This window comes from Methylobacterium sp. R2-1 (assembly GCF_014191355.1).
Classification (GTDB): domain Bacteria; phylum Pseudomonadota; class Alphaproteobacteria; order Rhizobiales; family Beijerinckiaceae; genus Methylobacterium.
Genome location: NZ_JACHWM010000001.1, coordinates 221872 through 329758 on the forward strand (window position 1 = coordinate 221872; position 107887 = coordinate 329758).

General features: G+C 68.2%; 130 protein-coding genes, 1 other RNA gene, 2 pseudogenes and 1 riboswitch (2 of these 134 running past the window's edge). Of the genes and pseudogenes, 80 read left to right on the top strand and 53 right to left on the bottom strand.

Annotated elements, in window-relative coordinates; genetic code table 11:
* The 15 genes from FHU13_RS01115 to FHU13_RS01185 all read right to left on the bottom strand — a co-directional run.
* Positions 1-183, bottom strand: partial view of an LPD29 domain-containing protein gene (locus FHU13_RS01115; protein WP_183434016.1) — the 5' end (the start) only. Its footprint begins 399 nt before the window's first position; only the first 183 of its 582 coding nucleotides appear in the window; the start codon lies at positions 181-183; the stop codon falls past the left edge of the window.
* Positions 184-287: 104 nt separating this feature from the next.
* Positions 288-1142: a hypothetical protein gene (locus tag FHU13_RS01120; RefSeq protein ID WP_183434017.1), complete on the bottom strand. Its 855-nt coding sequence runs from the start codon at positions 1140-1142 to the stop codon at positions 288-290.
* A gap of 460 nt (positions 1143-1602) precedes the next feature.
* Positions 1603-1788 (bottom strand): hypothetical protein, encoded by a 186-nt coding sequence (locus tag FHU13_RS01125; protein ID WP_183434018.1) that lies wholly within the window; start codon positions 1786-1788, stop codon positions 1603-1605.
* A gap of 281 nt (positions 1789-2069) precedes the next feature.
* Positions 2070-2492: a hypothetical protein gene (locus FHU13_RS01130; protein WP_183434019.1), complete on the bottom strand. Its 423-nt coding sequence runs from the start codon at positions 2490-2492 to the stop codon at positions 2070-2072.
* Complete coding sequence (locus tag FHU13_RS01135) at positions 2489-2695, bottom strand: hypothetical protein (protein ID WP_183434020.1); 207 nt, start codon at positions 2693-2695, stop codon at positions 2489-2491. The genes FHU13_RS01130 and FHU13_RS01135 overlap by 4 nt, the downstream gene beginning before the upstream one ends.
* Complete coding sequence (locus FHU13_RS01140) at positions 2695-3444, bottom strand: hypothetical protein (RefSeq protein ID WP_183434021.1); 750 nt, start codon at positions 3442-3444, stop codon at positions 2695-2697. Before FHU13_RS01140 ends, FHU13_RS01135 begins: the two co-directional genes overlap by 1 nt.
* A gap of 692 nt (positions 3445-4136) precedes the next feature.
* Entirely contained in the window at positions 4137-4754 is a 618-nt protein-coding gene (locus FHU13_RS01145; protein ID WP_183434022.1) for a class I SAM-dependent methyltransferase, read from the bottom strand.
* Positions 4751-5218 carry a RusA family crossover junction endodeoxyribonuclease gene (locus FHU13_RS01150; RefSeq protein ID WP_183434023.1) on the bottom strand — a complete coding sequence of 156 codons (468 nt, stop codon included), beginning with the start codon at positions 5216-5218 and terminating at the stop codon, positions 4751-4753. The genes FHU13_RS01145 and FHU13_RS01150 overlap by 4 nt, the downstream gene beginning before the upstream one ends.
* 3 nt (positions 5219-5221) lie before the next feature.
* Entirely contained in the window at positions 5222-6169 is a 948-nt protein-coding gene (locus FHU13_RS01155; RefSeq protein WP_183434024.1) for an ATP-binding protein, read from the bottom strand.
* Complete coding sequence (locus tag FHU13_RS01160; protein WP_183434025.1) at positions 6166-6816, bottom strand: GapR family DNA-binding domain-containing protein; 651 nt, start codon at positions 6814-6816, stop codon at positions 6166-6168. Before FHU13_RS01160 ends, FHU13_RS01155 begins: the two co-directional genes overlap by 4 nt.
* Positions 6817-6884: 68 nt before the next feature.
* On the bottom strand, positions 6885-7205 hold the full coding sequence (locus FHU13_RS01165) for a hypothetical protein (RefSeq protein WP_183434026.1): 321 nt from the start codon (positions 7203-7205) through the stop codon (positions 6885-6887).
* Positions 7206-7207: 2 nt separating this feature from the next.
* A complete protein-coding gene (locus FHU13_RS01170; RefSeq protein WP_210287385.1) occupies positions 7208-7852 on the bottom strand; it encodes a DUF2829 domain-containing protein in 645 nt (214 codons plus the stop codon).
* Positions 7853-7906: 54 nt separating this feature from the next.
* Positions 7907-8230, bottom strand: a complete 324-nt coding sequence (locus FHU13_RS01175) for a hypothetical protein (protein ID WP_183434027.1) — start codon at positions 8228-8230, stop codon at positions 7907-7909.
* Positions 8231-8253: 23 nt separating this feature from the next.
* Positions 8254-8745, bottom strand: a complete 492-nt coding sequence (locus FHU13_RS01180; RefSeq protein ID WP_183434028.1) for a hypothetical protein — start codon at positions 8743-8745, stop codon at positions 8254-8256.
* Positions 8746-9142: 397 nt separating this feature from the next.
* A complete protein-coding gene (locus tag FHU13_RS01185) occupies positions 9143-9313 on the bottom strand; it encodes a hypothetical protein (protein ID WP_183434029.1) in 171 nt (56 codons plus the stop codon).
* 113 nt (positions 9314-9426) lie between these two features.
* Between FHU13_RS01185 and FHU13_RS01190 the strand changes: the two genes are divergently transcribed.
* Positions 9427-9711, top strand: coding sequence for a hypothetical protein (locus FHU13_RS01190; RefSeq protein ID WP_183434030.1), 285 nt, complete (start codon positions 9427-9429; stop codon positions 9709-9711).
* Here FHU13_RS01190 and FHU13_RS01195 read toward each other — a convergent pair.
* Positions 9708-9950, bottom strand: a complete 243-nt coding sequence (locus FHU13_RS01195) for a hypothetical protein (RefSeq protein ID WP_183434031.1) — start codon at positions 9948-9950, stop codon at positions 9708-9710. The genes FHU13_RS01190 and FHU13_RS01195 overlap by 4 nt on opposite strands.
* On the bottom strand, positions 9950-10189 hold the full coding sequence (locus FHU13_RS01200; RefSeq protein WP_183434032.1) for a helix-turn-helix transcriptional regulator: 240 nt from the start codon (positions 10187-10189) through the stop codon (positions 9950-9952). The genes FHU13_RS01195 and FHU13_RS01200 overlap by 1 nt, the downstream gene beginning before the upstream one ends.
* 82 nt (positions 10190-10271) lie before the next feature.
* Here FHU13_RS01200 and FHU13_RS01205 point away from each other — a divergent pair, with 82 nt between their 5' ends.
* Genes FHU13_RS01205 through FHU13_RS01215 form a run of 3 tightly spaced genes read left to right on the top strand, consistent with a single transcriptional unit; the run spans position 10272 to position 11525 of the window.
* Entirely contained in the window at positions 10272-10964 is a 693-nt protein-coding gene (locus FHU13_RS01205; RefSeq protein WP_183434033.1) for an XRE family transcriptional regulator, read from the top strand.
* Between the two features lie 6 nt (positions 10965-10970).
* Complete coding sequence (locus tag FHU13_RS01210; RefSeq protein ID WP_183434034.1) at positions 10971-11282, top strand: hypothetical protein; 312 nt, start codon at positions 10971-10973, stop codon at positions 11280-11282.
* On the top strand, positions 11283-11525 hold the full coding sequence (locus tag FHU13_RS01215) for a hypothetical protein (RefSeq protein ID WP_183434035.1): 243 nt from the start codon (positions 11283-11285) through the stop codon (positions 11523-11525). It abuts the gene before it with no gap.
* Here FHU13_RS01215 and FHU13_RS01220 read toward each other — a convergent pair.
* Positions 11522-11764 carry a hypothetical protein gene (locus FHU13_RS01220; RefSeq protein WP_183434036.1) on the bottom strand — a complete coding sequence of 81 codons (243 nt, stop codon included), beginning with the start codon at positions 11762-11764 and terminating at the stop codon, positions 11522-11524. The genes FHU13_RS01215 and FHU13_RS01220 overlap by 4 nt on opposite strands.
* A 182-nt stretch (positions 11765-11946) precedes the next feature.
* Between FHU13_RS01220 and FHU13_RS01225 the strand changes: the two genes are divergently transcribed.
* Genes FHU13_RS01225 through FHU13_RS01290 form a run of 14 tightly spaced genes read left to right on the top strand, consistent with a single transcriptional unit; the run spans position 11947 to position 16960 of the window.
* Positions 11947-12366, top strand: coding sequence for a helix-turn-helix domain-containing protein (locus tag FHU13_RS01225; protein ID WP_183434037.1), 420 nt, complete (start codon positions 11947-11949; stop codon positions 12364-12366).
* Position 12367: 1 nt separating this feature from the next.
* On the top strand, positions 12368-12571 hold the full coding sequence (locus tag FHU13_RS01230) for a hypothetical protein (protein ID WP_183434038.1): 204 nt from the start codon (positions 12368-12370) through the stop codon (positions 12569-12571).
* A gap of 1 nt (position 12572) precedes the next feature.
* The gene (locus FHU13_RS01235; RefSeq protein WP_183434039.1) at positions 12573-12716 is read left to right on the top strand and encodes a hypothetical protein; all 144 of its coding nucleotides are present in this window, start codon (positions 12573-12575) and stop codon (positions 12714-12716) included.
* Positions 12716-12988, top strand: coding sequence for a hypothetical protein (locus tag FHU13_RS01240; protein ID WP_183434040.1), 273 nt, complete (start codon positions 12716-12718; stop codon positions 12986-12988). Before FHU13_RS01235 ends, FHU13_RS01240 begins: the two co-directional genes overlap by 1 nt.
* Before the next feature lie 43 nt (positions 12989-13031).
* Positions 13032-13421: a hypothetical protein gene (locus tag FHU13_RS01245; RefSeq protein ID WP_183434041.1), complete on the top strand. Its 390-nt coding sequence runs from the start codon at positions 13032-13034 to the stop codon at positions 13419-13421.
* A 59-nt stretch (positions 13422-13480) separates the two neighbouring features.
* A complete protein-coding gene (locus FHU13_RS01250) occupies positions 13481-13798 on the top strand; it encodes a phosphopantetheine-binding protein (protein WP_183434042.1) in 318 nt (105 codons plus the stop codon).
* Positions 13795-13938, top strand: a complete 144-nt coding sequence (locus FHU13_RS01255; protein ID WP_183434043.1) for a hypothetical protein — start codon at positions 13795-13797, stop codon at positions 13936-13938. The genes FHU13_RS01250 and FHU13_RS01255 overlap by 4 nt, the downstream gene beginning before the upstream one ends.
* Positions 13931-14131 (top strand): hypothetical protein, encoded by a 201-nt coding sequence (locus tag FHU13_RS01260; protein ID WP_183434044.1) that lies wholly within the window; start codon positions 13931-13933, stop codon positions 14129-14131. The genes FHU13_RS01255 and FHU13_RS01260 overlap by 8 nt, the downstream gene beginning before the upstream one ends.
* On the top strand, positions 14124-14348 hold the full coding sequence (locus FHU13_RS01265; RefSeq protein WP_183434045.1) for a hypothetical protein: 225 nt from the start codon (positions 14124-14126) through the stop codon (positions 14346-14348). The genes FHU13_RS01260 and FHU13_RS01265 overlap by 8 nt, the downstream gene beginning before the upstream one ends.
* Entirely contained in the window at positions 14341-14700 is a 360-nt protein-coding gene (locus FHU13_RS01270) for a hypothetical protein (RefSeq protein ID WP_183434046.1), read from the top strand. The genes FHU13_RS01265 and FHU13_RS01270 overlap by 8 nt, the downstream gene beginning before the upstream one ends.
* Positions 14701-14705: 5 nt before the next feature.
* Positions 14706-15425 carry a YqaJ viral recombinase family protein gene (locus FHU13_RS01275; protein ID WP_183434047.1) on the top strand — a complete coding sequence of 240 codons (720 nt, stop codon included), beginning with the start codon at positions 14706-14708 and terminating at the stop codon, positions 15423-15425.
* Positions 15422-16069 (top strand): hypothetical protein, encoded by a 648-nt coding sequence (locus tag FHU13_RS01280; protein WP_183434048.1) that lies wholly within the window; start codon positions 15422-15424, stop codon positions 16067-16069. Before FHU13_RS01275 ends, FHU13_RS01280 begins: the two co-directional genes overlap by 4 nt.
* Before the next feature lies 1 nt (position 16070).
* Positions 16071-16511 (top strand): LuxR C-terminal-related transcriptional regulator, encoded by a 441-nt coding sequence (locus FHU13_RS01285; RefSeq protein ID WP_183434049.1) that lies wholly within the window; start codon positions 16071-16073, stop codon positions 16509-16511.
* On the top strand, positions 16508-16960 hold the full coding sequence (locus FHU13_RS01290; RefSeq protein WP_183434050.1) for a hypothetical protein: 453 nt from the start codon (positions 16508-16510) through the stop codon (positions 16958-16960). Before FHU13_RS01285 ends, FHU13_RS01290 begins: the two co-directional genes overlap by 4 nt.
* A 74-nt stretch (positions 16961-17034) precedes the next feature.
* On the opposite strand, the gene FHU13_RS01295 is transcribed toward FHU13_RS01290, so the two are convergent.
* A complete protein-coding gene (locus FHU13_RS01295; RefSeq protein WP_183434051.1) occupies positions 17035-17229 on the bottom strand; it encodes a hypothetical protein in 195 nt (64 codons plus the stop codon).
* Between the two features lie 98 nt (positions 17230-17327).
* Between FHU13_RS01295 and FHU13_RS01300 the strand changes: the two genes are divergently transcribed.
* The 11 genes and pseudogenes from FHU13_RS01300 to FHU13_RS28495 form a co-directional block, all read left to right on the top strand.
* Positions 17328-17792 carry a hypothetical protein gene (locus FHU13_RS01300; RefSeq protein ID WP_183434052.1) on the top strand — a complete coding sequence of 155 codons (465 nt, stop codon included), beginning with the start codon at positions 17328-17330 and terminating at the stop codon, positions 17790-17792.
* Positions 17792-18703 (top strand): hypothetical protein, encoded by a 912-nt coding sequence (locus FHU13_RS01305; protein WP_183434053.1) that lies wholly within the window; start codon positions 17792-17794, stop codon positions 18701-18703. The genes FHU13_RS01300 and FHU13_RS01305 overlap by 1 nt, the downstream gene beginning before the upstream one ends.
* A 5-nt stretch (positions 18704-18708) precedes the next feature.
* Positions 18709-19608 carry a hypothetical protein gene (locus FHU13_RS01310; RefSeq protein WP_183434308.1) on the top strand — a complete coding sequence of 300 codons (900 nt, stop codon included), beginning with the start codon at positions 18709-18711 and terminating at the stop codon, positions 19606-19608.
* 5 nt (positions 19609-19613) lie between these two features.
* The gene (locus FHU13_RS01315) at positions 19614-20111 is read left to right on the top strand and encodes a hypothetical protein (RefSeq protein ID WP_183434054.1); all 498 of its coding nucleotides are present in this window, start codon (positions 19614-19616) and stop codon (positions 20109-20111) included.
* Positions 20104-20490, top strand: a complete 387-nt coding sequence (locus tag FHU13_RS27455; protein ID WP_246714434.1) for a hypothetical protein — start codon at positions 20104-20106, stop codon at positions 20488-20490. The genes FHU13_RS01315 and FHU13_RS27455 overlap by 8 nt, the downstream gene beginning before the upstream one ends.
* A complete protein-coding gene (locus FHU13_RS01325) occupies positions 20487-20714 on the top strand; it encodes a hypothetical protein (protein ID WP_246714435.1) in 228 nt (75 codons plus the stop codon). Before FHU13_RS27455 ends, FHU13_RS01325 begins: the two co-directional genes overlap by 4 nt.
* Position 20715: 1 nt before the next feature.
* The gene (locus tag FHU13_RS01330) at positions 20716-21477 is read left to right on the top strand and encodes a hypothetical protein (RefSeq protein WP_183434055.1); all 762 of its coding nucleotides are present in this window, start codon (positions 20716-20718) and stop codon (positions 21475-21477) included.
* A complete protein-coding gene (locus tag FHU13_RS01335) occupies positions 21474-21749 on the top strand; it encodes a hypothetical protein (RefSeq protein ID WP_183434056.1) in 276 nt (91 codons plus the stop codon). Before FHU13_RS01330 ends, FHU13_RS01335 begins: the two co-directional genes overlap by 4 nt.
* A complete protein-coding gene (locus FHU13_RS01340) occupies positions 21746-22369 on the top strand; it encodes a J domain-containing protein (protein ID WP_183434057.1) in 624 nt (207 codons plus the stop codon). The genes FHU13_RS01335 and FHU13_RS01340 overlap by 4 nt, the downstream gene beginning before the upstream one ends.
* Positions 22362-22871, top strand: coding sequence for a phosphohydrolase (locus tag FHU13_RS01345; protein ID WP_183434058.1), 510 nt, complete (start codon positions 22362-22364; stop codon positions 22869-22871). Before FHU13_RS01340 ends, FHU13_RS01345 begins: the two co-directional genes overlap by 8 nt.
* Positions 22872-22926: 55 nt before the next feature.
* A pseudogene (locus FHU13_RS28495) lies at positions 22927-23049 on the top strand (hypothetical protein); the annotation flags it as partial.
* Here the strand turns inward: FHU13_RS28495 and FHU13_RS01350 are convergent.
* The 3 genes from FHU13_RS01350 to FHU13_RS01360 all read right to left on the bottom strand — a co-directional run bounded on the left by FHU13_RS01350 (position 22990) and on the right by FHU13_RS01360 (position 27654).
* Positions 22990-24249, bottom strand: a complete 1260-nt coding sequence (locus tag FHU13_RS01350; RefSeq protein WP_183434059.1) for a site-specific integrase — start codon at positions 24247-24249, stop codon at positions 22990-22992. The pseudogene FHU13_RS28495 and the gene FHU13_RS01350 sit on opposite strands and share 60 nt — an antisense overlap.
* A gap of 704 nt (positions 24250-24953) precedes the next feature.
* Positions 24954-25241 (bottom strand): hypothetical protein, encoded by a 288-nt coding sequence (locus FHU13_RS01355; protein ID WP_183434060.1) that lies wholly within the window; start codon positions 25239-25241, stop codon positions 24954-24956.
* A 169-nt stretch (positions 25242-25410) separates the two neighbouring features.
* Positions 25411-27654 (bottom strand): TonB-dependent siderophore receptor, encoded by a 2244-nt coding sequence (locus tag FHU13_RS01360; protein ID WP_183434061.1) that lies wholly within the window; start codon positions 27652-27654, stop codon positions 25411-25413.
* 119 nt (positions 27655-27773) lie between these two features.
* Positions 27774-27976: riboswitch (cobalamin riboswitch) on the bottom strand.
* Positions 27977-28328: 352 nt separating this feature from the next.
* On the opposite strand from FHU13_RS01360, the gene FHU13_RS28170 reads away from it, so the two are divergent.
* From FHU13_RS28170 to FHU13_RS01370, 3 genes are all read left to right on the top strand, one after another.
* Positions 28329-28460: a hypothetical protein gene (locus FHU13_RS28170; protein WP_281411582.1), complete on the top strand. Its 132-nt coding sequence runs from the start codon at positions 28329-28331 to the stop codon at positions 28458-28460.
* Between the two features lie 105 nt (positions 28461-28565).
* A complete protein-coding gene (locus tag FHU13_RS01365; RefSeq protein ID WP_183434062.1) occupies positions 28566-28985 on the top strand; it encodes a hypothetical protein in 420 nt (139 codons plus the stop codon).
* Between the two features lie 121 nt (positions 28986-29106).
* On the top strand, positions 29107-29370 hold the full coding sequence (locus FHU13_RS01370; RefSeq protein WP_183434063.1) for a hypothetical protein: 264 nt from the start codon (positions 29107-29109) through the stop codon (positions 29368-29370).
* A 57-nt stretch (positions 29371-29427) separates the two neighbouring features.
* Here the strand turns inward: FHU13_RS01370 and ccmB are convergent, their stop codons facing one another.
* The gene (gene ccmB / locus FHU13_RS01375) at positions 29428-30096 is read right to left on the bottom strand and encodes a heme exporter protein CcmB (RefSeq protein WP_183434064.1); all 669 of its coding nucleotides are present in this window, start codon (positions 30094-30096) and stop codon (positions 29428-29430) included.
* Positions 30093-30740, bottom strand: a complete 648-nt coding sequence (ccmA, locus tag FHU13_RS01380; RefSeq protein WP_183434065.1) for a heme ABC exporter ATP-binding protein CcmA — start codon at positions 30738-30740, stop codon at positions 30093-30095. Before ccmA ends, ccmB begins: the two co-directional genes overlap by 4 nt.
* Before the next feature lie 726 nt (positions 30741-31466).
* Here ccmA and acnA point away from each other — a divergent pair.
* The 7 genes from acnA to FHU13_RS01415 all read left to right on the top strand — a co-directional run bounded on the left by acnA (position 31467) and on the right by FHU13_RS01415 (position 38060).
* Positions 31467-34166, top strand: a complete 2700-nt coding sequence (acnA, locus tag FHU13_RS01385) for an aconitate hydratase AcnA (protein ID WP_183434066.1) — start codon at positions 31467-31469, stop codon at positions 34164-34166.
* Positions 34167-34251: 85 nt separating this feature from the next.
* Positions 34252-34653: a hypothetical protein gene (locus FHU13_RS01390; protein ID WP_183434067.1), complete on the top strand. Its 402-nt coding sequence runs from the start codon at positions 34252-34254 to the stop codon at positions 34651-34653.
* Positions 34654-34864: 211 nt separating this feature from the next.
* The gene (locus FHU13_RS01395) at positions 34865-35164 is read left to right on the top strand and encodes an antibiotic biosynthesis monooxygenase family protein (RefSeq protein ID WP_183434068.1); all 300 of its coding nucleotides are present in this window, start codon (positions 34865-34867) and stop codon (positions 35162-35164) included.
* A gap of 40 nt (positions 35165-35204) precedes the next feature.
* The gene (gene maiA, locus FHU13_RS01400; protein ID WP_183434069.1) at positions 35205-35852 is read left to right on the top strand and encodes a maleylacetoacetate isomerase; all 648 of its coding nucleotides are present in this window, start codon (positions 35205-35207) and stop codon (positions 35850-35852) included.
* A 156-nt stretch (positions 35853-36008) separates the two neighbouring features.
* Positions 36009-37340: an NAD(P)/FAD-dependent oxidoreductase gene (locus tag FHU13_RS01405; RefSeq protein WP_183434070.1), complete on the top strand. Its 1332-nt coding sequence runs from the start codon at positions 36009-36011 to the stop codon at positions 37338-37340.
* Between the two features lie 85 nt (positions 37341-37425).
* Positions 37426-37752: an EthD family reductase gene (locus tag FHU13_RS01410; RefSeq protein ID WP_183434071.1), complete on the top strand. Its 327-nt coding sequence runs from the start codon at positions 37426-37428 to the stop codon at positions 37750-37752.
* Positions 37752-38060: a hypothetical protein gene (locus tag FHU13_RS01415; protein WP_183434072.1), complete on the top strand. Its 309-nt coding sequence runs from the start codon at positions 37752-37754 to the stop codon at positions 38058-38060. The genes FHU13_RS01410 and FHU13_RS01415 overlap by 1 nt, the downstream gene beginning before the upstream one ends.
* An 87-nt stretch (positions 38061-38147) precedes the next feature.
* On the opposite strand, the gene FHU13_RS01420 is transcribed toward FHU13_RS01415, so the two are convergent.
* Positions 38148-39521 (bottom strand): methyl-accepting chemotaxis protein, encoded by a 1374-nt coding sequence (locus tag FHU13_RS01420; protein WP_183434073.1) that lies wholly within the window; start codon positions 39519-39521, stop codon positions 38148-38150.
* Between the two features lie 411 nt (positions 39522-39932).
* Between FHU13_RS01420 and nadA the strand changes: the two genes are divergently transcribed.
* Genes nadA through nadC form a run of 3 tightly spaced genes read left to right on the top strand, consistent with a single transcriptional unit; the run spans position 39933 to position 43349 of the window.
* On the top strand, positions 39933-40976 hold the full coding sequence (gene nadA, locus FHU13_RS01425) for a quinolinate synthase NadA (RefSeq protein WP_183434074.1): 1044 nt from the start codon (positions 39933-39935) through the stop codon (positions 40974-40976).
* Positions 40976-42496: an L-aspartate oxidase gene (locus tag FHU13_RS01430; RefSeq protein ID WP_183434075.1), complete on the top strand. Its 1521-nt coding sequence runs from the start codon at positions 40976-40978 to the stop codon at positions 42494-42496. Before nadA ends, FHU13_RS01430 begins: the two co-directional genes overlap by 1 nt.
* A complete protein-coding gene (gene nadC / locus FHU13_RS01435) occupies positions 42489-43349 on the top strand; it encodes a carboxylating nicotinate-nucleotide diphosphorylase (RefSeq protein ID WP_183434076.1) in 861 nt (286 codons plus the stop codon). The genes FHU13_RS01430 and nadC overlap by 8 nt, the downstream gene beginning before the upstream one ends.
* Before the next feature lie 12 nt (positions 43350-43361).
* Here nadC and FHU13_RS01440 read toward each other — a convergent pair whose 3' ends face one another.
* Positions 43362-43859, bottom strand: coding sequence for a GNAT family N-acetyltransferase (locus tag FHU13_RS01440; RefSeq protein WP_183434077.1), 498 nt, complete (start codon positions 43857-43859; stop codon positions 43362-43364).
* A 198-nt stretch (positions 43860-44057) separates the two neighbouring features.
* Between FHU13_RS01440 and FHU13_RS01445 the strand changes: the two genes are divergently transcribed.
* Positions 44058-44717 (top strand): L,D-transpeptidase, encoded by a 660-nt coding sequence (locus FHU13_RS01445; RefSeq protein ID WP_183434078.1) that lies wholly within the window; start codon positions 44058-44060, stop codon positions 44715-44717.
* Between the two features lie 81 nt (positions 44718-44798).
* Here FHU13_RS01445 and FHU13_RS01450 read toward each other — a convergent pair whose 3' ends face one another.
* Positions 44799-45059 carry a hypothetical protein gene (locus FHU13_RS01450; protein ID WP_183434309.1) on the bottom strand — a complete coding sequence of 87 codons (261 nt, stop codon included), beginning with the start codon at positions 45057-45059 and terminating at the stop codon, positions 44799-44801.
* 40 nt (positions 45060-45099) lie between these two features.
* Here FHU13_RS01450 and FHU13_RS01455 point away from each other — a divergent pair, with 40 nt between their 5' ends.
* Together FHU13_RS01455 and FHU13_RS01460 are read left to right on the top strand one after the other, a co-directional pair.
* A complete protein-coding gene (locus FHU13_RS01455; RefSeq protein ID WP_183434079.1) occupies positions 45100-45342 on the top strand; it encodes a DUF2171 domain-containing protein in 243 nt (80 codons plus the stop codon).
* A gap of 119 nt (positions 45343-45461) precedes the next feature.
* Complete coding sequence (locus FHU13_RS01460) at positions 45462-45620, top strand: hypothetical protein (protein WP_183434080.1); 159 nt, start codon at positions 45462-45464, stop codon at positions 45618-45620.
* Between the two features lie 48 nt (positions 45621-45668).
* On the opposite strand, the gene FHU13_RS01465 is transcribed toward FHU13_RS01460, so the two are convergent.
* Positions 45669-46091 (bottom strand): gamma-butyrobetaine hydroxylase-like domain-containing protein, encoded by a 423-nt coding sequence (locus FHU13_RS01465; RefSeq protein WP_183434293.1) that lies wholly within the window; start codon positions 46089-46091, stop codon positions 45669-45671.
* A gap of 143 nt (positions 46092-46234) precedes the next feature.
* On the opposite strand from FHU13_RS01465, the gene moaA reads away from it, so the two are divergent.
* On the top strand, positions 46235-47269 hold the full coding sequence (gene moaA, locus FHU13_RS01470; protein ID WP_183434081.1) for a GTP 3',8-cyclase MoaA: 1035 nt from the start codon (positions 46235-46237) through the stop codon (positions 47267-47269).
* Between the two features lie 6 nt (positions 47270-47275).
* Here moaA and FHU13_RS28500 read toward each other — a convergent pair.
* Both FHU13_RS28500 and FHU13_RS01480 read right to left on the bottom strand, forming a co-directional pair.
* Positions 47276-48194 (bottom strand): annotated as a pseudogene (locus FHU13_RS28500) (WcbI family polysaccharide biosynthesis putative acetyltransferase).
* Positions 48095-49291 carry a GSCFA domain-containing protein gene (locus tag FHU13_RS01480; protein ID WP_183434082.1) on the bottom strand — a complete coding sequence of 399 codons (1197 nt, stop codon included), beginning with the start codon at positions 49289-49291 and terminating at the stop codon, positions 48095-48097. The pseudogene FHU13_RS28500 and the gene FHU13_RS01480 overlap by 100 nt, the downstream one beginning before the upstream one ends.
* 137 nt (positions 49292-49428) lie before the next feature.
* Between FHU13_RS01480 and FHU13_RS01485 the strand changes: the two genes are divergently transcribed.
* Positions 49429-50295 (top strand): NAD(P)-dependent oxidoreductase, encoded by an 867-nt coding sequence (locus tag FHU13_RS01485; RefSeq protein WP_183434083.1) that lies wholly within the window; start codon positions 49429-49431, stop codon positions 50293-50295.
* Here FHU13_RS01485 and miaA read toward each other — a convergent pair.
* Positions 50273-51226, bottom strand: a complete 954-nt coding sequence (gene miaA, locus FHU13_RS01490) for a tRNA (adenosine(37)-N6)-dimethylallyltransferase MiaA (protein ID WP_183434084.1) — start codon at positions 51224-51226, stop codon at positions 50273-50275. The genes FHU13_RS01485 and miaA overlap by 23 nt on opposite strands.
* A gap of 11 nt (positions 51227-51237) precedes the next feature.
* On the opposite strand from miaA, the gene serB reads away from it, so the two are divergent.
* Positions 51238-52134, top strand: coding sequence for a phosphoserine phosphatase SerB (serB, locus tag FHU13_RS01495; RefSeq protein WP_183434085.1), 897 nt, complete (start codon positions 51238-51240; stop codon positions 52132-52134).
* A 118-nt stretch (positions 52135-52252) separates the two neighbouring features.
* Here the strand turns inward: serB and FHU13_RS01500 are convergent, their stop codons facing one another.
* The 6 genes from FHU13_RS01500 to FHU13_RS01525 all read right to left on the bottom strand — a co-directional run bounded on the left by FHU13_RS01500 (position 52253) and on the right by FHU13_RS01525 (position 58504).
* Complete coding sequence (locus tag FHU13_RS01500; RefSeq protein ID WP_183434086.1) at positions 52253-53788, bottom strand: DegQ family serine endoprotease; 1536 nt, start codon at positions 53786-53788, stop codon at positions 52253-52255.
* 111 nt (positions 53789-53899) lie between these two features.
* Entirely contained in the window at positions 53900-54874 is a 975-nt protein-coding gene (hflC, locus tag FHU13_RS01505) for a protease modulator HflC (RefSeq protein WP_183434087.1), read from the bottom strand.
* Complete coding sequence (gene hflK / locus FHU13_RS01510; protein WP_183434088.1) at positions 54871-56013, bottom strand: FtsH protease activity modulator HflK; 1143 nt, start codon at positions 56011-56013, stop codon at positions 54871-54873. The genes hflC and hflK overlap by 4 nt, the downstream gene beginning before the upstream one ends.
* Before the next feature lie 276 nt (positions 56014-56289).
* The gene (locus FHU13_RS01515; RefSeq protein WP_183434089.1) at positions 56290-56790 is read right to left on the bottom strand and encodes a dihydrofolate reductase; all 501 of its coding nucleotides are present in this window, start codon (positions 56788-56790) and stop codon (positions 56290-56292) included.
* Positions 56790-57584 carry a thymidylate synthase gene (locus FHU13_RS01520; protein WP_183434090.1) on the bottom strand — a complete coding sequence of 265 codons (795 nt, stop codon included), beginning with the start codon at positions 57582-57584 and terminating at the stop codon, positions 56790-56792. The genes FHU13_RS01515 and FHU13_RS01520 overlap by 1 nt, the downstream gene beginning before the upstream one ends.
* Positions 57585-57676: 92 nt before the next feature.
* Complete coding sequence (locus FHU13_RS01525) at positions 57677-58504, bottom strand: CPBP family intramembrane glutamic endopeptidase (protein WP_183434091.1); 828 nt, start codon at positions 58502-58504, stop codon at positions 57677-57679.
* A 42-nt stretch (positions 58505-58546) separates the two neighbouring features.
* On the opposite strand from FHU13_RS01525, the gene ssrA reads away from it, so the two are divergent.
* Both ssrA and FHU13_RS01535 read left to right on the top strand, forming a co-directional pair.
* Positions 58547-58924, top strand: a transfer-messenger RNA (tmRNA) gene (gene ssrA, locus FHU13_RS01530).
* 57 nt (positions 58925-58981) lie between these two features.
* Complete coding sequence (locus tag FHU13_RS01535; RefSeq protein WP_183434092.1) at positions 58982-59635, top strand: SspB family protein; 654 nt, start codon at positions 58982-58984, stop codon at positions 59633-59635.
* A gap of 49 nt (positions 59636-59684) precedes the next feature.
* On the opposite strand, the gene FHU13_RS01540 is transcribed toward FHU13_RS01535, so the two are convergent.
* A complete protein-coding gene (locus tag FHU13_RS01540; protein WP_183434093.1) occupies positions 59685-61088 on the bottom strand; it encodes a cytochrome P450 in 1404 nt (467 codons plus the stop codon).
* A gap of 124 nt (positions 61089-61212) precedes the next feature.
* Between FHU13_RS01540 and fumC the strand changes: the two genes are divergently transcribed.
* Genes fumC through FHU13_RS01555 form a run of 3 tightly spaced genes read left to right on the top strand, consistent with a single transcriptional unit; the run spans position 61213 to position 63188 of the window.
* On the top strand, positions 61213-62631 hold the full coding sequence (gene fumC, locus FHU13_RS01545) for a class II fumarate hydratase (protein WP_183434094.1): 1419 nt from the start codon (positions 61213-61215) through the stop codon (positions 62629-62631).
* Between the two features lie 60 nt (positions 62632-62691).
* A complete protein-coding gene (locus FHU13_RS01550) occupies positions 62692-62880 on the top strand; it encodes a DUF4169 family protein (RefSeq protein WP_183434095.1) in 189 nt (62 codons plus the stop codon).
* A gap of 38 nt (positions 62881-62918) precedes the next feature.
* Positions 62919-63188, top strand: a complete 270-nt coding sequence (locus tag FHU13_RS01555) for a ribbon-helix-helix domain-containing protein (protein WP_312889540.1) — start codon at positions 62919-62921, stop codon at positions 63186-63188.
* On the opposite strand, the gene FHU13_RS01560 is transcribed toward FHU13_RS01555, so the two are convergent.
* From FHU13_RS01560 to FHU13_RS01570, 3 genes are all read right to left on the bottom strand, one after another.
* Positions 63111-63596: an MmcB family DNA repair protein gene (locus tag FHU13_RS01560; protein WP_183434097.1), complete on the bottom strand. Its 486-nt coding sequence runs from the start codon at positions 63594-63596 to the stop codon at positions 63111-63113. The genes FHU13_RS01555 and FHU13_RS01560 overlap by 78 nt on opposite strands.
* A gap of 84 nt (positions 63597-63680) precedes the next feature.
* A complete protein-coding gene (locus FHU13_RS01565; RefSeq protein WP_183434098.1) occupies positions 63681-64460 on the bottom strand; it encodes a cobalamin-binding protein in 780 nt (259 codons plus the stop codon).
* A gap of 6 nt (positions 64461-64466) precedes the next feature.
* Positions 64467-64988, bottom strand: a complete 522-nt coding sequence (locus FHU13_RS01570) for a DedA family protein (protein ID WP_183434099.1) — start codon at positions 64986-64988, stop codon at positions 64467-64469.
* A gap of 115 nt (positions 64989-65103) precedes the next feature.
* Here FHU13_RS01570 and pdxY point away from each other — a divergent pair, with 115 nt between their 5' ends.
* From pdxY to FHU13_RS01585, 3 genes are read left to right on the top strand one after another with little or no spacing between them, the layout of a single operon-like run.
* Entirely contained in the window at positions 65104-65955 is an 852-nt protein-coding gene (gene pdxY / locus FHU13_RS01575) for a pyridoxal kinase PdxY (protein ID WP_183434100.1), read from the top strand.
* A gap of 19 nt (positions 65956-65974) precedes the next feature.
* A complete protein-coding gene (locus FHU13_RS01580; protein WP_183434101.1) occupies positions 65975-66904 on the top strand; it encodes a PhzF family phenazine biosynthesis protein in 930 nt (309 codons plus the stop codon).
* Entirely contained in the window at positions 66894-67625 is a 732-nt protein-coding gene (locus FHU13_RS01585) for an NUDIX hydrolase (RefSeq protein ID WP_183434102.1), read from the top strand. Before FHU13_RS01580 ends, FHU13_RS01585 begins: the two co-directional genes overlap by 11 nt.
* Positions 67626-67643: 18 nt before the next feature.
* On the opposite strand, the gene FHU13_RS01590 is transcribed toward FHU13_RS01585, so the two are convergent.
* Complete coding sequence (locus FHU13_RS01590; protein WP_183434103.1) at positions 67644-67970, bottom strand: hypothetical protein; 327 nt, start codon at positions 67968-67970, stop codon at positions 67644-67646.
* A 432-nt stretch (positions 67971-68402) separates the two neighbouring features.
* Here FHU13_RS01590 and FHU13_RS01595 point away from each other — a divergent pair, with 432 nt between their 5' ends.
* From FHU13_RS01595 to dgcA, 4 genes are all read left to right on the top strand, one after another.
* Positions 68403-69965: a 2-isopropylmalate synthase gene (locus FHU13_RS01595; protein WP_183434104.1), complete on the top strand. Its 1563-nt coding sequence runs from the start codon at positions 68403-68405 to the stop codon at positions 69963-69965.
* Positions 69966-70121: 156 nt separating this feature from the next.
* A complete protein-coding gene (ilvD, locus tag FHU13_RS01600; RefSeq protein WP_183434105.1) occupies positions 70122-71957 on the top strand; it encodes a dihydroxy-acid dehydratase in 1836 nt (611 codons plus the stop codon).
* A 183-nt stretch (positions 71958-72140) separates the two neighbouring features.
* Positions 72141-73151, top strand: coding sequence for an N-acetyltransferase DgcN (gene dgcN / locus FHU13_RS01605; RefSeq protein WP_183434106.1), 1011 nt, complete (start codon positions 72141-72143; stop codon positions 73149-73151).
* Between the two features lie 13 nt (positions 73152-73164).
* On the top strand, positions 73165-74145 hold the full coding sequence (gene dgcA / locus FHU13_RS01610; protein WP_183434107.1) for an N-acetyl-D-Glu racemase DgcA: 981 nt from the start codon (positions 73165-73167) through the stop codon (positions 74143-74145).
* Between the two features lie 63 nt (positions 74146-74208).
* Here dgcA and FHU13_RS01615 read toward each other — a convergent pair whose 3' ends face one another.
* Positions 74209-75327 carry a transglycosylase SLT domain-containing protein gene (locus FHU13_RS01615; RefSeq protein WP_183434108.1) on the bottom strand — a complete coding sequence of 373 codons (1119 nt, stop codon included), beginning with the start codon at positions 75325-75327 and terminating at the stop codon, positions 74209-74211.
* 316 nt (positions 75328-75643) lie between these two features.
* On the opposite strand from FHU13_RS01615, the gene FHU13_RS01620 reads away from it, so the two are divergent.
* From FHU13_RS01620 to FHU13_RS01685, 14 genes are all read left to right on the top strand, one after another.
* Positions 75644-76837, top strand: a complete 1194-nt coding sequence (locus FHU13_RS01620) for an inositol-3-phosphate synthase (RefSeq protein WP_183434109.1) — start codon at positions 75644-75646, stop codon at positions 76835-76837.
* A gap of 54 nt (positions 76838-76891) precedes the next feature.
* Entirely contained in the window at positions 76892-77770 is an 879-nt protein-coding gene (locus FHU13_RS01625) for a hypothetical protein (RefSeq protein WP_183434294.1), read from the top strand.
* Positions 77771-77801: 31 nt separating this feature from the next.
* Complete coding sequence (locus tag FHU13_RS01630) at positions 77802-78983, top strand: bifunctional 2-polyprenyl-6-hydroxyphenol methylase/3-demethylubiquinol 3-O-methyltransferase UbiG (protein ID WP_183434110.1); 1182 nt, start codon at positions 77802-77804, stop codon at positions 78981-78983.
* Complete coding sequence (locus FHU13_RS01635) at positions 78983-80011, top strand: Gfo/Idh/MocA family protein (RefSeq protein WP_183434111.1); 1029 nt, start codon at positions 78983-78985, stop codon at positions 80009-80011. Before FHU13_RS01630 ends, FHU13_RS01635 begins: the two co-directional genes overlap by 1 nt.
* Before the next feature lie 59 nt (positions 80012-80070).
* On the top strand, positions 80071-81690 hold the full coding sequence (locus FHU13_RS01640) for a YcaO-like family protein (protein ID WP_183434112.1): 1620 nt from the start codon (positions 80071-80073) through the stop codon (positions 81688-81690).
* Entirely contained in the window at positions 81687-82580 is an 894-nt protein-coding gene (locus FHU13_RS01645; protein ID WP_183434113.1) for a sugar phosphate isomerase/epimerase, read from the top strand. Before FHU13_RS01640 ends, FHU13_RS01645 begins: the two co-directional genes overlap by 4 nt.
* Positions 82577-83815 (top strand): glycosyltransferase family 4 protein, encoded by a 1239-nt coding sequence (locus FHU13_RS01650; protein ID WP_183434114.1) that lies wholly within the window; start codon positions 82577-82579, stop codon positions 83813-83815. Before FHU13_RS01645 ends, FHU13_RS01650 begins: the two co-directional genes overlap by 4 nt.
* The gene (locus FHU13_RS01655) at positions 83812-84573 is read left to right on the top strand and encodes a PIG-L deacetylase family protein (RefSeq protein ID WP_183434115.1); all 762 of its coding nucleotides are present in this window, start codon (positions 83812-83814) and stop codon (positions 84571-84573) included. The genes FHU13_RS01650 and FHU13_RS01655 overlap by 4 nt, the downstream gene beginning before the upstream one ends.
* On the top strand, positions 84557-85183 hold the full coding sequence (locus FHU13_RS01660) for a uracil-DNA glycosylase (RefSeq protein WP_183434116.1): 627 nt from the start codon (positions 84557-84559) through the stop codon (positions 85181-85183). The genes FHU13_RS01655 and FHU13_RS01660 overlap by 17 nt, the downstream gene beginning before the upstream one ends.
* A gap of 186 nt (positions 85184-85369) precedes the next feature.
* Positions 85370-86425, top strand: coding sequence for a lysylphosphatidylglycerol synthase domain-containing protein (locus tag FHU13_RS01665; RefSeq protein WP_183434117.1), 1056 nt, complete (start codon positions 85370-85372; stop codon positions 86423-86425).
* Between the two features lie 23 nt (positions 86426-86448).
* Positions 86449-87741, top strand: coding sequence for an ATP-binding protein (locus FHU13_RS01670; RefSeq protein WP_183434118.1), 1293 nt, complete (start codon positions 86449-86451; stop codon positions 87739-87741).
* A 231-nt stretch (positions 87742-87972) separates the two neighbouring features.
* Positions 87973-90471, top strand: coding sequence for a heavy metal translocating P-type ATPase (locus FHU13_RS01675; RefSeq protein WP_183434119.1), 2499 nt, complete (start codon positions 87973-87975; stop codon positions 90469-90471).
* Positions 90468-90884, top strand: a complete 417-nt coding sequence (cueR, locus tag FHU13_RS01680; protein WP_183434120.1) for a Cu(I)-responsive transcriptional regulator — start codon at positions 90468-90470, stop codon at positions 90882-90884. Before FHU13_RS01675 ends, cueR begins: the two co-directional genes overlap by 4 nt.
* A 198-nt stretch (positions 90885-91082) precedes the next feature.
* Positions 91083-92255, top strand: a complete 1173-nt coding sequence (locus FHU13_RS01685; protein ID WP_183434121.1) for a M20 aminoacylase family protein — start codon at positions 91083-91085, stop codon at positions 92253-92255.
* Between the two features lie 130 nt (positions 92256-92385).
* Here FHU13_RS01685 and truB read toward each other — a convergent pair whose 3' ends face one another.
* From truB to rimP, 6 genes are all read right to left on the bottom strand, one after another.
* Positions 92386-93411: a tRNA pseudouridine(55) synthase TruB gene (truB, locus tag FHU13_RS01690; protein ID WP_183434122.1), complete on the bottom strand. Its 1026-nt coding sequence runs from the start codon at positions 93409-93411 to the stop codon at positions 92386-92388.
* A gap of 104 nt (positions 93412-93515) precedes the next feature.
* Positions 93516-93953, bottom strand: coding sequence for a 30S ribosome-binding factor RbfA (gene rbfA / locus FHU13_RS01695; RefSeq protein WP_183434123.1), 438 nt, complete (start codon positions 93951-93953; stop codon positions 93516-93518).
* Positions 93954-94057: 104 nt separating this feature from the next.
* On the bottom strand, positions 94058-97003 hold the full coding sequence (gene infB, locus FHU13_RS01700) for a translation initiation factor IF-2 (RefSeq protein WP_183434124.1): 2946 nt from the start codon (positions 97001-97003) through the stop codon (positions 94058-94060).
* Positions 97004-97067: 64 nt separating this feature from the next.
* Complete coding sequence (locus tag FHU13_RS01705; protein ID WP_183434295.1) at positions 97068-97799, bottom strand: RNA-binding protein; 732 nt, start codon at positions 97797-97799, stop codon at positions 97068-97070.
* Positions 97800-97827: 28 nt separating this feature from the next.
* Positions 97828-99480 carry a transcription termination factor NusA gene (gene nusA, locus FHU13_RS01710; RefSeq protein WP_183434125.1) on the bottom strand — a complete coding sequence of 551 codons (1653 nt, stop codon included), beginning with the start codon at positions 99478-99480 and terminating at the stop codon, positions 97828-97830.
* A 112-nt stretch (positions 99481-99592) separates the two neighbouring features.
* Positions 99593-100348 (bottom strand): ribosome maturation factor RimP, encoded by a 756-nt coding sequence (rimP, locus tag FHU13_RS01715; protein ID WP_183434126.1) that lies wholly within the window; start codon positions 100346-100348, stop codon positions 99593-99595.
* Positions 100349-100724: 376 nt separating this feature from the next.
* Here rimP and FHU13_RS27470 point away from each other — a divergent pair, with 376 nt between their 5' ends.
* Positions 100725-100865, top strand: a complete 141-nt coding sequence (locus tag FHU13_RS27470) for a hypothetical protein (RefSeq protein ID WP_246714438.1) — start codon at positions 100725-100727, stop codon at positions 100863-100865.
* Positions 100866-100990: 125 nt separating this feature from the next.
* Here FHU13_RS27470 and FHU13_RS01725 read toward each other — a convergent pair whose 3' ends face one another.
* A complete protein-coding gene (locus tag FHU13_RS01725; RefSeq protein WP_183434127.1) occupies positions 100991-102025 on the bottom strand; it encodes an aspartate-semialdehyde dehydrogenase in 1035 nt (344 codons plus the stop codon).
* A 368-nt stretch (positions 102026-102393) separates the two neighbouring features.
* Between FHU13_RS01725 and FHU13_RS01730 the strand changes: the two genes are divergently transcribed.
* The gene (locus FHU13_RS01730) at positions 102394-103239 is read left to right on the top strand and encodes a hypothetical protein (protein ID WP_183434128.1); all 846 of its coding nucleotides are present in this window, start codon (positions 102394-102396) and stop codon (positions 103237-103239) included.
* A gap of 113 nt (positions 103240-103352) precedes the next feature.
* Complete coding sequence (locus FHU13_RS01735; protein ID WP_183434129.1) at positions 103353-103766, top strand: hypothetical protein; 414 nt, start codon at positions 103353-103355, stop codon at positions 103764-103766.
* Between the two features lie 67 nt (positions 103767-103833).
* Here FHU13_RS01735 and speG read toward each other — a convergent pair whose 3' ends face one another.
* The 3 genes from speG to zigA form a co-directional block, all read right to left on the bottom strand.
* Entirely contained in the window at positions 103834-104382 is a 549-nt protein-coding gene (gene speG / locus FHU13_RS01740) for a spermidine N1-acetyltransferase (RefSeq protein ID WP_003598947.1), read from the bottom strand.
* Positions 104383-104465: 83 nt separating this feature from the next.
* Positions 104466-104759, bottom strand: a complete 294-nt coding sequence (locus tag FHU13_RS01745) for a hypothetical protein (protein WP_183434130.1) — start codon at positions 104757-104759, stop codon at positions 104466-104468.
* Between the two features lie 5 nt (positions 104760-104764).
* Positions 104765-105985: a zinc metallochaperone GTPase ZigA gene (gene zigA, locus FHU13_RS01750; protein WP_183434131.1), complete on the bottom strand. Its 1221-nt coding sequence runs from the start codon at positions 105983-105985 to the stop codon at positions 104765-104767.
* Positions 105986-106202: 217 nt separating this feature from the next.
* Between zigA and FHU13_RS01755 the strand changes: the two genes are divergently transcribed.
* The 3 genes from FHU13_RS01755 to treZ form a co-directional block, all read left to right on the top strand.
* Positions 106203-106829 carry a TetR/AcrR family transcriptional regulator gene (locus FHU13_RS01755; RefSeq protein ID WP_183434132.1) on the top strand — a complete coding sequence of 209 codons (627 nt, stop codon included), beginning with the start codon at positions 106203-106205 and terminating at the stop codon, positions 106827-106829.
* 75 nt (positions 106830-106904) lie between these two features.
* The gene (locus tag FHU13_RS01760) at positions 106905-107384 is read left to right on the top strand and encodes a DUF2852 domain-containing protein (RefSeq protein WP_183434133.1); all 480 of its coding nucleotides are present in this window, start codon (positions 106905-106907) and stop codon (positions 107382-107384) included.
* Between the two features lie 255 nt (positions 107385-107639).
* Positions 107640-107887, top strand: the 5' end (the start) of a protein-coding gene (gene treZ / locus FHU13_RS01765) for a malto-oligosyltrehalose trehalohydrolase (protein WP_183434134.1). 1558 nt of this gene lie beyond the right edge of the window; the window shows 248 of its 1806 coding nt (coding positions 1-248); the start codon lies at positions 107640-107642; its stop codon lies beyond the right edge, outside the window.

A 107887-nucleotide genomic window follows, 5' to 3' on the forward strand; every position in this document is an offset into this window, starting at 1 on the left:
GGTCCAGGCGATGTCGGTGGAGGAGCCGCCGGAGTAGCTCGAACCGCGAACGGTGAACTTCGTGCCGGGGAAGGCGCGCTTCAGGTGCGCGCGGAGGATCTTGTTCGTCTCGGCGAGGCCGATGTAGCGGGTCGGCTCGGACTTGGGGGCGACCGGCTTAACGGGGAAGGCAACGAGGGTCATTGGGGAAGCTCCATCACCGGGCAACATCGCCCTTGCGATGGGTTTGTTATAGGGCCAATGGCCCTAAGACGTCAACCCTTAAAAGGGCCATTGGCCCTCTTTTTCTAGCTTTCGTCCGCCGTCAGCCGGTGCCGCGCGTTGACCCGATCCCGCACCCGAGCGTCCCGTCCAGCCAGGCTCAACGCATGCTCGTTCATGTGCGGCGCGTAGCGGCTCTCTTCGCCTCCCCAGGCATGCCCGTGCCCGGCCGGCACCACCCGCCCGCGCTCGTCGGTCTCCTCGCCGGTGCTCTCTGTGCGAAAGAAGCGATCAACGACGGTGGCGACGCCCTCGGCGGCAAAGTCAGCGTCGAGGTATTCAAGCAGGATGCGGAAATGCTCCGCGACGCAGGCGGTGCCGCGGTCGCCCGCCTTGCCGCGGGCTTCGGCGAATTGGCCGAAGGTCTGCCGGCCCGTCAGAACCTCGCCGACGAATCGGGCGCCCGGCACTCCGACAGCGCGAATGATCTTGCCCTTGAGCTTGGCGACGAGGCGGGCGTCCTCGATGGCGTAGATGACGGACAGTTCGTGGGCGACGACCTGGTCGCGTGAGCCGGAGGCGTTCCACATGCCGCCGCCAGAGCGGGCGCCGGAAGCACGTTCGAGGATTGCCTGCACTTGGCGCCCGACCTCGTACTGCGAGACCGTGATGCGCCCGTGGCCGCGCTCCATTTCCAGTACGTCCACCCGACGGTTGATGGTGGCCTGCAGGCGCTTGCCCGGCTCCAACGGATCATCGACGGCGCCGACCGTGGTGTCAGCGGATTGACGCCGAGCCGGACGGCCGAGACCGGCGCCATGCTGATAGGCGCCCACTCGATTGTAGCGGTCGCCGCGCGGGTCGCGCTCGCGCGCCGAACCGGCATAGCGCGTGCGCTGGGCGGAGATCGCAGGAAGAGAAGACGAAGCGGCGACAGACACGAGCCTGACCTCGGGTAGAGCGCAACCGTGATGGGCGCTCGGCAACTCTTGGCTCGGATGCGGTTGGTTTCAGTGTCAACGATTATTTTGCATGCGATGAGCGTCATTTAGGCTTTCGACGATGTGGTCGGTCGCCCACGAGACCCAGCGCAGCACAGTATTTCGCTTCCAGCCTCGCTCCCGGCAGAACTCTCGGAAGGAGCGCCCTTCAGCCTCAAGCATCACGGACGTGAGCAGGTACGTTCGAGCTCGGTCCGTCATTGGGTGTCCAGGCGGCAAGAACATGGAGGCCCAATCCAGAGCGCTGCGCGCGCTCGAGGTATGCCCCATGAAGGCAGGACGCCGCCCCTCGCGCCACCCACCGACCATGGACAGCCGAACGCGCTTGGCTGTCCAGACCGGGCGGGCCGGCGGATCAGGTCCTTCCGGGGGCGCGAGCATCAGGCTACGGGGGCGTCACTTACTGGGGCGCCCGCGTCACGCAGACCCACAGCAGGACCCGACCGGCGCGGCGCTGTTGCTCCGCGCGGCCGGCCGCCTCGCACACCTGCATCGTCGCGAACGACTCGGCCGCGACGGAGTGGTCGGCGGCGGGCGTGGCGCCGCTGAGGAACAGGATCAGGACGACGGACACGGGCGGGCTCAAGCCGAGGCTGGGGCGGAGTCCGTCCGCGCGCCAAGTTCGTCGGCCATGCGTCTGATTTCGATGCGAGAAAGGCCGGAAGCCGTCGCCACCTGGCCCTCCGAAAGCACCCCCTCTCGGTGAAGCTGGATCACGAGGGGCAGCAGGCCGGCGCAGCACGGGCAGGGCGCCGCCGGGCGAGTGTAGGCACCCGCGTGGCCCCTATCGCCGTACCGTTGGCGGCGGGTCTCCCACGACTTCCTACGCACCTCGGACAGGTTTGCTTGTGCGGTCACGGTCGCTCCTCACTTCCCAAACAGCCAGATCGGCACGCAATCCGGCGAGATGACCGCGGGCCGGCGATCAACGACGACCGACCCGCCGATGCGGTCGAGGTGGATCTCGCGCTCGCACAGGGCGATGCAGCGGCGCGGATAGACGGTGACCATCGTGCCGGTGCAGTCGGCGCGGGAGGCGCCGGCGGTCCGGTGGACACCGAACAGCGCTTCCGTGCTCCACCCGAAGTCGGCAGCGGCCTCGCCCCAATCGTCGAGGAAGGCGAGCATCGCCCGGCGCACCGAGCGCCAGACTCCGGAGCGTCCGGCCGGTCCTGGCTCAATCCAGATCATGCCGGGGCAGGGGATTCGATCATCCGGCAGGCTCAGCACGCCGGCCCGCCAGGAGGCGACGAGGGAGGCGGAATCGGTGAGGGCGAGGGCGGCGCTCATGGGGCGGTCCGCGGCCGGATGCGGACGACGTAGAGCGCCCGCGCCTCGCCGAAGCGGGCCCGCCCATCGCGACCCATCTCGGCGCCGCGTCCGTCAGCGTGCCAGATGCCGTCGGTAAGTGGCGCACGCTGCCGGCTCGGGTAGACGTTCACCCACCAGACGCGGATGCCGGCGACGATCGCGGCCATGGACGAGGAGGCCATCAGGCAACCCGCTCCTTCTGCGCCGACGCCTTGGCATCGAGCCGCGCGGCGAGCTGCGCGAGGGACCCGCCGGAAGCGACCTCGCGGAACTTGGCGCCGGCCTCGTGCAGCACGTCCTCACGAGCGGCGGCGACCGCCTCAGGCGACGGGCGAGGGCGCCCAGGCTCGGCCTCGCCTCCCCGGTTCAGCCAGGACGCCGCGATCTCGGCGACCTTCGCCCGGTCCTCGTCGGTCGGCGGCTCGTAGACCTCCGCCTCGAGGATTTGCCGGATGTGGACGAGCTTCGCCCGCAGCGGGATCAGCCCCTCGCGAACCTCGGCAGCGAACTCGGCCGGCGACGGCCGCCAGCGGCGCGACCAGGGCAAAAGGGTCATGCCGTTCCGGAAGCGCTCGGACGCCCTCTGGATACCGGCGAGCGGGAGATCCTTCAGCGCCGAGATGTATTCCGAGACGAGCACTTCCTCCTCGTCGGCACCGCGCCCGCGCCCTTGCTCGAATCCGAGCAGAACCCGGCTCACCAAGGCGTCCACGAGTTCGCGCCGCTGGCTGGGCGCGAGTTCAGCCTTCAGCCGCTCGGCGACGTCGGAGAGCGCGCGACGCTCCGCTGTCGTGGCCGCCAAAGCCCGCGGCACGCAGAAGCGGGTCGGCTGGCCGTCCACCGGAGCCAGCTTGCCATGCAAGGCCGAGATCTTCGCCTCGACCTGGTTCAGCGTCGGGAGAGTTCGCGTCGACGGCAGGCGGTTCGACATCGTAGGGCCCTTGCAGGGATTGCGAGTAGAGGCGGACCACGCGGCCAGCGAAGCCGGTGGGAGCGGGGGCGAAACCGCCGCCGCGTGGCCCGCTTGGTGGCAGGCGGTCGAGATCGGCCCGCCGCCGCCGAAGGCGGGATTCGACCCAGGTCGAGAAGTCGGCGAGTTCCCGCCCGTCGGCGTCCTCGATCACCTCGAGCACGACGGCAGCCTCGTCCCGAGCGATGCCGAGCCAGTGACCGATCAGGGCGCGAGCCGAGCGACGGGACCGGCCGGTGTTGGCGCTGATCAGGTCCACGCCGATCGTCAGCAGGGCTTGGCGGTTCGACCGAGCCAGTTCCGCGGCCTCGCCGCCCGCCTGCCCGGCATCGCCGGCCGAGCCGTCAGGCTCGGAACCGGGGTTGGCGGGGGGGTTAAGGGGGGGTGGAGGGGGTGCAGGGGGAGGCGGGGGGCCATCCGGGGGGGAGGCAGGGGGTAATGCGTTACCGCCGTTACCAGCGTTACTTGCGTTACGGTGCGTTTCACGGTGGCGCCGGACCCGCGCCGCAGTCTGCGCCCGGCGCTTCTCTGTCTTGGCGTCGACCTCATCGGCCTCGGCCTTCTCTTCCGCGGCGACGGCTGCCACCAGCATCTCGGCAGTGGCGCCGGCCGCGAGCATGGCTCTGAGAACTTCGGATCGAATGGCCATGGCTCTACTCCGCTGCCATCGGCAGGGATTGGGGTTCGGGCTCGACGTCGACGAAGTCCTCCCAGGAGAGGCGCCCCAGCGTGGTCGGCCCCCGGTGGGAGCGGTCCCAGACGAACCAAGCGAAGGCGGTCATGCTGGTGGCCTTGGGGCCCTCCCAGCCGTCGCGGTGCATCATCGGCAGCCGCTTCCGGAAGACGTGGACGCGGGCCAGCGTGCCGGTGTCGAGCAGAGAGCCGCGCGTGATCCCCTCGTAGAAGGCGAGCCGCAGCAGCATCATCACGCGCGGACAAAGCTCGACGGCTTTCTCGGCGAAGGCGCGGGCGTGCTTGTAGGGGGGATTCGTGACGATGCAGTCGACCCCGAACGGAGCGCCGTGCAGCTTCAGGAAGTCCATCTCCGCGACCTGCCCGGGGCAGCCGTAGGAGACGAGATCGGTCGGCACCACTTCGTGGCCGGCCGCGCACAGCTCACGCACGATGGCGCCGGGCCCGCAGGCCGGTTCCCAGATCCGCTGCGGCAGCCACTCGGTTGCAAGCAGTGCCCGCACCGCGACGCCGGGCGTCTCGTACAGGTCGTTTCCGCGCTCAGCGTGCGGGTGAGCCTTGTTCTCGCGGTAGCTCATGCCGCCTCCAGCGCGCCCGGGCGCGGCCAGATCGGAGAGATGGATTCGAGGATGACGCCCGGCGGCACGACACGCACGGTCGCCGCCAACTCGGCGTGCTCACGGTGCCAGTCGAGCACGACGCGCCGCGCCTTCCGGTCGTTGTCGATGACGCCGTGCTTCTGCAGGAGATCGCTCGTCGCCTTCGACAGGTTGTCGAGGTCGGCCTTCGTCTCCGCCTCGGGGACGGCGAGCAGCAGGATGTAGGCGCCCGGCACCCGGCCGGGCCGCTGTGCCTGGAGCCGCCAGCCTGCAGCGACGATCCAGGCCTTGTAGGCGTCGGAGCGCATCGGCCGGCCGCTGCCATGACTGTGCAGGTCGTTGGCCGAGGGCGGGACCGGGAGCAGGACGGTCAGCTCGTCGACCACGCGGCGGGGCGCGGGGGCGAACAGGGGACCGTGCGTCGGAGGCGGGCGGCGGGCCATGGATCAGCCCTCACGCGTCGGCGGCCACGCCTCAGGAGCGAACGTCCGCGCGAGCGAAGGATCGGCCCAGAGTGGGGGCGGCTCATAATCGGGATGCGGCCGGGCGTGCTCGATGACGATGCGCAGCACCGCAGCCGGATCATCAACGGGCAACTTCAGCCGCTCGCCGAGCACCAGCGTGCGCTTGATCCCCTCCATAGTCTGGCGGAGGAGGGACGGCGCCGCGCCGCGGGTGATCTCCGCGAGCCCATCGATCGTGTCGTCGTCGAAGGCGAACGGGAGCCCGTACCGCTTCAGGATCGCCCACCGCTCGTCATCACCGGGGAGCGCCACATCGATTTGGAGACCGAAGCGCCGCCACAGCGCCTTGTCGAGCTTGTCGTGTCGGTTGGTCGCCGCGATCAGCCGTCCGCCGAACGCCTCGATCTTCTGGAGCAGCGTCGTCAGCGCCGCGTTCATCTCCCGCGCGCAAGCCTGATCGTCGTTGCTGCGCTCGGAGCCGATCGCGTCGATTTCGTCCATCAGCACGACGCACGGAACGGCGACCTTGGCCAAGCCGTCGAACAGCTCGGCGACCTTCCTGCCTGTGCCACCGAGCTTCGCCTCGACGAGCTGATCCGCCTGGACGATGACCAGCGGCACACCGAGTCGGGCGGCGAGATGATGCGCGAGCGTCGTCTTTCCGCAGCCGGGCGGCCCGTACAGCAGGGCAGTGCTGCGCGGCTTCACGCCGACCGCCGCGAGGTCGTCGGCGGCATGGATCTCGGCCAGCCACCCAAGGATCGCGGCGCGGACGCGGACGCCGAGGATCGGCTCCTCCGCATCTCTCGACTCGCGCACGTCAGCCAGGGGTCCGAGTTCCGTGCGTAGGCGCTGCGCGGCGCTGGCCTCCTCCGCCGCAGCCTTTCCGCGCTGGGCGCGGCCCGGAGCCATCTCGCGGACGGGCCTCATGCCGAGGCTCCATCGCCCGCGTCATCCGCCGCCGGCTTCTTCTTCCGGCGGAAGGCGTCCGGGATCTCCATTCCGTCAGAGCCCTTGCGGACACACCAGCCCTCGTCCCAGGCGGCGCGGCGCGGATCACCGGCGACGTAGGGATTCGCGAACACGCGCTCGCCCGCTTCGGCCGCGGCGGAGCCTTCCTCGCGCGCCGCTGCGATGGTCTCTTCGCTCATCGCTCCCGACGGCGGAGACGCCTCTTCAGAGGCCGCCCCATCTGAGGCGTCTTCGTCACGATCCGCGTCTTCGTCCTGCGCAGGAGTGTGGTCGACAGGATCGTCAATCGGATCGAAGCGGCGGCGCGCAGCATCGCCGAGCGGGGTCCCGTCGAGCATGCCGAGGCTCGCGAGATAGACGTCGGCGAGGGCGGCTGTTTCCTGCCGCGCCGCGCGATCGGACTCGTCCTCCATCATCCGAGCGACGACGAGCATCAGGGCCTTCTTGTCGTAGCCCTGCGCGCCGGCCTCGTTTCGGATGTCCTTGATGTCCGCTTGGAAAGCTTTGATCTCTTCTTTCAGTCGAACAATCCGCTCCGCATAGGAGCGAAGCATCTCAGCAGCGGACGAGTTGGCTTGCGCGCGTCGGCGACTTGTGTTTCCCATGACCATCTCCAAAGGAAGACTTCAGACCGCCCGGCACCCGCTCCCCAGCAGGCCGGGCGGTTCGCGTTTCAGGGGTGGTAGCGACCTGGGGGCAGGCGCTCGCCGTTGACCGGGCGCATGGGATCGCCGCCGATGGGCGGACGGCGCGGCACGCGGGGCTCGTCGATCACAGGCAGGTCGGCCGCCGGCAGCGGCGTCGAGGGACCGGCCCGCAGCCGCTCCTCAGCCTGGGCGAGGGCGACCAGTGCGTAGCGGCGGCCCTGGACGAGGCTTCTCGCCGACGCCGAAGCCGCATCCCGCAGCAGTTCGTTCCGGCGCACGATCTCGGTGCGCACGGTGTCGATCAGGTCGGCGAGGCCGGCATCGGACAGGTCGGCGAGGGCGCTCATCGTCAGGCGACCCGGCCGAGATCGTCGTGGGCGCGGTCGGCCGTCGGCATCTCGCGCTGCACGACGCACCAATCTTCGGCGAGCATGTCGGACTGCGAAGCCAGCCATGGGACGAACGCACCCTGCGCAGTCCACATGTCGATGTGCGGCAGGTAATCGAACCGCGTTCCGACCGGCACGCCAGCCTTCGCCAGTGGGCGGCCCTCATCGACCGTGAGTCCCTGCGAGCCCGGCACGAGCAGCAGGAACATGCCCTTGCCGTTCCAGCCATCGCGAGCGACGGCATCGCCGTCCTTCATCTGCTCAAGTGCCTGCCCGAAGGTGAGCCCGCGCCCACCGCCCTCGTAGGATTTGCGGTGCTGAGCGGGGATCAGCGCCGCATAGCCCGCCTCGAACACATCGCGCGGCGAGTGGGAGAGGTAGCCGTCGGGCTCGCTCTCCGTCGGCGCGTAGCGCACGAGCATGTCGCCCTCGCTCACAGCGCCAGGGCGGCGCAGGAAGCCGGGCGGGACCGGGACGACGATGTAGCCGTGCTCTGGATGGTTCACGCCGACCTTGCCCGAGCCGTCGGCCTGGAACTCGGCCGCCGCGATCGGATAGGCCTCCACCTGCTTGTGGCTGACGTGGGTCGGGTTGAAGGGGAACATGCTCGGCTCCTGCGGGAAGCCGGGCGGCATCAGCGCCGCCCGGAAAGGGCGGCGTCAGCCGATGCGGCGCTCGATACGGGCGAGCGCGTTGCGGATGCGGACGATCGGGTCGCGAACGGACTCGGCACGGTCGTTGAGGGCATCCGTCAGGCTGTCGACATCCCGACGCCCCTTAGTCGTGTTGTCCGTTGCGGGAACGACGCCCGCGAGATGGTTCGCGATACGCTCGGCATACTCGGCAGTCCCGTTCGCCAGTTCGCCGACATCGGTCAGCGTCGCCAGCGCGCCGCCGAGTGTTGGCGCGGTAACCGCAGGCGAAGCGCCCTGTGAAGCTTGGTTGAGACCACGAACACTGATGTCCGTCGCGTACTGTTCCATCGTGCTTTCCTCTCGCTCAGCGGCTACGGCCGCGGCTCCATCGCCCCGAACAGGGGCAGCTCGCTCAAAGCACCCGAGGCCTTCTTGCGGAGGCGAGGCGCCGGAGATGGCGCCATGACAGGTGCCGGTGCGGTCGCGACTCGCTGACCGATCGCAGCCGCTTCCGCAGCCGACGGCGCTCCGCCCACGCGCGCAGACGCCGGGCGATCTCCTCGAAGAGCCGCATCCAGTTCCCTCCGGAGTTTTTGGTTTTCGGCCTCGATGGCGTCGGTGCCGTCGGCGATGTGCTTGCAGAGCCGCTCGTAGGCGGCGCGGATGTTGAGTGCGTCGTGCAGCCCGACCGTCACGTCCGGGGCCCGTCCGAGCACCTTCCGGATCCAGGTCGGCGAGCGTCCGAGCTTCGTGCCGAGGGACTCGTAGGCGCGCATCCGCGAGCCCAGCGTTCGCTCTTTCACGGCGATGATCGAAGCGAGATCCGGGCGGATCTGCTCCAGCGCTTGGTCGGCCGTCATCATGGCGCGGCCACTCCCCGACTTTGACCGCATTCGGTCAGCCCTCCGTGCTTCAAGAAGATCGAAGCAAAGGGGTGCGTCGGATGCGGGAGGTAAGAGGAAGACGCAGGTACGCAGACAGGTGCGCGACGGCCGACAGCTTGCAGGCGCAGGCAGACGCGCGAGTAGGAACGGCCCGAGGAAAGGACCGCCCCCGCGGGAACGGGAGCGGCCAAGTCCTTGGGAGGAACGCCCACGAGGGGCGTGTCAGTCGCGGGGCGACGGACCACGAGCGCGCCGAAGGAACGGCGCGAATGGGGACGCCCGGCGCTGTCGTCCAAAACAGTGACCTTGGGGGAAAAGGTCGGCCGGGCGATCACGCGGTTCATTCCGCGCGATGGGGAAAGGGGGAGGGGGCGGCTCATGCGAGCAGCCTCGATGCGAGCCAGCACAGCGCGGCGGCCGCACCGTCGACCACGTCGACGGCGAGTGAGAACTGGCAGCCGACGGCGGCCGCGCGGGCCAAGCCGACGAGCGCGACGACGCCGAACACGGTGGCGGCGGTTCCGGCGATGGCAGGAAGCGCGATCATGTCAGGCGGCCCTCGCGAGCGAGGGGCAAGCACGGACGGGACGCCGAGCCCGACGCTCGACAGCCCCGTCCGGCCCGCTACCATCGGAAGTGCTGGGACCGATGGAGCTTGCGATGACCGATGTGACGCCCGAGAGGGCGGAATTGCTGAGCCTGCGCGCCCGTCTCGCGGTGACGGAGCGGGTGGCCTGGATCGGCGCCGAGATGGCGGCGATCATGCGCCCCGAGGAGGCGCTGGCCTTCGTCGAAGCGCAGAGGAATGCGCTGGCCAGGGCGTATGCCGCGCCATCCGAGGAGACGGCCGCGCTGCCGGCGCACGAGCGGGAGTTCGTCGCGGCCGAGGTCGAGCGGCGCTTCGCCGAACTGGTGGTGACGTTGAGGGAGGCGGCGCGCATCTAGGACCCCATCCAGCCGGGGGTGCGGTCGGCGACGGCGGTCGCGGCGCGGATATCGGCAGCGGCCTCCTCGGCGAGCCGTTCGTGTCCAGGCAGACGTGCAGCGATAGTGGTCGCGCTCTCGGCTTCACGGACGAGCCGGTAGCCCTCTGCGAGCGGATCGGCGGAGTGCGCCGCGATCCGCGCGTCGATGCGCCGGTCCAGCCAGCGCGCCAGCCAGGAGAAGGGGGCGAGGGCGCGCATCAGGCGGCGCTCCGGGGCTCGTTGGGCGCAGGGCCGGACGCGGCCTCGACCGGACCGTCGAGAAAGTCGTTCGGCGTGACCTGGCCGTCTGTCTCGGCGCGGATGCGCTCGAGCACGTCCCACTCGGGCCGGCGGTCGCCGGACATGTATCGCCAGAGGGTCTGGCGCGTGACGCCGAGCCGTTCCGCGAAGGCGGAAGGCTTGATCTCGGCTTGGTGCAGGTAGTCGGCGAGCCTCATGCAGGAAGCATGTCACCAACATGGAGACAGCGCAAGAGGCTGTTACCAAGTTGGCGCGTGGCGTCGTCGCCGAAGAGGCGACATGATCACCGCCGTGGATGGGAAGTACCCAAACGGCCTTCAGAAGGCCCTGGAAGATGCCGGCGTCAGCGGGTCCGAGCTCGCGCGCCTCATTGGCACGTCGCGGCAAAATGTTTCGCGATGGGTGTCCGGCAGCCGAGAGCTTCTGCCCCCAGTCGCAGAGCAGATTGCTCCGCACCTCAACACGACATCCGCAGCGCTGTTGCTTCTGAAATCAACGGAGGTTTTTCGCGTGCCGTTGGGGGGAAGGATCGTAGGCGGAGGCGCGATTGACGTCTCGACGGCACAGCACGAGCCGGGGCTTGAGTACGAGATCGAACTTTCGGTGCGAGTGCCAGACGCGACCATCGCCTACCAGGTGGTGGGTGAGTCGATGATGCCGGTCTACCGGCCAGATACTGTCATCATCTGCCGCGCCCATACGCAGGACATCGAGCCATTGGTCGGGAAGGAGTTGGCGGTCGCAACCGTCGATCACGGCCGCATGCTGAAGACCGTGCACCGTGGGTCGAAGCCCGGCCACTACGATCTTGAGAGCTTCAACGCTTCGACGATGCGCGACGTGCGCCTCGAGTGGGTCGCCCGCATCGCCGCGATCATCCCGGCCGATGAGTGGAAGATCCTCGAGCGCCGCGCACAGGTGCAGGAGTACCTGAAAAAGCCGTCGCAGAGACGGCGGCCGCGTGGGGCATGATCTGACATGCCCGTTTACTTTTCGGCGCGATCCGCAAACGAGCGCGACTGGCGGCTTCTGAACGGGCTGCAAGCTGTCATGGACGGACATGGCGCGCTGTTCGACGCTCAGGACTCGGCGGTTCATCTGACCGCCCGAACGGGTGCTGATTGGTCAGGCGGTGCGGTGAAGGTCGAGATCACGCTCGACCGCTTTCGCGACCTAGCCCAGGCGATGATGGACGCCGACCCGCAGAAGGCGATGGACGCCTTCGGCGCCGCGCTGATCCTTGGGCCGCGCCGGCCGGTCTACGACGAAGACGGGCGGGAGCTTGGGTGAATGACCGAGCCGAGAAACCTACGTGTGACTTGGAAGGGGCCTACACTCGACGGCACGACAACCAACCGCGCCTCAATGGCGGAAGGGAAGCTCAACCGGATCGGCGTTTGCTTTACTCTGAACGGTGTACGGCATGACATGACCGTTGAGATTGAGCCGCCGGCCAATCGCTCCCTTCTCGACCATGAACTGCTCGATCTCGTGCGCCCGCAGGTAGATGCCAAAGCGCGCGACCTGACCTAGCCGCCGGCCTCCGGCCACTCCCGCATCAGACCACCCGCTCCCTCGTGGACCAGCGGTGGATGCGGAGTTGCCTGTGCTGCCGCAATGAGCGCGGCGTCGTCGCGCAGGTGGACCCAACCGTTTAAGCCGACGAACCAGACCTGCCGATCGCCTTCCGGCTCGTGAACCGTCGCGCGAAGCACCCGCATTCCGGCCCGTTCCAGCGCGCGCGCTGCATCCGCCACCGTCTCGATTGCCATCAAGCCTCCTCGCCCCGCCTCGCGCGGGGCTTTTCGTTTCTGGCATCAGGCTACTCCATCCACAGGGCCGTGACACCACCTTGGCGCGGAAAATGTCGCCTACTTGGAAACACTCGCTTGACGTGTTTCCAATCTGGTGACAGCATAAGCCATCGCCGCTCACCGAGCCGATGGAGACCACAGTGTCCGCCACCCCTCCCGCCGAACGCCCGCCGATCGAGTTCTCGGCGCGCCTTCCTACCGATGCCGACCGCGCGATCGGCACTCGCATCGCAGCCTGCCGCAAGGCTGCTGGCATCAGCCAGAACGCGCTCGCTCAGGCGCTCGGCGTCTCCTACCCGCAGCTGCAGAAATACGAGACCGGCGCGAACCGTGTCTCCGCCGGGCGGCTGCACAAGATCGCTCAGCAACTCGGCACCACCATCGGCGCACTTGTCGGGGAAGAGGGCGCAAGCCCGGTCGATGGCGAGACCCTCGCCTTGCTCGCGGAGCCCGGCGCCGTCGAGCACCTCCGCGCCTTCGTCGCCCTGAAGGACGAGCACCGGTCGCTCGTTGCGTGGTTGGCCCGCGACCTCCGCGGCGCCCAGGCCGAGGCCGCCTGACATGGCCGCCCCTGACCTCCGCCCCGTCCGCAACAGCGACGGCACCTGGGCCATCCACGACGCGCTCGGCGAACTGCCGGGCTATGGCTCCTGCGACTGCTACGCCGACGCGCTCGGCCATATCGCCGAATTGATCGCCGACGCCCGCGACGACCGCGCCGCCCTCGACGACTTCGAGGCCCAGCACTTCGCCGAGGCCGCGTGAGATGATCGCGTTCCTCGAAACCCTCCCGCCGCTCCAGGCCCTCGCGACACTCGGCGTCGGCGTCCCCGTCACCGTGCTGGGCCTCGCCTTCTTCATCTACGACGCGGGCCGTCTGGTCCGCCTCGCGATCACGGGGCGGCTGTGATGGTGGCCCCGACCCATCCCGATCCCTGCGGCGCCCGCTGCGAGACGGCCGACGCACTGCGCACCCTGCGCAACCTGCTCGAGGCCGCGATGAACGAGGCCGCCCGCATTCGTGCTGGCGCCGCCCTCGGCAACGCCGACCGCTTCCAGGTCAACGAGGCGGTCGATCTCGGCCGCGAGGCCCTGGCGCTCGCCGGCATCCTCGGCGCCGTGCCCGCCGCGGCGACCGACGCCGACGCCTCCCTCACCACCGAACACCGAGATGCGGCCTAGCCGCGAACCCGAGGGCGCGCCCCTCACCACGAAAGGCACAACCATGAGCGATCTGTTGCGGATGCTGGCGGCAAGCGCTGTCGCGGACGATCTGGGACGGAGGCGCAGCAGCCCGCCCGACGTGCTCTGCACGACGCTGCGCGAAGAGTTGGCCCGGTATCAGCAGCCGTGCCCCTTCAAAGCCGGCGATCTCGTTACGCCTCGCGCAACGGCTCCGTTCAAAGGGCGGGGCGAGCCTCACATGGTGGTCGAGGTCCGCGCCGATGCTGAGCCCGATTTCAACGAGGCGAAGACGGGCAACGACTATGGCTGCCGCAACGACATCCGCGTGATGTCGGAAGTGGGCGAGGTCCTGCCGCTCCACTGGGTCGAGAGCTTCTACTTCGAACCCTACACCGGCCCCGGCTCCAAGCCGGAGCAGAAGGCCGCCTGACCCGTCCGCCGGGTCGGTCTCCGGCCCGGCGCCCGCCCTCCTGCACGAGAGCGCGCCCCATGAGCGCACAGCACACCCAAAGCGCGGCCGCCTCTGTCGAGGAGCAGGTTCGCACCATCATCGCCGCCGTCTTTGGTGTCGAGACAGAGCGCGTCAGCGACGACGCATACCTCGGCGTCGATCTGGGCGCCGACGCGCTCGATCAGGTCGAGCTCGAATGCGAGCTGGAAGACGCGTTCAGCATCTTCTTCGAAGAGGGCGAGTTCGAGTTCGGCCGCCAGACGCGCGTCCGCGATATCGCGGCCCAGGTTCGCGGCAAGCTGGATGCGAAGGTCGCGAAGGACGCCGCTCTCGCCGAAGCCGAGAGCCGGTCATGATGGCCGCCCTCCAATACCTGCCCGGCGCCCTCGTCCTCGCCGGCATCGCCGCCCTGATCGCGTGGCCGGTCGTCTCTGGGATCCACGACGGCAACCTCCAGCAGGCGGCCGACGACGGGGAGGGCCGCGACCGTGGCTGAGGACACGCCCCTCAACCTGTTCGTCGAGCGCACCGATGCCGGCCCGCGCCTCGTCGCGATCCGAGCGGACGGCGAGCGCGTCGCCGAGTTCGATCTCGACCGCGTCGGCGCTCGCACCATCGCCCGCGAGCTGCTGGCCGCGACCGGCGACGCCTTCGAGCGCACCTTCACCACGGAGTCCGCCCGTGGCTGACGCCTCCCATCAGTGCCCGCACTGCGATCGCGCTTTCGGCGACCCCAACGGCCTCTACTGCCACGTCAAGACGAAGCACGGGCGGAAGAAGGCTCAAGCGGTGCGACCGGCGCCGACGGCCGAGCCCAGCATGGCCGAGCTTCACGTCGCCGCCCTTGAGGCCCGCGCCTGCGGCGAACCCGTCGATCCCGTCATTGCCGAGATGTTCGATGTCTGACCGTACCCCCGACCAGCAGGCGCTCGCCGACGTGTTCCTGTCCCTCGGCATCCGCCTCCCCATCCGCGCGGGCGGGATGCACGGTCGCGGCCTCTCGGAGGCCGACGGAACGCCTCTCTTCATGGGAGCGCCGACCGGCAGCCTGTCCACCGACCGTGCCCGTGCGCTCGCCTCCGCCGCTGCGATCAACAAGGCCACCGGCACGCCCGACCACAAGGCTGCACCACTCCCGGTCCTGCGCCCTCTCACGGCCGACGTGATCCGGGCCGCGTCCGACCCCTTCGACCCCGAGCACCTGATCGCTGTCGCGCAGGCTGCCCGGATGACCCCTCGCGCCGACGCTGCGGAGTGACCCCCATGGAGATGATCGAGAAAGGCGGCACGCGCCCCACGGTGCGCATCCACCGCGACCTTTACCAGGGCACCGAGCAGTGGCTCGCCGCCCGCTGCGGTATGCTCACCGCGAGCGAAATGGGGCTCATCATCACCCCGACGTTCAAGGTTGCCAAGAACGAGAAGGAGAAGGCGCACCTCTACGAACTGCTCGCCCAGCGCATCAGCGGCTACGTCGAGCCGCACTTCGTCAGCAACGACATGCTGCGCGGGCAAGAGGACGAGATCGAGGCCCTCACCCTCTACGCTCGGCACTTCGCCCCGACCGAGGCCGTCGGCTTCATCACCAACGACAAGTGGGGCTTCACGCTGGGCTACTCGCCCGACGCCCTCGTCGGCGCCGACGGCTTGGTCGAGACCAAGTCCCGCCGGCAGAAGTATCAGGTCGAGACCTTCGTCGTTCACGTCCTCGAAGAGACCATCCCGAGCGACTTCCTGATCCAGGTTCAGACCGGGCTCTTGGTCAGCGAGCGGTCGTGGTGCGACCTGATCTCGTACTCTGGCGGCCTGCCGCTGGCCCGCATCCGCGCTTACCCCGATGCGAAGATCCAGGCCGCGATCGTCGAGGCGGCCGCCGGCTTCGAGGAGCGGCTGGCCGCAGCACACGCCCTGTACCGGAAGGCCATCGCGAAGGCGGGCAACATCCCGACCGTGCGCCGCGTCGAGGGGGAGATCCTCGCGTGACCGACCTGTCGCAGACCATCGCCCCCAAGAGCGACCAACTGAACGCCGACGATTTGATCGCCGGCCCGCTCACCATCAGGGTCACGCGCGTCTCGCCGATGCGCGAGCCCGACCAGCCGATCGCGATCTTCTTCGAGGGCGACGGCGGCAAGCCCTACAAGCCCGGCAAATCCATGCGCCGCGTGCTCGTGCGCGTCTGGGGCAAGGACGGGTTCGCCTACGCCGGACGCCGGATGACGCTCTATCGCGACGATTCCGTAATGTTCGGCGGCGTGGCGGTCGGTGGCATCCGCATCAGCCACATGTCGGACATCAGCGAGAGCGTGACGCTCCCGCTCACGGTGACCCGTGCGAGCCGCAAGCTGTTCACGGTCCGCCCGCTGCCGCCCGAGCGAGGCCCGAGCGGCGGCAAGCCGACCGGCGAGGACACGCGGACCAAGCTCCTCCGCATCGCTCGCGAGAAAGCCGCCCTCGGCAGCGCCGATCTCGATGACTGGATCGGCAAGCTGAAGCCTGATCACCGCGCCGTCGTCGACGAGATCGAGGCCGAGCTTCGCGACATCGCGGCCGAGGCCGACGACCGCCTGCCGCCGGATGACGACGGCTTCCCCGGATTTGCTCCCGCCGACGAGGAGGCCGCCTGACATGGCCGCTCGCCCCACCCCGAGCGAGGCCGACATCATGCGCCTCGTCTATGCCGGCCTGACCTACATGGAGATCGGCCTGCGCCTGCGCATCTCGAACAAGACTGTAGCGCGCATCGCCAGCAACCACGGCTATGACGCCACGAAGCGGATCAAGCTGAAGGCGAAGAGGCGGGCCGAGATCCAGAAGCGCCAGCGCGCCCAACGTGCGTTCCAGCAGGCGCAGGCGGCCGCGGAGCGGAAGCGGCAGCAGGGCGAGCGCGAGCCGCTCAAGCCTATCCCGCAGGTGCCGGCTTGGATCGATGCCGCTGGGCTGGCGGAGGACTATCGCGATCTCGCCCGCGAGTTCGACGAGGATCACGCCGCCCGCGAATGCCGGAAGCTGACTGCGGAAATCCGCCGTCAGAAGGCCGTCGACGCTCGCCTCGGGAGCGCCGCATGAGCGCCCCCGGCATCTACTGCGCCGATTGCGGTACCGAGTGCGAGCGCGTCACCGGTCGCGAGGCCGGCGCTCGCGACCCGGACCTGGTCGACGCCCAGGTCTGGGCCTGCCCGTTCTGCCCCGATGCGTGGGCCCCGAGCGCGGCTGACGGTTCGGCAGTCGGTCTCCCGGCTGGCGAGAAGACCCGCGAGGCCCGCGCCATGCTGCGCGAACTCCATGTCGAGCGGCTGATCGGCGAGGCCCTGCGCCACTGCCCGAACGGCCGCCCCATCGCCGAGGAGCGCGTCGCGTCTTTCCTCGCGCACGAACTGCGCTTGCCGACCGACGAGGCGGCGATCGACCGCCTCAACATCGAATGGTGCCGCCGCGCGTGGCTCGCCCTGAAGGGCGCCTCCTACGCCGACGTTGTGCGGCACGCCCAGACCTATCGCCCGAGGAAAGCCGCCTGATGCGCCCCCTGATCATCGACAGTTTCGCAGGTGGCGGCGGCGCGTCCGAGGGCATCCGAGCCGCGCTCGGACGGCTACTTCTCGGCCATCTCCCGAGCTTGCTGGGCGATGCGCTTCTTCCTGAGACGCTGCGCTTCGGTACCCGCCTCTTTGTCGGGCGTAGTCATCCCCAAGCGCTCAAGCAAATTGGTCTCGCCGCTCCGCGAAGCAACGCCCTCCAAGATCGCCCTTTCCATCTCCGGGCTCGGCTTCGGCTTCGGGTTCGACATCGCGACGGACCTCCGATCTCTCTGCAACGGGTGCTTGGCCGCTCACTATTCCGTGAAGCCAAGCTTCGCCGCAACCCTTCGATCTTGCGGAGGGCAGCATGACCTCCCCTCCCACCGCGTCCCTCGTCTCCGCAGTCGAGGGGAAGAGCGACCTGTTCTACATCGTGGACCTGCGCCCGAAGTGGAACCGGAACCCCTACATCAGCTTCTGGCGTCCTGACGACGCCGGCTACTGCTTCCCGCTCTCGTGGGCCGGCAAGTACACGGCGGAGCGGATCGCTGAGGGCGGCAGCTACTACACCTACAAGGAGTGGACGAGCGAGAAGGGGCCGGGCCGCCTCTTCACTCGGTTTCCCGTCCGCTGCTCCGATATCGAGGCGCTTGTCGCGGAATTGGGCGGCCCTCCCGACACCGAAGGCCGCGGCCGGGTGGACGGTAACGCCGGCCCGGTCCTGCGGATGTCCGGCGCGATGCGCAACAGGCTCCGTCGCCTGCGCTACCGCCCCGCCTCCCACACCCCCGTTTCATCCGACGCCCCGAACGCTGAGGGGGAGCGCGCGTGATGGCGGGACGTCGCATCTTCTGCTCCTTCAGCGGCGGCGAAAGCTCCGCGGAGATGACCCTGCGCGTGAAGGCTGCGCTGCGGCCCGGCGACGAGCTGTTGGTGATGTTCGCCAACACCGGCCAAGAGGACGAGCGCACGCTGGCCTTCGTGGACCGCTGCGACCGCGAGTTCGGCCTCGGCGTCGTCTGGGTCGAGGCGGTGATCAACCCGGAGCACCGGCAGGTCACCACGCACCGGGTCGTCAGCTTCGAGACCGCTACGCGGGACAAGAGCCTCTTCGAGGCGATGATCCGCAAGTATGGCATCCCGAACCAGAACTATCCCCACTGTACGCGGGAGCTGAAGCTGCGGCCGATGGCGAGCTATCTCGCAACGATCGGTTGGGCGTTCGGCACCTACACGACAGCAATCGGGATCCGGGCCGACGAGTTGGACCGGATTGACGGCGAGGCCAAGGCGAAGGGCTTCAGCTATCCGCTCGCACAACTCGGCATGCGGAAGCGGGATATTCACGAGATCTGGGACGCACGCCCGTTCCGGCTCGGCATTCCTGAACACCACGGCAATTGCACTTGGTGCCATAAGAAAAGCCCGCGCAAGCATCTCACGCTCATCAAAGAGCGTCCGGAAATCTACGACGTCCCGCGGTACTTCGAGCAGACCTATCCGCATGCCGGGTCAGGTGACGGCCCGCGCTGCTTCTTCCGCGGCGGCAAGTCCACAGACGACCTGTTCGCCCGAGCGGCGCAGCCCTTCGAGCCCTTCGTCGACATGCGCGGCAAGGGGCAGATGGAGTTCGGCTTCGCCGTTCCTGCCTTCGATGCAGAACTCGATCTCGGCGGGTCGTGCGGGGAGTCCTGCGAGCCCTACGGCGACGAGCGGTCGCCCACCCTCGAAGCAGCGGAGTGACGCCCATGGACCGTCCGATCATCTTCAGCGCGCCCATGGTGCGGGCGCTTCTCGCCGGCAGGAAGACGCAGACGCGGCGCATCCTGAAGCCGCAGCCGCCAACACCGGAGCAGTTTCGGGGGAGCACCTTCAGCCTGGACCGCGCGGTCGCCGACGGCGTGAAGGTCTACAGCCTCAACGACCTCGACCGCCTGCCGAAGCATCCGACGAAGTGGGACCTGTGCGGCTCCGTCGGCGTCGCCCGGAACGCAGGTTTCCCCACAACCTACCGCGTGCCGTTCACCGTCGGCGACCGCCTGTGGGTTCGTGAGAACCACCAGTTCCGGGGAGCATCCTACAACGACGGCACCGAGAGCGAACCAAACTGGAGCAATGAGGAGTGGTTTCGGTGCTGGGGCAGTGGCGGCGCGGGGGATTGCTGGGACCCTGATTTCCCGGACGGCTGGAGTCCCAGCCGCCACATGGGCGTGCACGATCTCACCGGACCAGAGCACGACGAGGGCGAGGCTGTGCGGGGCCTCGCGACCAAGATACTGCCCTCCATCCACATGCCGCGGTGGGCCTCGCGCCTGACGCTTCTCGTGACCGAGGTTCGGGTCGAGCGACTCAACGCCATCAGCGAGGCTGACGCGATCGCCGAGGGCATGCCGGATTTCGGCTCATTCTGTGAAAGCCTCGACCCGGGCACGCTCAACGCGGCTGGCGAGACAGCATCGGAAACTGCCAGCCGCCTCCGGTGGCCGCAGCGGTGGTTCGCCTCCCTCTGGAACAGCATCAACGGCGCCGATGCATGGAGCGCGAACCCGTGGGTCGTGGCGGTCAGCTTCCAGCCCTTCGAGACTAACATCGACCGCATGCCCGAGCGGCAGGCGCCCGTCGCCATTCCCGCCGCCGCAGCCGAGTGACCGCCATGGCCGAGCACAGCACCATCACGCACGAGACCGTCATCGCCGGCCGCCTGCGCGACGCCGGACACCTGAACTACGGCAAGCGCGGCGGCGGCACGATCTGGCAGCACACCACGATCCCGCGCCTGTCCGCGATCGACCGGCCGACGCTCAACGACGAGGAGACGAAGCGCCTCGGCGTGTCGCGGCTCCGCGAGTGGAGCGTGGACGGCGGGAAGGCCGGCAGCCTGGAGGACGCGATTGCGGCGCTGAACGTGCCGCCGGTCTTCACCGACGAGGAGCGCGAGGTTCTGGAGCGCGTGCCGGCCGAGTGGGTCGAGTTGCACGAGTTCCGGACCCGCCTCTCCGAGGAGCTCGGTCGGCAGGTCGGGCTCACGATCATGACGCTTCGGCAGAAGGGGGCCGTCGAGAACGAACTGCGCCCCGGCCCGGACCGTCGGCAACCCTGGATCCGGCGAGCGCCGGACGCCCTCACTCAGCAGGAGGCCGCCGGTGGCTGACCTCTTCAACCTCGAACGCGCCCTGACGCCGAGCGAGCGCCGACATCTGCGCGGCGGCACTCAGGCGAAGGGTTACGCCGCGATGCCCGGCACCGGGCCGAAGGGCGAGACCTGCGGCTCGTGCGACCACCTGGTGCGGAAGCGTCTCGCCAAGGTCTATCGGAAGTGCGGGCTGATGGAGCGGCACTGGACCGGCGGGAAGGGCACCGACGTGCTCACGACCGCGCCGGCCTGCCGAAACTGGAAGGCCCCCGCGAGCCGGAAAGATCTTTCCGGACAAAACGTGTCCCTTGCAAAAATCCGACAGTGCAGCGGGAACGCCGTAGCAACGGACGCTGAACGGCTTACCCCGTCCGAGATCGAAGGAGGGCGGCCTTGAGCCCCTTCCGCACGACTTGGACGCCGCCGGCCGTCCTGATGCGCACGGGCGAATGCCTCGTGCCGACCGAGCTTTCCTGGCGCCGCGCCGATCGGCTCGTGAAGGCCGGCTTCGCGACCATCAACCCGCATCACCAGCGCTGGCTCGGCAAGCTGACGCTCACCCCGGCCGGCCGCGCACGTGCCGGGCTGCCCGCCACCACCCTCCAAGCCGCGGAATCCTGAGATGAACGACACGACATATGCCGCGCGCGAGGCGGGGCAGAGCGATCAGCTGACCCTGCGCGCTGTCGTCGAGGTGCGTCGCGAACGCACCGACACGCGCCTGTCTTTCGGCGAGGGCGTGAAGCACGAGGACGGCACCGAGGCGGTCAAGCAGGCCATCGCGGCCTTGCAGGCCGAGTTCGACGGCAGGCACGGTTGCCCCGCAGCGCGTGGACAGAGCGCCGGGCAGTGTCCGGAAGATCTCCACGGGCGCGCATGGGTCGCCGCAGAGTACCGCGTCGCCGGCAGTCCGCACGAGTGGACCGATGAAGATAGCCTTGCCATGGCGCGGTTCATCCTCGCTGGCCCGCGCCCCGGCGCTTCCGACAGTACCTGCACGGGGAAGGTGGAGACGGGGGAGCTTCGGAGCCTCATCAGCGAAGCCGCCGATGCTGTATTCGCCATCGGCCGGGCCACACCGTCCGAGCAGCAGGTTGACCGCGCATACACCGCAGCAGAACGGCTCTTGGACTATCGCGACAGGAACCTGTCCGAAGCAGCCCTCGCCGCTCGCTCGGCAGACCCGGAGGCGCAAGGGGCGTGGGTCCAGACCACGGAACGGTTCGTCATCGCCGTGAGGGAGTTCCTAGCCGATTGGCGCAAGGGCGACTTCCTCCTGCCGACACTCGCGGCGTTGGACGCGGAGTCTATCGAAGCGGCGCTTGAGGACTGGGCGGGTCGTCTGCCCGCTCCCCCGTCCTCCGGTCAGGAGGAGACGCTTTGAGCGCCGAGCACGATCCCGTCCCCCTGCGCGAGCGCATCCGCGACCGCCGCACGGGTCGCGACCACGAGGTGCTCGCGCGAGAGGCCGAACTCGCCTCGGCCGCCGTCCTGCGCCAGGGCGAGAAAGTCGTCGTCGTCCGCGAGATGCTGAACGCCCGCGTGCGCGTGTTCGTCGTCGACGAGATCGCCGCGCGCTTCGTCCCGGTGGACCCGGACGAGCCCGTGCAGACGGCGCGGTTGCGGGCGGTGCCGAAGCCGGAGGATGATCTGTGACCCAGGCCTACCCGCTCCAGTGGCCGCAGGGCCGGCAGCGCAAGGCGCCAAGCGCGCGGAAGGATGCCAGCTTCGGCAAGGTCGTTGGCACCGGCCACGAGCGCCGGCTGAAAAGCCTAAGCCTCGCCGATGCGCGCGGGCGGCTGCAGGACGAAGTTGATCGTCTCTGCGGCAAGTCTGCGGTCCTCAGCACCAATGTTGCCCTTCGCCTCGACGGGTTGCCGCGGTCAGGTCAGGGAGAGCCGGACGATCCTGGCGTTGCCCTCTACTTCGATCTCGGCGGCAAGCCCCACGTTCTCGCGTGCGACACCTATACCCGCGTCGCCGACAACATCGCGGCCCTGGCGGCTCACATCGAGGCCACGCGGAAGATCGAGCGGCTGGGCGTCGCCACGGCCGCCGAGATGTTCGCGGGCTTCCAAGCGCTCCCGGCGCCGGGCTCCACGCCGTGGTGGTCGGTGCTGCAGGTCGAGGCGAGCGCGACGCCCGAGCAGATCGAGGCCGCGTTCAAGCGCCTCGCGCGCGAGCGCCACCCCGACAGGCCGGGCGGCTCGCACGACATGATGGCGGACCTTAACCGGGCCCGCGAGCAGGGGCTGAAGGAGCGCTCGCATGGTTGATCCGATGAACCTCGCCGCAGAAGCGCTCGCCCGCCGCCTCCACGCCGGACAGGTCGATAAGGGCGGCGCGCCCTACACCGGACATCTCGGGCGCGTCGCAGCTCGCGCCCGCGCGCACGCCGAGGCGATGGGACTGCCGCGCCAGCACGCCGAATGGTGCCAGCAGGTCGGCTGGCTGCACGACACGATCGAGGACGTTGGAGCGACGGCCGACGACCTTCTCGATACCGGGTTCGACCCCGCCGTCGTGCAGGCTGTCGAGTTGCTCACCCGGCCCGAAGGGAAGCCCTACCTCGAATGCGTCGCGGCCATCATCGCCAGCGGCGACCGGCTCGCGATGATCGTGAAGCTCAGCGACAACGAGGACAACCTCGACCCAGCGCGGGCCCTGCCGACGGCCTCGCCCGCGCTCAACGAGCGATACCAGCGATCAGCGGAAATGCTGCGCGCTGCGCTCGCTCTGCCTCCATCCACCACCACCGCACGAGGCCGAGATGCGTAGCGCCAGCACCGACCGCCGCGTGCGCGAACCCTCTTCATCCAGCAGGAGCAATGCAATGCCGCAGACCGATCCGTCGCGGTTCGTGGTCCCGTTCCAAGACGCAGCCCGCGAGGTAGGACTAAGCGCGGCGACGCTTCGCCGGATGTGCAACGACGGGAAGGGGCCGACCCTCCTCCGTCTCAGCGAGCGCAGGCTCGGGGTCCGTCGCGGCGACCTCGACGCGTGGCTTAAGTCCCGTGAGATAGGCGGCAAGCAGGTCTAACGCTTCTCGCTTCTCGGTCGCGTAGAGCGCCCGGTTATAGATGCCGGCCACACCCGCCTTGTGGCCGGAGATGTGGTTCAGCACCGCCTCGACGACGTGCGGCAACACCTTGAGGCGGTCGGCCATGACGGTGGCAGCCGTGCGGCGCAAGTCGTGGAGCCGCCAGCCCGTCACGCCGGACCGTTTGTCGAGCGACGCCTTCGCCCGCGAGAACCCCTGGAATCCGCCCTCGCCCTGGCCGAACACGAGCGTCCGCCCTTCGATCCGCTCGATAGACGAAAGCACCTGCAGGGCCGGCTTCGACAGCGGCACGTCATGGCCCTGCCCATTCTTTACCCGAGGGTCCGGCAGCGACCACACCGCGCCGGCAAGATCCAATTCCGACCAGGCCATGTCGGCGACTTCGTCGCGGCGCTGGCCGGTCAGCAGCAGCAGCCGGACGATCCGGCCGAAATCGTCGTCCCGGCAGGCCTTCAGCACCCGCGCAATCTCATCCTCGGTGAGCACCCGCGCGCGCCGAACCTCAGGTGCCGGCTTCGGCACGCCTATGACCGGGTTGACCTCGGTCGCCCCTGTCCCGACGAGCCACGCGAAATGCGCCGACAGGGCCGCGCGGGCACCGTTGGCCGCATGCGGTCCGGTCTCGCGGCGGATCCTGGCGAGATGCTCGGTGATCTCTTGCCGCCCAACCGTGTGCAGCGGGAGCTTGTGCAGCGGCTTCCAGACGGTGCGCAGGTATCGTCGCGCCTCCGAGAGGTAGGCCGGGCGGAGATGCGGCGCGACCGCATCGAGGTAGGGCTCGACGACGGCGCCGAAGGTGACCGCGGCCCGCGCCTTCGCCTTGACCTTCTCGGCGTGCGGATCCTCGCCGAGCTTGGCCCGTGCCAGCCGCTCTCCGGCCGCGCGTCGGGCGTCGGTCGCCGACAAGAGCCCGACCTTACCCAACGATTCCCGCTTCGATTGGCCGAGCGCGTTCCGGTACTGGACGACCCACATCCGCGAGCCGCCCTTGCTCACGCTCACCCCGAAGCCGGGCAGGTCATCATCGAACACGACGATCCTGTCGCGCCCGGCCGGGATCTGAAGGGCGGCGGCGGTCTGGTTCGTGAGGCGCATCGCCGTCCCGGTAAGCACATGGTAAGCGAACGGACGGTGACCCACGAGAGTCCCGCCCGCATGATAAGAGGGTACATGTGCGCAAGCCCCTCACAGCCCTGCGCTTCTGCGGTCCGGTAAGCAGTCCTGTCAACTGATGTGCTGTATAACCCCTGTTTCGTAATGAGGGGGTCGGGGGTTCGAATCCCTCTTGCGGCACCACTCCCATACACCGTCCTTCGCCGCTGAGCTCCAAGCTCTTGTTCCGTGCAAGCGTGACGGCATCTCGCTCCGTGAGCGAACGCAGCATCACTCCGCGGCTCCGGATAGTCTGCCGTACCGCGGGATGCAGATCCGCACTCTATCGCTCAGCGTGTGTTCCTTCGTGTCGCCGATATGGGCGGCCTCTTCCAGGCAGCGCATGAAGTGGCCGCTGTCGAGACCACGAGAGCGTGCTCATCGACTTGCCGAGGCGGTGGGTGAAGTCGGTCTTCTCACCCGCTCCCGCGCGGGGCCATAAAGATGCCCTGTCACCCATCTTCAGCCGGCCTGATCCAGCGGGCCCAAGGCGAAGCGTCCTCCGACGGTGCGCCTGTGGTAAAACTTAAGGCTCCGCATAGACTTATTCGCAATGGGCGCAGGCGATCGCCGGCTTCGGCGAAGGCCGCCGCGCCGCGGCCGGATATTCCGGGCGGTGAGCCGACCTCCGCTTGGCAGCGCCGATCCTAGCGGGAGCTGCCGCCGTTTCCGCCGCCCGCGCTGCCCTGCGGGATGGCGCGCTCCGGCTGACCAGCATTGCCGCCCGCCGCGGAGTTGGTGGTGATGGTATCGGCACCCGTGGCGCCAGGGGCGATGATGTAGTCGACGGTGTTGCCGGTCGTGTTGGTCTGGCGCTGGATGATCGTGCCCGGCGGGAACGGGCCACCCGGTAAACCCGGAGGCTGGACCTGGGCCATGGCCGCGCCCGAACCGAGACAGCTCAGGGCGGCGAGGGTGAGGGAGATGCGGCGCATGAAGACACTCCTGAACGAAGGACCCCTCGGAAACGCCTGCAAGGCGTTCGAGGGGCCGCTCTCCGCAACCAATTCCTTCGGCGGCTGCGCGGTTTCCTGGCGACCCTGCGGCGTGGTGACGGCTCGCGCCGCCGATCTTGCCGCGCGGCCGCTTGGACGATGGGTGCGCCTACCATGCGACGGTATAGGCGACCTCCAGCGAGCGTGGGCGGCCGAGCAGCCAAGCGGTGCCGACGCCGTTCACGGCGCTGCCATCGGCGGCGTAGATCTTGTCGAACAGGTTGAACACCCGCAGCGACAGGCGGGAGCCGGCCGTGACCTGATGGTCGAGGCCGAGATTGACCAGCGTGTAGCCCGGGCGCCGGACTGTGTTGCCGAAATCGGAAAAAACCTCGCCGACGTGCTGGAGGCCAATGCGCCCCTCCCAGTCGCGGGCGAAGGCCCAATTGACCCAGAGATTGGCCACCTGCTCCGGCACGTTGATCGGCTGATTGCCGGCATAGGAGACGGCGACCCCGCCGACGTTCTGGGTGAAATCGTCGTACTGGGCGTGAAGCAGCGCCAGGTTGGCATCGATCCGCCAGCCGGGGGCAGGCAGCCAAGAGAGCGCGGCCTCCGCGCCGAGAGAGGATTGCTGGCCGACCTGAGTCGAGACCGTAGGCTGACCCGGCACCGCCGAGATCAGGTTGTCCTTGACGATGCGGTAGCCGGCCAGCGTCCACTCGACGGCGCCGCCGAAGGCTAGACCCTTGGCGCCGACCTCGACCTGACGGCCGGTCGAGAGTTCGAACCCGGCCAGCGATTGCGAGAGGGTAATCAGGCTGTTCACCGGATCGGTCGCGGTGGCGTATTGCGCGTAGAGCGACGTGTCCGGCGTCGGCTCGAAGAGCAGGGCGAAGCGGTACCCAAGGGCGCGGAACGAGCGCTCGAAGGTGGCGCCGCTGCGCAGATCCTCCCGATGGAGCCGCGGTGCGTCGAAACGCACGCCCGTGAGGAATGACAGGCGGTCGATCAGGAACAACCGATCCTCGGCGAAGACCGAGGCTTGGTTCGTGCGCGTTGCATAGGCCGGGCTCGCCCGGCCGCCAGGCGGGAAGAAGCCGGGATCGTAGTCGTACAGGGGTACGCTCGTGGGCGTCTCGGAAAAGGTGAAGTTGTTGGTGTGGCGGAAGCTGACGTGGTTTACGTCGAAGCCGGCAGAGAACGTGTTGGAGAAGCCGAACAGCGAATGGCGGAAGGTTGCGTCGAGCCGATTCCCGATCTGTTCTTGGCTGTGATAGATTTCGAGATAGTCGGAGCGGTCGACCAATCCGGTTGCGGGATTGAAGCGGTACTGTTCGACGTCGCGCCAGTGCCGGCGGCTCTGGAGACGGTAGGCGGTGTTCCGCACCGTCACGTCGGCCGACGGGGTCCACTCGGTCCGAAACTGGGTCCAATTGTCGGTCCAGGCGATCTTCGAATCGCGGACGTTGTAGTTGTTGAAGCGAATGGAATCGGGGACGCGCCCGTTCACCAGCGGCGTCCCCCAATAGCGGGTCGGCTCCTGGTAGCCGAGATCGTGGCTGAGCGTGAAGGCGAGATCCGGATTTGCTTGGAGCGTCAGCGCGCCCGAGACGGCAAGGTTGCGGAAGTCACCCTCCGGCGTGATCCAGCCGTCGGCGCGGTTGCCGCTGACATTGAGGCGATAGGCCAGCGATTCGCCGATCGGCCCGGTCGAATCGACCGCGGCGCGGACGATGCCGTCCTCCCCGAGGCCGAAGCGGGCGACGTTGAGCGGCGTGAACATCGGCTTCTTCGACACGACGTTGACAATGCCGCCGATGGCGCCGTCGCCGTAGAGGACGGAGGCCGGCCCGCGCAGCACCTCGATCCGTTCCACGTTCCATGTATCGAACGGGAAGGTAACGGTGTTGGCACCGACATAGAGCCGTGTGCCGTCGAACAGGGTCTGGATCGAATTTTGCCCGGCAAAGCCGCGGGCGGTGAAGAAGCCGAGTCCCGAGCCCGGCGAGCCGAAGGCGGTGATGCCGGTGCCGTTCTGAGAGACCGCCTCGAGGACGCTGTTCTGCCCGCGCAGACGAATGGTCTCGCCTGAGATGATGTCGAGGCTTGCAGGCGTTTCGAGCGGCGTGAGCCCGAGACGGCTCGCTGAGCGCGACGGCGTACGCAGGTTGAGCCCGACCGGCGAGGACTGTGTCAGGCCTGGAATCCGCAAGGCGGCAGCGGCTTCTGCGCCGACAGCATCGGCGGGCGCGTTGGGGGGCAGACCGATTCCGGCACCCCCCTGCACGGCGATTTCATCGAGATGTGTGAGCGGTTCCTGAGCCCGAACCGGGCTGGACATCGTGAGGGGGAGGGCGGCCGCAACGGACAAGAGAGACCGGCCGCGGGCGCGACGGTGGGACGACGACATGACGGAGACGAGGCCTCGGCACAGACGGTGGCACGTCACCGCGATCGAGGCCGGTCCGCGTCGGCCATAGGCCTTCAGCGTCTCGACACCTGCTGGGACACCCCGCCCGGCATGGCTCGCGTGTGACCACGAATGACGGCAGGTCTCCTGGCTTGCGGGTCGTCGTCCTCCATCGTCTTCCCAGGCGAGGCATGCCCAGTGACGTGGTGATGGAGGTCTCTCCGCTCACAGTTGCGGGGACAGCCGCGGAATCGGGCTCGGAAGAACCCTTCACCGCATTCCCTTTTGATCCCTTGCGGGAACCGTCAAAGGCCAAGCTACGGCTTCGGGAGCGTTGAGGTCAATGCGTCCGGCATCGATCGCTGTGACCACGTGACTGGGATCCACCGTCACAAACCACGCCACCCACAAATTTGGATGCGGCCGAAATAAAAAAGGCCGTCCCGAAGGACGGCCCGAAGTCTAGGGAGGAAACGCCCAAGAAGGGCTGCAGGACCGCGACGCCATCGCGATCCGGCATGCCCACTATTTCTCACGTTGCACTGCACCATGCAATTGGCGGCGCGTCGGAACGGCTATGCGCCCATCGCATATGTCGGCGTTGCTCGATCCAGCGGAGCCAAACGCCCGCCCACGAGTTCCGGTCCTCCCGACGTCGCTTTTGGATGCCTGAGATGCCTCGCTGGATGTATGCCTTCCCTGTCGTGCTGTTGGTGATGGCAGCGCTCATCGTATTTGCCTTCACGCGCACCGGCCCGACCGACAACCAGAACACCCATACGCCGCAGAGCGGCCAAGCGCGCTGAGGCCGATACAAACGGTTCGTTCTCACAGTTCGCGTGTCTCCCCTGATCCTCTCCGGCCTGCAAATTGCAAAGCCGACTGGCAGGATCGATCGAAGGAGGGCTGTCATGCGGATCGGATGCGCAGTTTTGCTGACCGGATTGCTGATCCCATCCGCATCGAGGGCTGTGGAGGCGCAGGCGGACGTCGTCTCCTTCGTCGGGACAGCGCGGCACCATATCGGCGAGCGCGTAACGCTTGATCACTGCCACCTCGTCTACGCGACTGAGGAGGAGATCACTTGCGTCGGCCTGTTGCCGAGGGATGCCGCAGGCGATGTTCGCATGGCAGGCAAGCTCCTGATCCGCGTCGGTGCAGCGGAGGCATCGGGCCATAGACGCGCCCTCGCCCACTGCGCCGGAGGAGCCCTCAACGGCAGCTGCGAGGTGAGCGTTTCCGGCGAGGTATTCGATGCCTCCCGATCCTTCGGACTGGACGAGGCGCGCCTGATCGGTCTGCGCGAGGCGGCGATCCGCTGGCCTGACTGATGGATCGGTCCGCTGCCCTGCGTGGAAGGCGCGAAAGTGTGCTTTGCGAGTCGGCCTGGGAGGGAGCGGCGACGTGAACCGTCGAAGGCCTACGGCGTTGGAACTCCAAGGGAGTTTACCGATGATCGCACGTCTCATTTCCGCGGTGGCCCTCACGGCCGCCCTCGCTGTTCCCGCCGTCGCCCAGAGACCGGCTCAGACCGGCACCGGGGGCGATCCAGGCTCGACCATCTACGCGCCCAACACGTCCCCCGTCGGCCGGACCATGCCGCCCGCTGCGGGCGGAGGGGCTCGGCGCGATTCGGTCAATCCCGACCGCGAAACCGCCATGGAGCGGAAGAACGACAAGATCGATACCGGGATCTGCATCGGCTGCGACAAGTAGGTTCGGCCGCTCGCGATAGGCTGCTGACGACGCCCTTTTCCGCGAGCGGCGCTCGGATCACTCCGACCAGCGCAGGGCAGCCGCCGCGGCCAGCGTGCCGACCACCGCCGCGATCAGGCTCAGAGCGGCCAGCACGGTGAGCGGGGTCGCGAACGGCACCGTGCCGCCGAGCGCGGCCTCCGCGGCCGAGACGCCGAAGATCAGGGTCGGGATCATCAGCGGCAGCACGACGATCGCCAGGATCAGTCCGCCTCGGCGGATGGTCGCCGTCAAGGCTGCGCCGACGGCACCGATGAAGGCCAGGGCCGGTGTGCCCAGCGCGAGCGTCAGCGCCGTTGCGGCCATGGCCGTCGGTGAGAGTGCCACCAGTAATCCGAACAGCGGCGAGGCGAGCGCCAGGGGCAGGCCGGTCGTGAGCCACGAGGCGAGCACCTTCGCCAGCACCACCAGTTCCAACGGCACGGCCGCGCCGGTCATCAGATCGAGAGAGCCGTCTTCCTCGTCCGATTGAAACAACCGGTCCAGGCCGATCAGCGTGGCGAGCACGGCCGAGAGCCACAGGATCGCCGGGCCGATCCGCGAGAGCAGGTTCAGGTCCGGCCCGAGGGCGAAGGGCACCAGCACCACGATCATCAGGAAGAAGACGAGCGACAGGGCCCCCGAGCCGCCGACCCGGGCGGCAAGCTTCAGATCGCGCGCAAGCAGGGCGGAGAACGCGCGGATCATAGCCAATTCTCCCCCTCGAACGCTTCCTCGGGCACGGAAGGGGACAAGACGGGCTCGATGCGCAGCTCGCGAGCATCCTCCAAGCCGAGGGCTTGGTGCGTTGCAGCAATCACGAGCCCGCCCTCGGTCCGGTGGTGTCTCATCAGGTCGGCGAGCACCCCTTGCGAGGCGAGATCGAGAGCGGCGGTCGGCTCGTCGAGGAGCCAGAGTGGACGGCGGCAGACGAGGAGCCGCGCCAGGGCCACCCGGCGCCGCTGCCCCGCCGACAGGTAGCCGACCGGCAGCCGCGCCACGTGCGGCAGGCCCATCGCTTCGAGAGCCTGCGCCGGAGAGGCGGCGGGATTGCCGAGAAGGTCGCGGGCGAATTCGAGATTCTCCGCAGCCGTCAGCGCCGATTTCAGTCCATCCCGGTGTCCGACTACGTGAAGGCATTCCGGCAGGGTCGCCTCGCCGATGCCTTCGGCGCGGATCGCGCCGGCATCGGGCTTGAGGCGCCCCGCAAGCATCGTCAGCAGGCTCGACTTGCCCGCACCGTTGCGCCCGGTGACCATCAGTCCTTCGCCGGGGCCGACGGCGAAGGAGAGGCCAGAGAAGATCCGGCGTCCCGAGCGGCGGCAGGCGAGATTCTCGACGATCAACCGCACGGATCGGCCTTGGATGAGGGGAATGTCCGCACTTTCCGTCTACGTCCCGAAGGAAGCTGATTGGCCTCCCTCGGCGCGGAGGCGGCTCGATTCCGGATCTCGCCTGCGAGCCGGTCGTTGGCGGCCTATAGCCGATCGTCCTGCGCCGCGTGAACCGCCTGAGTCTCCGGCGCATTGATTCTGCAACGCCCACAGGCGTTTTCGCACGATGGGCCATCATGGCTCCTGAGCCGCCTCCAAGGGCTCCTCCGTGCGTGACCGAGGAAGAAGCGGCCCGCGATCCCGCAGCGATGGCCGGATACGTGGAACTGGAACCCGTCTCGCACGTCTGACGCCGGAGCAACACGACGCGTTCCGGGCGGCGCTGCGTCGCTACTACAACTCGGACCGGAAGGGCTGACCCTAGGAGTTTTGCACCGCGTTCAGAGGGGGGATGTCAGTCGCGCGCCTGTGTCATTGGGCCAGTAGCGGCCAATTTCGAAACGTTCTATAGACCGGCCCAGGCTGCGCCGCGCGATCATTCAAGGGCGTCCAAACCGCCCCTCGCGCACCATCCTGAGTGTCATTCGCGGGCCTCCCGGCGCCGGGAGTTTCCCGAGGGCACTCGCTACCCGGGCACCCCCGGGGCGGCGCGCGCTCCTTGGAGCGCATCCGGCCGAACACCTCTCGTGGCGCAGGTTATGCCTGCTCCGTGTTCGCTAACGCCAGCTCAGGACGCGACTCGCCGTGGCATCGCTCGACAGTTTCAAGGCCCGCCAGACGCTTGAGGCAGGGGGCAAGACCTACACCTATTACTCGATTCTCGAGGCACAGAAGAACGGCTTGGCCAACGCGGCCGCGCTACCGTTCTCGATGAAGGTGATCCTCGAGAATCTTCTGCGCTTCGAGGACGATCGCTCGGTCCGTAAGGGCGACATCGAGGCCGCCGTCGCGTGGCTCGGCAACAAGGGCACGGCCGAGACCGAGATCGCCTTCCGCCCCTCCCGCGTACTGATGCAGGACTTCACCGGTGTTCCCGCCGTGGTCGACCTCGCGGCGATGCGTGACGCCATGGCCTCGCTCGGCGGCGACCCCCAGAAGATCAACCCGCTGGTGCCGGTCGATCTCGTCATCGACCACTCGGTGATCGTGGACGAGTTCGGGACCCCGAAAGCGCTCGGCGATAACGTCGCCCTCGAATACGCCCGCAACGGCGAACGCTACACCTTCCTGAAATGGGGTCAGTCGGCGTTCCGTAACTTCTCCGTCGTGCCCCCGGGCACCGGCATCTGCCATCAGGTGAACTTGGAATACCTGTCGCAGACGGTCTGGACCCGGACCGAGGACGGCACCGAGATCGCTTATCCGGACAGCCTCGTCGGCACCGATTCGCACACCACCATGGTCAATGGCCTTGCCGTGCTCGGTTGGGGCGTCGGCGGCATCGAGGCCGAGGCGGCCATGCTCGGTCAGCCGCTGTCGATGCTGATTCCGGAAGTCATCGGCTTCAGGCTATCGGGCAAGCTGCCCGAGGGCACCACCGCGACCGACCTCGTGCTCACCGTCACGCAGATGCTGCGCAAGAAGGGTGTGGTCGGCAAGTTCGTGGAGTTCTACGGCCCCGGCCTCGACGACATGCCGGTGGCCGACCGCGCGACCATCTCCAACATGGCGCCGGAATACGGCGCGACCTGCGGCTTCTTCCCGATCGACCAGAAGACTATCGACTTCCTGAAGGTCACCGGCCGGCAGGACGAGCGCATCGCCCTCGTTGAGGCCTACGCCAAGGCGCAGGGCATGTGGCGCGATGCGAAGACCCCCGATCCGGTCTTCACCGACACGCTCGAACTCGACATGGGCACCGTGCGCCCGTCGCTCGCCGGCCCGAAGCGTCCGCAGGACCGCGTGCTTCTCGACGCCGCCAAGCCCGGCTTTGCCGACGCCATGGAGAAGGAGTTCAAGAAGGCGGCCGACATCGCCAGCCGCTACCCGGTCGAAGGCACGAACTTCGACATCGGCCACGGCGACGTGGTGATCGCCGCGATCACGTCCTGCACCAACACCTCGAATCCGAGCGTGATGATCGGCGCCGGGCTGCTGGCCCGCAACGCGGTCGCAAAGGGACTCTCTTCGAAGCCGTGGGTGAAGACCTCGCTTGCCCCCGGATCTCAGGTCGTCGGCGAGTATCTCGAGAAGTCCGGTCTGCAGACGAGCCTCGACGCACTCGGCTTCAACCTCGTCGGCTTCGGCTGCACCACCTGCATCGGCAATTCCGGTCCACTTCCGGCTCCGATCTCAAAGGCGATCAACGACAACGATGTCGTCGCGGCGGCCGTCCTCTCGGGCAACCGCAACTTCGAGGGCCGCGTAAATCCGGATGTGCGGGCGAACTACCTCGCCTCGCCGCCGCTGGTCGTGGCCTACGCGCTGGCCGGATCGCTCCAGATCGACATCACCAGGGAGCCGCTCGGACAGGGCTCGGACGGCAAGCCGGTCTACCTGAAGGACATCTGGCCGTCGTCGGAGGAGGTGAACCGCTTCATCGAGGAGAACATCACCTCGGAGCTGTTCAAGAGCCGCTACGCCGACGTGTTCGGCGGCGACGAGAACTGGAAGGGGGTCGAAGTCACCGAGGCCGAGACCTTCGCCTGGGATGCCGGCTCCACCTATGTGCAGAATCCGCCCTATTTCGAGGGCATGACCAAGACGCCCGACCCGATCACCGATATCGAGGGGGCGCGCATCCTCGGCCTGTTCCTCGATTCAATCACGACCGACCACATCTCGCCGGCCGGCAACATCCGCGCGGCCTCGCCCGCCGGTGCGTACCTGCAGGAGCATCAGGTGCGGGTGCAGGACTTCAACCAGTACGGCACGCGCCGCGGCAACCACGAGGTGATGATGCGGGGCACCTTCGCCAACATCCGCATCAAGAACCAAATGGTGAGGGACGAGAGCGGCAATGTCGTCGAGGGCGGCTGGACCTTGCACCAGCCCGACGGCGAACGGATGTACATCTACGACGCTGCGCAGAAATACGCGGAGGAGGGTACGCCGCTGGTCGTCTTCGCCGGCAAGGAGTACGGCACCGGCTCGTCCCGAGACTGGGCGGCCAAGGGCACAAAACTACTCGGAGTGCGCGCCGTGATCGCAGAGAGCTTCGAGCGTATCCACCGCTCGAACCTCGTCGGCATGGGCGTGGTCCCGCTCGTCTTCCAGGGTGACACGTCCTGGCAGTCCCTCGGGCTGAAGGGCGACGAGACCGTGACGATCAAGGGCTTGGCCGGCGAGTTGAAGCCGCGCCAGACGCTGATAGCCGAAATCACTTCTGCGGACGGCTCGAAAAAGGAGGTCCCGCTGACCTGCCGGATCGATACGCTCGACGAGTTGGAATACTTCCGCAACGGCGGCATCCTGCCCTACGTGCTGCGGTCGCTGGCGGCGTAAACCCTGCCTCGGCTTGCACGATCTGAAAGCCTCTCCCGTAGGGAGGGGCTTTTTTGTTGATCGGCCGGCTGGGCTTGGAGCGAGGATGGGACGGCGGACGAAACGCATCCTCGTTGGCGTCGCAGCCGCGTTGCTGGTCGCGCTGACGCTTGTCGGCGTCTTCTGGCTCACGGCATGGTGGGCCTTGAAGCCGTCGCCTGCTTGGCGTCCGCCACTCGCCGCAGGGTTGCCTTCGGAATTTCGGGAGGCGGACCGCGTCTTCTCGGACCGCGTTCTGGGCACCTTTCCGGTCGGCTCGCCGGAAGCCGTCCTCGCCCGCGTGCTGGAAGCGCAGGGCTTCGAACGGCGCGATCACGAGGGCCGCCGCCGATCCAATTTCGTGCAGCAGAGCTTTCCCTGCCAGCTTGCCTGGAGCGTCGAATGGGACGCCGATGGTGACGGCAGGATCGCCCATATCGAGGCGCACTATCATGGCGTGTGCCTCTGAGACGCTGACGGATCGACCGCCCCGGCGTGCTTCGAGGCCGAGCTTGCACGGCGCCTCATGATGAGGAGCGAAGAGCCTTCCAAAGCAATCGGGGTTAACAGGCCATAAAGCGACCGCCGTCGCTCGACGCTTCATCGGCGCATCCGCTATTCCCTCTCCTTCGAACGCTCCGCCCGAGCGACGCGGCGGGCCGGCTGGAAAGTGATGCTCTATGATCCTGGAAATCGCGCAGGTCGACGTGAAGCCCGGCACGGAGGCGGAGTTCGAAGCCGGCATCGCCCGGGCTGCCGAGATCTTCCGTGCCGCCGCCGGGTGCCGTAGCTTCGTGGTGCGCCGCTCCATCGAGAAGCCGCAGCGCTACCGCCTGCTGATCGAGTGGGATACGCTGGAGGCGCACACCAAGGACTTCACCGGCTCCCAGGCCTGGAAGGACTACCGGGCGATGGTGTCTCCGTATTTCGAGGCTCCGCCTCACGTGGAGCACACCGAACTGACGCTGCAGGCGTTCTGAGCCCCAGCCGGAGCCCGGACAAAGAGGGAGAGACGGCCTCGTGAAGATGTACGGCAACTGGCGCTCGGCGGCGGCCTTCCGCGTGCGCATCGCCCTCAACCTCAAGGGCCTGGCCTATGAGGAAGTCTTCCTCGATCTCGACGCCGGCGATCAGTTCAAGGCCGACTTCCTCGCGATCAATCCGCAGGGGGCGGTGCCTGCCCTCTTCGACGGCGACGGGCCGCCGCTGACCCAGTCGCTGGCGATCCTCGATTATCTCGACGAGACCCATCCGCAGGTGCCACTGCTGCCCACCGACGCGCGGGCGCGGGCGCGGGCCCGCTCGCTGGCCCAGGTCGTCGCCTGCGACACCCATCCGCTCTACGTGCCGCGGGTGCGCACCTTCCTGATGGAGAATTACGGTCTGCCGCGTGAGCGGATGCTGGAGTTCCTCCGCAACGCCTTCACCACCGGTCTGAAGACGTTGGAGACGCGGCTCTCGAACGAGGTGGGGACCGGCCGCTTCTGCCAAGGTGATGCGGTGAGCCACGCCGATCTGTGCCTGATCAGCCTGTGGGTCGGGACCGGGATCTTCGGGATCGATACCGCTGCCTACCCGACGGTCAAGCGCATCGCCGACGAACTCCTCTCTCTCGACGCCGTCGCCCGAGCCCATCCGCTCCGTCAGCCCGGTGCCCCCGCGTCGTAAGGCAAAAAATTTTTACGACATAGCTGGGTTAGTGATGCTGGATTTGCGTCCCAGGCACGATGCGAACGTGTGGGCGCTTGCACGGTTGCTGATGTAAGATCATTCCAAACTGAAGCGCCGCCGTACGAGGCGGGCTGCGAGGCGAGTGGGGCGAGGATGGTTCTGAGCGAATCGGTCACGGATCTGCACAAGATTGTCGTGGTAGGGGGAGGGGCGGCCGGACTGGAACTGGTAACCAAGCTCGGCAACAAGTACGGCAAGCGCGGCAAGGCCCACGTCACCCTGGTGGATCGAGCGCGCACCCACATCTGGAAGCCTCTGCTGCACGAGGTCGCTGCCGGCTCCCTCGATGTCGGCCACCACGCGGTCGACTACCTGCACCACGCTCACGCCAACCACTTTCGCTACCGTATCGGCGAAATGACCGGCCTCGACCGTGAGAAGCGGGTGATTCATCTCGCTGCCAGTCGCGACAGCGAGGGGCGTGAGGTCACGCCCGTGCGTGCCATTGCCTATGACACGCTGATCATGGCTGTTGGCTCGACCACTAACGATTTCGGAACGCCGGGCGTGGCCGAGCACGCCATCGCCCTCGACACCAAGGAGCAGGCGCTGCGCTTCCACCAGCGCCTCGTCAACGGCATGCTGCGGGCCCACACCCAGGAGGGGCCGGTGCGCCCCGGCCAGCTCCATGTGACGGTGATCGGCGCGGGCGCGACCGGGACGGAGCTGGCGGCGGAGCTGCACCGGACCACCCGTGAAGTCGCCCGGACCGGCCTCGACCGGATCGATCCGGCCAAGGATCTCAAGATCACCCTCGTGGAGGCGGCCGACCGCATTCTGCCGGCGGTGCCACAGCGGTTGGCGGTCGAGGTGATGGGACAGCTCGCCAAGATCGGCGTCGAGGTGCGGGTGCAGGCCCGGGTCACCGAGGTGCGTGCCGACGGCGTCCAGCTCGCGGACGGCGGCTTCATCCCATCTGAACTCGTCGTCTGGGCCGCGGGCGTGAAGGGGCCGGCTTTCCTGAAGGATCTCGGTGGTCTGGAGAGCACCCGCAACAACCAGCTCGTCGTCACACCGACGCTGCAGACCTCCCGCGATCCGGACATCTTCGCCATCGGCGACTGCGCCTACCTCGTGGAGGAGGGCTCGCAGACGCCGATCCCGCCGCGAGCCCAGGCCGCTCACCAGCAGGCTTCACACCTCTACGGGCAGATGGCCAACCGCCTCGCGGGCCGGCCGCTCAAGCCGTTCAAGTACCGCGACTTCGGCTCACTCGTCTCGCTCGGCGAGTACACGGCCGTCGGTAACCTGATGGGCTTCATCCAGGGGAAGAACATGTTCATCGCCGGTCTTTTCGCCCGGCTGATGTACCGCTCGCTCTACAAGATGCACGAGACGGCCGTGAACGGCTGGTGGAAGACGAGCCTCGATGCCCTGGCCCGGGCGCTCACCCGGCGCACCGAGCCGCGGGTAAAGCTACACTGACGGAAGACCCGGCTTGAACCGGGGCGCAGGTGCGTCATGTTCCCCTTCCGCCGGCCCGGAGATGAGGCCGGCGGAAGGAGACGCCATGATCCTCGTCAGCGTGATGTATCCGAGCGGCGCCGGCACCCGGTTCGACATGGACTACTATCTTAAGAAGCACATGCCGCTGGTCAGCGAGCGCTGGACCTCCAAGGGCTTGCATGACTACACGGTCGTGAAGGGGATCGGCACGCCGGATGGTGGTACGCCGCCCTATCAGGTCGTGGCGCTGCTGCGCTTCGAATCCGCCGACGCGTTCAAGTCGGCAGCAGCCGCGGACGGTCCGGAGATCTTCGGCGATATCCCGAACTTCACCGACACTCAGCCGGCAGTTCAGCTCAGCGACTTTGCGGCGTCGGAAGTGAAAGGCTGATGATCGACATCATCAAGCAGATCCAGGAAGCCAATCCGGCGCTCGGCACGACGATCATCGTGCTGCGCTCCGATTCGCGGGCGCTCGCCGATCCGGCGACGCTGACGCCGGAGGCGAAGGCGTGGCTCGATGCGAACGCGCCCGGGGCGCGTCTGTCGCAGGAGACCGTGATGCTCGCACCTTATCCCGGCGGTGCCCCGACGGAACGCACCGTCACGGTGCTCGCCTTCTCCGACGCACGTCACCTGGCCGCCTTCGCCACGACGTGGACTGGCGACCCGACGCTTGATGACGACGAGGCCGCCTGATCGCGGCCGGGGCCGCGCCTGCCCAATCGGCAGGGGCGGCCTCATCGGTGCGGCCTCATCGGTTTGGTTTGAACAAGGGCCTCTGGCTCAAGCCGCCTCGATGATCTCGGCGGCGGCCTTGGCCATGTCCTTCATCGCCGTGTTCGCGGCCTGATAGGCCGGCGTTCCGACATCCCAGTTGTTCTGGGTGATCGCCTTGACCATGCGCTCGGCCTCGTCATGGGCGGTGGCCTCGGCCTTCAGGAACGTTTCCGCCGCGTGCCGGCGTGTCGGATCGGCGGTGAGAGCCTGCACAGCCTGCCGGGCTGCGCGGTTGCGAAGCACCGCGGCGGCCGGATCGGCCGGCGCGGCGCCGAGCAGAATGGTCGCGAGGCCCCGCTTCCACAGGCCGAGATCGGCGGGCAGACGCACCAGCTCGTAGAGGTCGAGCCCACTCGCATCGGCCAGTGACGTCTGCGCCAGGGTTTCGGCCTTCACGAGGCGCTTCGTGATGCTGTCGATCTCGGTGCGGGTCTTGGCCGCCTTTGCGGCGATGTTCTGAACGCTGCTCGAAATCTCTGCCGTCGCACTGCTCTGCTGGGTGATGGCCGCGGCCAGCGCCGCATTCATCTCGCTCGTCCGTGCGATCCGCTCGGCCGCTCCTTCGACGCGGCTGCCGAGGCTGTCGACCACGGAGCTGCCGGTCGAGACGGCCGATCGGCTCTCCTCGACGGCGCGGGCAATCTGGCTCATCTCGCCCTGAAGCGTATGAAGCCAGGTGCGGATCTGCTCGGTCGAACGGGCCGTCTGCCCGGAAAGCGATTTCACCTCGGCCGCGACGACCGAAAAGCCGCGACCTGCCTCGCCGGCACGAGCGGCTTCGATAGTGGCGTTGAGTGCGAGAAGATTGGTTTGGCTGGAGATCGTGGCGATGGTGCCCGCCATAGTACCGATCTCGGCGATGGCATTTTGGAGAAGCTGAAGGCGCTCGTCGATCTGGTGCGTGCGGTCACGAATCGCATTCATGGCCGAGCGGGCATTGCTCACGTCGGACATGCAGGCGGCCATGGCGTCACGCGCCTCGGCGGCACTTGAGCCAGCCGCCTCGGAGGTTTCCGCGACCTCGGCGATGGAGGCGCCCATCTCTTCGATGGCGCTCGCGATGGTCTGCGTCGCCTGCGCGACCTCGCCGACGTCGTAGGTCGTCCAGCCGATATTGATCGCCCCTTCGGAGGCTTCCTTTGCGATAGCGGCGATGTTCGCCCGCTCCGTGCGCAGATCCTTGCGCTGCGCCTGCTCGAGCTTGCTGAGGGCAGCACCCACGGCGCTTCCCGGCACCGCGGCGGCGTCGAGGCCGGCGCGATCCGTCAAGCGCTTGAGCGCGTCGATCAGGCGCACCTCGTCGGATGGTCCGGCGCTCGACGCATCGGACACAGCAGGCATGGACGGTCCGGCAGCGCGGCCGAGCTTGAGAGACAGCATGGCGTTTAGGGCCCCCAATTCTTTTTTCCCGCTTATGGTCAAGAGGCCTGCCCAGGACAGTCTCGCTTGACGGCAGTCGCTTTGCCTTCCGTCAACTTGCGGTTGGACAAGAAACTCTTCGTGGCGGTGTCGCAGATAATGATCTGAGGCGAGTTAACAGCGGATTGAGACGCTCGTTGAGGTGTTCTTTGAGCGTCGGTGCATACAGCCAAGTGATAGCGTCGGATCGACGGCTACATTTCGCGCTTTGGCTCCTGTGCGCATCGGCATCATGAGACGCCGTTGTGCGGTTGCAGCAAGAGATTTGCGTCGCAAAAACGTTATGCTCAGTCTCAGCATATCTGGACAAGGCGCGGCACGCCGCCTAAGTTAGACGGCACAATGCTCATTTTGAGCATAAAGGAGACCGCGATGTCCGAGGCAGGATCCGCCCTTCGCGACCCGGCCGGACGGGCCTTCCCACTGCCCGACCTCTACGATCGCGTGAGCCGTCACGTGCCTGCCATCGAGTGGCCGGCCCTCGCGCCCGACATCGAGGCGATCCTGCGCCTGAAACGCGAGCGGAACGCGGTGGTTCTGGCCCATAACTATCAGGCGCCCGAAATCTTCCACACGGTGGCGGACATCGTCGGCGACAGCCTCGCGCTGGCCCGCGAGGCAGCGCGCGTCGACGCGGACGTGATCGTGCTGGCCGGCGTCCACTTCATGGCCGAGACCGCAAAGCTCCTGAACCCCGGCAAGACCGTGCTGATGCCGGATATGGCCGCCGGCTGCTCGCTCGCCGATTCGATCACCGCCGCCGACGTGCGGGCCTTGCGCGCGAGATATCCGGGCGTGCCGGTTGTGACCTACGTCAATACCTCCGCCGCCGTGAAGGCCGAATCGGACGTGTGCTGCACCTCGGGCAACGCCGCCGATGTCGTGCGCGCGCTCGGGGTGCCACGGGTTCTGATGATTCCGGACGAGTTCCTGGCCCGCAACGTCCAGCAACAGGTTCCCGAGGTCGAGATGCTGACCTGGGCCGGCCACTGCGAGGTGCACGAACGCTTCACCCCGGCCGACATCGCCGACGTGCGCGAAAGCTATCCCGGCATCACCGTCATCGCCCACCCGGAATGCCCGCCAGAGGTGGTCGAGGCCTCGGACTTTTCGGGATCGACGGCGATGATGATGAACTACGTAACCGAGAAGCGGCCCTCCCAGGTCGTGCTCGTGACCGAGTGCTCGATGGCCGACAACATCGCGGTGGCCAATCCCGACATCGAGTTCATCAAGCCCTGCAATCTCTGCCCGCACATGAAGCGGATCTCCTTACGCAATATCCGCCAGTCGCTGGAGACGATGACGCACGAGATCACCGTCGAGGAAGGGCTGGCCGAGCGGGCTCGTCGTGCCGTCGAGCGGATGCTCGCGGTCAAGCCGACCCAGACCGTCTCACCGAGACAGGCCGCCTGATGAGCATCTTTGCTCGGAGTCCCGCCGACCGGGTGATCGTGGTCGGCGCCGGGGTGGCGGGGCTTGCCACCGCGCTGCGGCTCGCGCCGCGGCCGGTCACCCTCATCACCGCCGCGCCCCTCGGGGCCGGCACCGCCACGGGTTGGGCGCAGGGCGGCATCGCCGCCGCGATGGCCGCCGACGATGCGCCGTCGCTGCACGCGGACGACACGCTCGCCGCGGGCGCCGGACTCACCGAACCGGACGTGGCGCTCCGCGTCGCGGAGGCAGGGCCGGGCGTGATCGACTGGCTCGTCACTCTTGGTACCGGTTTCGACCGGGAGGCGGACGGAGCGCTGGCGCTCGGATTGGAGGCGGCCCACAGTCGCCGCCGCATCGTGCGGGCACGGGGCGACTCGACCGGCCGCGCCGTGCTCGACGCCCTGGTGCGCGCGTCTCAGGCGACGCCTTCGATCGAGATCCTCGTCGCCGGGCTCCACGGCCTGATGCAGGATGCCGATGGTCGCGTGTGCGGCGTCGTGTGTGAGCGCGACGGTGTCGCGTTCCGCCTGCCGGCCCGCGCTGTGGTGTTGGCGACCGGCGGCGTCGGCGCGCTCTACGCCTCCACCACCAATCCGCGCGGTGCCCTCGGGCGCGGCCTGCTCGCCGCCGCGCGGGCCGGCGCTGCGCTGCGCGACCTCGAATTCGTGCAGTTCCACCCGACCGCCATCGCCGCCGGCCGCGATCCGATGCCGCTCGCGACCGAGGCGCTTCGGGGCGAGGGCGCAAGGCTGATCGACGAGTTCGGCGCTCCCGTGATGGCCGGAATCGAGGGCGGCGACCTCGCCCCGCGCGACGTAGTGGCCCGCGGCATCTTCCAGGCGCTCGGGCGCGGCCGCACCGTCTCTCTCGATACCCGCGGCCGACTCGGCGCGCGCATGTCTCAGCGCTTCCCCACGGTCGCCGCGCTCTGCGCCGAGGCCGGGATCGATCCGGCGGTGCAGGCGATCCCGGTTCGCCCGGCGGCGCACTATCACATGGGCGGCATCCTCGTGGACGAGGTCGGTCGCAGCACCGTCCCGGGCCTCTGGGCTTGCGGCGAGGTTTCATCGACCGGATTGCACGGCGCGAACCGCCTTGCCAGCAATTCGCTCCTCGAAGCCTTGGCCTTCGCGCCCCGCATCGCCGAGTCGATCGGTGACGCGCCGACCCTTGCGAGCATGGATCGCCCGGTGCCTCTGCCCGAGATCCGGCCGGAAGACGCGGCGGTGCTTTCCGACATTCGTGGCATCATGGAACGGGATGTCGGCGTGGTGCGCGATGAGGCGGGCCTGTTGCAGGCCGTCGCTCACCTCACCGATCTGTCGGAGCGTGGCAGCGATGCGGCCGCCACCGGCCTGATGATCGCCCGGGCCGCGCTGGACCGGCGCGAGAGCCGCGGCGCTCACTGGCGCAGCGACTATCCGGGCCAGCTTCCGGCCCGGCATTCCGTGGTCACGCCCGCCGCGGCTTCCGCGCTTCAGGAACTCACCGATGCCTGACGATGTCCTGCTGCCGCTGCCGCGCCTCCTCGTGGAGCCGGTGGTGCGGGCGGCCCTTCTCGAAGATCTCGGCCGGGCCGGCGACATCACCACGGATGCCATCGTCCCGGCGGGTGAGCGCATGGAAGCGGTCATCGCCTCGCGTCAGGACGGCGTGATCGCCGGGACCGACGCCGCTGCCATCGCCTTCGAGCTGATCGACCCGAGCCTCTCCGTTTCGGTCGAGCGGCCCGATGGAACCCGCGTCGCGCCGGGCGATACGGTGATCCGCCTCTCCGGCCCGGCCCGCGCCGTGCTGACCGCCGAGCGGGTCGCCCTCAACCTGCTCTGCCGCCTGAGCGGCGTCGCCACGGCGACGGCTTCCCTGGTCGAGGCGGCGCGCCCGCACGGGAAGGCGCGGATCGTCTGCACCCGCAAGACGACGCCGGGTCTGCGAGCGCTGGAGAAACACGCGGTGCGGGCCGGTGGCGGCTCGAATCACCGCTTCGGCCTCGACGACGCGGTGCTGATCAAGGACAATCACGTCGCGGTCGCGGGCGGCATCATTCCGGCCATCGAGCGGGCACGGGCGAGGACCGGTCACCTCGTCAAGATCGAGGTCGAAGTCGATACCCTGGCCCAACTTGAGGAGGCGCTCTCGGTCGGCGCCGACGCGGTACTCCTCGACAATATGAGTCCGGACACCCTGCGGCGGGCCGTGGCCATGGTCGATGGACGCGCCGTCACCGAAGCCTCGGGCCGGATCAACCGGGAGACGGTCGGGGCGGTCGCCGCGTCAGGCGTCGACCTGATCTCCGTCGGCTGGATTACCCACAGCTCGGCGATCATCGATCTGGGACTCGACGCGGCGTAGCGGCCGTCAGGGCTAGAAGCCATCCTTCCGCATCCGGTAGCGGCGGAATGACTGCCCGTTCCGCTTCACCGTTTCCTCAACGACAACGCGAAAGCCGGCCGCTTCGAAGAACGGCCGGGCGGTCAGGCTCGCTTCGGTTTGTAGGGTGCTGACACCGTGGGCCGTGGCGGTCGCCTCGACGGCCTGGATCAGCGCCCGCGCGACGCCCTGGCGTCCATGCGCCGGACGCACGTAGAGCATATCGAGATGGCCGCAGGGTTCGAGATCCGCGAACCCGGCGGCCTCCCCATCGATCCACGCGACCCAGCAACATCCCGCTTGTCGTCCGGCCGCCCAGGTGACTCGATCGACCTGCGACCACGCTTCGATCTGCGCCGGCATGTAATCGGCCGCGGCGGTCTCGCGGATGGCGGAATGGTAGATTCCGATCACAGCATCCAAGTCGGCCGGGCTATAGGGGCGGACGGCCACCCGGCCCGCGAGCGGCACCTCTCGCTCGGTTCCGTCCATCGACGATAATCCTTGCTCGTAAGGCCAAGCTGCCACAGTGTGGCCACGCGGTCACGAGGGCGGCGGAAGCGTTACCGCACTGCAGTTCAAGCTTGGCTTTAGACGGCGAGCGTTTACGCCTTGGCGAGGGTCCGCACGGCATCGTGCGGCGGTTCATTCACCGCGTCCCCTATTCTTCGCCTGCCCCGAGAGGCCCTGATGCGCCGTTTCGTCGTTGCCCTGGGCGGGCTTGCCTGCGCGGCGGTCGCGCTTGCAAGCCCCGCTGCTGCCTATGAGATCGACCCGCTCACCCGTCAGCCGCTGACCGAAGTCCTAACGGTGCGCGTGCGCCCGCAGAACGCGGCCCTGCCGGCCGATATCCCGGGCTCTCCGGGCTCGGCCGCCGACCCGCTCGCTTCGACCGTGCCGCAGATGACGGCGATCCCGCGCGAAACCGTCCCCTATACCGGACCGTACGCGCCCGGCACCATCGTCGTCTCGACTGCGGAGCGCCGCCTCTACTTCATCCAGCCCGGCGGCGAGGCCCTGCGCTACGGCGTCGGCGTCGGCCGGCCCGGCTTCACCTGGGGCGGCTCCCAGACCGTGACGATGAAGCGCGAATGGCCCGATTGGCGCCCGCCGTCCGAGATGCTGCGCCGGCGCCCCGATCTGCCGCGCTACATGAAGGGTGGCATCGAGAACCCGCTCGGCGCCCGCGCCATGTATCTCGGCAACACGATCTACCGCATCCACGGCTCCAACGAGCCGGAGACGATCGGCACCGCCGTCTCCTCGGGTTGCATCCGCATGACCAACGAGGATGTGACGGACCTCTACAGCCGCGTGAAAGTCGGCGCCCGGGTCGTCGTCCAGCGCTGATCGCCCATCTACTGCGCAACGAGAAAAGGCCGGCAGCAATGCCGGCCTTTTTTCTTTTGCTCGGCTCGAAGCAGCCCTGCGTCAGCCGATCAGGAGCAGGCTGAGCACGACGGCAGCGGCGCCGCCGGCGATGGCAAGACCGAGAATGACGACGCTGCTGAGTTGATCGACGGTGTTCACATCCTGACCGATGCGGTGCTGACTGTCAGTGGCCGCCATGCGCTGCTTCCTGTTAATGCGGTTGATCTCGCACGCCAACGGCGACGCAAGCGGATGGTTCAATTCCAGGCCGTCGCAGCCCCGCGTCCGACTCAGGACGCCCCGATCGAGCGGAACCTGCATCCGCCGAGCCGGTTGGCCCCGCTCAACAGGGAGGACAGCGATGGTCGATGCAAGCCAGATCCGTGAGCACGCCACCGTCGTCGGTTCGGACGGCGGCCATGTCGGTACGGTCGATCACGTCGCGAAGGGCGAGATCAAGCTGACGAAGAACGATTCCGAAGCGGGCGGGCTTCATCACTATATCCCCCTCGACTTCGTCATCGCCGTCGAGGGCGATCAAGTCCGGCTCAACCGGAGCGCGGACGAGGTGAAGAAGGAATGGAGCACGTCGGGCGCCGCGTGACCTGCGCGAGACGTTGATTCCCGCCGTCTCCCGAATGGTTCGGCGGAGACTTCATCCCGATCCCGATAGGCCCCCGGCGACGCCGTGCTGCGGCGGGCGATCCATGTATGGAGATTGATGTGACGGCACAGAGTGATCGGCCCCAATCGGAGACCGAGCCGAAGCCGGTCGGCGATCCGCCGCCCGCACCCCGGCCGCCGGCCGGAGATCCTCCGGCACCTCGGCCGGACGCGATTCCCGACGAGGATCTCGACGAGGTTGAGGAACAGCCGAGCTGACATATCCTGCGGGTCGTCCCGGAGGCGACCCGCACCGGTCTGAGAAACTCAGTGGCAGCCGCAGCTTCCGCTTCCGCAGCCACCGCCGCTCGCCTTCGCCGGAGCGCTGGCGACGCGGTCTCGCGAGAGGCCACGCTCCTCCAATTCACGCAGATAGGTCGACCAGCGGTTCCGGTACTCGCGGCCGAGGTCGAACAGGTAATCCCAACCGTAGATGCCAGTGTCGTGCATGTCGTCGAAGAACAGCTTCACGGCATAGTTGCCGACCGGCTCGACCGACAGGATCGCGACGTCGCGTTTGCCGCCCAGCACCTTGCGCTCCGCCGGAGAATGGCCTTGAACCTCCGCGGAAGGACTCGACACGCGCAAGTACTCGGCGGGCAGTTCGAAGCGGCCGCCCCCGTCGAAAGCGACGGTAAGAATACGCTTGTCGCCGGACAGGCGAATTTCCGTGGGCCAGCGCTCACTCATGATGGTCCGTTCCACGCTCTCATGCCGGCGTTGCGCTCGTGCGCTTGCCGGAAAATGCCACCGCCCTCATATGGATGGCGATGTTGGATCTGTCAGCCGACAAAACCGCCAGTCACCGGAACGAGTCGAGTTCAGAGGCGCGCATGTGGGGTCCCGCCGAAGACGCGCCTGCGCTTGTGCGCCCTGCGCCCCTGATCGACCCGTTCCAGCGGGCCATCACCTATCTGCGCATCTCGGTCACGGATCGCTGCGATTTCCGCTGTGCCTATTGCATGGCGGAGGACATGCAGTTCTTGCCCAAGCGCGATCTGCTGACGCTTGAAGAACTCGACCGACTCTGCGGCGTCTTCATCGACCGCGGTGTGCGCAAGTTGCGGATCACCGGCGGCGAGCCGCTGGTTCGCCGCGACATCATGCACCTGTTCCGCCGGCTCTCGCGTCACCTGACGAGCGGCGTACTCGACGAGCTGACGCTGACAACCAACGGCTCGCAGCTTGCCCGCTTCGCACCCGAACTCGCCGATCTCGGCGTGCGCCGGATCAATGTTTCGCTCGATACGCTCGACCCCCAAAAATTCCGGGAGATCACCCGACGCGGCGACCTGTCGGTGGTGCTGGCCGGCATCGAGGCGGCTCGGGCTGCCGGCATCAAGGTCAAGATCAACGCGGTGGCGCTCAAGGGCGTCAACGAGGACGAGATCGCCGACATGATCGTCTGGGCCCACGGCCTCGGCATGGACATGACGCTGATCGAGGTGATGCCGCTCGGCGAGATCGAGGGCGATCGCACCGACCAGTTCCTGCCTCTCTCGGTCGCCCGTGAACGTCTGGAGCAGCGCTTCACCCTGACCCCGCTGCCTGACCGCACCGGCGGCCCTGCCCGCTACGTGCGGATCGAGGAGACCGGCGGACGGCTCGGCTTCATCACGCCGCTGACGCATAATTTCTGCGAGAGCTGCAACCGGGTGCGCCTGACCTGCACCGGCAAGCTCTACATGTGCCTCGGCCAGGAGGACGCGGCGGATCTGCGGGCGGCGCTACGCGCCTCGCCCGACGACGCGCTGGTAACGCAGGCGGTGGTGGAAGCGATCTCCCGCAAGCCCAAGGGCCACGACTTCGTCATCGAGCGCGCCCGCCCGGCGGCCGTGCCGCGGCACATGAGCGTGACCGGCGGCTGACCCGCCTCAGCCGGCGACCGGGATCAGGGTGTCGCGGATCTCCGGCGTCGCGAGCCAGCTCTGGACGCGGTCGCAGTGTCCGGCGATCTTCGGCGTGTGCGCGTAGATCGCCAGCGATCCTTCCACCATCGCCCGCAGCTCAAGGCAGCGGGCGGCATCCACCAGGAAGTTCAGTCCGCCGAGCGGCGGCTTGAAGGTGCTGCTGCCGGTGACGCCCAGCCGTGCCGCGATCTCCGGATAGACCGGCCAGACGCTCCCGCTCAGCGGGTCGGGCAGGTAATCCTCGCAGGCCGCCGTCCGGGCCGGGATCTCGGCGCGGTGGAGCGCGTCGCGGGCGAGATCCGCGAGCACGAACAGCTTTGGATGGTTGATCGTGTGCATGAAGCAGCCGCGGCGCATCCATCCGGCGAACAGCCGGTCGAGGTTGCAGCCGTGCGCGTGGCTCATCGCCAGCAGCGCGTCGCGATTGGCAAACCAGCCGTCGAGATAGCCGACGCGAGAACACCTCGGCCCGAAACAGCGAGACGATCTCGTCGCCGGAGAAGCCGCGGGCGAAGCCGTAGACGATCAGCGCCGAGTGGTAGTCGCCCATCGGCGAACCGAACAGACCGCCCTTGTGGCCGATATAGACGATGTCCGGGTGGAAGGCCGGGAAGACGATTGTCGGGACGGGCACGACGAACCGGGCGGCCTCAAAGATCCGCGCATGTGTCACGTCGCCGAACGGTCCCGCCTCGAAGGGGAAGCATACGGTCAGCTCGGCGTCCGTCACGGCCTCGAGCAGCCGCCGAGGGCTTGAGTCGAACTGCGAGAAGGTCGCCGGCTCTACCGACGCGACCTCAGCATCCGGCGCAAGGAACCCCAGGCACCCCGCAAGGACGGCGACTTGGCAATTGTTGCCGACGACGACGATTCGCCTAGCCACGGCCGCGTGCCTCCCGCCGCCAGCAATTCCTCGTCGCAGACCACCGCCGCCTGTCGAGCGAACTCGCGGCGCGCCTCGTGCAGGCTGCGGCTGGAGGCGGGGAGGGCATCGTGGTCCCCGCCCTCAGTGAGATGGCGGAAGAAGACCCGCATGACATGATCGACACCGTCCTTGCTGACGGACCTGAGATCGCTCTCGAGATAGCGGAAGGCACCCTCGGGCGAGGTGATGATCTCGTAGGAGGGGAAGTACAGGGTGTCGCCGCGGGTATCGGCAAGGCGCTGGGCCGCGACCCGCAGCACTGCCTTGCTGTGTACGGTCGATTGCAGCACGTGGCGCCCCTCGTAGGTCGCGACCAGCGGCACGGGCGAGACCGTCAGGATCAGGCGTGCCCGCCGGTTGACCGCTTTCAGGGCGTCGGCGAAGGCGGAAAGGTCCGCGATCACCTCTTCGACCGGCTGGTTTCGGAAGGCGTAGACCTCCGGATCGAAAGTGCCGGCGGCGACCCCCGGACAGAGCGGAAAGGCCGCGCCGTCAGCCTTTGCCTGCCAGCCCTCCGTGAGGCCGAGGGTGAAGACGAAGACGTCGAGGTCCTCGAACAGCCGCCGCACATGGGTGAAGTGCTCTTGCCGCTCCGCCTCGACGGCTTTCGGGCTGGCGAAGCCCGCAGGCTCGATGCGCGGCCGGAACGGGTCGGCGAAGCGCCCATCGGGTCGCTCCCAGACCGTATCGGCGGGGGTGAAGCGGCCGTAGGCGCGCTCGATGAGCTGCAGGAGCTGGCGCGCGGTGTAGACGTTGCCGTAGCGCGCCGAGAACAGGCGGTAGCCGCGGGCACGGGCCTCATCCGGTACCACGCCCTCGGGTGCGTCTTCCGTGACCAGGTAATGGTAGCCGCTCGCCTGGAGCCTGTCGGCGATGTGCTGTGCAAAGCAGCTTCCCGCCGTCGCAATCCGAGTCGCCCGAGTCAGGCGAAAGCCCTCACGGACCGGCGGACCGGCCATCGGGTCGAGGGCGAACAGGGGCAGCGAGCCGACGGAGCGATCCCAGAAGGCGTGGTCGGCAAGACCGGAATAAGGATTTCGGGTGCGGTCCTGCATCGGCGGGCGGACCCTAGCCGACCGGATAACCTGCGGCAACGGCCATCCCCAGGGCTGAGCTGCGTGGCATTTTGAATGTCGTGCGCTCGGGGCTAGAGCACAGGATCAGACGATCCGATACCGGAGACACCAATCCCATGGCGAAAGTCGCGTTCCTGGGCCTCGGCGTGATGGGCTCGCCGATGGCGGGGCACCTCGCGAAGAAGGGCCACGACGTTACCGTCTTCAACCGCACCGGCGCCAAGGCCGAGGCTTGGGTGGCCGCCCATGGCGGCAGAGCCGCCGCGACGCCGCGCGAGGCGGCGGCCGGATGCGCCATCGTCTTTGCCTGCGTCGGTAACGACGACGACCTGCGCTCGGTGGTGCTCGGCGAGGACGGCGCCTTCGCCGGCATGGAGAAGGGCGCGGTCTTCGTCGATCACACCACCGCCTCCGCCGAGGTTGCACGCGAACTCTCCGCCGCTGCCGACGTGGCCGGGCTCCGCTTCATCGATGCGCCGGTCTCCGGCGGTCAGGCGGGCGCGGAGAACGGGGTGCTCACCGTCATGTGCGGCGGCGAGGAGGCGACCTATGCCGAGGTCGAGCCCGTCATCATGGCCTATGCCAAGTCGTGCCGCCTGCTCGGGCCTTCGGGCTCCGGCCAGCTCACCAAGATGGTCAACCAGATCGCCATTGCCGGGCTGGTCCAGGGACTGTCCGAGGCGATCCACTTCGGCAAGCGCGCTGGACTCGATGTGGAGGCGGTGCTCGACGTGATCTCGAAGGGCGCGGCCGGCTCCTGGCAGATGGAGAATCGCGGCCGGACCATGAACGCGGATAAATTCGACTTCGGCTTCGCCGTCGAGTGGATGCGAAAGGATCTCGGCATCCTGCTCGCCGAGTCCCGCCGCAACGGCGCCCGGCTTCCGGTGACGGCCCTGGTCGATCAGTTCTACGCCGAGGTCGAGGCCATGGGCGGCAAGCGCTGGGACACCTCGTCCCTCATCGCCCGGCTGGAGCGCTGAGCCGTCGTTCCACCAAGGACCACGCCGCCTCCGGCGTGGTCCAGTGCCAGTCCCCGCCCATCTGGTGGCGGAACCACGTGAACTGGCGCTTGGCGTAGCGGCGGGTGTCGCCCTGGCCGCGCTGGATCGCCCCGTCACGGGAGATGGTCCCGTCGAGATAGGCGATCAGCCCCGGCACGCCGTGGGCGCGCATCACCGGGAGCAGGGGGTCGAGGCGCCGCTCCCGCAGCGCGGCGACCTCATTGAGGGCGCCGTGCTCCATCATTGTCACGAAGCGCGTGTCGATGCGGTGGCGCAGGGACTCGCGCTCGGCGGCGAGGAAGATCTTCAGGAGCGGCTTTCCCGCAAGCGGACCCGGCTCGCGGGATTCGTGGAAAGAGCCGATGGAACGGCCGGTCGCCTCGAACATTTCGAGGGCCCGCATGACCCGCATCCGGTCCGACGGCCGCAGGCGCCGCGCGCTCTCGGGGTCGCGCAACGCGAGCGCAGCGTGGAGCGTCTCGGTCGGCTGTCCCTCCGCCTCCGCCCGGATTTTCGCCCGGACGCCCTCCGGCACCGTGGGCAGGTCCGAGATGCCCTCATCGAGGGAGCGGAAATACAGGCCGGTGCCGCCGACGAAGATCGGCAGGGTTCCCGTTCCGAGTTCCGAGAGGATCGCTGCGGCCTGCCGCTGGAAGTGACCGACGGAAAAATTCACCGTGCCGTCCACGCTGCCGTAGAGACGATGGGGCGCGAGCGCCTCTTCCTCCGGGGTCGGCCGGGCCGAGAGCACGCGCAGGTCGGCATAGACCTGCATCGAATCGGTATTGATCACCGTGCCGTCGAAGGCGCGTGCGATCCGTAGTCCGAGCGCCGACTTGCCCGAGGCGGTGGGCCCTGCAATGAGGATGGCGGCCGGGCGCCCCGTTTCCTGCCCGTCCGAACTCCGCACGGCTACTCTCCATGACTCTCGTCGCGACGCTGATAGCAAACCCGGCCCGGCCCGCCATCACTGACGCGGTGCTCGCCGAGGCGCGCCGGGTGATGCGGACGGAGCATCAGCCGCGGATTCTCCACGGCGAGGTCGCGGCCGAACTCTTGGTTCCGGGTACACCGGACGAGGTTCCGACGCTTACGCAAGCCCTGCGCGGAGCGCTCGGCTCCGAGCCGATCGACGTGGCCGTGCTCCCCCACGATCAGCACCGCCGAAAGCGGCTGTTCCTGGCCGACATGGACTCGACCATGATCGAGCAGGAATGCATCGACGAACTCGCCGACGTCATCGGCATCAAGGATCGGGTGGCGGCGATCACCGAACGGGCCATGCGCGGCGAGATCGCGTTCGAGCCGGCCCTGCGGGAGCGGGTCGGCTTGCTGAAGGGCCTAACCGCCAGCATCATCGACGGTGTGATCCGCGACGCGATCCGCTTGACGCCGGGCGGCGCCACCCTCGTCGCGACGATGCGGTCGCATGGCGCCTTCACCTGCCTCGTTTCCGGCGGCTTCACCTTGTTCACCGGTCCCATCGGTGCCCGCCTCGGCTTCGACGAGACGCGCGCCAACCGCCTCGACGTGGCGGACGGGCACCTGACAGGCCAAGTCGTCGAACCCATCGTCGGGGCAGAGACCAAGCGGGCGAGCCTCATCGAACTGCGCGAGCGGCTGGGCCTGAGCGCTGCGGACACGATCGCCGTGGGCGATGGCGCGAACGATCTGCCGATGCTCGCCGAGGCCGGACTCGGCGTCGCCTTCCGCGCCAAACCGAAGGTGGCGCAGGCCGCGCGGGTGCGCATCGAGCACGGCGACCTGACGGCGCTGCTCTACCTGCAGGGTTTCTCCGCGGCGGAGTTCGCCGCCTAAGTCGCCGATACGCTGGCGCGCTGTTCCTGCTACGAAAGCAGCTGGCGTAGCCCGCCCTTCGCCCCGGAGCAGCGGGGAGAAGGGCGAGCGTGGGCTCTATGGCCTCGGACGCGCTGGCTTACTCCAGACCGATCGCCACGAAGCGCACGTCGCCACTGGCGCTCGCTACGAGCAGCAGTACCGACTTGCGACCTTCTTTCTTGAGCGCCTCGATCCGTTTCGTCACGTCGGCCGGGTTCGACACGGCCTCCTGGCCGACCTCGACGATGACCTCGCCCGGCTGAATGCGCTTGTCCGCGGCGGTCGAGTCCGGATCGACCTTGGTGACGACCACGCCGTTCTTGACGCTCTCCTTGATGCCGTAGCGGCGGCGGGCCTCGTCGTTGAGACCGGACAGGTTGAGGCCGAGGATCTGGCGATTGACCGATTCCGCCTCCGGCTGCTTGAGGTTGGCGACCTGGGCCTTCTCGCCGTCCTCAAGGCGACCGAGCAGGACTGACTTCGTCTGCTCCTCGCCCTTGCGCACGATCTGGACATCCACGGTCTTGCCGACCGGCGTCGTGGCGACGATGCGGGGCAGCTCGCTCGACGACTTCACCGGCACACCGTTGAACTTGACGATGACGTCGCCGACTTCGAGACCCGCAGTCTTCGCAGGGCCCTTCTCATCGACGCCGGCCACCAGCGCGCCCTTGGCACCGCCCTTCAGGCCGAGCGCCTCGGCGGTGGCCTCATCGACGTTCTGGATGCGCACGCCGAGCCAGCCGCGGCGCACCTCGCCGAACTGCCGCAACTGATCGACGACTTGGCTTGCCGTTGCCGAGGGCACCGCAAAGCCGATGCCGACCGAGCCGCCCGAAGGCGAGAGGATTGCGGTGTTGATGCCGATCACCTCGCCGTCCATGTTGAACAGCGGACCGCCCGAGTTGCCCTTGTTGATGGCCGCATCGGTCTGAATGTAGTTATCGTAGGGGCCCGACTCGATGTTGCGACCTCGGGCCGAGACGATACCGGCAGAGACGGAGCCGCCAAGTCCGAACGGGTTGCCGATCGCCATCACCCAATCGCCCGGACGCATCTTGTCGGAATCGCCGAACGGCACGGCCTTGAGCGGACGGTCGGCCGTGGGCTTCACCCGGAGCAGGGCGAGATCGATCTTCGAATCCTTGCCGATGATCTCCGCCTTCAGCTTGGTGCCGTCGTGCAGGATGACCTGAATGTCGTTGGCGTCGCCGATGACGTGGTTGTTCGTCACCACGATGCCCGATGCATCGATGATGAAGCCGGAGCCGAGCGAGTTCGACTTGCGCGTGGGCGAGCGCGGGCCGTCCTCGTCACCCTTCGGAGCGCCCTGGCCGCGCCGCTTGAAGAATTCCTCGAAGAGATCCTCGAACGGCGTTCCTTGCGGCAATTGCGGCATGGTCCGGCCGCCGCGGTTGCTCGCCTCGACCGTCGTCGAGGCCGAGATGTTCACCACCGCATCCGTCACCTTTTCGGCGAGGTCGGCGAGCGATTCCGGGCCGCGGGCGAAGGCAGGGAGCGGCAGGATGGTGACCGTGACACTCACGCTCAGCACCGCGGCGGCGAGGGCCGACGAGGCGCGCCGGGCAAGAGACGGCGTTCGGCCCCGTACGGCATTCGCGGCGAGTCTCATGGACGTTTCCTCAAGCTCCGAGAGTGCCTGGTTCAGGCCAGCTCATAAATTTCGCGGCCGGCACCCCGATCAAGGGCGCCGGCCGGATTGGTCACATCGGTCGCAGGTCGCTCAGCGCGCGGCGCCGGTGGTCGCATCGCTGCTGGTGCCGCCGCCTGAAGCCGACGGCCCGGCAGCGCTGTTGCGTGCACCCTGCGGGCGGCGCCCCTGCGGATCGTTGAAGTAGCGGAAGAAGTCCGAGTTCGGGCTCACCACGAGCCGCGTGTCCTGACCCTTGAGCGCCTGCTCGTAGGCTTGCATCGAGCGGTAGAACGCGAAGAAGTCCGCGTCCTGCCCGAAGGCCTCGGCGAGGATGCGGTTCTTGTCCGCGTCGCCCTGGCCGCGCAGCTCTTCCTGCTTCTGGTTGGCCTCGGCCAGGATCACGACGACGTCGCGGTCGGCCCTGGCGCGGATCAAGGTCGCCGCCTGATCGCCGTTGGCGCGGATATCGGTCGCCTCCTTCTTCCGCTCGGAGGTCATGCGGTCATAGACCGCCTGACTGTTCTTCGAGGGCAGGTCGACGCGGGTCATGCGCAGATCGACGATCTCGATGCCGAGACCCTTGGCCTGCCGGTTCACATCTTCCTGAATCGTGTTCATCAACTCGGAGCGCTCGGTCCGGACGATGGCATCACGGCTGGTCCGGGCCAGCACGTTACGGAGTGCCGAGTTGGTGAAGCTCGCCAGGCGCTGGTTCGCCAGCGCGATCGTCCCGACCGACTGGTAGAACTTGAGCGGGTCGACGATGCGGTAGCGGGCGAACGCGTCCACTTCGAGGTTCTGCCGGTCGGCGGTGAGCAGGGGCTGCACCGGCAGATCGAGATCGAGCACCCGCTTGTCGAACAGCACGACGCTGTCAGTGAAGGGCACCTTGAAGTAGAGGCCGGGCTTGTTCTGGCCGACCGGGTTCAGTACGTCGCGCACGCGGCCAAGCTGGAGCACCAGAGCCTGCTGCATCTGCCCCACGGTGAAGACCGAGGCGTAGAGCCCGATCGCCACGACGGCGGCGACGAGGATCAGGCCGGTCCGGATTGCTGGATTGTTCATCGGCTGATCGCTCCGTTCGCCTGCGTCCGGCCGCTGTCGAGCAGAGGCAGTACGGGGAGCACGCCCGCGGCGCTGGCACCGCCGGCGACGCCACCGTTCTGATCGATGATGACCTTGTTCACGGAGCCGAGCACTCTCTCCATCGTTTCCAGGAAGATCCGCTCGCGGATCACCTCGGGCGCAACCTTGTAGGAATCGTAGACCTGGCGGAAGCGGGACGCCTGACCGGTCGCCTCGGCCGTCGCCTGCGACCGATAGGCCTCGGCTCCCTGGATGACCTTGCTCGCATTGCCTCGGGCATCGGGCACCACGCGGCTGGCGTAGGTCTCGGCCTCGTTACGCACCTGTTGGGCGTATTGCTGCGCCGCGTTCACATCGATGAAGGCGGGCCGCACTTCCGGGGGAGGCGTGACGCTGGTGAGCTGAACGACCTCGATGCGGACGCCCGCGCCGTACTCGTCGAGGGCACTCTGAACGATCTCCTTGACCTCCTGAGCAATGCTCGATTGCTCGTTGGTCAAGATCGCCTGGATGTTGCGACGGCCGATCACTTCGCGCATCGCGCTCTCGGAAATCGCCTTGATGGTCCCCTCCGGATTGGCGAGGTTGAAGACGTAGTCCTCCGCCTTGAGCGGATTGACGCGCCACTGCACCTCGAAATCGATGTCGACGATGTTCTCGTCACCGGTGAGCATCAGGCTCTCTTCCGGCACGTCGCGCTGACGCGTGGTGCTGCCGGTGCTGATGTAGCCGATCGGAATCGAGTTCACGATGCCGACGTTGGGCTTCTGCACGGAGCCGATCGGGTAGGGGAAGTTGTAGCGCAGGCCCTCGCCGGACTGGCCGGTATAGCGCCCGAAGATCGTGTTGATGCCGACCTCGTTGGGCTTCACGATGTAGAAGCCGGTCAGCAGCCACGCGCCGAGCACGAGGCCAGCCGCCACGAGGATTCCCTTGCCGCCGCCGAAGCCTCCGCCCGGCATCACGCCGCGGAGCCGATCCTGGCCGCGCCGGAGCAGATCCTCGAGATCGGGGGGCGTCTTGCCGCCGCCCCCGCCACCCCAGGGACCGCCGCCATTGCCGCCGCCGGGACGGCCCCAGGGGCCACCTCCGCCGCCGCTCTGATTGCTCCAAGGCATTCTCGACGTGAACTCCTGCTGAAGCCGGCCCCCGCGGATGCGGTGACCTTGCCCTAAAACTCGATCCGCTGCCTTGCCGTCGCCCTGCCATGGGCAGGAAGGGCCGGTTTCCCTAAGCGCCAGAACGCGTTTGCGGTGCCGCAAGGACGCCGCGCACCTGAGTGGCGCGACGCGGTCCTGTCAAGGCTGGCAGGTGGGCCTGCACCGCGTCAACCGCAACGGCACTCCGAGATACGAAACTCCTCCGGCCCTGCGGCCAAAGCGCCAACTCACCGGTCAACGATCGGCGACCCGCTCCAAATCCACGAAGCGAAAGGCGAATTCGTCGCGCTCACCGGCCTCGTGCGCCTCTCGGAGGGTTTCACGGAAGGCGCTTCGGTCGAAGGGCGGAAAGTACGCATCACCTTCCGGTGCGGCATCGACCTCGGTGAGATGCAGCCGGTCGGCATGAGGCAGGGCGAGCCTGTAGATCTCTGCGCCGCCCACCACCATCAGCTCGTCGTTCTCGGCAGCGGCCAGCGCCGCGTCCCAGTCGTGCACGACGGTCGCGCCGGGGATGGCGAGGCTGCGGTCGCGAGTCAGGACGAGGCTGCGCCGGCCAGGCAGGGGGCGGCCGATCGAGTCCCAGGTCTTGCGGCCCATCAGAATCGGCTTGCCCATGGTCAGGGCCTTGAAGCGCTTGAGGTCGCTGGAAATCCGCCACGCGAGATCGTTGTCGCGGCCGATCACGCCGTTGCGGGCGATGGCGACGACGAGGGAGATGCGCGGTTTCTCCATCAGACAGCCACCGGCGCCTTGATGGCGGGATGCGGTTCGTAACCCTCGATCACGATATCCTCGAAGCGGAAGTCGAACAGCGAGCGCACCGCCGGGTTCAGGCGCAGCCGCGGCAGGGGCCGCGGCTCGCGCGCGAGTTGGAGGCGGGTCTGCTCCAGGTGATTGGCGTAGAGATGCGCGTCGCCGAAGGTGTGAACGAAGTCGCCGGCCCGCAGCCCCGTCACCTGCGCCATCATCGCGGTCAGCAGGGCGTAGCTCGCGATGTTGAAGGGCACCCCGAGGAAGGCGTCGGCCGAGCGCTGGTAGAGCTGGCAGGAGAGTCGGCCCTCCGCCACGTAGAATTGGAACAGGCAGTGGCAGGGTGCGAGCGCCATCCGGTCGAGGTCGGCCGGGTTCCAGGCCGAGACGATCAGGCGGCGCGAATCCGGGTTGCGGGCGATCTCGTCGAGAACCCAGGCGATCTGATCGACGGTGCCACCGTCGGGCTTGGCCCAACTGCGCCACTGCTTGCCGTAGACGGGGCCGAGATCACCCTTGGCGTCGGCCCACTCGTCCCAGATCGTGACGCCGTTCTCCTTCAGGTAGGCGATGTTGGTGTCGCCCTTCAGGAACCACAGCAGCTCGTGGATGATCGAGCGCAGGTGGAGCTGCTTGGTCGTGACCAGGGGAAAGCCATCGGCCAGATCGAACCGCATCTGGTGGCCGAACACGGACAGCGTGCCGGTGCCAGTGCGGTCCTCCTTGCGGACGCCCTCGGAGAGGATGCGGGTGAGCAGATCGTGATAGGCGCGCATGGCTCCTCAGATCTGGCGGTCGCCTGGGCCGATGTCGAGTCGGGCTATCTCGCCGTCCCGCCTTTCCCGCCGTTTTGGTTACGCAGGACCGGCTAGCGGAGAAGGCTCGGCCCGAGCTGGTAGGCGACGAGACAGAAGTTGCTCCAGCCGTGGAGCAGGATGCAGGGCCAGAGCCGGCCCGTGCGCCAGCGCAGCCAACCGAGCGTGAGCGCGAGCGGCAGCAGCGTCAACGGCCGCGCGAGCGCGCTCTTCGCGCCAGGGTCGAGTGAGACGTGGGCGAGGCAGAAGAGCAGCGCGGTCGCCACGATCGTCCCCGCCGGCCCGAGGAAAGCGCTCGCCCGGGCGAAGGTCTCGCCCCGTAGCAGCAACTCCTCCGCGACCGGTGCCAGCACCACGACGAAGGCGAACCATAGGCCGAGCATCGCTGGGCTCAGGAAGGGCGACAGGCGAACCCCGTTGCCGAAATTCATGTGGAGCGCCGCCGCGCTGGTCGTCACCCAGGTGATATGGATCAGCGGCCAGAGCGGCAGCAGCAGCCAGAGCCGCCGCATCGGGATGCGCGCCTCTACGGGGCGGGCCAGTCCGAGCCGCCGGCGCCACGCACCGCCTCCGGCCCAAGCAGCAAGCGCGATGACGAGAAGAGCCATCAAGACTTGCCGCAGGGCGTCCATCGCGACGGCACGGCCGGCAACTTCAGAGAGCGGCAAGCGCGGGCGTACGGCGTTGTCGGACAGCGGATCGATGCCCAGCCGCAGATCGCCGCCGATCCGGACGATGGCGATGGCGAGCCCGCTCGCGAGAAGCAGGATGAAGAGCGGTGTGGCGATGAGCAGGAGCACCTGGCCGAGCCACAACAACCCGGCTGTGATAGGGGCGAGTAGCGGCTTCGACGGGCGCGCGTCGGCGGCAGCAGGCGGCATATCGGCCACGCTCGCAACGCGGAGCGGGTCTGAGCGCAGATCGCTCTTCAAAACCGCCGTCGGCCTCTCTATATTCACCTTGCCGGTCGCAAGGCCGGCTATGGCGATAAACGTTCTTCGAAATAAACCTATCGGACCCGGGGGCGGTACCCGGCGCCTCCACCCGAACCCAGGACCGATGGCCGCACGGCCTCAGCGTGTTGGGTTCCGGCGGGGGCGAAATAGGATCGACGAGGGCGTAAAGGTAGAGCTTTCGCTCGGCATGGTTCCGCCGTTATCGGGCCTTTGCAATAGTTGCCAACGACAACTTTGCTCCGGTGGCTGTCGCCGCGTAAGCGGTGCCAAAAACCGACCTAAAGTCCTAGCGGGTAGCACCGCATAGGCGGGGTTCGGAGGTACCTGGCAACAGAAACCTCCACTCAATTTCCACGACCCGGCGCAGCCCAATCCCGGCCGTGACCGGTCAAGCGAGCGCCGATGGCCGAAGATCTGATCCGTTACGATCTCCTGGTTCAGGACGCCCTGCGCGGCGTCGTGCGCAAGGTGCTGACCGATGCCGCCCGCGAAGGGCTCTCCGGCGAGCACCACTTCTACATCTCGTTCCGCACCGAGGCGCCGGGCGTGCGCATGTCGCAGCGGCTGCGCGAGAAATACCCGCAGGATATGACGATCGTCCTGCAGCATCAGTTCTGGGATCTCGGCGTCACCGAGCACAGCTTTGAGGTTGGCCTGTCCTTCTCCGGGGTGCCGGAGCGACTGCTGATTCCGTTCGATGCGCTGTCGGGCTTCTTCGATCCGTCCGTGCAGTTCGGCCTGAAGTTCGACCTCAACGAGGGTGCCGAAGGCGAGCAGCCGGAGGAGTCGCAACCGAGCGCGCCCGCCAAGGCCGGTCCCCGCGGCGCGGCCTCCGAGCCTGCCGAGATCAAGCCGAAGGGCACGGGCCTAGCCACGGTGCAGGGCGGCCCGAAGATCGTCCCGGCCCTTCCCGTCGGGGGCAAGGCCAAGGCCGACGGCAAGTCGGACAACAAGTCCGAGGACGGTGCCGAGGCCAAGCCCGAGGCGGGCGAGAAGACCGATCGCGACAGCACCGCCGAGGTCGTGAGCCTGGACGCCTTCCGCAAGAAAAACTGATTCTTTTTCCCGCGCGACCCGTTCCTCGTGCAGAGGAGCGGTCCAGGCGTCAAACGCGGCGTTGCGCCATCATCCGTAGACCCTCCTTGGGCCGCAGCGTCACGCGGTGCAGCGGCGTGACCGGCGGATGGTCCGCGGGAAGAGTGAGCCGCACCGCCCGCGCCACCTGCGCGAGCACCAGCGTTGCCTCCTGTACGGAAAAACTCTGGCCGATGCAGACCCGCGGACCCGCTCCGAACGGCAAGTAGGCGAAGCGCTCGATGCCGTCGCGCCGCTCTCCGAGGAAGCGCTCGGGAATGAAGGCGTCCGGCTCGTCCCAAAGCTTCCGATGCCGGTGCATCACCCAGGGCGCGATGATGACGGTCGAGTTGCGGGGGATTTTCACCCGCCCGATCCGATCCTCGCGGAGCGCTTGGCGGCTGAGGAACGGCACCGGCGGGAAGAGCCGCATCGTCTCCTCCATCACCGCCTTGGTGAAGGGCAGCCGGTCGAGCTGCAGCGCGCCGTCCGGTCCCGCGGCGCCATCGGCCTCCGCCTCGACGCGGGCGCGCGCCGCCTCGTCCTGCGAGAGGCAGTAGAGCGCCCAGGTCAGTGCGTTGGCCGTGGTCTCGTGACCGGCGGCGATGAAGGTGACGATGTTGGCCTTCACCTCGATGTCGGAGAGGCCGCGACCCGTCTCCGGATCCTGGGCAGCCAGCAGCAGAGTCATCAGGTCGTGAGGCGCCTCGCCGCGGGCGAGGGCTGCCTTGCGCTGATCGAGAAGCGTGTCCACCACCTCTGCGAAGAAGCGGAGCGCCGGCCGCGCCCGCAAGCGGCCGATCCGCGGTACGAAGGCCGGGAAGCCGAACACGTCGAGAGGGTCGATCGGCCCGATCGATTCGAGGAGGCGGGTGATGGCGCGCCCGAGGGCATCGGGATCGCCGGGCAGACCTTGCGTGAAGATCGTCCGCTCCAGCACGTCGAGGGTGGCGCGGGTCATCTCCAGGGCGACATCGACGGTGGCACCGTCGCGCCGCGCCAGCCGCCGACCCAGGCGCGCCCCGGCGGCATCCATCTGTGCGACGAAGCCGGCAACGTGGCGCGCCGAGAAGATCGGCGCCAGCGTGCGCCGCTGCAGCCGCCACGCGTCGCCCTCCGCCGTGAGCAGCCCGTCGCCGAGGCCCGGGGCCAGCACCCGCTTCTGGAGGTCGTCCTTGCGGTAGTTTGCGGCCCGCTCAACGAGAAGGTAGCGCACCAAAGCCGGATCGCTGACGACGGTGACGCGCCCCATCGCCGTCTCGCCCGCGACGACGAACTCTTCGAAATGCGCATCCATCCAGGTCGCGATCGGGTTCTCGCGCACCTTTTTCAGGAAGGCGAACAGGCCGAGCGGCTGCGTGAGCGGCGCCGGCACCTTCGGGCGGAACGGCCCGGCATCCGTGATGCGGACCGGACGGGACGGCATATCCAGCATGAAGACGGGAGAACCTTGGCGGTGACGGAGTGCGCGATGCGTCATGTCCCGTTTCGGGCCGGCATCGCGCTTGGCATCGTGCTTCGTTAAGTAGGGCCGCATCCGAGCCAACGAAGAGGCCACGATGTCGCCGCACGAGAACCCTGCCGTCGAGACGCGCACCGAGTCCGACACCTTCGGCCCAATCGAGGTGCCCGCCCACCGCTACTGGGGTGCGCAGACGCAGCGCTCGATCCAGAACTTCAAGATCGGCACCGAGCGCCAGCCGGCGCCCCTCGTCCACGCGCTCGGCATCGTGAAACAGGCTGCTGCCCTTGTGAACAAGGATCTCGGCGGTCTCGACCCGAAGATCGCCGACGCCATCGCCGCGTCCGCCGCCGAGGTCGTCGCCGGCCAGCACGACGACGAGTTCCCGCTGGTGGTGTGGCAGACGGGTTCCGGCACGCAGTCCAACATGAACGCGAACGAGGTGATCGCGAGCCTCGCCAACGAGCGGCTCGGGGGCAAGCGCGGCGGCAAGTCGCCCGTCCACCCGAACGACCACTGCAACCGCGGCCAGTCTTCCAACGACACCTTCCCCACCGCCATGCACATTGCGGTCGCGCGCGAAGTGCAGGAGCGGCTGCTGCCCGCACTCTCCCACCTGCACGCCGCGCTCGACGCCAAGGCGAAGGAGTTCGAGAGCATCGTCAAGATCGGCCGCACCCACCTGCAGGATGCGACTCCGGTCTCGCTTGGTCAGGAATTCTCCGGTTACGCCGCGCAGGTCGCGCTCGGCGGCGCCCGCGTCGCCGCGACGCTGCCCGGCGTTCTGGCGCTGGCCCAGGGCGGCACGGCGGTCGGCACCGGCCTCAACGCGCATCCGGAATTCGCCGAACGGTTCGCGGCCAAGGTCGCGGAGCTGACCGGCCTGCCCTTCACCTCCGCCGAGAACAAGTTCGAGGCGCTCGCCACCCACGACGCCCTCGTCTTCCTTCAGGGCGCACTCACGGCCCTCGCCTCGGGCCTGTTCAAGATCGCCAACGACATCCGCCTGCTCGGTTCGGGCCCGCGCTCGGGTCTGGGCGAGCTGTCGCTACCGGAGAACGAGCCCGGCTCCTCGATCATGCCGGGCAAGGTCAACCCGACCCAGTGCGAGGCGCTGACGATGGTCTGCGCGCAGGTCGTCGGCAACGGCACCACGGTGAGTTTCGCCGGCTCACAGGGTCATTTCGAGCTCAACGTGTTCAAGCCGGTGATCGCCAACGCGGTGCTGCAATCGGTGCGGCTCCTGGCCGACGCTTCTGTCAGCTTCACCGACAACTGCGTCGTCGGCATCAAGGCCAACACTGACCGGATCAGCGATCTGATGAGCCGCTCACTCATGTTGGTGACCGCGCTCGCCCCCTCGATCGGCTACGACAAGGCCGCCGAGATCGCCAAGACCGCGCACAAGAACGGCACCACCTTGAAGGAGGAGGCGCTGCGGCTCGGCTACGTCACGGACGAGGAGTTCGAGCGGGTGGTGCGGCCCGAAACCATGCTGGCGCCGAGCGCGGAATAGGCGCTAGACTCGCTTCCCGGCGCGGACCCTCCGCGCCGGGTCGTCGGAAGGGCTGACGCGATGGCCGAGATCATCAACCTGCGCCAGGTGCGCAAGGACCGTGAGAAGGCGGCGAAAGAGGCCAAGGCCGCGGAGAACCGCATCCTGTTCGGCCGGCCGAAAAAGGCGAAGACGCTCGCCGAGACGCGCAAGGCGGTCGATCAGGCTCGCCACGAGGGCCACCGCCTCACTGACCCCGACAAGGAATGACGCGGGCGCCGTCGCGTGAGAACGCGAAACGATCGGTGATGATCGCGGGCCACCGCACGAGCGTCTCGCTGGAGGCGGAATTCTGGAGTGCGCTCCAGGAAATCGCGCGAGAGCGCGAACAATCGGTTCAGGCGCTGATCGGCGCGATCGATTCCGAGCGCGGCGAGCGCAACCTGTCCTCGGCACTTCGGATCTTCGTGCTGAACGCCTTTCGCGGCGCCCACGAGCCGTCAGAGCGCCCCCTCTCGGATCGCGCCGGGATCGGCCAGGGCGTGCAGGAGCCCGGCGGCGGAATGGGCGAAGCGTAGAGTCACCGCCTTGCGCCGGGCCGGGCTCAGCGCATGGTCCGGCGGCTCGCGCAGGATGGCGGCGCCGAAGGAATCGGCGACGATCAGGCCGCATTCCTCCGGGATCAGCGTTTCCGGCACCGTCTCGGGGATCGCGAAGAAGAAGCGGTCGCAATAGTCGCGGTAATCCGGCCATTTCCGGTCGGCGCGGAAGTCGGCGACGCTCGACTTGATCTCGACGATGGTGAGCCGGCCGGCCCCGCACAGGGCGATCACGTCGGCCCGGCGTCCGTTGGCGAGCGAAAATTCCGGAAGGCTCACGCAGCCCATCTCGGCGAGCAGGCGCCGCACCCCGCGCTGAATGTTCAGTGCGGTCGGCGACTGGCGGCGGTCGGGTGGCAGGACGATGTTGGCGAGAGCTGTGGACATGCCGGGCTGGTGGCTTGCGGATGCGGCCGAATCGAGTCGGCGCATCCTGCCAGCGGGATGGCGTCGGTGTCACCGGCCGCTTTGTCACATCGCCAGCGCCGCCCGGATCGCCGCGAACCCGTCCGTCAGGGCCGCCGGACCCGGCTGAAGGATCAGCGGCGACTTGATCTCGTGGATGCGCCCGGCCGCCACGGCCGGAATGCTCTCCCAGCCCGGCCGGGCGCGGATGCGCTCGACGTTGACGCGCTTGCCGCACCAGGAGGCGAGGATCACGTCGGGCGCCGCCGCGATGACCTGCTCCGCGGTGACGATCCGGTCCTTCGCGGCCTGCTCACGGCTCAAGGCCGGAAAAGCGTCCTGCCCGCCGGCATAGCCGATCAGGTCGGAGATCCAGCCGATGCCGGAAATCATCGGCTCGTCCCACTCCTCGAAGTAAACCTTGAGCCGCGGCCGTCCCACGCTTTCGGCCGCGGCCTCGGCGAGATGTGCTTCATAGGAGCGGGCGAGCGCCTCGGACCGCTCCACGGCGCCGACGAGGGCGCCGACGGTGCGGATCATAGCAAGGCAGCCGGCGACATCGCGCTGGTTGAACAGGTGAACCGCCACGCCCGCTCGGGCGAGGCTGGCGACGATCTCCGCCTGGAGGTCGGAGAAGGCGAGGACGAGATCCGGTTCGAGAGCGAGAATTTTCGGGAGGTCGGCGCTGGTGAAGGCCGAGACCCGTGGTTTTTCCCGGCGCACCTGCGGCGGGCGCACGGCGTAGCCCGAGACCCCGACGATGCGTCGATCCTCGCCCAGCAGGTAGAGCGTCTCGACGGTCTCCTCCGTGAGGCAGACGATGCGTTCGGGCGGAAAGCGGCGCATGGCGTCTCAGTGATGCAGCCAGGCCAGCAACCCTGCGCCGGGGGCGAGCAGCACGAAGGCCCAAACGAAGGCCGAACTCCAGTTCGCGAGTTGGAACGGGATTCGTCGGAGGCCGAAACTGCCGGCTACCAGCGGCACTACCGCCCGTGCCGGACCGATGAAGCGGCCGATGACGATGGCGCCCGCACCCCATCGCCGAAGGAAGGCTTCAGCCTTGGACGTCATCTCCGGATGGCGGCTCATCGGCCAGAGGCGCTTCACGCCGTCCTTGTAGTAGAATCCGACCTCGTAGGAGACCCAATCGCCCAGGGCCGCACCGATTCCGGCCCCGATCACCATCGGCCAGAAGGGCAGGCCGCTGCTGCCGATCAGCGCGCCGATGCCGAGAAGGATCGCGGTCGCCGGCACCAGCAGCGACAGCACCGCGAGCGATTCGCAGAAGGCGATCACCCCCGTCACGACCGGCGCCCAGGCCCTGTAGGTCTCGATGAAGGTGAGGATGGACTGGCGTGCGGCGTCGAAATCCATACTCACTCCGGAGGGCGGGTCGTGTCGGGCTGAGCCGTAACGCGTCTTCGCATCGATCGGATGCGCGGGGCCGTCGGCCGCGCTATCACGGCGCGGAAGCGGATACCGGAGCACCATGAAGGTTCTGTCGATCCAATCGCATGTCGCCTACGGCCATGTCGGGAATTCCTCCGCCGTCTTCCCGATGCAGCGCCTCGGCGTCGAGGTCTGGCCGGTGCATACGGTGCAGTTCTCGAACCATACCGGCTATGGACAGTGGCGCGGGCGCGTCTTCGACGGGCCGGCGGTGGAGGAGGTGGTGCAGGGCGTGGCCGAGCGTGGCGCTCTCAAGGAGTGCGACGCGGTACTCTCCGGCTATATGGGCTCGGCGGATATCGGCACCGCCATCCTGCGCACGGTCGCTGCGGTGCGCGCGGCCAACCGCGAGGCGCTCTATTGCTGCGACCCGGTGATCGGCGACAGCTATTCCGGCGTCTACGTCCGCCCCGGCATCGCCGATTTCATGCGGGCGCAGGCCGTGCCCGCGGCCGACATCCTCACGCCCAATCAGTTCGAGCTCGACCTGGTCTCGGATGCCCCAAGCGATACGCTGGAGGCGGCCAAGCGCGCGGCAGCCTCGGTGATGGCGCTCGGGCCGCGGGTCCTGCTCGTCACCTCGCTCACGACGGCCGAGACGCCGCCCGACGCGATCGACATGATGGCGGCTGAGGGGGGCTCGTTCTGGCGCGTGCGCACACCCCGGCTCGACCTGAAAGCCGTCTCGGGGGCGGGCGATGCGGTCGCCGCGCTCTATCTCGTGCATTACCTGCGCACGCGCTCGGCGGCTCTGGCGCTCGGCATGGCGGCGGCCTCGATCCACGGCCTGCTGCGGCGGACCGCCGAGGCCGGCTCCGAGGAGTTGCTGACCGTGGCGGCGCAAGAGGAATTCGTCGCGCCGAGCGCAGCCTTCCCGGTCGAGACCGTCTGAATCCTCTGAAGGAGCCATGATGTTGGAACGCCGCTTCGCCACCCTCGACGTGTTCACCGACACGCCGCTCGCCGGGAACCCGCTGGCGGTGGTGCTCGACGCCGACGGACTCAGCGGTGAGGCGATGCAGGCGATCGCCCGCGAGTTCAACCTGTCGGAGACCGTCTTCGTCCTGCCCCCGGAGGAGCCACGCCACCGGGCGCGCCTGCGCATCTTCACGCCCGCCCGCGAATTGCCCTTCGCGGGGCATCCGACCATCGGCACCGCGGTGCTGCTCGCCCTGCACGATCGCGCCGAGCGGCAGGCGGTGGCTCTGGCCGATGCCGCGGCCTTCGGGCTTGAGGAGGGGATCGGCACTCTCTCCTGTGCCGTCGAGGCGGCCGAGGATGGCCGCAGCGCCCGCGCCCGATTCAAGCTGCCTGTTCTGCCGGCCTTTCTCGGTGAAGCTGCGGCGAAGGACGCCCTGGCCGCGGCCCTGAGGCTGAAGCCCAGCGAGATCGGCTTCAATCGCCATCAGCCGAGCCGGCACGGCGCCGGCCCCCTCTTCACCTTCGTGCCGCTCGCCTCCGGCGAGGCGCTGACGCGCGCGCGGCTCGATGTCGGCCGGTTCGAGCGGCTGTTTCCGCAGGCGCAGGCCGATGCGCTCTACCTCTACGCTCTCGATGCGGAGGGTCTCGGGCAGCGCTACCAGGCGCGGATGTTTGCGCCCCATCTCGGCGTGGCGGAAGACCCGGCAACGGGCAGCGCCGCTGCGGCCTTCGCCGGCGTGCTGATGCAGTTCGAGCCGCTGGGCGAGGGCACCCACGACGTGGTGATCCGTCAGGGCGTCGCGATGGGGCGGCCGAGCATGATCGACCTTCAGCTCGTCATCGCCGAGGGCGCGCTCCGCTCCGTCGAGATCGGCGGACAGGCGGTGGTGGTGAGCGAGGGCGTGCTGCGTGTCGGTTGAGATCGTGGCGGAAGCGGCCCCTGGATTCAGCCTCACGCCGCTCAGACAGGTCTCTGCCCGGCGCATCGATCACGACTGGGCCTGGGCGCGGGACAATGCCGAGGCGATCGACCGCAACTGGGAGCGGCGCAAGGCGAAGACGCCGGGCCTGTTCGACGGGCCGGTCTATCTCGCCAGCGGCTGCACCATCGCCGACGGCGCTTGTGAGGCGAGCCTGTTCGAGGTGCGCTACTCGCGCTTCATCGCCTTTCGCGATGCGGGCGTGCCCGATGCGCTGGTGGCGAACGCCTTCGCGGCGATCGTTCCGCATAGCAGCGACGGCGCGGTGCTGCTCGGCGTGATGGGCACGCACACCGCCAATGCCGGACAGATCTACTTCCCCTGCGGCACGCCCGATCCCGGCGACCTGCGCGCGGACGGCACGGTCGACCTCGCAGGCAGCGCGGCGCGGGAGTTTTTGGAGGAGACCGGCCTGACGCTCCCCGAGGGATCGGAGGAGGAATGGATGCTCCTGCGCGGCGATGGCCAGCTCGCCTTCCTGCGCCCGGTCCGCTTCGACAGCGACGCCGAGACGCTGAAGGCGCGCATCGAAGCGCATCGCGGCCGGGAGGACGAGCCGGAACTCGCCCACAGCGTCATCGCCCGCTCGCGCACCGACATCGACGCCGCCCGGATGCCGGGCTTCGTGCAGGCGTATCTGGCGAGCGTCTTCCCGACCTGAAGACCGGACGTTCGGCTATCACCGATAGCCGTAGCGCGCCTTGGCCGCCGCGAGCAGGCTCATCGCCTCGCCCTCGCGGCCGGCGGTGCAGGCGCCTGCTGCCTTGTCGAGGTCGGCGCTGAAGCGTGTGCCGACGGCGGCGGACAGGTCGCCGGTCTTCACGTCGCCCGCGACGATGGCTTGCGTCCGTGCGATGGTTGGTCCGCATCCGCTACCGGTCGGCAGGGCGCTAACAGTGGGTGCCGTGGCCACGGTCGCGACCGGTGGGGGCGCGCTCGACTGGCATGCGCTCAAGGCGCAGCCGAGGAGAGCAAGGAAGACGGCACGGGGAAGCGGCGCGGGCACGACGGGTCTCTCCGATTGCGAGAGGAGGTTCGCTGCAGCCAAGCTTGGCCGGCGGGTTGTGCCTCCCGCGAGTGGGCCGGTCAATCGTGGCGGTGACGCGGCACAGCCATGTGCTTGTCACGATCCCCGCCAATCGGTACATACCGCCTCCCTGGTCGCATGACGGTCCGATGGCGGTCCGCTGGCGTGTCAGCCTCTGAGGAGAATCGAGCGTGGCCCCTGGCCGCTCCGTGCAGACGAACGACGGCGCCGCTTTCGCGGCCGTGTCGTCCTGCGCGCTCATTCTCGTAGGCCTGCTTCTTAGCCGCCCCTGAGGGCCGTCCGGGCGCGACCGCCTGGGCTCTCAGGGGATGCTGCTCGTCAACCGGAAGACAGGTTTTCCGGCGCCGCTCCCGAGGAGTCGAGCGCGCTGGCTACGAGGAACGAAAACCCATGGCGAACACTACTCAGAGCGCGAAGGACCGCGTCGTCATCTTCGACACGACGCTGCGCGACGGCGAGCAATGCCCCGGCGCAACCATGACCCTCGACGAGAAGCTGGCGGTCGCCGAACTGCTTGACACGATGGGCGTCGACATCATCGAGGCAGGCTTCCCGATCGCCTCGAACGGCGATTTCGAGGCCGTCTCCGAGATCGCCCGACGCACCAAGCACGCCACCGTGGCAGGTCTCGCCCGCGCCATCCCCGCCGATATCGCCCGCGCAGGCGAGGCGGTGCGCCACGCCCAGCGGGGCCGCATCCATACCTTCGTCTCGACCTCGGCCATCCACCTCGCCCACCAGATGCGCAAGACGCAGGACGAGGTGATCGAGATCATCCTGAAGACCGTGGCCCAGGCCCGCGACCTCGTCGAGGACGTGGAATGGTCGGCCATGGACGCGACCCGCACCGACATCGACTATCTCTGCCGCTGCGTCGAAGCCGCGATCCGCTCGGGCGCCACCACGATCAACCTGCCCGACACGGTGGGCTACGCCACGCCGCAGGAATACGGCGCGATGTTCCGAGCTGTGCGTGAGCGCGTACCGAACGCCGACAAGGCGATCTTCTCGGTGCATTGCCACAACGATCTGGGGCTGGCGGTGGCGAACTCGCTCGCCGGCCTGGAGGGCGGCGCCCGGCAGATCGAGTGTACGGTCAACGGCATCGGCGAGCGGGCCGGCAATGCGGCGCTCGAAGAGATCGTCATGGCGCTGCGCACCCGCGCCGACGTGATGCCCTACGACACCGGCATCGACACGACGATGCTGACCCGCGCCTCGAAGCTCGTCAGCCACGCGGCGAACTTCCCGGTCCAGTACAACAAGGCCATCGTCGGCCGGAACGCCTTCGCCCACGAGAGCGGCATCCACCAGGACGGGATGCTCAAGCATTCGGAGACCTACGAGATCATGACCCCGGCCTCCGTCGGGCTCGCCAAGACCTCACTGGTGATGGGCAAGCATTCGGGCCGGGCCGCGTTCAAGTCGAAGCTGGCGGAGCTCGGCATTTCGTTGTCCGACAACCAGTTCCAGGACGTGTTCGAGCGCTTCAAGGATCTGGCCGACCGCAAGAAGCACGTCTACGACGAGGATATCGAGGCGCTGGTGGACGAGAAGCTGGCGACCGCCCATGACCGCATCAAGCTGATGTCGCTCTCGGTGATCGCCGGCACGCGGGGCCCGCAGCGCGCCACGATGAAGATCGAGATGGACGGCCGCACCTTCACCGAGGAGGCCGACGGCAACGGTCCGGTGGACGCGGTGTTCAACGCCATCCACGCGATCGTGCCCCACGACGCGATGCTGGAGCTCTATCAGGTCCACGCCGTGACCGAGGGGACCGACGCCCAGGCCGAAGTCTCGGTCCGGCTCAAGGCCGGCGAGCGGTCGGTGACGGCACGCGGCGCTGATCCGGACACGCTGGTGGCCTCGGCCAAGGCGTATCTGTCGGCCTTGAACAAGCTCTCGGCGGCCTCCGTGCGGCTGCACGCCCAGCACGCCGCGGTGGTGTGACGGCCCACACCGTCCTTGCGAGGCGAAGCCGAAGCAATCCAGGGCGCGGCCTCTCCGGAAAGGCCGCGCCGCCTGGATTGCTTCGCTGACGCTCGCAAGGACGGGAAAGCGCCCCGCACGCACAGCTCGCATTCTCGAAGAAGCGACAGAAGAAAAATGCCCGCCTATCGCTCCCGCACCACCACCCACGGCCGCAACATGGCCGGCGCCCGCGGCCTCTGGCGCGCCACCGGCATGAAGGATTCCGATTTCGGCAAGCCGATCATCGCGGTGGTGAACTCGTTCACGCAGTTCGTGCCCGGTCACGTCCACCTGAAGGACCTCGGCCAGCTGGTCGCCCGGGAAATCGAGCAGGCGGGCGGTGTCGCGAAGGAGTTCAACACCATCGCGGTCGATGACGGCATCGCCATGGGCCATGACGGGATGCTCTACTCGCTGCCGTCGCGCGAGCTGATCGCGGATTCGGTCGAGTACATGGTCAACGCGCACTGCGCCGACGCCATGGTGTGCATCTCGAACTGCGACAAGATCACCCCCGGCATGCTGATGGCTGCTTTGCGCCTCAACATCCCGGCGGTGTTCGTCTCCGGCGGGCCGATGGAGGCCGGCAAGGTCGTGATGAACGGCGTCACCCGCAAGTTCGACCTCGTCGATGCCATGGTGGCGGCCGCCGACGATCGGGTCTCGGACGAGGATGTCGCGGTTATCGAGCGCTCGGTCTGCCCGACCTGTGGCTCGTGCTCCGGCATGTTCACCGCCAATTCGATGAACTGCCTCACCGAGGCGCTCGGCCTGTCGCTGCCCGGCAACGGCTCGACGCTCGCGACGCATGCCGACCGCAAGCGCCTCTTCGTCGAGGCCGGACACCTCATCGTCGATCTCGCCCGCCGCCACTACGAGCAGGATGATTCCAGCGTGCTGCCCCGCTCCATCGCGTCGATGGCCGCCTTCGAGAATGCGATGACGCTCGACATCGCCATGGGTGGCTCGACCAACACGGTGCTGCACCTGCTTGCCGCCGCGCATGAGGGCGAGGTGCCCTTCACCATGGCCGACATCGACCGCCTCTCGCGCCGGGTGCCAGTGCTGTGCAAGGTAGCGCCTGCGGTGGCCGACATCCACATGGAGGACGTGCATCGGGCCGGCGGCATCATGGGCATCCTCGGCGAGCTCGACCGCGCCGGTCTGATTGACCGCTCGGTCGGAAATGTCGGCTCGGGCACGCTGGGCGAGGCTTTGAATCGTTGGGACGTGAAGCGGACCCAGAGCCCCTCGGTGCAGGAATTCTTCCGGGCCGCGCCGGGCGGCGTTCCGACCCAGGTCGCCTTCAGCCAGGCCTCGCGCTGGGACGAACTCGACCTCGACCGGGAGGCGGGTGTTATCCGCGACGCCGAGCACGCCTATTCCAAGGACGGCGGCCTCGCGGTGCTCTACGGCAACCTCGCCGAAGACGGCTGTATCGTGAAGACGGCGGGCGTCGATGCCTCGATCCTCACCTTCACCGGCACGGCCCACGTCTTCGAGAGCCAGGATGCAGCGGTCGACGGCATCCTCAACGGCCGGGTCAAGGCCGGCGAGGTGGTGCTGATCCGCTACGAGGGCCCCCGTGGCGGCCCCGGCATGCAGGAGATGCTCTACCCCACGAGCTACCTGAAATCGAAGGGTCTCGGCAAAGCCTGCGCACTGGTCACCGATGGTCGCTTCTCCGGCGGCTCCTCAGGTCTCTCCATCGGTCACGTCTCGCCGGAGGCCGCCGAGGGCGGGCTGATCGGCCTCGTCGAGCAGGGAGATCGAATCGAGATCGACATCCCGAACCGCCGCATCCACCTCGCCGTGGACGAGGCCGTGCTTGCCGAGCGTCGCGCCGTTCGCGACGCGGAAGGCTGGCGCCCGGCCAGCCCTCGCAAGCGCAAGGTCAGCACGGCGCTTCGCGCCTACGCCATGCTCGCCACCAGCGCCGCCAAGGGGGCGGTGAGAAAGATCGAGGAATAGGCCGGATACGGTTCTCGATCACGCCACGCTCCTCATGCCGAGGCGCCCGCGAAAGCTCGGCCCGTCAGCATGAGGAAGGAGGTGCCGTTTCAGGAATGCGGCGGCTCTTTCTCGCGCATCGGGCACAGATCGCGCATAGACACGTTCTCAGGCGGAGCTTCGCTCCGGACGGGACTATCGCCGATGCAGATCGCCACCCCTTACCTGATGTTTCTCGGCGACGTGCCGGATCAGCTCGCCGCCAAGACCGCCTACGGCATCAACGACTGGCGCCCGGAATGGTGCGTCGGCCAACTCCGGATGGAGGGCTGCGCCGCCGATCTCAGCATTCCCGACCTGACGCTGGAGCAGGCGGTCGCCAAGGGCTGCAAGACCATGGTCGTCGGCGTCGTCAATGCCGGCGGTGTGCTGCCCGAACATTGGGTCGAGGAGATCGTCGCCGCCCTCGATGCGGGGCTCGATGTGGCGAGCGGGCTGCATGTGCGTCTCGGCTCGATTGCCCGAATCGCCGAAGCCGCGGAGCGCAATGGCCGTGCTCTCCACGACGTCCGACACACCACGGAGACCTTCCCCACCGGTAAGGGCACGAAGCGTCCGGGGCTGCGCCTGCTCACCGTCGGCACCGATTGCTCCGTCGGCAAGAAGTACACCGCGCTCGCCCTCGAACGCGGCATGCGCGAGCGCGGCTTCGACGCCGATTTCCGCGCCACGGGCCAGACCGGCGTGTTCATCTCCGGCCGGGGTGTGGCCATCGATGCGGTGGTGGCCGATTTCATCTCCGGCGCCGTCGAGTGGGTCGCGCCCGCCGCCGAGCCGAATCACTGGGATCTGATCGAGGGGCAGGGATCGCTGTTCCATCCCTCCTTCGCCGGTGTCAGCCTCGGCCTGCTGCACGGGGCGCAGGCCGATGCCTTCGTCGTCTGCCACGAGCCGACCCGCACGCGGATGCGCGGCGTCGAGGCCAGCCTGCCGACGATCCAAGAGGTCATCGACCTGACCATCCGCTGCGGTTCGCTCACCAATCCCGGCATTCGCCCCGTCGGCATCGCCGTGAACACGCAGGCGCTTGCCGAGCCGCAGGCGCGCGCCCTGCTGAGCGAGGCGGAAGCCGTCCATGGCCTGCCCGCCACCGATCCCGTGCGCTTCGGCGTCGAGGGGATCGTGGATCGGATCGCCGCCGAGTTTCCGGTCTGAGGGAGAGCTGCCGATGCCGCGTCTGACCGTTGCCGTCGAGCGCTTCCCCATCGCCGGATCGTTCACGATCTCCCGCGGCAGCCGCACCGAGGCGGTCGTCGTCGTCGCGACCGTTGAGGACGGTGCCTTTCGGGGCCGCGGTGAGTGCGTCCCCTATGCCCGATACGGTGAGACGGTCGAAAGCGTCGCCGCCGCTCTCGAAACGCAGGCTGCGTGGATCGCCGATGGGGGAGGGCGCTTCGATCTGGTCGGGCGGATGAAACCGGGTGCCGCCCGCAATGCCCTCGACTGCGCTCTGTGGGATCTTGAGGCGAAGCGCACCGGCACGCCCGCCTACGAACTCGCCGGCGTCGCTGCGCCGGTGCCGGTCACCACCGCCTACACGCTGAGCCTCGGTGATCCCGAGGCGATGGAGGAAGCGGCCCGCGCGGCGGCGCACCGGCCGCTGTTGAAGGTAAAGCTCGGCGGCGAGGGTGATCCCGAGCGGATCGCCGCGGTGCGTCGCGGTGCGCCCGAATCCCGTCTCATCGTCGATGCCAACGAGGCGTGGCGGCCTGAGACGATGCGGGACAACCTCATGGCCTGTGCCGCGGCGGGCGTCGGCCTGATCGAGCAGCCGTTGCCGGCGGGCGAGGACGGGCTTCTGGCCGAGATCGACCGCACGATCCCGATCTGCGCCGATGAAAGCCTGCACGACCGTGCCGGGCTCGATGCTCTGGCCCGGCGCTACGACGCAATCAACATCAAGCTCGACAAGGCCGGCGGTCTTACTGAAGCGCTGAAGCTCGCACACGAGGCGCGGGCGCGCGGCTTTGAGATCATGGTCGGCTGCATGGTCGGCTCATCGCTCGCCATGGCGCCGGCGATGCTGATCGCCCACCACGCGGCCTACGTCGATCTCGACGGGCCGCTGCTGCTCGCCCAGGACCGGCAGCCGGCCCTGCGTTACGAAGGCAGCACGGTCCATCCGCCACTGCCCGAATTGTGGGGCTAGCATCGTCCCGAACGGTGGCCGCCGGCTTTCGAATAAAGACGATGCTCTACATCCCCGTGGCGCTTACTGCACCGAGTGGAGTGCGAGCGACGGCGCCACGGCTTCGTTCAGCCGCAGGCGGGCATCGAGGATCGGTGCCGCCGGCTCGTCGGCCTGCTGCTGCGCGAGGTCGGCGATGGCCTGATACTGGCTCAGGCGCCGATCGATCATGCCGTCGAGCTTCTCGTGGACTTCCGCCACGGTCAGGCTGCGGCGCTTGGCCCCTTCCTTCGCGGTGAAAATGGCGCGGTTGGCGCGCGCTGCGCGGCCGAAGGCGGCCGTGGCGACCTTGTCCGGATCCTCGGCGCTGAGCGAGAGAAACTTGCCGGCGCTTGCGGTGCCGAGGAAATGCGCGAGGTAGAGTTCGGTGGTCTTTAGTTCCCGGCCGATCCGGGCCTCGATCCGGCTGCGGTCGCGCTTGATCAGCTCGCCCGCCATCAGGCCGGAGACGTAGGGGTCGTTACGCAGCTCGAGCACACGCTTGCGCGTCGCCGCATCGGCGATGGTGATGCCGGCTCCACGCCCCTTCACGGCAGCAGCCTCATCGGCGAGCCCATGCTTGGCGCCGTACTGGCGGATCATCTCCAGCCACGTGCCGGTGACGAACTGGAACAGACCCTGCGCCGAAGAGGCGGAGGACTTCACGTTCGTGTCAAAGCTCGATTCCTTGTCGGCGAGCGCCATCATGTAGACCGGATCGACGCCGGTCACCTCGGAGGCCTTCAGGATCGTCTCCACGAGGGGACGCGGCACGCTCATGTCGCCGAAGCGCAGGATCTCGTCGTCGGTGTCCGAGCGCGGATTCGTGAGCGACGCCTGCAGGCGCTCGATCGGGGCAGTCAGTCCGCCATCCTGGCCGAGCAGCGCAGTGCCGCCCCACTCCGCTTCCGCACCGGCCGGGCGGAGGTCGGCACGCACCATCATCGGGATCGATACCGAAGCACCTGCGTTCTCATAGGCCGACACGGTCTGCGGCGCAGCCATCAGCAGGGTGACACTGGCGGTCACGGCGGCGAGGCTGCGCACGAGCGGCGAACGACCGCGCGACGGGCGCGGGGTGGCCTCGTGGCTGGCGTTGGACCCGCAAGGCACGAATCGGCTCACGTCGTCGGCGCAGGGCGCCGGCTCCGGGTAAACCCCCATCGGTCTTCCTTGTTGATGCCTCGGCGTTCTTGGGTGCCGGGCTTTGTTTTGACCGGCGGAGGTTTCGCCGCCGGGTGTGACCACAATGGGACCACCTCGTGATCCAAACGTGATCCCGTTAATGCTGCGTTAAGCCATTGTGTTTACGATATTTTAACCAATCGATGCAGGTCAGGCCGAAGCCTGCCTGCGGCAATGATGGCAAGGTCGGCACTGGAACGCTCTAGGTCGGTCACAGTTGTCATGGGCCGCGCGGCGGCCAGTTAGGGCTCATCCTGAGACGTCAGCGCCACCACAGCAGAAAGATCGAGTTCCCATGGGCATTCAGACCGGTCGACGCGTCGGAGTGGCGTTCGTTGGCATGGGCGGTGCAGTCGCAACGACGGCCATCGCCGGCATCGAAACCATCAAATCGGGTTCGAACCGTCTGGATGGTCTGCCGCTGGCGGGTGTGCCCGTCGCCGGTATGGCCGATTATAAGGATCTCGTCTTCGGCGGCTGGGACCTGAATGGCGACGATCTCGCCTCCGCCGCCACCGGTCACGGCGTGCTCACCCGCGAGGACATCGAGAACGGCGCCCAGGCCCTCAAGGGCATCACGCCCTGGCCGGCAGTGGGCTCGGCCAAGTTCTGCAAGAACATCGATGGCGGCAACCGCATCGTTGCCAAGGACCATCGCGAGACCGTCTCGGTGATCGCCAACGACCTCAACCGTTTCCGCAGGGAGAGCAATCTCGACGAGGTCGTCGTCGTCAATCTCGCTTCAACGGAGCGCTGGCCCGATCTCTCCGTCCCGGTCCTCAACTCGGCCGAAGCCTTCGAGAAGGGGCTGGATTCGAGCGACGAGTCGATCTCGCCCGCGATGCTCTACGCCTACGCCGCCATCAAGAGCGGCGTGCCGTACGCGAACTTCACCCCCTCTATCGCCGCCGACGTGCCGGCGCTGATGGAACTCGCCCGTGAACTCAACGTGCCGGTGGCTGGCAAGGATGGCAAGACCGGCCAGACCATGATGAAGACGGTGCTGGCCCCCGCCCTGAAGGCGCGCCAGCTACACGTGGACGGCTGGTTCTCGACCAACATCCTCGGCAACCGCGACGGCCTCGCGCTCAACGATCCGAGCTCGCTCCAATCGAAGCTCAACACCAAGGGCACGGTGCTCGATTCGATCCTCGGCTACCCGGTCGAGGATCACTTGGTCCACATCCACTATTACCGCCCGCGCGGCGACGACAAGGAAGCCTGGGACAATATCGACGTCACGGGTTTCATGGGTCAGCGCATGCAGATCAAGGTGAACTTCCTTTGTAAGGACTCGATCCTGGCCGCGCCGCTCGTCATCGAGATCGCCCGCGTCCTCGATCTCGCCAAGACCCGCGGCGACGGCGGCGTGCAGGAGCAGCTCTCGACCTTCTTCAAGGCGCCGATGGTGAAGAACGGCCACGGGCCGGAGCACGATTTCGGCAAGCAGCAGCGCATGCTGTTCGATTGGCTGGGCGTGCAGCAGTAAGGTCTTGCGCCCGTGACGGGTTTTTCCGAAGCCGGGCCGGCAGCTCCCGTCGCGATGCGGGAACTGCTGGTCGAACTCGGCGATCTCAAGCGCATCCGCTCGGCGGGACGCACCGGCTCGATCGCCGAGCGTCTGTTCGCGCAAGGATGGTCGGCACTCACCGGTGGCGCCGCGCCGGAGACCGTCGCCCTCGACATCACCGCCAAGGCGCTCGCCGCGGCACGGCTCTGCGACCTGGACGCAGCCTTCCTCTCGGCCGCCGGACTCGATGCGGCACAGTCGTCCGACGTACTGGCCGCAGGGCTCGATGCCGTGTCAGGGCCGGTCGATGCCGGGCTTCGCGATCGGCTGCGGGCCTGCCTGCGCGAGCCCACCAGCCTGCCGGCCGGGCCGGTGCCCGGCTTCGTCACGGCCCTGGCGCAGCAGCCGCGGGCCGGGGTGACCTGCCCCGGCAAACCGCGCATCTTGCTGGAGCCGCCGGAGAACCATGCCGAGCACTGCCTCGTCGTGGCAGTCTACGGCGTGCTGCTCAGCCCGTTCTACAGGGCCGATCCGGCCACGGTCTTCCTCGCGGCGATGGCGCACCACTTCCACAATGCGGCGATGCCGGATGCCGGCTTCACCGGCGAGATGCTGCTCGGCGACCATCTCTGGCCGATCGTCGGGCGCTGCTCGGAATGGGCGTTGGAGGAACTGGAGCCGCCGCTGCGCGAAACCGTCCGTGCCGCCCGCCTCGTCCTCCCGGATGACGCGACGGCAGAGGGACGCGCCTTCCACGCCGCCGACTCCATCGACCGCGTCCTGCAGATCGCCCAGCACCTGCGGGCGGCCTCGCTGACCATGGATACGGTGCTCGGCGAGATGGAACTGGTCCATGCCGGACCGGTCAAGGCTTTCCAGGATCGCGTTCTGACCGATATGCGCATCCCGTGACGTTTCGTGCTGTCCGGCAGATTCCAGGATCATGATCCCCTTCGATCTCCTCTCGCCGGAGACCGGCCACCGGCTCAAGGCCGACGGCGCGCATGCCCTGCGCGACGTCGAGACCGGGGCGCGCTGGCCGGTCATCGACGGCATCCCCTATCTCCGTACCGGCCGCGACAGCCTCGTCGCGGCCACGCTCGACCATCTCGATCATAACCGGGAGCAGGACGCCCTCGTCCTCCTGCTCGCCGACCAAGACGATTGGTGGACCGGTCCGCCGGCCGATTCCGACGCCCTGCGCCGGCTCGTCCGCGAGCGCGAGAGCGCCTCCCTACGGCAAGCCGTGGATTGGCTCGGCTGGGGCCGCGTCGGCGATTACTTCGTCAACCGCTGGACCGATCCCACCTTCCTGGCGGGTCTGAGCCTGCTGGAGGCCCACTGGAACAGGCCAGTCTGTGCCTTCGAGCTCGCCTGCGGCATCGGCCATTACCTGCGCGAGCTGAAACGCCGCGGCGTCAAGGTCGCGGGCGCGGACGTGGTCTTCGCCAAATTGTGGGTCGCCCGGCACTGGGTGGTGGGCGAGAAGGCGCAGCTCGTCTGCTTCGACGCGTCATCTGCGCACTGGCCGATCCCCGAGGCGCCGGTCGATCTCGTGATCTGCAACGACGCCTTCTACTTCCTCGACGACAAGCCCGGTATTCTGTCCTGCCTGCGCCAGACCGCCGGAGAGGAGGGCTGGCTCGCCCTCAGCCACATCCATAACAGCGGCCGTCCGGGCTTCTCGGCCGGCAGAGCGATCTCCTCGGCCGAGATCGAGGAGCTGTTTCCCGACGGGCTCGTCTACGACGACGCCGAGTTGACCCGTGCCCTGGTCGAGGCCCGCGCGCCGCAGCCGCGCGAACCGCGTGATTTGCAGACCTGCGAAGCCTTCTCCGTCGTGGCCGGCCCCGGCATGCGCCCCGCGCCCCGCGCCCTCGTCGACGGCATCACGCTGCCGCCGCCCGGCGCGGCCCTGCATCTCAATCCGCTCTATGCACCCGACGACGGGGGATTTGCCATTCACTGGCCGTCGGAGCGCTACGAGGCGGAATACGCGCCGCACGCGACCTACCCCCTGCACTCGGACGGCCCGGAGGCCATTACCTGGGATGGCAAACCGGATGCGCCCGAGGCGGCGCGGGTGCGCCGTCGCGAATACGTCGATCTGCCGGAGCGCTGGTGATGGGAGCGAGCGTCGGCTGGGGCATCGTCGGCTACGGCTGGGTTGCCCGCGACTACATGGCGCCCGGCATCCGCGCCGCCGGGCACCGTCTCGTCGCCGTGGCCGATCCGGGCGAAGCTTCACGTAAAGCGGCACAAGCCGAGGGTGCGCGGGCCCATGCCGAGCTCGCCGGCCTCATCGCCGAGCCGGAGGTCGAGGCGGTCTACGTCGCCACGCCGAACCACCTGCATCGCGGCGCGGTCGAGGCGCTCTGCGCCGCCGGCAAGGCGGTTCTCTGCGAGAAGCCGATGGCGGCGTCCCTCGTCGATGCGGAGGCGATGGCGGCGGCAGTGCGCAGGTCCGGCGCCTTCTACGGCACCGCCTTCGACCAGCGCCATCACCCCGGCCACCGTGCCATGCGCAGCCTGATCCGCGAGGGCCGGCTCGGCACCGTGACGGCTGTGCGCATCGTCTATGCTTGCTGGCTCGACCGGGCCTGGACCTCGTTTCGGGGCCAGGACAACTGGCGCATCGATCCGGCCCAGGCTGGCGGCGGCGCGCTGATGGACCTCGCGCCCCACGGCATCGACCTCGTCGATTTCCTCCTCGGCGAGCCGATCACCGAGATCGCAGCCATGACCCAGGCGCGTGCGCAGGACTACGCCGTCGATGACGGCGCTCTGCTGATCGGCCGCACCGAGTCGGGCGTGCTCGCTCAGCTCAACGTCGCCTACAATTGCCCCGATGCGCTGCCCCGGCGCCGGCTGGAAGTGGTCGGCACGAAGGGCTTGCTCACCGCCACCGACACGATGGGACAGACCGCGGGTGGCCGCGTCACCTTCACCGACGGAGCCGACGGCCGGGCCGAGGATATCGCCTTCGATCGCACTGCCTCGCCCTTCCTCGAACAAGTGCGCGCCTTCGGCCGTGCGCTACGCGATCCCGAGGCGCGAACCGCCTGGGATGCCGAGCGCGACCTTCACACCATGCGCCTGATCGCCCGCGCCTATGCGGCGGCCGGCACACCGGTTGGCCGCGACGCGGCCTGACGACGAACGTGGAGGAGACCGGGCGACAAGTTCGGTCCGCCGCTGCTGATGGGACGGAAATGACAGCGACCGACGCCCTCGACCGGGACGACCGCGCCCACCACCCGAGCCTCGCGGCGCCACGCCCCTATCGCCGCGGCGCGGCGCGCCGGATCGAGGGGCTGCCAGAGCGGCTGCCCGAGGCGGTGCGCGCCTATCTCGACGTCCTGCCGGAGGGTCGCGTCGTCGGCTTCAACCTCGCGGGCCTCGACCGCACCGGCATTCCGGTCTGGTTCGTGGCGCTCTTCCTCGATGACCCGTTCTATGTCGGCGCCATGCCCTCGGGGATCGGCTACGGCGCCACCGACGACGAGGCGCTGATCGGCGCAGTGGCCGAGATCGCCGAGAACCTGATGCCCTCGGTCGCCTTGCTGCCGCGGAAAGGCGACAATCAGGCGGCCATCTCCTACAACGACCTCGTGCGCGTCTACGGCGCGTCCTCCGTCGCCGACCCGCTGACGCTGTGCCTGCCGGCAGGCTCCCCCGTCGGCCGCGACACGCCGCTCGATTGGACCAAGGCGGTCCGGGTGCGGACCGGTGAACCCGTCTGGATGCCGCTCGACATCGCCGCAACCGACTATTTCGAGTTGCGCCGGGGCTATCAGCCCTTCACCAACCTCATCACCAACGGTCTCGGCGCCGGGCCGGACGTGGAGTTCGCCCTCGGCCACGGCCTGCTCGAGCTGCTCCAGCGCGACGGCAACGGATTGCTGTTCCGGGCCCTGGACCAGGGCGTGATGCTCGATCTCGGCGGGATCGGCCCCGAGACACGCGGGATGCTCGACCGGCTGGAGAGCCTCGGCATCCGTGCCCTGCCGAAATTCGCCACCGACCAGTTCGGCCTCACCAATCTCTACGTCGTCGGCTACGATGTCGATCCGGCCCGCACCCCCGCGCCGATCGCGCTCTCGGCCTGCGGCGAGGCCTGCGACCCGGATCGGGAGCGGGCCCTGCGCAAGGCGCTCCTCGAGTTCCAGGCGGCCCGAGTCCGGAAAACCTTCGGGCACGGTCCCCTAGCCCTGGCCGATACGGTGGCCCCGCCCGGCTATGTCGAGGCCTTCATCCAGAAGGCGCTGCCGAGCCTCGACCTCGAGGAGAGCCGCGCCCTCCAGGCCATGCTCGCCTGGATCGACATGCCGGCTGCCGAACTGCGCGACGTCCTGAGTCGGACGGTCTATTCCGAGAAGAGCACCAAGGCTTTTTCGGAACTGCCGACGACGCCGGCACCGGACGGTCACGCGCGCGGAAAAATCGCCCGCGAGCGGTTGGAGGAGGCGGGATTCGACGTGCTCTACGTCGATTGCGCGCCGCCCGGCGGCGAGATCGGCGTGGTCAAGGCGATCGTGCCGGGGCTCGAAGTCGAGACCATGAGCTACTACCGCATCGGCGAGCGCAACACGCAGAAGCTCATCGAGCGCGACCATCCGCTGATCCGCTTCGGCACACCGACCGACACGCTCCTGCCCGTTCGCCTGACGCCCGAGGCGATCGAGCGCTTCGGCGGCCAGCCGCTCTTCGATACGGCGCTGGCGGAACAGATCGTCGGATCGCACTACCCGCTGTACCGCGAGCCGGAATCGCACCACGCGCCGTTCCGCTACGAGCGCCAGGGCCGCCGGGCCGAGCGGAGGTCGGTATGAGCCTGCGCTTCGCCTACAACACCAACGGCACCGCCCATCACCGCATCGAAGACGCGATCCGTCTCATCAAGGATGCGGGCTATGACGGCGTGGCGCTGACCCTCGACATCCACCACCTCGATCCCTTTGCCGACAACTGGGTGATCGAGGCCGACTGCATCGCCAGTATCCTCAACCGGCTCGGACTCGGCTCGGTGATCGAGACCGGCGCGCGCTTCCTGCTCGACCCAACCGCCAAGCACGAGCCGACGCTCGTGACCGCCGACGCGGCCGGACGTGCCCGGCGGGTCGATTTCCTCAAGCGGTCCATCGAGATCGGTAGGATCCTGAACTCCGAGGCCGTCTCGTTCTGGGCCGGCGTGCCAAAGTCCGGCGTTCACCGTGACGAGGCACGCGGCTGGCTCGCCGAGGGTCTGCGCGAGGTCGCCGACTTCGCCGCCGAGAAGGGCATTGTCGCGGCACTCGAACCCGAACCCGGCATGCTGATCGAGACGCTCGACGATTTCGCCGGCCTCGACGTGCCGGGCCTTTCGCTCGCCCTCGATACCGGCCACTGCCTCGTCACGCAGGAGCGCGACCCGGCCGCGGCCGTGCGCGAATTCGCGCCCCGCCTCGGCACGGTGGCAATCGAGGACATGAAGCGGGGCGAGCACATCCACCTGCCCTTCGGCGAGGGCGACATGGATGTGCCCGCCGTGCTTGATGCACTCGACGCGGTCGCCTTCCCAAAACTCGTCTGCGTCGAGCTGTCGCGCGATTCGCACCGGGCTGACGTGATGGTAGGCCAAGCCCTCGAATACCTGCGCACCTGCCGCCGTCCCGGTGCCGGCCTGCCGCCGCCGGAAACCCCGGCGCGCGAAACCGCGATCCCGGGGCTACCCCATCCATGAGACTCTGCTTCGTCAGCCGCCGCTACTTCCCGGCGATCTCCGGCATGAGCGTCTACGCCCAGAACCTCCTGCGCGAGGTGGCGGGGGCCGGCCACGACGTGACGATGATCTCGCAGTATCGCGGCGACGAATTCGGCACGCGGGTCTATGGCGGCGGCCCGCCGCCGGCGGTGCCGGGCGTGCACGTCATCGGCCTGGAACAGAAGGGCGAACAGGAGAACGGCGACTTCGAGCGCGATATCGACGAGATCGTCGAGACGATTCTCGCAGAGCACGCCAGACAACCGTTCGATCTGCTGCACGCGCAGTACGGCTACCCGACCGGCTGGGCGGTCCTTCTTGCGGGCAAGCGCCTCGGCGTGCCGACCGTCGTCTCGATCCAGGGCGGTGACGGCCACTGGGTCGGCTCCTGCTGCGAGACCCATCGCCGCGCGATGGTCGAGGTGCTGGCCCATGCCAACGCCCTGCTGATCGGCGGCCAGTCCTTCGTCAAGGAAGTCTGCGACCGGCTCGGCTCCGACCCCGCCCGCTTCACCATCGTCCCGGGCGCCGTCGATACCGCCCGCTTCACCCCCGGTGAGCGCTTCCAGGCCGAGCTTGAGGACGAGGAGCCGGTGCGGCTGCTCTATCACGGCCGGGTCGATCGCCGAAAAGGCGTGCTCGATTTCCTCGATGCCCTGGAGCGGCTGTGGGAGGCCGGCGTGCCGTTCGATGCGGCGATCTCCGGGATCGGGCCGGATGTCGAGGCTGCCCGCGCGAAGGCCGACGCCATCGGCTTCACCTCGGCCCAGGTCCGCTTTACCGGCTACGCCGATTACGACACGGTGCCCGACCTCTACCGCGATGCGGACGTGTTCGTCTCACCGACCTATGCGGAGGGTTTCTCGAACACGATCCTGGAGGCGATGGCCGCCGGGCTCGCCGTGGTCTCGACCCACTCGGTCGGCGTCTCGGACTGCCTGCGCGACGGCGAGAACGGCCTCCTGGTCACTCCCGGCGACGTGCGCGGTCTCACCCAGGCGCTGCGGCGGGTGATCGAGGACGAGGATCTGCGCCGGAGCCTCGCCGAGAGCGGGCTCGAGGAATGCCGCCGGGTCTATTCATGGAAAGCCGTCGGCCGGCAGATCGTGGGGGTCTATGAGCGGGTCGCCCGCGAGCGGCCGCAGACCGATTTCCCCGATACACTGCCCATCGATCCGGACTGCCGCTTCCGCAAGGAGCCGCACCTGCTGTGACGCGCACCGCACTCGCCATCTCGCCGCACCTCGACGACGCGGTCTTCTCGGCCGGCGGCACCCTGGCGCGGCTCGCGGCGCAGGGCTGGCAGGTCGTGATGGCGACGGTCTTCACCGCCTCGGTCGCCAACCCGCGCGGCTTCGCCCTTGCCTGCCAACTCGACAAGGGTCTGGCGCCGGAGGTCGATTACATGGCCCTGCGCCGTGACGAGGATCGTGACGCAGCCCGTGCGCTCGGCATCGACGCGCCGGTCCACTTGCCGTTCCGGGAGGCGCCGCATCGCGGCTACGCTTCGGCGCCGGAACTCTTCGCCGAGCTCCGCCCTGACGACCGGATCGGAGCGAATCTCGCGGACGCTTTCGAGCGGCTGGTGGCCGATACCGGGCCCGACCTGATCCTGGCGCCGCAGGCGGTGGGGGGGCATGTAGACCACGTGCAGGTGGTGCGCGCCTTTCGCGGCGCGCAGCCGCCACTGCCGGTGCTGTGGTGGCGCGATTTTCCCTACACTGTCCGCACCACCGAGCCGAAGGAGCCACTGCGGGCGATCTTCGCGCATCTTCCCGTACAGGTCGTGCGGCTCGATGCGGAGGCCGAGCGGTGCAAGGCGGAGGCCTGCGCGGCTTACGCCTCCCAGATCGGCTTCCAGTTCGGCGGCCCGGACGAGCTGCAGGCCCGTCTGGCGGCAGAGGACGGTGTCGAACGCTTCCGCCTCCAGGGGCGCCTCCCCCCTAATCTCCGCGATGCCGGATTCCTCTGACGCGCCGAAGAGCCTGCGCGACCCCGCTGTCCTCGATGCGCGCCGGGCGATGGCCGATGCGCCGCACGTCCGGCCCCTGCGCGCCTTCGCGCGATCGATCGCCGCCGAGCGCGGCGCCGAAGTGCCCGATCCCGATCCTCTCGACGGCGGCGTGGAGGCGCGCCTGCTCCTTCTTCTGGAAACCCCAGGTCCTTCGATCGGCCGCACCGGCTTTGTCTCCCGCGATAACGCGACCGGCACCGCCGCCAACCTGTTCCGCTTCCTCAACGAGGCCGGCATCGCGCGGCGGGACACGCTGATCTGGAATGCCCTGCCTTGGGTGATCCACGCGCCCGGCGCCCTCAACCGCGCCCCACGCCGCACGGAGGCGGCAGCTGCCGTGCCCTACTTCGCGCCGCTGCTCGCACTCCTGCCGCGGCTCGCCGTGGTCGTTCCGGCAGGACGCTTCGCGCGGGAGGCGGTCGCGCCGCTCTCCGCCCGGCGGCCGGATCTGCCGGTGGTGCCGATCCCGCATCCGAGCCCGACCTATGTCTGCACGTCGCCCAGCGTGCGAGAGCGCATCCGGGTGGGACTGGCGCAGGCGGCCGCTTATCTCGCGGCGGCGCCTTAACGGCCAGGCTACCGTGATTTCAGCCGCATTCCCGGTGCAGGGTAGGTCGGTAGCCGTCGTCCTTCGCTGGCCTTTGGCGATCGAAGCACCTAAATGCCCGTGGGCGGTTCGGGACCGACGCCGCCCGGGACGACCCGCGCCAAGTGCATCCTGCGGTCGACCAGCGGAGGCGGACGCCGTTCTCATATGAAACCTGCCGGGAAGCACAGAACGGTCGCGGAGGCCGAGCCGGCCGATGCGAGCCGCGAGGCTGAGGCCGGATCGAAGCCGACTTCGAAGCGCGGGCGTTATGCCTGGATCGGCACGGCGGCGAGCCTCGTGCTCATCCTCGCCTCGCTCGGCGTCCTTTGGAAGCTCTCGAGCGAGATCAGCTGGGCCGAGCTGCGAACGGCCTTCACCGCCGTTGCCGCGGGTCGGCTCGGAGAAGCCTTCCTGTTCGTGGCGGTCAGCTATCTGTTCCTAACCTGTTACGACGCGCTTGCCCTGCGCCAGCTCCGGCTCAAGATGCCCTACCGCATCACGGCGCTCGCCTCGTTCACGAGCTACGCCGTGAGCTTCACCCTCGGCTTCCCGCTCATCACCGCGGCGACGATCCGATACTGGATCTACTCGAAGCGCGGGCTGTCCGCGGCCAAGATCGCCGCGCTGACGGTGATCGCCGGCTTCACCTTCTGGCTCGGAATGGGGGTGGTGCTGGGCTTCAGCCTCATCATCGAGGCGGGCCAACTCGCGAGCCTCACCTTCCAGAGCATTGGCGTCAACACGACCGCGCGGCTCAACCAGGTTCTCGGTTTCGGCACGCTCGGCCTCGTGCTCGGCTACTTCGCCTGGGTCTCGGTGAAGCGTCGCTACATCAAGGTCCGCCACTGGCAGCTTGAACTGCCGGGGGCCACGGTCTCGTTCAGCCAGATGGTGGTCGGCATCGGCGATGTCTGCGCGGCGGCGGCCGTGCTCTACATGCTGATGCCGGAGGGGATGAACCTCGCCTTCACGACGTTCCTGGCGATCTACGTGCTCGCCGCCATGCTCGGCATCGCCTCCAACGCGCCGGGCGGCATCGGCGTGTTCGAGGCCACCATCCTGCTCGCCCTGTCCTACCTGCCCCGCGAAGCGGTATTGGGATCGCTGCTGCTGTTCCGGGTCTGCTACTATCTCGTTCCCTTCGTCCTCGCCCTGCTGATGCTCGGCGTCTACGAGGGGGCTCAGCGGCTGCGCCGGCGCCGGGCGGCGAACGATCCGTGACCCGGCCAGTCTCCTAGAGCGGCATGTCCACGAATCCGGCCCGCCCGATGTGGCTCGGCGTGACCATCGCCGTGGCCGTGATCGTTTTCGCGGAGGCAGTCGGCGGCACCGTCGATGCCGCCTTGATGATATCGGCCAGCCTCGCGCTCCTCATCGGCGGATTGCTCGGGCGCGGTGGGCAGGTTGCGATCGTCCCACCTTCCCAAATCGATGTGCCTCGGCGCCACGCCATTGCCGAGGCGTTGCTCGCCAACATCCCCGACCCCGTCATCCTGGTCGATCGCCGCGTGGTGGTGATTGAGGCCAATCCGGCCGCACGGCGGCTCCTGCCGGGTCTGAAGCTGCGCCACCCGCTTTCCTTTTCGCTGCGCGCGCCCGACGTCCTCGACGGCATCGAGGAGGTCCTGCGCACGGGCGCACCCGTAAGGACCGAGTACGCCACCCGTGTGCCGACCGAACGCGCCTTCGAGGTGCAGATCGGCGCGCTTCCGCTTCCCGACATGCCCAGCGGCGGCGAGGCCAACGTCGTGCTGTTCCTGCGCGACCTCACCGAGGCGCGTCGGCTGGAGGCGATGCGGGTCGATTTCGTCGCCAATGCGAGCCACGAACTGCGCACGCCGCTCGCGGCCCTCCTTGGCTTCATCGAGACCCTTCAGGGGCCGGCCAGGGACGATCTCCGCGCGCGCGAACAGTTCCTCGGCATCATGCGCACCCAGGCCCAGCGCATGACCGGCCTCATCGACGACCTGCTCTCGCTTTCGCGCATCGAACTGCACGAGCACGTCGTGCCGACCCGCATCGTCGATCTCGGCCGCATCGCCCGGCAGATGGTCGATATGCAGGCGCCGCTCGCCCAGGAGCGCGGCGTCACGTTGAGCGTCGAGCGACCCGAAGGGCCGCTTCCCGTGCTCGGTGACCGGGACGAACTGCTGCGAGTTGTCGAGAATCTCGTCGAGAACGCGGTGAAGTATGGCGGCAGCGGCGGCGTGGTGGTCGTCTCGCTCCATCGCGTCGAGGTGGCCAACGGGCGCGGGGCGCGGATCGAGCTTCGGGTGCGCGACGAGGGGCCGGGGATTGCCGCCGAGCATATCCCGCGGCTCACCGAGCGCTTCTACCGGGTCGATACGGCGTCGAGCCGCCAGCAAGGCGGGACGGGCCTCGGGCTCGCCATCGTCAAGCACACTCTTAACCGCCACCGCGGCAAGCTCGTGATCGAAAGCGAGCCGGGACGTGGAACCCTGGTGCGGGTCAGCCTGCCGGAGCATCGGCCGGACGCGGCCGACCAGGCGTCGCTGGAGCCTCCGGCAGGGGAATAAGGCTGCCCGCTCTAGGTGGACCAGGGAACGGCACCTTCCCGGACCGGTTGCATGAAGGCCCACCCTGCGGACCCGTCGTCCCGGTCGTCGACAGCATCGCTCATGAACGGCGCTTCGCCCGCGATCTGCGCGAACTTTACCAGCTCCTGCGAGGAGGAGTGCTGCAAAAGAGCGCTGTAATGAGGCCAAGCTCTTGACCTTCCCACGATGGGAAGGCCCATCTGAGGCGGCATGGAACCTCTGCTCAAACGCCCGACCATGCCGCTCGCCTCCGCTGATTCCGCGGCGCGGATCCGTCTAACCCTACCCGTGGAGGGCATGAGCTGTGCCTCCTGCGTCGGTCGTGTCGAGCGGGCGCTCGCCGCTTTGCCCGGTGTGACCGATGTCTCCGTCAACCTCGTCACCGGCCGCGCCAGCTTCGAATTGCCTGAGGACATTCCGCCATCGCGGGCGGTCGAGGCGATCCGTGATGCGGGCTACGACGTTCCGGAATCCGTCACCGCCGTCACCGTCGAGGGAATGACCTGTGCGTCATGCGTCGGGCGCGTCGAGCGCGCCCTTCTGGCGCTGCCCGGTGCGACGTCGGCGAGCGTCAATCTCGCCACCGGCCGGGCCGAGCTGCGCCACGCCGCCGGTGCCGTCTCGGTGAGCGATGTCGAGGCGGCTGTGCGCCGGGCCGGCTACGAGCCGCATCGGCTCGACGCGGCCCAAGTTGCCTCTCCCGACGACAGGCAGGAGCGGGAGGCGGGCGGTCTCCGCCGCGACCTGATTCTCGCGGCCGTGCTGTCGAGCCCTGTCGTCGTGCTCGATATGGGTGGCCACTTGCTGCCGCGCTTCCACCATGCCGTGACGGGCGTGCTCGGCGGCGCCGGTTATGCCTGGCTGCAGGCGGTGCTCGCGACATTGGTGCTGGCCGGGCCCGGCCGCCGCTTCTTCCGGATCGGTGTGCCGAACCTGCTGCGCGGTCATCCCGACATGAACGCGCTCGTCGCCCTCGGCGCCGGTGCGGCCTACCTCTTCTCGCTCGTCTCGACCGCCGTCCCGTGGTGGCTGCCGGACGGGTCCGCGCATCTCTACTTCGAGGCGAGCGTTCTCATCGTAACGCTGATCCTGCTCGGGCGCACCCTGGAGGCCCGCGCCAGGGGACGGGCCGGAGCGGCGATCGCCCGGCTGATCGACCTCTCGCCCAAGACGGCACGGCTGGTCGAGGGCTCGAACGAGCGCGAGGTGCCGGCCTCGGACCTCCGGATCGGAGACCGGGTGCGGGTGCGCCCCGGCGAGCGCGTGCCGGCGGATGGCACGGTCGCATCCGGTGCCTCCTTCATCGACGAGAGCATGATCACCGGCGAGCCGGTGCCGGTGGAGAAGGGGAGGGGCAGCCGCGTCGTCGGCGGTACCCTCAACACCACCGGTAGCTTCGACCTCACCGTGGACCGTACCGGCGCCGACACCGCGCTGGCGCGGATCGTGCGGATGGTCGAGGAGGCGCAGGGGGGCAAGCTGCCGATCCAGGCGCTGGTGGATCGGGTGACGCTGCGGTTCGTGCCCGCCGTGATCGCCATCGCCGTGCTGACCTTCCTCGCATGGCTCGTCCTCGGGCCCGCGCCGGCCCTCGGCCACGCCCTGGTCGCGGCGATCTCGGTGCTCATCATCGCCTGCCCCTGCGCCATGGGGCTGGCGACGCCGGTCTCGATCATGGTCGGCACCGGCCGGGCGGCGGAGCGGGGCGTTCTGTTCCGCCAGGGTGGCGCGCTCCAATCCCTGCGGGATGCCCGTGTCATCGCCCTCGACAAGACCGGCACCCTCACGGAGGGCCACCCCCGCCTGACCGATCTCGTCACCGCGCCCGGCTTCGCCGAGGAGAGTGTGCTGGCCCTGGCGGGCGCTGTCGAGGCGCGCTCGGAGCATCCGGTGGCTCGCGCCATTGCCGCGGCGGCGCGGGAAGCCGGAGCGCTGCCCGAGGCCGAAGCCTTCGAGGCGGTGCCAGGCCACGGCGCCTCGGCCCGAATTGAGGGGCGGGCGGTGGCGCTCGGCAACCGGCGGTACATGGAACGGCTCGGGATCACCACCGGTGCACTCGAGAGCGAGGCGGCTCGGCTGGCTCAAGAGGGGAAGAGCCCGATCTTCGCTGCCATCGACGGCCGTTTGGCGGCCCTCGTCGCGGTGGCCGATCCGATCAAGCCGGAGGCTCGGACGTCGCTGGAAGCCCTGCGTGCCCGCGGTCTTACCGTGGCGATGCTGACGGGCGACGCCCGCGCCACGGCCGAGGCCGTCGCCCGCACGCTCGGCATCACCGAGGTCGAGGCCGAGGTTCTGCCCGAGGGCAAGGTGGCCGCGCTGCGCCGCCTGCGCGAGGCTCACGGACCGGTCGCCTTCGTCGGCGACGGGATCAACGACGCGCCCGCTCTGGCCGAGGCCGATATCGGCATCGCCATCGGCACGGGCACCGACATCGCCGTGGAAAGTGCCGACGTGGTGCTGATGTCCGGTGCGCTCGGTGGGTTGGTCGAGGCTGTGGTCCTGTCGCGGGCGACGCTCGCGAACATCCGCCAGAACCTGTTCTGGGCGTTTGCCTACAATGCGGCGCTGATTCCGGTCGCGGCCGGTGTGCTCGCGGCCTTCGGTGGGCCGCAACTCTCGCCGGTGCTCGCAGCCGGGGCGATGGCGCTTTCCAGTGTCTTCGTCGTCGGCAACGCGTTGCGCCTCAGGTGGGCAGGAGCCGTCACGTGAGCGCACCGTCCGTCACCATCGGCGAGGCATCCCGAGCCACCGGCGTCTCGGCCAAGATGATCCGTTATTACGAGGAGACGGGTCTGCTCGGCCCAGCGGAACGGACCGCTTCCGGCTACCGCGTCTACAGCGAGGGCGACCTGCACGCCCTGCGCTTCGTGCGCCGCGCCCGCGATCTGGGCTTCTCGATGCGGGAGATCGCCGATCTGCTGGCTCTCTGGCATGATCGATCCCGCGCCAGCGCGGCAGTCAAGGCGGTGGCGCTCGACCATGTGGCCGATCTGCGCCGCCGCATCGGCGAGTTGGAGGCGATGGCCCGCAGCCTCGAACATCTGGCCGAGCGCTGCTGCGGTGACGACCGTCCGGACTGTCCGATCCTCGACGATCTGGCGGGAGGAGCGGAAATCCGGTGAGGCTTGGCCCGAGAGCGGCCGCTCGAAGCGGCGAGAGCAGCTTCGCGGAGCGAAAGCCTGAGCCCGCGGAGATGGGCGCCGGCGACTGGGGCGAGGAAGAATGCAAGGGCGGTCGCTTTCGAGCGATCGCCCTGAGGCTTGGCCGTTGACCCACGGTTGGCCTTCTGCTTGCTGGAGCCCTCCGGAAAGGTTGGATCCATGCCTGTCATCGACCGCATCGCCGATCTCTCGGAGGAGATCACCGCTTGGCGGCACGATCTTCATGCCCATCCCGAGCTTCAGTACGACGTCCATCGCACCGCCGGTTTCGTGGCGGACAAGCTGCGCGCCTTCGGCTGCGACGAGGTCGTCACCGGCATCGGCCGCACCGGAGTCGTCGGGGTGATCCGCGGGCGGGCGCATGGCTCGAACCGGGCGATCGGACTGCGCGCGGACATGGACGCCCTGCCGATTCAGGAGATCCGCGACCTTCCCTACCGCTCGACCGTGCCGGGCAAGATGCACGCCTGCGGCCATGACGGGCATACCGCCATGCTGCTCGGCGCCGCCAAGTACCTCGCCGAGACCCGTGACTTCGACGGGCGCGCCGTGCTGATCTTCCAGCCGGCGGAAGAGGGCGGCGGCGGCGGCGAGGCGATGGTTCAGGACGGGATGATGGAGCGATTCGGCGTCGAGGCTGTCTACGGCCTGCACAACATTCCGGGTCAACCACTCGGCACCTTCGCGATCCGTCCCGGCCCGATCATGGCCTGCACCGACCGCTTCACGATCCTGATCGAGGGGAGGGGCGGGCACGCGGCCCTGCCGCAGGCGGCGGTCGATACGGTGCTGGTCGCGAGCCATATCGTCGTCGCCCTGCAATCCATCGTCGCCCGCAACATCGATCCGCTCGATCCCGCGGTCGTTTCCGTCTGCGCGGTCGAGGCAGGCGAGGCGTTCAACGTGCTGCCACAGACGGCGGAGTTGCGCGGCACCATGCGGGCGCTCACTCCCGCCGTCCGCGACCTGATGCGCACGCGTCTCGCCGCGATCGCAGAGAACGTCGCCGCGGCCTTCGGCGCGCGGGCGAGCGTCGATTTCGCGAGCGGCTACCCGGCGACCGAGAACCACCCGGCCGAGACTGATTTCATGGCTGGCATCGCCGCGCAGGTCGTCGGTGAGGAACATGTGGAGCGGGACGTGGCACCAATGATGGCGGCCGAGGACTTTTCCTACATGCTCGCCCACCGGCCGGGCGCCTACATCTTCATGGGCAACGGTCCCACCGCCGGCCTCCACCACCCGGAATACGACTTCAACGACGCCGCCATTCCGTACGGCGCCTCCCTCTGGGCACGGATCATCGAGACGGCGTTGCCGGCGCGGGAGTGATCCAACGCTGCAAGCAGACGCGCATAGAAAAAGGCCCGCCGCTCCTTTCGGGCGACGGGCTTCGATCAAGCTTCAGTCACGTCGGCTCTGCCTTTCCGAAGACCATCAGCGCCTCCGGCCGAGCCTTCGTTCAGTTTCTCTGCGGCGCCGTCCCACCGAGATGGAACACGCGGTGCGGCACCAGTTCGCCGCGCTCCACGTCGCCGACGGCCACGAGCACGCCGCCGCAGGTCGCGTAGGCCTTGCCACCCACCGGTGCGTCGTGCCCGCGCAGGATCACCGGCTGACCCCGCATGAGCCGAAGCCCCATGTCGCGGCTGACCGCAACCGAGGGGATTTCTTCCAGAGCCGTCTCGACCGGGTGGAGGTGCATCTCCGTGCTCTCTTCCAGGGCAGCAACGCTGCAGGCGGCCGCCTCCTCGAACGGGCCGACGCGCGTGCGGCGCAAGGCCGAGACGTGGCCGAAGCAGCCGAGCATCCGCCCGAGATCGCGGGCGAGCGCGCGAACGTAGGTACCCTTGCCGCACTCGGCGGCGATGACGGTGCGATCCCCGTGATGCTCAATGACGGAAAGGTGGTCGATGCGCACCGCGCGGGCCACCAATTCGACCACCTCACCGTCGCGGGCGAGGTCGTAGGCGCGCTCGCCCTGGATCTTGATGGCGGAGAAGCGCGGCGGTACCTGCTCGATCTCGCCGACGAACGACGGAAGTGCGGCCTCGATCGCCTCACGGGTCGGCCGATTCTCGGACGTCTCGACCGGGCGTCCCTCGGCGTCGTCGGTGTCGGTCTCGACGCCCCAGGTTACCTCGAAGCGGTAGGCCTTGCGGCCGTCCATCACGAACGGGACCGTCTTCGTCGCTTCGCCCAACGCGATCGGCAGGATGCCCGAGGCCAGCGGATCGAGCGTGCCGGCATGGCCCGCCTTCTTGGCATTGAACAGGCGCTTCACCACCGCCACAGCCTGGGTCGAGGTGATGCCGACGCCCTTGTCGAGCACCACCCAGCCGCTCACGTCGTTCTTCTTCGGGCGGTCATGCCGCGGCCGGCCACGCTGGGGACGGCGCCCGCCCCGCGGCGGCCCGTCCCGGCGCATGTCGCCGCGCGGTCCCTGCGGCGCATCGCTCGCGCGTTCGGAAGAAATCTCGTCCTGCATCCTGTCCTCAATCGACGGGTTTTTTGAGGGACTTGTCCCGTCATGGGGCCACCAAGCGGCCCGATGGGCTAAGGGCGACACCATTGTGGCCGCCCGGATGAACATCAATCGCGCGAGGGCGAATCCGGTTCGGCCTCGCCGTCCTCGCCAGGGGCACTTTCCAGATCCCGCTGGACCTTCTCGCTCCTCAGGAGCTGGTCGATGCGGGCCGCCTCGTCGAAGGTCTCGTCGCGGCGGAAGCGCAGTTCGGGCGCGTATTTCAGGTTCACCCGCCGGGCCACTTCCTGGCGGAGGACCTTCTTGTGCCGGTCAAGCGCGGCGATCACCGGCGCCTCGTCCTGGCCACCGAGCGGCATGACGTAAGCGGTGGCGAGCTTGAGGTCCGGCGACATGCGTACCTCGGGCACGGTGATGACGTGCGAGCCGAGCACCGGATCCTGAATGTCACCACGCTGCAGCACTTCGGCCAGAGCGTGGCGAATGAGTTCGGCCACGCGCTGCTGGCGCTGCGAGGGACCGGAGGGAGTCTGCTTTTGGGCCATCGGCTGATCGACGTCGCTGAACCGTCAGGCTGGTGCCTGGAAACAAAGGGGGCCGCAGCTTTCGCCGCGGCCCCGCTTAGGAAGAGCGGTAGGGGGAGGGCCGCTCAGAGCGTGCGCTTGATTTCCTCGACGTTGAAGCACTCGATGAAATCGCCCACTCGCATGTCTTGGTAGTTCTGGAAGGACATGCCGCACTCGTAGCCGGCAGTCACTTCCTTGGCGTCGTCCTTGAGGCGCTTGAGCTGGGACAGCTTGCCCTCGTGGATCACCACATCGTTGCGCAGCAGGCGGACATGGGCGCCGCGCTGGACCACGCCCTCCATGACGCGGCAACCGGCGATCTTGCCGACCTTCGACACGTCGAAGATCTGCAGGATCTGTGCCTCGCCGAGACGCTCCTCGCGCAGCGTCGGCGGCAGCATGCCCGACAGCGTGGCTTTGATGTCGTCCACGAGGTCGTAGATGATGCTGTAGTAGCGGATCTCGGTACCGTCCCGCTCGGCCGCGTTGCGGGCTTCCTTGTGGGCGCGCACGTTGAAGCCGATCACCACCGCCTTCGAGGCGTTGGCGAGGGTGATGTCCGACTCGGTGATGCCGCCAACGCCCGAGAGCAGGATGCGGACGCCCACCTCGTCGTTGCCGAGCGCGGTGAGTGCGCCGACGATGGCCTCGACCGAACCCTGCACGTCGCCCTTGATGACGACCGGCAGCTCCTTGCGGCCGGCGCCTTCCTTGGCCTCGCGCATCATGTCGACGAGCGAGCGGTTGGCACCGCCGGTGCGGGCATTCAGACGCTCGCGCTTGATGCGGGCACGATACTCGGTGACCTCGCGGGCACGGGCCTCGTTCGGTACCACGATCACGCGGTCGCCAGCGTCCGGCGTGCCGTTGAAGCCGAGCACCTCCACCGGCACCGACGGGCCGGCATAGGGAATGTGCTTGCCGGTGTCGTCGATGAGGGCGCGAATGCGGCCCCACTCGGCGCCGGCGACGATGATGTCGCCGGTGAACAGCGTGCCGCGCTGAACGAGCACCGTCGCAACCGGGCCGCGGCCGCGGTCGAGCTGGGCCTCGATGACTGTGCCCTCGCCGTCGCGCTTCTCGTTGGCGCGCAGGTTCATGATCTCGGCCTGGAGCTGCAGGCCCTCGAGAAGCTCCGGCAGACCGTCGCCGGTCTTCGCCGACACCTCGAATTCGAGGGTTTCGCCGCCCATCGATTCGACCTGGATGTCGTGTTGGAGCAGCTCTGTGCGCACCCGCTGCGGATTCGCATCCGGCTTGTCGATCTTGTTGATGGCAATGATCATCGGGACGCCCGCCGCCTTGGCGTGCTGAATCGCCTCGACGGTCTGGGGCATCACGCCGTCATCGGCCGCCACCACGATCACGACGATGTCCGTCACCTTGGCGCCGCGGGCGCGCATGGAGGTGAAGGCCGCGTGGCCGGGGGTGTCGATGAAGGTGATGAGGTCGCCCGACGGCGATGCCACCTGGTAGGCGCCGATGTGCTGAGTGATGCCACCCGCCTCGCCTTCGACCACGTTGGCCGCGCGGATCGCGTCGAGCAGCGAGGTCTTGCCGTGGTCGACGTGACCCATGATCGTCACGACCGGGGGACGCGGCTCCAGATCCTCCTCCAGATCCGGCTCGTCGGAGGTCAGGCCCTCTTCGACGTCCGACTCGGCGACGCGGCGGACCGTATGGCCGAGTTCCTCTGCGATCAGCTGCGCCGTATCCGAGTCGATCACATCGGTGATCTTGTGGATCTGGCCCTGCTTCATCAGCAAGCGGATGACGTCCACCGCTCGCTCCGACATGCGGTTGGCGAGTTCCTGGATCGTGATGGTCTCTGGAATAATCACGTCGCGGGCGATCTTCTCCTTGGCTTCCTCGTGCCGGTGGCCGCTCATCCGCTGCTGGCGGCGGCGGAAGGAGGCAACGGAGCGCGTGCGCTCGTCTTCACCGGACGTCGCGTTGGCGATGGTGAGACGGCCACGGTTACGGTCGCCGCCCGGCGACTTCGGCGTCTTGGGCGGCGTGATGATCTTCAGCGGCATGCCGGGACGGCGGATCACCCGCTTGGTGTCCGACTCCTCCTCGGCCGCAGCAGCGCCTGGTCGAGCGGCGGGACGGGCCGCGGCGCCCGCAGGGCGGGCCGCGGTCGTCGGGCTCGGTGCCTTCTCCGGTTCCGGAGCGGGCGCCGGACGGGCCATGAAGTTGAGGTCGCGTGGCTTCTTCACGTCCGCGGTGATGGTGCGGCGCGGTTCGGCGAGCGGTTGAGGAGCCGGCGGGCGGGCGGCCGTCGACGCGGGGCGCGCTCCGGTCACTCCCGGACGCGCACCGGATGCGGCCGGACGCTGCGGCGCGGCGCTCGGGCGAGCCGCAGCCGGCGTCGGACGGGCAACCGGGGCAGGCGCCGGCGCGGCGGTCGGTGCAGCGTCCGAAGCCTGAGCCGGCGCAGCGGACACTTCCGCCGGTGCTTCGGGTGCCGGTGCGGTCGCGGCGCGAGCAGCTTCCTCCTCGGCGGCGCGACGACGCGAGTCCTCGGCAGCCTTGCGGCGGAGTTCGTCCTCCTGACGGCGACGCTCCTCTTCCTCGCGGCGGCGCGCCTCGGCGGCCTCGCGCTCGCGGCGTTCGGCTTCTTCGCGGTCGCGGCGGGCCTTCACCTCAGCCTCGGCACGGGCGCGAGCCTCGGCTTCGCGGCGCTGGGCATCGGCCAGGGCGGCAGCGCGGGCATCGCGCTCCTGCTCGCTCAGAGTCCGCAGCACGACGCCGGATGCACTGCGGCCGGCCGGGCGGGCTGGCGCAGCCGGTGCAGGTGCTACGGATGCAGGGCGCGGTGGAGGCGCGGCAGCAGGCTCACGGGGCGCGACCGTTCCGGGGGCGGCGCCGATCGTGCGCCGCTTCACCGTCTCGACCACGACGGACTTCGACCGCCCGTGGGAGAAGCTCTGACGGACCGTCCCCTGCTCGACCGGACGCTTCAGCGTCAACGGCTTCGAGGGGGCTCTGGTCTGCGTCTTGTCACCCGGATTATTCGTATCGCTCATTCAGTCTGAACCCTGAGGGCTTCCATCGTCCCATCGGCCGGCGGCGGGCATGCCCGGCCGATCGTCATTTCATGTCGTCGTCGTGCGAATCGACGGTGGTCGCGCCAGCTGAGAGCGGGGCGTCCTCCTCGGACGCCGACGCCATACCCTCGAAGGTGCGGAACCGACGCCAACGCGCGAGATAGCCGGTTGTGCCGGCTCCCGCGATGAGGGCAGCGTGTATCACATGATCCCGGCCCAATGCCATGTCCAATTCGATGTTGGATAGGTCATCGACAACGGGAATAGCCGATATGGCATCGCCATAGCGGCGCCGCAAGGCAGCGGCGAGCTTGCGCCGGCCGTCCGGGGCGGCATCGCTGGCGTGAATCAGCGCCGCGACCCCCTCGGCGCCGAGGATCGCCGACTCGACTTTGCCGAAGCCGGTAACGACGCAACCCGCCTTTTTGGCCAGCGCCAGTGCCTGGCGCAGATCCGTGCGCAGACCCTCCGCCACTTGATCGGCGAGGTCGGGTGCGGCTTTCACCTCACCGGTCTTGAAGGCACGGTGGAAGGCACGGCGCTTCACGGCCGCCTCGACCGTGGCGCGCGTAGCCGTGACCCAGGCGCCGCGGCCCGGTAGACGGGCGCGCAGGTCCGGTACCACCGCGCCATCCGGTCCCAGCACGAAGCGGATCATCGCCGCGGGCGATTGCGCGGTCCGGGTGACGATGCAGGTGCGCACGGGCTCCCGGCCACGGCCGGGGCCGCGGTCGAGCTCCGGGTCTGTCCCGGCTGCCTCACCCTGCGCAATCATATCCTGCACCGTCCCGTACGCTCCTGGCTCAGGCCTGCTGCGGCTCGGCCGCGACGCTCTCAGTCGGCTCGTCTTCAGCCGCTTCGCCGTCAGCCGTCTCATCCTCGGCTGCCTCACCCTCGGGCTCTGGCAGCGAGTCGATCCAGCCGGCCTTCAGGCGGGCCGCCATGATCAGGGCCTCGGCCTCGGCCCGCGACAGCTCGAAGCCGTCGAGATAGCCGGCGTGGCGCACGGCCTCCGGGCCGCGGCCTTCGGTGTAGCCGACGAGATCGTCGGTCGCGCAGCCGGCGAGGTCTTCGACCGTCTTCACCTCGTTCTCGCCGAGCGCCACCATGATCGCGGTGGTGATGCCGTCGATCTCGCGCAGTTCGTCCTCGACACCGAGTTCGCGGCGGCGGTCGTCCTGCTCCTGCTCGATGCGGGCGAGATAATCCTGAGCGCGGGCCTGGATCTCGGCGCCGGTCTCCTCGTCGAGGCCCTGGATGTTGGAGAGTTCGGTCACATCGACGAAGGCGATCTCCTCGACGTTGCGGAAGCCTTCGGCGGCCAGCAACTGGCCGACGGTCTCGTCCACGTCGAGGGCTTCCATGAAGACCTGGGTACGCTCGGCGAACTCCTTCTGGCGCCGCTCCGATTCCTCGGCCTCGGTCAGGATGTCGATGTCCCAACCGGTGAGCTGAGAGGCCAGCCGCACGTTCTGGCCGCGGCGGCCGATCGCTAGAGAGAGCTGGTCGTCGGGCACGACCACCTCGATGCGGTCGGCCTCCTCGTCGAGCACCACCTTCACCACTTCGGCCGGCTGCAGCGCGTTGACGATGAAGGTCGCCTGATCTTCCGACCACGGAATGATGTCGATCTTCTCGCCCTGAAGCTCGCCGACCACCGCCTGGACGCGGGAACCGCGCATACCGACGCAGGCACCGACCGGGTCGATCGAGGAATCGCGCGAGATCACGGCGATCTTGGCGCGCGAGCCCGGATCGCGGGCGACCGCCTTCACCTCGACGATGCCGTCGTAGATCTCCGGCACTTCCTGACCGAACAGCTTCGCCATGAACTGCGGGTGCGAACGCGACAGGAAGATCTGCGGGCCGCGCACCTCGGAGCGCACGTCGAACAGGTAGGCGCGAATGCGGTCGCCGGGGCGGAAGGTCTCGCGCGGGATCATCTCGTCGCGGCGGACGATGCCCTCGCCGCGGCCGAGATCGACGATGACGTTGCCGTACTCGACGCGCTTGACCACGCCGTTGAGGATCTCGCCGATGCGGTCCTTGTACTCGTCGTATTGGCGGGCGCGCTCGGCGTCGCGCACCTTCTGCACGATGACCTGCTTGGCCGACTGCGCGGCGACGCGGCCGAAATCGAAGGGCGGCAAGGTGTCGGAGATCACGTCGCCGACCAGCGCGCCCGGGTTGTAGCGGCGGGCCTGATCGAGGGTGATCTCGCGGGCATCGTTCTCGACCTGATCGACCACGAGCAGGTGGCGCGACAGGCGCAGCGCTCCGCTCTTCGGGTCGATCTCGGCGTGAACGTCGGTCTCGGCGCCGTAGCGGGAGCGGGCGGCCTTTGCGATCGCCTCTTCCATCGCCTCGATGACGATCTGGCGGTCGATCACCTTCTCGCGGGCCACCGCGTCGGCGATCTGCAGGAGTTCGAGCCGGTTGGCGCTGACGACGGCCATGGGGTCTGGTCCTTCCTTCGGTCGTGTCTTCCGCTGCGGGAGCGGGCTTTCTCTCAGGGGCGTCTGCATCGCGACGGGGCCGGAAGCGGTCGTCTGACGCGATGCTGCGGGATCAGTGAAGTGTGTCGCGATTCTTGAGGCGGGCGGCCTTGGTGACGATGCCGCCGCCGGGCTTGGGCTTCTTCGCCTTCACCGGCTTGTCGGTCTTCTTGTCCGCCTTGGGCTTGGGCCGTTTCGGCTGCGGGATGAAGCGAACCTGCGGAACCTCGTCCTCGGCATCCTCGCTCTCTTCCTCCTCGACCCCGTCGCCGTCCTGCGGCGGGGCGCCGCCGCGGCGCAGCGACTCGCGAATCAGGTCGTCGGTGAGAACCAGATGCGCCTCCCCGAGATCGCGCAGAGGCAGGTCGATGCGGCTCGGTAGTTCCGGCTTCACGTCGGGCAAGTCGATCGGCACCGTGGCGCCGTCCGCGCTCGGTACGCCGAGGATGCCGCGGAAGCGCTTGCGCCCGTCGAGCGGCACGGCGAGTTCCACCTTCGCCTCATAGCCGACCCAGCGCTCGAAGTCGGAGACGCGCACCAGCGGACGGTCGATGCCGGGCGAAGAGACTTCGAGGTAGTAGGCGCCGCCGACCGGATCCTCCAGGTCGAGGATCGGCGAGATCGCACGACTCACCGTCTCGCACTCGTCGACGCCCATCGTGCCGTCGGGCCGCTCGGCCATGATCTGCACGGTGCAGCCGTTGGTGTTCGAGATCTTCACCCGAACCAGGCGGAAGCCGAGGCCCTCGATCGGTCCCTCGACGATCTGGGCGACGCGCGCGGCGACGCCGGTCTCGCTGACAAGACGCTTCTCGGTGGGCTCCGCCATGCTGTCGTTTTCCGAAAGTCTCGATCGGGGGTTAAGCTTGGCAAATCCGGTTCAGGAGGCGCTTGCGGAAATAAAAAAGAGCGGACCCCGGGGGGCCCACTCCCGCAAGCAGCCTATCGACTGCACCAGAAATGTTGAGCCGTGACTTAACCCCGGCGCGCGGCGAATTCAAGCGCCTCGACGCGCCGTCCCCGGCCGCCGGCGACGCGATCCGGCCATCTCGGGGTGCAACCACCGGCTCGACGGCCTCTCGACCTATCCGTTCTCGATCTTCGGTGGTGATTGGATCGGCCGCTTCGCGGATGAACTGAGTTTTCCGTACCAGGGCGATACCACGATCTGCAACGACGTCCGGCTCGGGTTCCGCAGCACCATCATGCCGGGCGTCACCGTCGGCGACGGGGCCGTCGCGGCCGATGTCCCACCCTACGCGATCGTGGCCGGCAATCCGGCCCGGGTGGTGCGCCGCCGATTCTCGGAGAACAATGCGGCCCGCCTTCAGCGGATCGCCTGGTGAGACTGGCCGGTGGAGCGCATCACTGCTCACCTGCCGCTGATCGGTGGCGGCGACAGCCTTCCGTTCAAATAGAAACGCCGCCCCGGAGTGGGGCGGCGCCTTAGAGAGTTTGGCGGTGGCGGGCGTTAGGCCGCCTTCTTGGCCTTGCTCAAGAGCTTGCGGTTCACCAGCACCTCGGCGATCTGCACCGCGTTGAGCGCCGCGCCCTTGCGCAGGTTGTCCGAGACGCACCAGAAATTCAGGCCGTTCTCGACAGTCGCGTCCTCGCGGATGCGGGAGATGTAGGTGGCATCCTCGCCCGCCGCCTCGTGCGGGGTCATGTAGCCGCCGTTCTCGCGCTTATCGATCACCAGAACGCCCGGCGCCGAGCGAAGGATCTCGGTTGCCTGCTCCGGCGAGAGCGGGCGCTCGAACTCAACATTGACCGCCTCGGCATGGCCGATGAAGACCGGCACGCGCACCGCGGTCGCCGTGAGCTTGATCTTGGGATCGAGCATCTTCTTGGTCTCGGCGACCATCTTCCACTCTTCCTTCGTGTAGCCGTCCTCCATGAACACATCGATGTGCGGGATGACGTTGAAGGCGATGCGCTTGGTGAACTTCTTCGTGACCACCTCGCCGGCGGTGAAGACGGCGCGGGTCTGGCTGAACAGCTCGTCCATGGCGTCCTTACCGGCGCCGGACACGGACTGATAGGTCGAGACAACGACGCGCTTGATGGTGGCCGCCTCGTGAAGCGGTTTGAGCGCGACGACGAGCTGCGCGGTCGAGCAGTTCGGGTTGGCGATGATGTTGCGCTTGGTGAAGCCCACCACCGCGTCGGCATTCACCTCCGGCACGATCAGCGGCACGTCGGCGTCGTAGCGGAATGCGGACGAGTTATCGATCACCACGCAGCCCTGCTGGCCGATGCGCGGGCTCCACTCCTTGGATGCCTCGCCGCCCGCCGACATCAGGCAGATGTCGGTGTCGGAGAAATCGTAGGTGTCGAGCGTTTTGACCTTCAGAATCTTGTCGCCGAAGGAGACTTCCTGGCCCAGGCTACGGCTGGAGGCCAGAGCCACGACCTCGTCGGCCGGAAAGGCGCGCTCGGCCAGAATGTCGAGCATCTCGCGGCCCACATTGCCCGTGGCTCCGACGACGGCGACCTTATAACCCATCTCACCAAACTCCGCTGTGCGGGCGGGATGCAAGCCGGCCCGCCTCTTCCCGTGGCCGGCGGACGCACCGCGCGAGCCCTTCGTTCGGGAAGATCCCATAGGCTGAAGAACCCGCCCCGATTCGGTCTCGAGGTGGGCTCGTCAGGCGCCGGGAGCAAGATGCCCGCCGCGCCCACCTGTCAAGAGGTGCTTGCAGGCCGGGAGGCCGCCGGTGGGACGGCGTGAGGCCATCGACGGCCGATTCACCATAGGGTGAGAATTCCGAGGATGGGCAGCGTCCGCGCAACCGGCTGGTGGCGGGCGGCAGGGCAGAGGTCGACGAACGGCGAGGGCTTTTGAAGCCCCGCGGACCCGACGAAGGCCTGCGCATGCTCCCCCAACCGGACGACGCCCTCGACAAACTCGACGATCTTCACACTCTGCCGTCCCACCGGCCTCACCGCCGCACCGGGCTGGCGGCCAAGCTCGCACTGAGTGCTGCCCTGATCGCCGGCCTTTCCCTCGCCGCCCGCGATCGGGCCGCCGCTCCCGAGCCGCAGCGTGCCTGGAGCGAGCCGCCGCGGCCTGCCGAGAGCGCGCGGCGGGCCGTCGCCGCGACGGAGCCACTTCTGACCCTGCGCGAGGACGCGGCCGAGCTCGCGCCGCAGATCGAGCCGACCCGCTGGAATTCCGGCAACGGACAGCGCGAGGACAGTGTGAGCCGAGGCGCATTCGACCTCATTGAGGCACCCTATTTCCTTGTGACCGCCACCGATGCGGGCGGCCGGATCGAGCCCGGCTCCAGCCTCTTCGTCACCCTAGTGCGGCGGGCAGCGGATGGGCGCGGCCTGGCGGTCCTCCGAACCGGTGAGCGCGGCGTCGTGGCGACCCGTCTCGGCGGCTTCGAGACCGTCGAGACGACACTCTCGGCCATGGGAAAGCGGAGCTGCCTTGGCTTCCGCAGCCTCGACCTCAAGGCCGTGGCCATCGATGGATGGCTGTGCGGCATCCTTGGGCAGACGCCTGAGCCGCGGGCCGTGGCCTGCGCCATCGACCGGATCACGTTGGCGGGACGCGTGACGGCGACGCTCGGAACCGACCTTCCGGACGGAGCGAGCGCTTGCCGGACGGAGGAGGCCGCTGCGGCGGGACCGAGTGACAGCACCGGTTCGATCTCAGTCGCCGAGGAAACGCAGCCGCCGAGAAACAATGCGGCAAAATCACGGCGAAAATAACGAAGCGCGGCCATATTTCGGGAACAACAGCCACGCCAGAACGTCTACTCTGCAACAAGCGGGATTCTTAACGAACGGCCCGTACCACAGGCTCTCACTCCACAAGGTACGCCATGCGCTTTTCCAAGCTTGCCCTGCTGGGCGCCATGACCCTCACCGCGATCGGCTTCGGAACCACTGCCGAGGCGCAGGGCCCGTATGGCAATCCCGGTTACGTGCGCGTGAGCCAGCCGCTGCCGATCCGCATCCGCCCGCGCTCCTGGCTCGATGCCGGCAACGTGGTCGAGCCAGGCAATGGCTCGGTGTCGAACCCGGCCACCAACCCGGCCTTCATCGCCGCCTCGAACGCGCTCCTGCCGCCCTACGGCCCCACCGACCGTTACGGTCGCGGTGTGCTGCCCGATCCGATCACCAACGGCCCGTTCATCGGCGCGCGCTCGACGGCGATCCGCAACGTCGACTTCTCGGCCGTCGACGCGATCGATCCGACCTCCTACGTCGCCCGCTACGGCAACCCGTACCGGTAAGATCTCTCGCCCATCGGCGGATGGAAATGGGCCCTTCGGGGCCCGTTTTCGTGTGTGCGTGAGCCGTTCAGGTCTTGAGCACCGGCTCGGCCACATCCCCCGCGCCCCGCTCGGCGAGGTAGTGAGGCTGGAACAGGCACATGCGCACCGCGTCGCGGTAGCGGCCGTTGACGAAGAACTCGTCTCTTAAAATGCCTTCGGGACGGAAGCCGCAGCTCTCGTAGATGCCGGCCGCGCGTTTGTTGTCCTTGTCCACGTGCAGATAGAGCTTGTGGATGTTGAGCACCTTGAAGGCATAATCGATGGCGATGCGGGTCGCGCGCTTGGCGTAGCCCTTCCCCTGATGGTCGGGATGGATCGCGATCTGAAACTCGCAGCGACGATGCAGGTGGTTGATCTCCACCAACTCCACCATGCCCGCCGGCTCACCGCGCTCCGTGGCAATGATGAAACGTCGCTCGGTCTGGTTGTGGATGTTGCGCTCGTAGAGCTGCGCCAGCTCGGCGAAGGACTCGTACGCCTCCTCGAACCAGTAGCGCATGATGCTGTCGTTGTTGTTGAGCTGATGCACGAAGAGGAGGTCTTCGCGCTCCAGCGGTCGCAATTTGATGCTCATGTCCGCACTCGGGCCAGGGCTGATTGAGGTTGGCCCCAGGGCCTACTCCCACACCGACCAAGACGGAATGATGAAAGCCGGCTTCAAACCAGGCGGAGCCGGATCTCCTCCTCCGCCAGGGCATGGGCAGCCGCCTCGTCGAGACCGTCGAGCGGACCGCGGAAGCGCAGGGCCCGGGTCGGCTCGTCGATCCGCATCACCAGCACGACGGTTTCGACGTCCGGACAGCCTGGATCGGTGCAGGCGATCTCGTTGACGGAAAGTGCGTCCGCGTCACTCAGTTTCAGCGCCGGTCGCAGCACGGCCTTCGCCCGCGCCGCCGCCTCCGCCAAGCCGGCTGAGCGGGCACGCCAATCCTTCAGGCTGATGAACCCCATCGGGATCAGGCTGCCGCCCGGCGCCAGACCGGGAAGGGATCGGGCAGGTCGCGATAGGCGTCCGGATCGAAGCGCCGGACCCCGGCCGGGCCGACGAGGCAGGCATCGAGCGCGGCGGTAATGGCGCCGCGGTCCATGCCGCGGCCGATGAAGACGAGTTCCTGGCGCCGGTCGCCCCAGACTTCGCTCCAGACCGTGTGAAGGCGCTCGCGAAACACCTCTTCCTCCGGCCAGCGCTGGCGCGGCACCGCCGCCCACCAGAACCCCATCGCCCCGATATGCGCGACGGCACCGGCCAGCGAGAATTCACCGACCCATTCGGGGCGTGTCGCGAGCCAGAAATGGCCCTTCGCCCGGATCAGGCCCGGCCATGTCGTGTTGGCGAAGGCCTGGAACTTCTGCGGGTCGAACGGCCGGCGCGCCCTGTAGACGAAGGAGCCGATGCCGTATTCCTCGGTCTCCGGCACGTGCTCGTGCGCGCCGTAGAGCTCTTTGAACCACAGCGGGTGCTCCTGCGCCTTCTCCTCGTCGAACAGACCGGTATCGAAGATCGCCTCCGACGGCACCCGGCCGTGCGAGGCTTCAATGATGCGCGCATCCGCGTTCAGCCCGCGCACCACCGAGCGGACGAGGTCGAGTGTTTCCGCGGATACGTCACGGGCCTTGTTGATCACCACGACGTCGGCGAATTCGATCTGCTCCACCAGGAGATCGACCAGGGTGCGGGTGTCCTTTGCGCCCGCCGTCTCACCGCGCTGGCGCAGGAAATCGTTCGAGCCGTAATCCTTCAGGAGGTTCATCGCATCGACCACGGTCACCATCGTGTCGAGCCGGGCGACGTCGCTGAGCGCCGCGCCAGCCTCGTCGCGGAAGGAAAAGGTGCTCGCCACCGGAAGCGGCTCGGCGATGCCGGTGCCTTCGATCAGCAGGTAGTCGAAGCGTCGCTCGGCAGCGAGGCGGCGGACCTCGGCGAGCAGGTCGTCGCGCAGAGTGCAGCAGATGCAGCCGTTGGTCATCTCGACCAGCCGCTCGTCCGTGCGCGATAGACCCGCGCCGCCATCGCGGATGAGAGCGGCGTCGATGTTCACCTCGCTCATATCGTTGACGATCACCGCGACGCGCCGGCCCTCACGGTTGTTGAGGACATGGTTGAGCAGCGTCGTCTTACCCGCGCCGAGGAAGCCGGACAGCACGGTGACGGGGAGGCGGGCGTCGGCGTGAGGCATGGTGTCCAGAGGCTTGCACTGAATATGTTACTATATAACGTTTCATTTTTGCGGCGAGGTCAAGCCTCGGCGGCGGAAAAGACGGTCGACTCGTTGACCGACTCGAAGGAAAAGGCCGAGGCAGGTTCAGGCTGATCGAACGGCGCTCGCGGCGCGTGACCGATGTGATTCTCCATCGGTTACAAGCACGCGATCGGGTATCGGGGAGGAGTGACGGGTGCGACCCTGGCGCGAGGGACCGGGAGACCGGCGCAGCTACCATCACGGCAACCTCAAGGAGGCCTTGATCGAGGCCGCACGCCGCTTCATCGCCGAGCGCGGCATCGGCGGCTTCACCCTGGTCGATGCGGCCCGGCTGGTTGGCGTCACGCCTGCGGCGCTCTACCGCCATTTCCGCGGTCGGGAGGCGTTGCTGGAGGAGGTCGCGGGCCGCGGATTCGCTGATCTCGCCGACCGGTTGGCGCGGGCGCTGACAGGACGCGGCACGCCGTTGGAGCGCTTCACCCGTATGGGGGAGGCTTATCTCGCCTTCGCCGAGGAGGAGCCCGGTTATTACGCGGCGATCTTCGAGGTGCGTGGTCAGGCAGTGCCCGCTCCGGCCTCCGGCCGGCCAAATCCTTTCGACCTGCTGGTCGAGGCGCTGCGCTCGACCTTTCCCGACGGCTTCGACGGCGTCGATCCGCGCTTCCTCGCGCTGGAGGTCTGGGCCCTTTCGCACGGCATCGCCACGCTCTCGGCGGCCGGCCAATTGCCGAAGCCCGGCCCCGACAAGTACGAATTGCTGCGAGCGGGCGTTCTGGCGCTCGTTCACGGAGCCGGCGGACGGCCACGGGAAAAGCCGTGAACCTCAGCCCTTGAAACAGCCGAGGCGGCCCCGCATGTGAATGTTGTTCACATTCACACCCCGGAGCCCTCAGCCGTGAACACGTCCTCCACCTCTCCCTGGTCCTGCGGCACGTCTCGCCGGAGCGGCCCTTTTCCCAAGCGTTCGCTTGAAATCGGCGCGATCGTCGTCGCTTTCGTTTATTGGTGGCCGGTGGCCGTCGCCTACGTCGCCTGGAAGATCGCGGGCTATCCTGCGCTCGGCCAGATGAAGGAGTTCGCCAACAGCGGTAGCTTCAGCTTCGCCGGCGGCGATGGCCGGTCGCGCTTCGCCCGCGCTTTCGAGGCGGCCAAGGGATATTCCGGCACCGGCGCCGCCTCCGGCAACTGGGCCTTCGAAGAGTATCGCCGGGCCGAACTGGAGCGCCTGGAGGCACGCCGCCGCGCCCTTCAGGAAGAGAGTCAGGCTTTCGCCGAGTTCGTCGAGGAGCTGAAGCGGGCCAAGGACCGCGAGCAGTTCGATGCCTTCATGGCCAAGCGCCGCTCGGAAGGTGGTGGCCCGACCATCGAGGCCTGATCCACGCACTCCCAACGAAAACCTAGATCTCAGGAAGGGCTCCTCACCGGTACCGGTGAGGAGCCCTTCGCGTATCGTCCGGGTGTTAGGTGTGCAGTGCAGCGATTCCGTCACACCAAGCGGTTGCCGCGCGCCGCTGACGCCTTAACTGCCGCCTCCGGGAACAAGCGGGCGCCGGGCGCCTTGTGAGACACAGAAGCGGCCGCCCACCCTGAGCGACGAGCGATTCTTATTCCAGTGGAGACCGGTGGCCTGATGCGGCGCGCCCATGCGATGCGGTTCGGCAGCGAGTTTGCCGAGGACGGTGTGCGGTTTGCCCTGTGGGCGCCCACTGCCAAGGACGTGACCCTCGTCGTGGATGGGGCCGACCACCCGATTCCCGATGTCGGCGAGGGCTGGCGCCGGACCACGCTTCCCGACGTCAAGGCCGGTGCGCGCTACGGTTTCCGCATCGACGGCGATCACGTGGTGCCGGACCCGGCCTCCCGCTTCCAGCCCGACGA

Coding starts and splice junctions, on each gene's coding strand:
- FHU13_RS01395 (WP_183434068.1), top strand. CDS start 34,865: ATGATCCTGGAAATCGCGCAGGTCGACGTGAAGCCCGGCACGGAGGCG.
- FHU13_RS01450 (WP_183434309.1), bottom strand. CDS start 45,059: ATGCAGGTTCCGCTCGATCGGGGCGTCCTGAGTCGGACGCGGGGCTGC.
- FHU13_RS01405 (WP_183434070.1), top strand. CDS start 36,009: ATGGTTCTGAGCGAATCGGTCACGGATCTGCACAAGATTGTCGTGGTA.
- FHU13_RS01240 (WP_183434040.1), top strand. CDS start 12,716: ATGGTGGCCCCGACCCATCCCGATCCCTGCGGCGCCCGCTGCGAGACG.
- moaA (WP_183434081.1), top strand. CDS start 46,235: ATGTGGGGTCCCGCCGAAGACGCGCCTGCGCTTGTGCGCCCTGCGCCC.
- FHU13_RS01175 (WP_183434027.1), bottom strand. CDS start 8,230: ATGGAACAGTACGCGACGGACATCAGTGTTCGTGGTCTCAACCAAGCT.
- FHU13_RS01520 (WP_183434090.1), bottom strand. CDS start 57,584: ATGCGCGCCTATCACGATCTGCTCACCCGCATCCTCTCCGAGGGCGTC.
- FHU13_RS01640 (WP_183434112.1), top strand. CDS start 80,071: ATGACAGCGACCGACGCCCTCGACCGGGACGACCGCGCCCACCACCCG.
- FHU13_RS01675 (WP_183434119.1), top strand. CDS start 87,973: ATGGAACCTCTGCTCAAACGCCCGACCATGCCGCTCGCCTCCGCTGAT.
- FHU13_RS01310 (WP_183434308.1), top strand. CDS start 18,709: ATGGACCGTCCGATCATCTTCAGCGCGCCCATGGTGCGGGCGCTTCTC.
- FHU13_RS01670 (WP_183434118.1), top strand. CDS start 86,449: ATGTCCACGAATCCGGCCCGCCCGATGTGGCTCGGCGTGACCATCGCC.
- FHU13_RS01230 (WP_183434038.1), top strand. CDS start 12,368: ATGGCCGCCCCTGACCTCCGCCCCGTCCGCAACAGCGACGGCACCTGG.
- rimP (WP_183434126.1), bottom strand. CDS start 100,348: ATGGCGGAGCCCACCGAGAAGCGTCTTGTCAGCGAGACCGGCGTCGCC.
- FHU13_RS01480 (WP_183434082.1), bottom strand. CDS start 49,291: ATGCAGGACCGCACCCGAAATCCTTATTCCGGTCTTGCCGACCACGCC.
- FHU13_RS01725 (WP_183434127.1), bottom strand. CDS start 102,025: ATGGGTTATAAGGTCGCCGTCGTCGGAGCCACGGGCAATGTGGGCCGC.
- FHU13_RS01155 (WP_183434024.1), bottom strand. CDS start 6,169: ATGAGGCCCGTCCGCGAGATGGCTCCGGGCCGCGCCCAGCGCGGAAAG.
- FHU13_RS01390 (WP_183434067.1), top strand. CDS start 34,252: ATGGGACGGCGGACGAAACGCATCCTCGTTGGCGTCGCAGCCGCGTTG.
- FHU13_RS01245 (WP_183434041.1), top strand. CDS start 13,032: ATGAGCGATCTGTTGCGGATGCTGGCGGCAAGCGCTGTCGCGGACGAT.
- zigA (WP_183434131.1), bottom strand. CDS start 105,985: ATGCCTCACGCCGACGCCCGCCTCCCCGTCACCGTGCTGTCCGGCTTC.
- infB (WP_183434124.1), bottom strand. CDS start 97,003: ATGAGCGATACGAATAATCCGGGTGACAAGACGCAGACCAGAGCCCCC.
- FHU13_RS01635 (WP_183434111.1), top strand. CDS start 78,983: ATGGGAGCGAGCGTCGGCTGGGGCATCGTCGGCTACGGCTGGGTTGCC.
- truB (WP_183434122.1), bottom strand. CDS start 93,411: ATGCAGGACGAGATTTCTTCCGAACGCGCGAGCGATGCGCCGCAGGGA.
- FHU13_RS01250 (WP_183434042.1), top strand. CDS start 13,481: ATGAGCGCACAGCACACCCAAAGCGCGGCCGCCTCTGTCGAGGAGCAG.
- dgcN (WP_183434106.1), top strand. CDS start 72,141: ATGCAGATCGCCACCCCTTACCTGATGTTTCTCGGCGACGTGCCGGAT.
- FHU13_RS01355 (WP_183434060.1), bottom strand. CDS start 25,241: ATGCGCCGCATCTCCCTCACCCTCGCCGCCCTGAGCTGTCTCGGTTCG.
- ccmB (WP_183434064.1), bottom strand. CDS start 30,096: ATGATCCGCGCGTTCTCCGCCCTGCTTGCGCGCGATCTGAAGCTTGCC.
- FHU13_RS01430 (WP_183434075.1), top strand. CDS start 40,976: ATGAGCATCTTTGCTCGGAGTCCCGCCGACCGGGTGATCGTGGTCGGC.
- FHU13_RS01540 (WP_183434093.1), bottom strand. CDS start 61,088: ATGCTGGATATGCCGTCCCGTCCGGTCCGCATCACGGATGCCGGGCCG.
- FHU13_RS01445 (WP_183434078.1), top strand. CDS start 44,058: ATGCGCCGTTTCGTCGTTGCCCTGGGCGGGCTTGCCTGCGCGGCGGTC.
- FHU13_RS01685 (WP_183434121.1), top strand. CDS start 91,083: ATGCCTGTCATCGACCGCATCGCCGATCTCTCGGAGGAGATCACCGCT.
- FHU13_RS01365 (WP_183434062.1), top strand. CDS start 28,566: ATGCGGATCGGATGCGCAGTTTTGCTGACCGGATTGCTGATCCCATCC.
- FHU13_RS01550 (WP_183434095.1), top strand. CDS start 62,692: ATGGCCGAGATCATCAACCTGCGCCAGGTGCGCAAGGACCGTGAGAAG.
- FHU13_RS01160 (WP_183434025.1), bottom strand. CDS start 6,816: ATGGGAAACACAAGTCGCCGACGCGCGCAAGCCAACTCGTCCGCTGCT.
- FHU13_RS01150 (WP_183434023.1), bottom strand. CDS start 5,218: ATGGCCCGCCGCCCGCCTCCGACGCACGGTCCCCTGTTCGCCCCCGCG.
- dgcA (WP_183434107.1), top strand. CDS start 73,165: ATGCCGCGTCTGACCGTTGCCGTCGAGCGCTTCCCCATCGCCGGATCG.
- FHU13_RS01570 (WP_183434099.1), bottom strand. CDS start 64,988: ATGGATTTCGACGCCGCACGCCAGTCCATCCTCACCTTCATCGAGACC.
- FHU13_RS01650 (WP_183434114.1), top strand. CDS start 82,577: ATGAGACTCTGCTTCGTCAGCCGCCGCTACTTCCCGGCGATCTCCGGC.
- FHU13_RS01615 (WP_183434108.1), bottom strand. CDS start 75,327: ATGGGGGTTTACCCGGAGCCGGCGCCCTGCGCCGACGACGTGAGCCGA.
- FHU13_RS01255 (WP_183434043.1), top strand. CDS start 13,795: ATGATGGCCGCCCTCCAATACCTGCCCGGCGCCCTCGTCCTCGCCGGC.
- FHU13_RS01195 (WP_183434031.1), bottom strand. CDS start 9,950: ATGCGCGCCCTCGCCCCCTTCTCCTGGCTGGCGCGCTGGCTGGACCGG.
- nusA (WP_183434125.1), bottom strand. CDS start 99,480: ATGGCCGTCGTCAGCGCCAACCGGCTCGAACTCCTGCAGATCGCCGAC.
- FHU13_RS01135 (WP_183434020.1), bottom strand. CDS start 2,695: ATGGCCTCCTCGTCCATGGCCGCGATCGTCGCCGGCATCCGCGTCTGG.
- FHU13_RS01735 (WP_183434129.1), top strand. CDS start 103,353: ATGCGCTTTTCCAAGCTTGCCCTGCTGGGCGCCATGACCCTCACCGCG.
- FHU13_RS01485 (WP_183434083.1), top strand. CDS start 49,429: ATGGCGAAAGTCGCGTTCCTGGGCCTCGGCGTGATGGGCTCGCCGATG.
- FHU13_RS01560 (WP_183434097.1), bottom strand. CDS start 63,596: ATGTCCACAGCTCTCGCCAACATCGTCCTGCCACCCGACCGCCGCCAG.
- FHU13_RS01665 (WP_183434117.1), top strand. CDS start 85,370: ATGAAACCTGCCGGGAAGCACAGAACGGTCGCGGAGGCCGAGCCGGCC.
- FHU13_RS01455 (WP_183434079.1), top strand. CDS start 45,100: ATGGTCGATGCAAGCCAGATCCGTGAGCACGCCACCGTCGTCGGTTCG.
- FHU13_RS01645 (WP_183434113.1), top strand. CDS start 81,687: ATGAGCCTGCGCTTCGCCTACAACACCAACGGCACCGCCCATCACCGC.
- FHU13_RS01145 (WP_183434022.1), bottom strand. CDS start 4,754: ATGAGCTACCGCGAGAACAAGGCTCACCCGCACGCTGAGCGCGGAAAC.
- FHU13_RS01295 (WP_183434051.1), bottom strand. CDS start 17,229: ATGTCGAACCCGAAGCCGAAGCCGAGCCCGGAGATGGAAAGGGCGATC.
- FHU13_RS01625 (WP_183434294.1), top strand. CDS start 76,892: ATGCGGGAACTGCTGGTCGAACTCGGCGATCTCAAGCGCATCCGCTCG.
- FHU13_RS01235 (WP_183434039.1), top strand. CDS start 12,573: ATGATCGCGTTCCTCGAAACCCTCCCGCCGCTCCAGGCCCTCGCGACA.
- FHU13_RS01535 (WP_183434092.1), top strand. CDS start 58,982: ATGGCCGAAGATCTGATCCGTTACGATCTCCTGGTTCAGGACGCCCTG.
- FHU13_RS01330 (WP_183434055.1), top strand. CDS start 20,716: ATGAACGACACGACATATGCCGCGCGCGAGGCGGGGCAGAGCGATCAG.
- FHU13_RS01185 (WP_183434029.1), bottom strand. CDS start 9,313: ATGATCGCGCTTCCTGCCATCGCCGGAACCGCCGCCACCGTGTTCGGC.
- FHU13_RS01190 (WP_183434030.1), top strand. CDS start 9,427: ATGACCGATGTGACGCCCGAGAGGGCGGAATTGCTGAGCCTGCGCGCC.
- FHU13_RS01595 (WP_183434104.1), top strand. CDS start 68,403: ATGGCGAACACTACTCAGAGCGCGAAGGACCGCGTCGTCATCTTCGAC.
- FHU13_RS27470 (WP_246714438.1), top strand. CDS start 100,725: ATGCCGGGCGTCACCGTCGGCGACGGGGCCGTCGCGGCCGATGTCCCA.
- FHU13_RS01350 (WP_183434059.1), bottom strand. CDS start 24,249: ATGCGCCTCACGAACCAGACCGCCGCCGCCCTTCAGATCCCGGCCGGG.
- FHU13_RS01180 (WP_183434028.1), bottom strand. CDS start 8,745: ATGATGACGGCCGACCAAGCGCTGGAGCAGATCCGCCCGGATCTCGCT.
- FHU13_RS01270 (WP_183434046.1), top strand. CDS start 14,341: ATGTCTGACCGTACCCCCGACCAGCAGGCGCTCGCCGACGTGTTCCTG.
- serB (WP_183434085.1), top strand. CDS start 51,238: ATGACTCTCGTCGCGACGCTGATAGCAAACCCGGCCCGGCCCGCCATC.
- FHU13_RS01220 (WP_183434036.1), bottom strand. CDS start 11,764: ATGGCAATCGAGACGGTGGCGGATGCAGCGCGCGCGCTGGAACGGGCC.
- pdxY (WP_183434100.1), top strand. CDS start 65,104: ATGAAGGTTCTGTCGATCCAATCGCATGTCGCCTACGGCCATGTCGGG.
- FHU13_RS01620 (WP_183434109.1), top strand. CDS start 75,644: ATGGGCATTCAGACCGGTCGACGCGTCGGAGTGGCGTTCGTTGGCATG.
- FHU13_RS01705 (WP_183434295.1), bottom strand. CDS start 97,799: ATGATTGCGCAGGGTGAGGCAGCCGGGACAGACCCGGAGCTCGACCGC.
- FHU13_RS01415 (WP_183434072.1), top strand. CDS start 37,752: ATGATCGACATCATCAAGCAGATCCAGGAAGCCAATCCGGCGCTCGGC.
- FHU13_RS01440 (WP_183434077.1), bottom strand. CDS start 43,859: ATGGACGGAACCGAGCGAGAGGTGCCGCTCGCGGGCCGGGTGGCCGTC.
- FHU13_RS01305 (WP_183434053.1), top strand. CDS start 17,792: ATGGCGGGACGTCGCATCTTCTGCTCCTTCAGCGGCGGCGAAAGCTCC.
- FHU13_RS01345 (WP_183434058.1), top strand. CDS start 22,362: ATGGTTGATCCGATGAACCTCGCCGCAGAAGCGCTCGCCCGCCGCCTC.
- FHU13_RS01290 (WP_183434050.1), top strand. CDS start 16,508: ATGAGCGCCCCCGGCATCTACTGCGCCGATTGCGGTACCGAGTGCGAG.
- FHU13_RS01285 (WP_183434049.1), top strand. CDS start 16,071: ATGGCCGCTCGCCCCACCCCGAGCGAGGCCGACATCATGCGCCTCGTC.
- FHU13_RS01525 (WP_183434091.1), bottom strand. CDS start 58,504: ATGCCGCCTGCTGCCGCCGACGCGCGCCCGTCGAAGCCGCTACTCGCC.
- fumC (WP_183434094.1), top strand. CDS start 61,213: ATGTCGCCGCACGAGAACCCTGCCGTCGAGACGCGCACCGAGTCCGAC.
- FHU13_RS01315 (WP_183434054.1), top strand. CDS start 19,614: ATGGCCGAGCACAGCACCATCACGCACGAGACCGTCATCGCCGGCCGC.
- FHU13_RS01170 (WP_210287385.1), bottom strand. CDS start 7,852: ATGTTCCCCTTCAACCCGACCCACGTCAGCCACAAGCAGGTGGAGGCC.
- FHU13_RS01140 (WP_183434021.1), bottom strand. CDS start 3,444: ATGTCGAACCGCCTGCCGTCGACGCGAACTCTCCCGACGCTGAACCAG.
- FHU13_RS28170 (WP_281411582.1), top strand. CDS start 28,329: ATGCCTCGCTGGATGTATGCCTTCCCTGTCGTGCTGTTGGTGATGGCA.
- FHU13_RS01275 (WP_183434047.1), top strand. CDS start 14,706: ATGGAGATGATCGAGAAAGGCGGCACGCGCCCCACGGTGCGCATCCAC.
- FHU13_RS01200 (WP_183434032.1), bottom strand. CDS start 10,189: ATGAGGCTCGCCGACTACCTGCACCAAGCCGAGATCAAGCCTTCCGCC.
- FHU13_RS01500 (WP_183434086.1), bottom strand. CDS start 53,788: ATGAGACTCGCCGCGAATGCCGTACGGGGCCGAACGCCGTCTCTTGCC.
- FHU13_RS01660 (WP_183434116.1), top strand. CDS start 84,557: ATGCCGGATTCCTCTGACGCGCCGAAGAGCCTGCGCGACCCCGCTGTC.
- FHU13_RS01420 (WP_183434073.1), bottom strand. CDS start 39,521: ATGCTGTCTCTCAAGCTCGGCCGCGCTGCCGGACCGTCCATGCCTGCT.
- FHU13_RS01465 (WP_183434293.1), bottom strand. CDS start 46,091: ATGAGTGAGCGCTGGCCCACGGAAATTCGCCTGTCCGGCGACAAGCGT.
- FHU13_RS01300 (WP_183434052.1), top strand. CDS start 17,328: ATGACCTCCCCTCCCACCGCGTCCCTCGTCTCCGCAGTCGAGGGGAAG.
- hflK (WP_183434088.1), bottom strand. CDS start 56,013: ATGCCTTGGAGCAATCAGAGCGGCGGCGGAGGTGGCCCCTGGGGCCGT.
- FHU13_RS01745 (WP_183434130.1), bottom strand. CDS start 104,759: ATGGGGTTCATCAGCCTGAAGGATTGGCGTGCCCGCTCAGCCGGCTTG.
- FHU13_RS01210 (WP_183434034.1), top strand. CDS start 10,971: ATGCCCGTTTACTTTTCGGCGCGATCCGCAAACGAGCGCGACTGGCGG.
- rbfA (WP_183434123.1), bottom strand. CDS start 93,953: ATGGCCCAAAAGCAGACTCCCTCCGGTCCCTCGCAGCGCCAGCAGCGC.
- FHU13_RS01165 (WP_183434026.1), bottom strand. CDS start 7,205: ATGAGCGCCCTCGCCGACCTGTCCGATGCCGGCCTCGCCGACCTGATC.
- nadA (WP_183434074.1), top strand. CDS start 39,933: ATGTCCGAGGCAGGATCCGCCCTTCGCGACCCGGCCGGACGGGCCTTC.
- speG (WP_003598947.1), bottom strand. CDS start 104,382: ATGAGCATCAAATTGCGACCGCTGGAGCGCGAAGACCTCCTCTTCGTG.
- FHU13_RS01515 (WP_183434089.1), bottom strand. CDS start 56,790: ATGGAGAAACCGCGCATCTCCCTCGTCGTCGCCATCGCCCGCAACGGC.
- FHU13_RS01730 (WP_183434128.1), top strand. CDS start 102,394: ATGCTCCCCCAACCGGACGACGCCCTCGACAAACTCGACGATCTTCAC.
- FHU13_RS01565 (WP_183434098.1), bottom strand. CDS start 64,460: ATGCGCCGCTTTCCGCCCGAACGCATCGTCTGCCTCACGGAGGAGACC.
- nadC (WP_183434076.1), top strand. CDS start 42,489: ATGCCTGACGATGTCCTGCTGCCGCTGCCGCGCCTCCTCGTGGAGCCG.
- FHU13_RS01370 (WP_183434063.1), top strand. CDS start 29,107: ATGATCGCACGTCTCATTTCCGCGGTGGCCCTCACGGCCGCCCTCGCT.
- FHU13_RS01215 (WP_183434035.1), top strand. CDS start 11,283: ATGACCGAGCCGAGAAACCTACGTGTGACTTGGAAGGGGCCTACACTC.
- FHU13_RS01580 (WP_183434101.1), top strand. CDS start 65,975: ATGTTGGAACGCCGCTTCGCCACCCTCGACGTGTTCACCGACACGCCG.
- FHU13_RS01130 (WP_183434019.1), bottom strand. CDS start 2,492: ATGAGCGCCGCCCTCGCCCTCACCGATTCCGCCTCCCTCGTCGCCTCC.
- FHU13_RS01410 (WP_183434071.1), top strand. CDS start 37,426: ATGATCCTCGTCAGCGTGATGTATCCGAGCGGCGCCGGCACCCGGTTC.
- FHU13_RS01205 (WP_183434033.1), top strand. CDS start 10,272: ATGATCACCGCCGTGGATGGGAAGTACCCAAACGGCCTTCAGAAGGCC.
- FHU13_RS01360 (WP_183434061.1), bottom strand. CDS start 27,654: ATGTCGTCGTCCCACCGTCGCGCCCGCGGCCGGTCTCTCTTGTCCGTT.
- ilvD (WP_183434105.1), top strand. CDS start 70,122: ATGCCCGCCTATCGCTCCCGCACCACCACCCACGGCCGCAACATGGCC.
- FHU13_RS01555 (WP_312889540.1), top strand. CDS start 62,919: ATGATCGCGGGCCACCGCACGAGCGTCTCGCTGGAGGCGGAATTCTGG.
- hflC (WP_183434087.1), bottom strand. CDS start 54,874: ATGAACAATCCAGCAATCCGGACCGGCCTGATCCTCGTCGCCGCCGTC.
- FHU13_RS01630 (WP_183434110.1), top strand. CDS start 77,802: ATGATCCCCTTCGATCTCCTCTCGCCGGAGACCGGCCACCGGCTCAAG.